Source organism: Streptomyces sp. NPDC086766, assembly GCF_044746005.1.
GTDB lineage: Bacteria > Actinomycetota > Actinomycetes > Streptomycetales > Streptomycetaceae > Streptomyces.
The window spans coordinates 1-114438 of the sequence record NZ_JBIVBI010000009.1 but is presented as its reverse complement, the minus strand read 5'-3'; the positions used below and the strand labels follow the sequence as shown (position 1 = coordinate 114438).

93 protein-coding genes, 1 other RNA gene and 1 pseudogene (1 of these 95 only partly in view) are annotated in these 114438 nt (G+C 72.6%); 30 read left to right on the top strand and 65 right to left on the bottom strand.

Translation table 11 applies throughout. From position 1 onward, the window contains the following. Positions 1–1147 carry the 3' portion of a PTS transporter subunit EIIC gene (locus tag ACIPM1_RS18630; RefSeq protein WP_402435705.1) on the top strand. Its footprint begins 119 nt before the window's first position, so only the last 1147 of its 1266 coding nucleotides appear in the window; the start codon falls outside the window, past its left edge; the stop codon is at positions 1145–1147. A 101-nt stretch (positions 1148–1248) separates the two neighbouring features. Here the strand turns inward: ACIPM1_RS18630 and ACIPM1_RS18625 are convergent, their stop codons facing one another. Then, on the bottom strand, positions 1249–2001 hold the full coding sequence (locus ACIPM1_RS18625; protein WP_356193004.1) for an MBL fold metallo-hydrolase: 753 nt from the start codon (positions 1999–2001) through the stop codon (positions 1249–1251). Between the two features lie 215 nt (positions 2002–2216). Between ACIPM1_RS18625 and ACIPM1_RS18620 the strand changes: the two genes are divergently transcribed. Further along, positions 2217–2669, top strand: coding sequence for a type II toxin-antitoxin system PemK/MazF family toxin (locus tag ACIPM1_RS18620; protein ID WP_356193001.1), 453 nt, complete (start codon positions 2217–2219; stop codon positions 2667–2669). A 15-nt stretch (positions 2670–2684) separates the two neighbouring features. On the opposite strand, the gene ACIPM1_RS18615 is transcribed toward ACIPM1_RS18620, so the two are convergent. The 8 genes from ACIPM1_RS18615 to clpS all read right to left on the bottom strand — a co-directional run bounded on the left by ACIPM1_RS18615 (position 2685) and on the right by clpS (position 8297). Continuing rightward, complete coding sequence (locus ACIPM1_RS18615; protein ID WP_356192998.1) at positions 2685–3236, bottom strand: hypothetical protein; 552 nt, start codon at positions 3234–3236, stop codon at positions 2685–2687. A 187-nt stretch (positions 3237–3423) separates the two neighbouring features. Beyond that, the gene (locus ACIPM1_RS18610; protein ID WP_356192995.1) at positions 3424–4374 is read right to left on the bottom strand and encodes a cysteine synthase; all 951 of its coding nucleotides are present in this window, start codon (positions 4372–4374) and stop codon (positions 3424–3426) included. 5 nt (positions 4375–4379) lie between these two features. Then, positions 4380–4658 carry a MoaD/ThiS family protein gene (locus ACIPM1_RS18605; RefSeq protein ID WP_356192992.1) on the bottom strand — a complete coding sequence of 93 codons (279 nt, stop codon included), beginning with the start codon at positions 4656–4658 and terminating at the stop codon, positions 4380–4382. Between the two features lie 87 nt (positions 4659–4745). After that, a complete protein-coding gene (locus ACIPM1_RS18600) occupies positions 4746–4841 on the bottom strand; it encodes a putative leader peptide (RefSeq protein ID WP_356192990.1) in 96 nt (31 codons plus the stop codon). 143 nt (positions 4842–4984) lie between these two features. Beyond that, positions 4985–5407, bottom strand: coding sequence for a M67 family metallopeptidase (locus ACIPM1_RS18595; protein WP_356192988.1), 423 nt, complete (start codon positions 5405–5407; stop codon positions 4985–4987). Between the two features lie 132 nt (positions 5408–5539). Further along, a complete protein-coding gene (locus ACIPM1_RS18590) occupies positions 5540–7000 on the bottom strand; it encodes an amino acid permease (protein WP_356192985.1) in 1461 nt (486 codons plus the stop codon). A 316-nt stretch (positions 7001–7316) separates the two neighbouring features. Next, a complete protein-coding gene (locus tag ACIPM1_RS18585; RefSeq protein WP_402435698.1) occupies positions 7317–7922 on the bottom strand; it encodes a DUF2017 domain-containing protein in 606 nt (201 codons plus the stop codon). A 57-nt stretch (positions 7923–7979) separates the two neighbouring features. Continuing rightward, positions 7980–8297 carry an ATP-dependent Clp protease adapter ClpS gene (gene clpS / locus ACIPM1_RS18580; RefSeq protein ID WP_356192980.1) on the bottom strand — a complete coding sequence of 106 codons (318 nt, stop codon included), beginning with the start codon at positions 8295–8297 and terminating at the stop codon, positions 7980–7982. 183 nt (positions 8298–8480) lie between these two features. Between clpS and ACIPM1_RS18575 the strand changes: the two genes are divergently transcribed. Both ACIPM1_RS18575 and ACIPM1_RS18570 read left to right on the top strand, forming a co-directional pair. Continuing rightward, positions 8481–9827 (top strand): nicotinate phosphoribosyltransferase, encoded by a 1347-nt coding sequence (locus ACIPM1_RS18575; RefSeq protein ID WP_402435694.1) that lies wholly within the window; start codon positions 8481–8483, stop codon positions 9825–9827. Positions 9828–10088: 261 nt separating this feature from the next. Then, positions 10089–10682, top strand: a complete 594-nt coding sequence (locus ACIPM1_RS18570) for an isochorismatase family protein (protein ID WP_356192974.1) — start codon at positions 10089–10091, stop codon at positions 10680–10682. Positions 10683–10755: 73 nt separating this feature from the next. Here the strand turns inward: ACIPM1_RS18570 and ACIPM1_RS18565 are convergent, their stop codons facing one another. Further along, complete coding sequence (locus tag ACIPM1_RS18565) at positions 10756–11088, bottom strand: hypothetical protein (RefSeq protein ID WP_402435690.1); 333 nt, start codon at positions 11086–11088, stop codon at positions 10756–10758. 120 nt (positions 11089–11208) lie between these two features. After that, positions 11209–13560, bottom strand: a complete 2352-nt coding sequence (locus ACIPM1_RS18560) for an immune inhibitor A domain-containing protein (protein ID WP_402435687.1) — start codon at positions 13558–13560, stop codon at positions 11209–11211. Between the two features lie 451 nt (positions 13561–14011). Here ACIPM1_RS18560 and ACIPM1_RS18555 point away from each other — a divergent pair, with 451 nt between their 5' ends. Beyond that, positions 14012–14326: a hypothetical protein gene (locus ACIPM1_RS18555; protein WP_402435684.1), complete on the top strand. Its 315-nt coding sequence runs from the start codon at positions 14012–14014 to the stop codon at positions 14324–14326. A 190-nt stretch (positions 14327–14516) separates the two neighbouring features. On the opposite strand, the gene ACIPM1_RS18550 is transcribed toward ACIPM1_RS18555, so the two are convergent. Both ACIPM1_RS18550 and ACIPM1_RS18545 read right to left on the bottom strand, forming a co-directional pair. Then, positions 14517–15308 (bottom strand): RDD family protein, encoded by a 792-nt coding sequence (locus tag ACIPM1_RS18550; protein WP_402435681.1) that lies wholly within the window; start codon positions 15306–15308, stop codon positions 14517–14519. A gap of 130 nt (positions 15309–15438) precedes the next feature. Continuing rightward, entirely contained in the window at positions 15439–17058 is a 1620-nt protein-coding gene (locus tag ACIPM1_RS18545; RefSeq protein WP_402435678.1) for an RDD family protein, read from the bottom strand. A gap of 308 nt (positions 17059–17366) precedes the next feature. Here ACIPM1_RS18545 and ACIPM1_RS18540 point away from each other — a divergent pair. Next, a pseudogene (locus ACIPM1_RS18540) lies at positions 17367–17531 on the top strand (SsgA family sporulation/cell division regulator); the annotation flags it as partial. 94 nt (positions 17532–17625) lie between these two features. Here the strand turns inward: ACIPM1_RS18540 and ACIPM1_RS18535 are convergent. Beyond that, positions 17626–19041 (bottom strand): FAD-linked oxidase C-terminal domain-containing protein, encoded by a 1416-nt coding sequence (locus tag ACIPM1_RS18535; protein ID WP_356192960.1) that lies wholly within the window; start codon positions 19039–19041, stop codon positions 17626–17628. Between the two features lie 93 nt (positions 19042–19134). Here ACIPM1_RS18535 and ACIPM1_RS18530 point away from each other — a divergent pair, with 93 nt between their 5' ends. Further along, entirely contained in the window at positions 19135–20676 is a 1542-nt protein-coding gene (locus ACIPM1_RS18530; protein ID WP_402435673.1) for a tetratricopeptide repeat protein, read from the top strand. 105 nt (positions 20677–20781) lie between these two features. On the opposite strand, the gene hppD is transcribed toward ACIPM1_RS18530, so the two are convergent. Beyond that, positions 20782–21930, bottom strand: coding sequence for a 4-hydroxyphenylpyruvate dioxygenase (gene hppD / locus ACIPM1_RS18525; protein ID WP_356192955.1), 1149 nt, complete (start codon positions 21928–21930; stop codon positions 20782–20784). A 123-nt stretch (positions 21931–22053) separates the two neighbouring features. Between hppD and ACIPM1_RS18520 the strand changes: the two genes are divergently transcribed. Next, positions 22054–22545, top strand: coding sequence for an Lrp/AsnC family transcriptional regulator (locus ACIPM1_RS18520; RefSeq protein ID WP_402435670.1), 492 nt, complete (start codon positions 22054–22056; stop codon positions 22543–22545). A 139-nt stretch (positions 22546–22684) separates the two neighbouring features. Here ACIPM1_RS18520 and ACIPM1_RS18515 read toward each other — a convergent pair whose 3' ends face one another. From ACIPM1_RS18515 to ACIPM1_RS18500, 4 genes are all read right to left on the bottom strand, one after another. Beyond that, the gene (locus ACIPM1_RS18515; RefSeq protein ID WP_402435667.1) at positions 22685–23476 is read right to left on the bottom strand and encodes a S16 family serine protease; all 792 of its coding nucleotides are present in this window, start codon (positions 23474–23476) and stop codon (positions 22685–22687) included. A gap of 180 nt (positions 23477–23656) precedes the next feature. Continuing rightward, positions 23657–24298: a helix-turn-helix domain-containing protein gene (locus ACIPM1_RS18510; protein WP_356192948.1), complete on the bottom strand. Its 642-nt coding sequence runs from the start codon at positions 24296–24298 to the stop codon at positions 23657–23659. A 346-nt stretch (positions 24299–24644) separates the two neighbouring features. Then, on the bottom strand, positions 24645–26444 hold the full coding sequence (locus ACIPM1_RS18505; RefSeq protein WP_402435663.1) for a DEAD/DEAH box helicase: 1800 nt from the start codon (positions 26442–26444) through the stop codon (positions 24645–24647). A gap of 149 nt (positions 26445–26593) precedes the next feature. After that, on the bottom strand, positions 26594–28159 hold the full coding sequence (locus tag ACIPM1_RS18500; RefSeq protein WP_402435660.1) for an MFS transporter: 1566 nt from the start codon (positions 28157–28159) through the stop codon (positions 26594–26596). Between the two features lie 318 nt (positions 28160–28477). On the opposite strand from ACIPM1_RS18500, the gene ACIPM1_RS18495 reads away from it, so the two are divergent. Then, positions 28478–28663 (top strand): hypothetical protein, encoded by a 186-nt coding sequence (locus tag ACIPM1_RS18495; RefSeq protein ID WP_353602398.1) that lies wholly within the window; start codon positions 28478–28480, stop codon positions 28661–28663. Between the two features lie 133 nt (positions 28664–28796). On the opposite strand, the gene ACIPM1_RS18490 is transcribed toward ACIPM1_RS18495, so the two are convergent. The 8 genes from ACIPM1_RS18490 to ACIPM1_RS18455 form a co-directional block, all read right to left on the bottom strand. After that, positions 28797–29435, bottom strand: coding sequence for an SUKH-4 family immunity protein (locus tag ACIPM1_RS18490; RefSeq protein WP_402435656.1), 639 nt, complete (start codon positions 29433–29435; stop codon positions 28797–28799). A gap of 284 nt (positions 29436–29719) precedes the next feature. Continuing rightward, positions 29720–29860 (bottom strand): hypothetical protein, encoded by a 141-nt coding sequence (locus ACIPM1_RS18485; RefSeq protein ID WP_356189723.1) that lies wholly within the window; start codon positions 29858–29860, stop codon positions 29720–29722. Beyond that, a complete protein-coding gene (locus ACIPM1_RS18480; protein WP_402435653.1) occupies positions 29857–32160 on the bottom strand; it encodes a xanthine dehydrogenase family protein molybdopterin-binding subunit in 2304 nt (767 codons plus the stop codon). Before ACIPM1_RS18480 ends, ACIPM1_RS18485 begins: the two co-directional genes overlap by 4 nt. Then, positions 32157–34436, bottom strand: coding sequence for a 2Fe-2S iron-sulfur cluster-binding protein (locus tag ACIPM1_RS18475; protein WP_402435650.1), 2280 nt, complete (start codon positions 34434–34436; stop codon positions 32157–32159). The genes ACIPM1_RS18480 and ACIPM1_RS18475 overlap by 4 nt, the downstream gene beginning before the upstream one ends. Then, on the bottom strand, positions 34433–35326 hold the full coding sequence (locus tag ACIPM1_RS18470; RefSeq protein ID WP_402435648.1) for an FAD binding domain-containing protein: 894 nt from the start codon (positions 35324–35326) through the stop codon (positions 34433–34435). Before ACIPM1_RS18470 ends, ACIPM1_RS18475 begins: the two co-directional genes overlap by 4 nt. Before the next feature lie 370 nt (positions 35327–35696). Beyond that, the gene (locus ACIPM1_RS18465) at positions 35697–37358 is read right to left on the bottom strand and encodes a beta-N-acetylhexosaminidase (RefSeq protein ID WP_402435645.1); all 1662 of its coding nucleotides are present in this window, start codon (positions 37356–37358) and stop codon (positions 35697–35699) included. A gap of 78 nt (positions 37359–37436) precedes the next feature. Continuing rightward, entirely contained in the window at positions 37437–37724 is a 288-nt protein-coding gene (locus ACIPM1_RS18460) for a DUF3039 domain-containing protein (RefSeq protein WP_402435642.1), read from the bottom strand. Positions 37725–37752: 28 nt separating this feature from the next. Further along, the gene (locus ACIPM1_RS18455) at positions 37753–38322 is read right to left on the bottom strand and encodes a YqgE/AlgH family protein (RefSeq protein WP_402435639.1); all 570 of its coding nucleotides are present in this window, start codon (positions 38320–38322) and stop codon (positions 37753–37755) included. Positions 38323–38597: 275 nt separating this feature from the next. On the opposite strand from ACIPM1_RS18455, the gene murA reads away from it, so the two are divergent. Continuing rightward, positions 38598–39938: a UDP-N-acetylglucosamine 1-carboxyvinyltransferase gene (murA, locus tag ACIPM1_RS18450; RefSeq protein ID WP_356189709.1), complete on the top strand. Its 1341-nt coding sequence runs from the start codon at positions 38598–38600 to the stop codon at positions 39936–39938. A 198-nt stretch (positions 39939–40136) separates the two neighbouring features. On the opposite strand, the gene ACIPM1_RS18445 is transcribed toward murA, so the two are convergent. From ACIPM1_RS18445 to ACIPM1_RS18405, 9 genes are all read right to left on the bottom strand, one after another. Then, positions 40137–40418: an HU family DNA-binding protein gene (locus tag ACIPM1_RS18445; protein ID WP_112468873.1), complete on the bottom strand. Its 282-nt coding sequence runs from the start codon at positions 40416–40418 to the stop codon at positions 40137–40139. A 347-nt stretch (positions 40419–40765) separates the two neighbouring features. Beyond that, the gene (locus ACIPM1_RS18440) at positions 40766–42190 is read right to left on the bottom strand and encodes an NAD-dependent malic enzyme (RefSeq protein ID WP_402435635.1); all 1425 of its coding nucleotides are present in this window, start codon (positions 42188–42190) and stop codon (positions 40766–40768) included. 408 nt (positions 42191–42598) lie between these two features. Beyond that, complete coding sequence (locus tag ACIPM1_RS18435; RefSeq protein ID WP_402435632.1) at positions 42599–44971, bottom strand: HelD family protein; 2373 nt, start codon at positions 44969–44971, stop codon at positions 42599–42601. Between the two features lie 149 nt (positions 44972–45120). Next, positions 45121–45933, bottom strand: a complete 813-nt coding sequence (locus ACIPM1_RS18430) for an anti-sigma factor family protein (RefSeq protein WP_402435629.1) — start codon at positions 45931–45933, stop codon at positions 45121–45123. Then, entirely contained in the window at positions 45933–46514 is a 582-nt protein-coding gene (locus tag ACIPM1_RS18425) for a sigma-70 family RNA polymerase sigma factor (protein ID WP_356189700.1), read from the bottom strand. Before ACIPM1_RS18425 ends, ACIPM1_RS18430 begins: the two co-directional genes overlap by 1 nt. Positions 46515–46980: 466 nt before the next feature. Then, on the bottom strand, positions 46981–47694 hold the full coding sequence (locus ACIPM1_RS18420; RefSeq protein WP_402435626.1) for a CGNR zinc finger domain-containing protein: 714 nt from the start codon (positions 47692–47694) through the stop codon (positions 46981–46983). Between the two features lie 222 nt (positions 47695–47916). Next, complete coding sequence (locus tag ACIPM1_RS18415; protein WP_402435623.1) at positions 47917–49092, bottom strand: uroporphyrinogen-III synthase; 1176 nt, start codon at positions 49090–49092, stop codon at positions 47917–47919. Between the two features lie 179 nt (positions 49093–49271). Further along, entirely contained in the window at positions 49272–50624 is a 1353-nt protein-coding gene (locus ACIPM1_RS18410) for a nitrate/nitrite transporter (protein WP_402435620.1), read from the bottom strand. Positions 50625–50738: 114 nt separating this feature from the next. Then, complete coding sequence (locus ACIPM1_RS18405; RefSeq protein ID WP_402435617.1) at positions 50739–51236, bottom strand: ATP-binding protein; 498 nt, start codon at positions 51234–51236, stop codon at positions 50739–50741. A gap of 222 nt (positions 51237–51458) precedes the next feature. On the opposite strand from ACIPM1_RS18405, the gene ACIPM1_RS18400 reads away from it, so the two are divergent. The 4 genes from ACIPM1_RS18400 (at position 51459) to ACIPM1_RS18385 (ending at position 54000) form a co-directional block, all read left to right on the top strand. After that, entirely contained in the window at positions 51459–52310 is an 852-nt protein-coding gene (locus tag ACIPM1_RS18400) for a helix-turn-helix domain-containing protein (RefSeq protein WP_402435614.1), read from the top strand. A 10-nt stretch (positions 52311–52320) separates the two neighbouring features. Continuing rightward, positions 52321–52509, top strand: a complete 189-nt coding sequence (locus ACIPM1_RS18395; protein ID WP_402435611.1) for a DUF397 domain-containing protein — start codon at positions 52321–52323, stop codon at positions 52507–52509. Between the two features lie 229 nt (positions 52510–52738). Next, positions 52739–53479 (top strand): tetratricopeptide repeat protein, encoded by a 741-nt coding sequence (locus ACIPM1_RS18390; RefSeq protein ID WP_402435608.1) that lies wholly within the window; start codon positions 52739–52741, stop codon positions 53477–53479. Continuing rightward, on the top strand, positions 53416–54000 hold the full coding sequence (locus tag ACIPM1_RS18385) for a GNAT family N-acetyltransferase (protein WP_402435605.1): 585 nt from the start codon (positions 53416–53418) through the stop codon (positions 53998–54000). The genes ACIPM1_RS18390 and ACIPM1_RS18385 overlap by 64 nt, the downstream gene beginning before the upstream one ends. Positions 54001–54042: 42 nt before the next feature. Here the strand turns inward: ACIPM1_RS18385 and ACIPM1_RS18380 are convergent, their stop codons facing one another. The 6 genes from ACIPM1_RS18380 to ACIPM1_RS18355 form a co-directional block, all read right to left on the bottom strand. Continuing rightward, entirely contained in the window at positions 54043–55074 is a 1032-nt protein-coding gene (locus tag ACIPM1_RS18380; protein WP_402435602.1) for a hypothetical protein, read from the bottom strand. Then, complete coding sequence (locus ACIPM1_RS18375) at positions 55071–55721, bottom strand: hypothetical protein (protein WP_402435599.1); 651 nt, start codon at positions 55719–55721, stop codon at positions 55071–55073. The genes ACIPM1_RS18380 and ACIPM1_RS18375 overlap by 4 nt, the downstream gene beginning before the upstream one ends. An 89-nt stretch (positions 55722–55810) precedes the next feature. After that, the gene (locus ACIPM1_RS18370; RefSeq protein ID WP_402435596.1) at positions 55811–57187 is read right to left on the bottom strand and encodes an acyltransferase; all 1377 of its coding nucleotides are present in this window, start codon (positions 57185–57187) and stop codon (positions 55811–55813) included. Further along, complete coding sequence (locus ACIPM1_RS18365) at positions 57184–59529, bottom strand: glycosyltransferase (protein WP_402435594.1); 2346 nt, start codon at positions 59527–59529, stop codon at positions 57184–57186. Before ACIPM1_RS18365 ends, ACIPM1_RS18370 begins: the two co-directional genes overlap by 4 nt. After that, positions 59529–60491, bottom strand: coding sequence for a translation initiation factor IF-2 (locus tag ACIPM1_RS18360; RefSeq protein ID WP_402435592.1), 963 nt, complete (start codon positions 60489–60491; stop codon positions 59529–59531). The genes ACIPM1_RS18365 and ACIPM1_RS18360 overlap by 1 nt, the downstream gene beginning before the upstream one ends. A 152-nt stretch (positions 60492–60643) precedes the next feature. Then, positions 60644–61609, bottom strand: coding sequence for a LysR family transcriptional regulator (locus tag ACIPM1_RS18355; RefSeq protein WP_402435589.1), 966 nt, complete (start codon positions 61607–61609; stop codon positions 60644–60646). Positions 61610–61826: 217 nt separating this feature from the next. On the opposite strand from ACIPM1_RS18355, the gene ACIPM1_RS18350 reads away from it, so the two are divergent. Further along, positions 61827–63134, top strand: coding sequence for an MFS transporter (locus ACIPM1_RS18350; RefSeq protein WP_402435586.1), 1308 nt, complete (start codon positions 61827–61829; stop codon positions 63132–63134). A 106-nt stretch (positions 63135–63240) separates the two neighbouring features. On the opposite strand, the gene ssrA is transcribed toward ACIPM1_RS18350, so the two are convergent. The 5 genes from ssrA to ftsE all read right to left on the bottom strand — a co-directional run bounded on the left by ssrA (position 63241) and on the right by ftsE (position 67184). Next, positions 63241–63609: a transfer-messenger RNA gene (ssrA, locus tag ACIPM1_RS18345) on the bottom strand. Positions 63610–63752: 143 nt separating this feature from the next. Continuing rightward, on the bottom strand, positions 63753–64232 hold the full coding sequence (gene smpB / locus ACIPM1_RS18340) for an SsrA-binding protein SmpB (RefSeq protein ID WP_356189665.1): 480 nt from the start codon (positions 64230–64232) through the stop codon (positions 63753–63755). 74 nt (positions 64233–64306) lie between these two features. Beyond that, complete coding sequence (locus ACIPM1_RS18335; RefSeq protein WP_402435583.1) at positions 64307–65476, bottom strand: S41 family peptidase; 1170 nt, start codon at positions 65474–65476, stop codon at positions 64307–64309. A gap of 67 nt (positions 65477–65543) precedes the next feature. Beyond that, positions 65544–66461: a permease-like cell division protein FtsX gene (gene ftsX, locus ACIPM1_RS18330; RefSeq protein WP_402435580.1), complete on the bottom strand. Its 918-nt coding sequence runs from the start codon at positions 66459–66461 to the stop codon at positions 65544–65546. A gap of 33 nt (positions 66462–66494) precedes the next feature. Further along, on the bottom strand, positions 66495–67184 hold the full coding sequence (gene ftsE, locus ACIPM1_RS18325; RefSeq protein WP_067235911.1) for a cell division ATP-binding protein FtsE: 690 nt from the start codon (positions 67182–67184) through the stop codon (positions 66495–66497). Between the two features lie 238 nt (positions 67185–67422). Between ftsE and ACIPM1_RS18320 the strand changes: the two genes are divergently transcribed. After that, positions 67423–67614, top strand: a complete 192-nt coding sequence (locus ACIPM1_RS18320; RefSeq protein WP_356189733.1) for a hypothetical protein — start codon at positions 67423–67425, stop codon at positions 67612–67614. Between the two features lie 96 nt (positions 67615–67710). On the opposite strand, the gene ACIPM1_RS18315 is transcribed toward ACIPM1_RS18320, so the two are convergent. The 4 genes from ACIPM1_RS18315 to ACIPM1_RS18300 all read right to left on the bottom strand — a co-directional run bounded on the left by ACIPM1_RS18315 (position 67711) and on the right by ACIPM1_RS18300 (position 74088). Beyond that, on the bottom strand, positions 67711–68574 hold the full coding sequence (locus ACIPM1_RS18315) for a hypothetical protein (protein ID WP_402435577.1): 864 nt from the start codon (positions 68572–68574) through the stop codon (positions 67711–67713). A gap of 293 nt (positions 68575–68867) precedes the next feature. Next, entirely contained in the window at positions 68868–69980 is a 1113-nt protein-coding gene (prfB, locus tag ACIPM1_RS18310) for a peptide chain release factor 2 (protein WP_402435575.1), read from the bottom strand. Between the two features lie 963 nt (positions 69981–70943). Then, a complete protein-coding gene (locus ACIPM1_RS18305) occupies positions 70944–72188 on the bottom strand; it encodes a serine/threonine-protein kinase (RefSeq protein WP_402435572.1) in 1245 nt (414 codons plus the stop codon). A gap of 259 nt (positions 72189–72447) precedes the next feature. Beyond that, positions 72448–74088: a protein kinase gene (locus ACIPM1_RS18300; RefSeq protein ID WP_402435569.1), complete on the bottom strand. Its 1641-nt coding sequence runs from the start codon at positions 74086–74088 to the stop codon at positions 72448–72450. Between the two features lie 516 nt (positions 74089–74604). Here ACIPM1_RS18300 and ACIPM1_RS18295 point away from each other — a divergent pair. The 5 genes from ACIPM1_RS18295 (at position 74605) to ACIPM1_RS18275 (ending at position 83491) form a co-directional block, all read left to right on the top strand. Then, positions 74605–78879 (top strand): FHA domain-containing protein, encoded by a 4275-nt coding sequence (locus ACIPM1_RS18295; RefSeq protein WP_402436096.1) that lies wholly within the window; start codon positions 74605–74607, stop codon positions 78877–78879. 254 nt (positions 78880–79133) lie between these two features. Then, positions 79134–80522, top strand: coding sequence for an ABC transporter substrate-binding protein (locus ACIPM1_RS18290; RefSeq protein ID WP_402435566.1), 1389 nt, complete (start codon positions 79134–79136; stop codon positions 80520–80522). Positions 80523–80567: 45 nt separating this feature from the next. Continuing rightward, on the top strand, positions 80568–81920 hold the full coding sequence (locus ACIPM1_RS18285; protein ID WP_402435563.1) for a carbohydrate ABC transporter permease: 1353 nt from the start codon (positions 80568–80570) through the stop codon (positions 81918–81920). Then, positions 81917–82834 (top strand): carbohydrate ABC transporter permease, encoded by a 918-nt coding sequence (locus ACIPM1_RS18280; RefSeq protein WP_402435560.1) that lies wholly within the window; start codon positions 81917–81919, stop codon positions 82832–82834. Before ACIPM1_RS18285 ends, ACIPM1_RS18280 begins: the two co-directional genes overlap by 4 nt. A gap of 207 nt (positions 82835–83041) precedes the next feature. Then, a complete protein-coding gene (locus ACIPM1_RS18275) occupies positions 83042–83491 on the top strand; it encodes a hypothetical protein (RefSeq protein ID WP_402435557.1) in 450 nt (149 codons plus the stop codon). Between the two features lie 71 nt (positions 83492–83562). On the opposite strand, the gene ACIPM1_RS18270 is transcribed toward ACIPM1_RS18275, so the two are convergent. Next, the gene (locus ACIPM1_RS18270) at positions 83563–83976 is read right to left on the bottom strand and encodes an organic hydroperoxide resistance protein (RefSeq protein ID WP_356189642.1); all 414 of its coding nucleotides are present in this window, start codon (positions 83974–83976) and stop codon (positions 83563–83565) included. Between the two features lie 144 nt (positions 83977–84120). On the opposite strand from ACIPM1_RS18270, the gene ACIPM1_RS18265 reads away from it, so the two are divergent. The 4 genes from ACIPM1_RS18265 (at position 84121) to galE (ending at position 88689) form a co-directional block, all read left to right on the top strand. Continuing rightward, positions 84121–84609, top strand: coding sequence for a MarR family transcriptional regulator (locus ACIPM1_RS18265; protein ID WP_356189640.1), 489 nt, complete (start codon positions 84121–84123; stop codon positions 84607–84609). A 63-nt stretch (positions 84610–84672) separates the two neighbouring features. Continuing rightward, complete coding sequence (locus tag ACIPM1_RS18260; RefSeq protein WP_402435553.1) at positions 84673–85959, top strand: glycosyltransferase family 87 protein; 1287 nt, start codon at positions 84673–84675, stop codon at positions 85957–85959. Between the two features lie 44 nt (positions 85960–86003). Next, positions 86004–87605 (top strand): glycosyltransferase family 2 protein, encoded by a 1602-nt coding sequence (locus tag ACIPM1_RS18255; protein WP_402436094.1) that lies wholly within the window; start codon positions 86004–86006, stop codon positions 87603–87605. A 103-nt stretch (positions 87606–87708) separates the two neighbouring features. Beyond that, positions 87709–88689: a UDP-glucose 4-epimerase GalE gene (gene galE / locus ACIPM1_RS18250; RefSeq protein WP_356189636.1), complete on the top strand. Its 981-nt coding sequence runs from the start codon at positions 87709–87711 to the stop codon at positions 88687–88689. A 28-nt stretch (positions 88690–88717) separates the two neighbouring features. Here the strand turns inward: galE and ACIPM1_RS18245 are convergent, their stop codons facing one another. Beyond that, the gene (locus ACIPM1_RS18245) at positions 88718–89344 is read right to left on the bottom strand and encodes a TetR/AcrR family transcriptional regulator (protein ID WP_356189634.1); all 627 of its coding nucleotides are present in this window, start codon (positions 89342–89344) and stop codon (positions 88718–88720) included. A 183-nt stretch (positions 89345–89527) separates the two neighbouring features. On the opposite strand from ACIPM1_RS18245, the gene ACIPM1_RS18240 reads away from it, so the two are divergent. Continuing rightward, entirely contained in the window at positions 89528–90439 is a 912-nt protein-coding gene (locus ACIPM1_RS18240) for an ABC transporter permease (RefSeq protein ID WP_402435548.1), read from the top strand. Further along, on the top strand, positions 90432–91274 hold the full coding sequence (locus ACIPM1_RS18235) for an ABC transporter ATP-binding protein (RefSeq protein ID WP_356189630.1): 843 nt from the start codon (positions 90432–90434) through the stop codon (positions 91272–91274). The genes ACIPM1_RS18240 and ACIPM1_RS18235 overlap by 8 nt, the downstream gene beginning before the upstream one ends. 22 nt (positions 91275–91296) lie before the next feature. On the opposite strand, the gene ACIPM1_RS18230 is transcribed toward ACIPM1_RS18235, so the two are convergent. The 5 genes from ACIPM1_RS18230 to ACIPM1_RS18210 all read right to left on the bottom strand — a co-directional run bounded on the left by ACIPM1_RS18230 (position 91297) and on the right by ACIPM1_RS18210 (position 100463). Further along, positions 91297–92811: a hypothetical protein gene (locus tag ACIPM1_RS18230; protein WP_402435545.1), complete on the bottom strand. Its 1515-nt coding sequence runs from the start codon at positions 92809–92811 to the stop codon at positions 91297–91299. Beyond that, positions 92792–93289, bottom strand: a complete 498-nt coding sequence (locus ACIPM1_RS18225) for a GtrA family protein (RefSeq protein WP_402435542.1) — start codon at positions 93287–93289, stop codon at positions 92792–92794. The genes ACIPM1_RS18230 and ACIPM1_RS18225 overlap by 20 nt, the downstream gene beginning before the upstream one ends. 190 nt (positions 93290–93479) lie before the next feature. Continuing rightward, positions 93480–98408: an NAD-glutamate dehydrogenase gene (locus ACIPM1_RS18220; protein ID WP_402435540.1), complete on the bottom strand. Its 4929-nt coding sequence runs from the start codon at positions 98406–98408 to the stop codon at positions 93480–93482. 789 nt (positions 98409–99197) lie between these two features. Then, a complete protein-coding gene (locus ACIPM1_RS18215; protein ID WP_402435537.1) occupies positions 99198–99863 on the bottom strand; it encodes an HAD family hydrolase in 666 nt (221 codons plus the stop codon). Positions 99864–99947: 84 nt separating this feature from the next. Then, entirely contained in the window at positions 99948–100463 is a 516-nt protein-coding gene (locus ACIPM1_RS18210; protein ID WP_402435534.1) for a DUF6912 family protein, read from the bottom strand. A gap of 329 nt (positions 100464–100792) precedes the next feature. Between ACIPM1_RS18210 and ACIPM1_RS18205 the strand changes: the two genes are divergently transcribed. Beyond that, entirely contained in the window at positions 100793–101575 is a 783-nt protein-coding gene (locus ACIPM1_RS18205) for an Rv3235 family protein (protein WP_402435531.1), read from the top strand. A 98-nt stretch (positions 101576–101673) separates the two neighbouring features. On the opposite strand, the gene secA is transcribed toward ACIPM1_RS18205, so the two are convergent. Further along, positions 101674–104487 (bottom strand): preprotein translocase subunit SecA, encoded by a 2814-nt coding sequence (secA, locus tag ACIPM1_RS18200; RefSeq protein ID WP_402435528.1) that lies wholly within the window; start codon positions 104485–104487, stop codon positions 101674–101676. Positions 104488–104757: 270 nt separating this feature from the next. On the opposite strand from secA, the gene ACIPM1_RS18195 reads away from it, so the two are divergent. Together ACIPM1_RS18195 and ACIPM1_RS18190 are read left to right on the top strand one after the other, a co-directional pair. Further along, on the top strand, positions 104758–105336 hold the full coding sequence (locus ACIPM1_RS18195; RefSeq protein ID WP_356189617.1) for a GNAT family N-acetyltransferase: 579 nt from the start codon (positions 104758–104760) through the stop codon (positions 105334–105336). A 56-nt stretch (positions 105337–105392) separates the two neighbouring features. Further along, entirely contained in the window at positions 105393–106568 is a 1176-nt protein-coding gene (locus ACIPM1_RS18190; protein ID WP_402435524.1) for a winged helix-turn-helix domain-containing protein, read from the top strand. Positions 106569–106664: 96 nt separating this feature from the next. Here ACIPM1_RS18190 and ACIPM1_RS18185 read toward each other — a convergent pair whose 3' ends face one another. From ACIPM1_RS18185 to mtrA, 6 genes are all read right to left on the bottom strand, one after another. Beyond that, positions 106665–107411, bottom strand: coding sequence for a response regulator transcription factor (locus tag ACIPM1_RS18185; RefSeq protein ID WP_356189612.1), 747 nt, complete (start codon positions 107409–107411; stop codon positions 106665–106667). A 204-nt stretch (positions 107412–107615) separates the two neighbouring features. After that, positions 107616–108311, bottom strand: a complete 696-nt coding sequence (gene hpf / locus ACIPM1_RS18180; protein ID WP_402435521.1) for a ribosome hibernation-promoting factor, HPF/YfiA family — start codon at positions 108309–108311, stop codon at positions 107616–107618. A gap of 310 nt (positions 108312–108621) precedes the next feature. Further along, a complete protein-coding gene (locus ACIPM1_RS18175; protein ID WP_402435518.1) occupies positions 108622–109485 on the bottom strand; it encodes a ComF family protein in 864 nt (287 codons plus the stop codon). A gap of 124 nt (positions 109486–109609) precedes the next feature. Beyond that, entirely contained in the window at positions 109610–111481 is a 1872-nt protein-coding gene (locus ACIPM1_RS18170; RefSeq protein ID WP_402435515.1) for an LpqB family beta-propeller domain-containing protein, read from the bottom strand. After that, positions 111471–113555, bottom strand: a complete 2085-nt coding sequence (mtrB, locus tag ACIPM1_RS18165; RefSeq protein WP_402435512.1) for an MtrAB system histidine kinase MtrB — start codon at positions 113553–113555, stop codon at positions 111471–111473. The genes ACIPM1_RS18170 and mtrB overlap by 11 nt, the downstream gene beginning before the upstream one ends. Before the next feature lies 1 nt (position 113556). After that, positions 113557–114246 carry a two-component system response regulator MtrA gene (gene mtrA, locus ACIPM1_RS18160; protein ID WP_003975799.1) on the bottom strand — a complete coding sequence of 230 codons (690 nt, stop codon included), beginning with the start codon at positions 114244–114246 and terminating at the stop codon, positions 113557–113559. Positions 114247–114438: the final 192 nt, after the last annotated feature.

Below are 114438 nucleotides of genomic sequence, written 5' to 3'. Positions count from 1 at the left end.
TCTCCTGGTGCGCCTCGGCAACACCGACATGCTCGGTCGCCCGGACTTCCCGGCCTTCCTGACGAAGATCGCGGGCTTCATGGCGGCCGGCGGCAACGCGATCCTCGACAACATGGCGCTGCTGTTCGCCGTGGGCATCGCGATCGGCTTCGCCAAGAAGTCGGACGGTTCCACCGCTCTCGCGGCAGTCGTAGGCTACCTGGTCTTCAAGAACGTGCTGGGCACGTTCACCGACAAGAACCTGCCGAAGGTGGCGCAGGCCGTCGACGGCAAGGTCGTCATGGTGGACGCCCCGGTGGACGCGAAGGTCCTCGGCGGCGTGGTCATGGGTCTCGTGGTGGCCCTGCTGTACCAGCGCTTCTACCGCACCAAGCTGCCGGACTGGGCGGGCTTCTTCGGCGGCCGCCGGCTGGTCCCGATCCTCTCGGCCTTCGCGGGCCTGGTGATCGGCATCGTCTTCGGTTACATCTGGCCGGTCCTCGGCACGGGCCTGCACCACTTCGGCGAGTGGCTGGTGGGTTCGGGCGCGGTCGGCGCCGGCATCTTCGGTGTCGCCAACCGCGCGCTGATCCCGATCGGCATGCACCACCTGCTCAACTCGTTCCCGTGGTTCCAGGCGGGCGACTACCACGGCAAGAGCGGTGACATCGCCCGCTTCCTGGCCGGCGACCCGACCGCGGGCCAGTTCATGACCGGCTTCTTCCCGATCATGATGTTCGGCCTGCCGGCGGCGTGCCTCGCCATCGTGCACTGCGCGCGTCCGGAGCGCCGCAAGGTGGTCGGCGGCATGATGCTCTCGGTCGCGCTGACCTCGTTCGTCACGGGCGTGACCGAGCCGATCGAGTTCACCTTCATGTTCATCGCGCCGGTCCTGTACGCCATCCACGCGGTGCTCACCGGCATATCGCTGGCGCTGACCTGGGCGCTGGGCATGAAGGACGGCTTCGGCTTCTCGGCGGGCGCGATCGACTTCGGGCTGAACCTCGGCATCGCGAGCAACCCGTGGGGCCTGGTCCTGGTGGGGCTGTGCTTCGCGGCCGTCTACTACGCGGTCTTCCGCTTCGCGATCATCCGGTTCAACCTGCCCACGCCGGGCCGCGAGTCCGACGAGGAGCTCGCGGAGCTGCAGAAGGCCGAGGCCAAGTAGGCCACGGCGACCGTGCAGGCAGCGGCATCACGACGGCCCCGGAACGGAGACGTTCCGGGGCCGCGGCCGTTGCGGGGGCTCGGATCGCGGCCGTACGGGTCTCAGACCTCGTACGACGCCCTGGGCGCCGCCAGTTCGACCGGGCCGCTGTAGACCGCGCGGGCGTCCGCGAGGTTGATCTGGGGGTCGGTCCACGGGGGGATGTGGGTGAGCAGCAGGCTCCGGGCGCCGGCCCGGGTGGCCGTCTCGCCCGCCTCGCGGCCGTTCAGATGGAGGTCCGGGATGTCCTCCTTGCCGTGCGTGAAGGCGGCCTCGCACAGGAACAGGTCGGCGTCCCGGGCGAGTTCCTCCAGCGCGTCGCTGAGGCCGGAGTCGCCGGAGTACGTCAGCGTCCTGCCGCCGTGCTCGATCCGGATGCCGTACGCCTCCACGGGGTGGGCGACCCGGTCGGTGTGCACGGTGAACGGGCCGATGTCGAAGGTGCCGGGCTTCACCGTGCGGAAGTCGAAGACCTCGCTCATGGACGAGGCGGTCGGGGTGTCGGCGTAGGCGGTGGTGAGCCGGTGCTCGGTGCCCTCGGGTCCGTAGACCGGGAGGGCGTCGCAGCGGCCGCCGTCGTACCGGTAGTAGCGCGCGACGAAGTACGCGAGCATGTCGATGCAGTGGTCGGCGTGCAGATGGCTCAGGAAGATCGCGTCGAGGTCGTAGAGACCGCAGTGGCGCTGCAGCTCGCCCAGGGCGCCGTTGCCCATGTCGAGGAGCAGCCGGAAGCCGTCGGCCTCGACGAGGTAGCTCGAGCAGGCCGATTCCGCGGACGGGAACGACCCCGAGCAGCCGACGACGGTGAGCTTCATGGAGCAGAAACCTCCGCTGGCGGGAAACATCGAACAGACAGTGACGGGGGTCGTGCGGTCCGTCGAGAGTAAGGCGCAAAACCTCTGGTAGCTCCTCCACCAGGGGCCGTTGTGGGCGAACTCACCTGTGGTGTCACCGGTTCGGCTGGACGTGGGGCGCGGGTAGCGCGGAGAAGGGCGCGCGCCGGGGATCGCACGCCGGTAACGTCGTCCCCATGGACACGTCCTGGTGGCTCGCGCTCGCGGCGGTGGTGCTGCTCGCGCTCGTCGCCACGCTCGTGGACGGCTGGGGACGGGGCCGCCGTCCCGAGGGGCGGCGGACACGGCCTCCCGGGCGCCCTGCCGGACGGGGCGCGGCGCGTCCGCGGCCGGCGGAGATCTGGTGGGCGAACGTGCCGTTCGACAACGGCGCGGGGGTCAAGGACCGCCCCTGTCTGGTGCTCTCCGTGCACGGCAAGCGGGCCAGGGTCGCCAAGATCACCAGCAAGTACCACGACGAGCGCTCCGGGGTCATCCCGCTGCCGCCGGGCTCGGTGGGGGACGCGCAGGGGCGGACCAGTTTCCTGGAGACCGACGAGGTGCGGGAGGTGCCGGTGTGGGACTTCCGGCGCCGGGTGGGGGTCGTGGACCCCGTGCTCTGGGACCAGGTGCGCTACCTGGCCGGATGAACGGCGGCGCGGACCTCATGGCCGCGTCACCCTCACGATGACCGTCCACTCCTGGACTCCCTTGCACGAGACGCCTCCACCGCCGGTGGCGCACGCGGGCCGGGACGAGGTCAGGCGCGCGGTGCCCGGGGCGACGGCGTCGAAGGCGGCCACCGCGTCGCCCGGCAGGATGACGATGCCCGCGTTGGCCGCGCGCAGCGCGCCGCCGGTCGTCCGGACCGGCGACCACGGGCGCTCCCTGGTGCCGTCGAGTGTGAGGCGGACCTGCCCGCCCACCTTCAGGCAGAGGGTGCGGCCGGAGTCGGCGGCGCCGAGTTCGGCGCGCTCGGCGCAGCGTGCCGCCGGGGGTGACGCCGGCCCCGAGGGGGGCGCGGACGGTGATCCCGAGGCGGACGCCGGGGGCGAGGCGGAGGGGCTCGCGGACGAGGACACCGGCCCGGACGGTGGGGAGGCGGCGCCGCTCCCCGGGCTGCCGCCGCCGTCCCGCGTGGTGCAGCCCGTGAGAATGAGGGCCGCTGCCGCGGCGGCGACGGTGGCGGTGGTGCGGGGAAGCGTCGTACGGCGCATGGGGCGTCCGCCTTTCTGCCGTGCCCGGGGTGCCGTGTCCTGTCGGTCCTGTCGTTGAGCTCTTCCGCTGTGGGGCCGTTCTCGGATGTGACGTTTCTCCAGCACATCAGGATCCCTGGCGCCGCGCACGCCAGGGCCCCGGCCGCGCATCGCGGCCGGGGCCCGTGGGAGTCGGGGTGCCGGGGGCCTACGCCCAGAGCTGGCCGTGGAGGGTCTCGATGGCCTCTTCGGTCGTGGCCGCCGTGTAGACGCCGGTCGAGAGGTACTTCCAGCCGCCGTCGGCGACGACGAACGCGATGTCGGCGCTCTCGCCCGCCTTCAGCGCCTTCCGGCCGACGCCGATGGCCGCGTGCAGGGCCGCGCCGGTGGAGACGCCCGCGAAGATGCCCTCCTGCTGGAGGAGTTCGCGGGTGCGGGTGACCGCGTCGGCGGAGCCGACGGAGAAGCGGGTGGTCAGCACGGAGGCGTCGTACAGCTCGGGGACGAAGCCCTCGTCCAGGTTGCGCAGGCCGTACACGAGGTCGTCGTAACGCGGCTCGGCGGCGACGATCCGCACGTCCGGCTTGTGCTCGCGCAGGTAGCGGCCGACGCCCATGAGGGTGCCGGTGGTGCCGAGGCCGGCCACGAAGTGCGTGATCGACGGCAGGTCGGCGAGGATCTCGGGGCCGGTCGTCGCGTAGTGGGCGCCCGCGTTGTCCGGGTTGCCGTACTGGTAGAGCATCACCCAGTCCGGGTGCTCGGCGGCCAGCTCCTTGGCGACCCGTACGGCGGTGTTGGAGCCGCCGGCCGCCGGGCTGGAGATGATCTGCGCGCCCCACATGCCGAGCAGGTCCCGGCGCTCCTGCGAGGTGTTCTCGGGCATCACGCACACCATGCGGTAGCCCTTGAGCTTCGCAGCCATGGCCAGGGAGATGCCCGTGTTGCCGGAGGTCGGCTCCAGGATCGTGCACCCCGGGGTGAGCCGGCCCTCCTTCTCCGCCTGCTCGATCATGTACAGGGCGGGGCGGTCCTTGACCGAGCCGGTGGGGTTGCGGTCCTCCAGCTTCGCCCAGATGCGGACGTCGTCGGACGGCGAGAGCCGCGGCAGGCGCACCAGAGGGGTGTTGCCGACCGCGGCCAGCGGGGAGTCGTAGCGCATGGGGATCAGGCCATACCGCCGGCCACGGCCGGCAGGATCGTCACGTTGTCGCCGTCGGCGAGCTTGGTGGTGATGCCGTCGAGGAAGCGGACGTCCTCGTCGTTGAGGTACACGTTCACGAACCGGCGCAGCTGGCCGCCGTCGACGATGCGGGCCTGGATGCCCGGGTGCCGGGTCTCGAGGTCGGCGAACAGGTCGGCGAGGGTGTCCCCGGTGCCCTCGACGGCCTTCTGGCCGTCGGTGTACTGGCGCAGGATGGTGGGGATGCGGACCTCGATGGCCATGGCTTGGGGCTCCTGTCGGTAAGTCTGGGGGTTGGACGGGCGCGCGACAGCGCGCCGCGGCTCACGGCCGTACGGCGGCGGGGTGCGTCAACAGATGGCGCTGTTCAGCCTGCACAGGTCGACGTGCAGCCGCGCCACGAGCAGCATGCCCGGCGTCCTGTCGCTCACGTCATCAACAACCATGCGGTCATCGTATCGATTCCCGGTCCGGCCACCGGAATGTGATCTCGCATCGTGGATGAATTCTGACCGAACTGCGGGATGCGGCCCCGTCCGGCGGGCGCTCGGCAGGCGTTCGGCGGGCGTGGCAAGCGCCCGGCAGGCGCTCAGTAGGCCTCGACGACCTTGACCTCCTCCTCCGTGACCTCGCCCTCGACGATGCGGAAGGAGCGGAACTGGAAGTCGCCCGCGCCGTCGGTGTCCGCGGTGGAGACCAGGACGTAGTGGGCGCCGGGCTCGTTGGCGTAGGAGAGGTCGGTGCGGGAGGGGTAGGCCTCGGTCGCGGTGTGGGAGTGGTAGATGATCACCGGCTCCTCGTCGCGGTCGTCCATCTCGCGGTACAGCTTGAGCAGGTCCTGCGAGTCGAACTCGTAGAAGGTGGGCGAGCGGGCCGCGTTCAGCATCGGGACGAAGCGCTCCGGGCGGCCGGAGCCCGCCGGACCGGCGACCACGCCGCACGCCTCGTCGGGGTGGTCCGCGCGCGCGTGGGCGACGATCTGGTCGTAGAGGGCCTGGGTGAGGGTCAGCATGACGGCCAGCATAAGCAGAGGGCCGTCCCGTACCGGAAGGTGGTACGGGACGGCCCACATGACGGACGCCCTGAGCGGCGGCCGCGGGGCTTCCACGAGCAGCCCCGCGGCCGGACCTCCGTGCGGGTGAGGTCAGCCGACCTTCTCGAGCTCCGGGTCGCGGCGCTCGGTGACCTGCGGGTTGCGGGCCTTGAGGACCGCCCAGCCGGCGGCCAGGACGGCGGCCCAGACGGCCATCACGTACAGGCAGACGCGGGAGTCGGCGTCGATGGCGATCAGGCCGGTGACGAAGAGCAGGAACACGATGGCGACCCAGCTGCACTTCGCGCCGCCCGGCGCCGGGAAGGCGGAGGCGGGCAGCCGGCCCGCGTCGACCGCGCGGCGGTAGAGCACGTGGCTGATCAGGATCATCAGCCAGGTCCAGATGCCGGCCGCGGTGGCGACGGAGGTGACGTAGCCGAAGGCCTTCTCCGGGACGACGTAGTTCAGCACGACGCCGATGCCCATGAAGGCCACCGAGACGGTGATGCCGAGGGCCGGGGTCTTGGAGGCCGACAGCCGGCTGAAGACGCGGGGCGCCTCGCCGTTGTCCGCGAGGGTGCGCAGCATACGGCCGGTGGAGTACATGCCGGAGTTGCAGGACGACAGGGCCGCGGTGAGGACCACGAAGTTGACGATGCCCGCGCCGGCCGGGATGCCGATCACGGCGAACGCCTTCACGAAGGGGCTGACGCCCTCCGCGAACTGGGTCCACTTCACCACGCACAGGATGACGGTGAGCGCGCCGACGTAGAACAGGGCGATGCGCCAGGGCAGGGTGTTGATCGCCTTGGGGAGGGTCTTCTCCGGGTTCTCGGACTCGCCCGCGGTGACGCCGACCAGCTCGACGGCGAGGTAGGCGAACATCACGCCCTGGAGGGTCATCAGGGAGGAGCCGATGCCCTTGGGGAAGAAGCCGTCGAACTGCCAGAGGTTGGCGACCGAGGCGGTGTCGCCGGCGGCGCTGAAGCCGAAGGTCAGCACGCCCAGGCCGATGACGATCATGCCGATGAGCGCGGTCACCTTGACCATCGAGAACCAGAACTCGATCTCGCCGAACAGCTTCACCGAGATCAGGTTGGCCACGAAGAGGACCACCAGGAAGACCAGGGCCGTCACCCACTGCGGGATGTGCGGGAACCAGTAGTGGACGTAGATCGCGGCGGCCGTCAGCTCGGCCATGCCGGTCACCACCCACATCAGCCAGTAGGTCCAGCCGGTGAAGTAGCCGAAGAACGGGCCGAGGAACTCACGGGAGTACTCCGCGAAGGAGCCCGAGACGGGGCGGTAGAGCAGCAGCTCGCCGAGCGCCCGCATGATGAAGAAGATGATGACGCCCGCGAGGGCGTACATGAAGATCAGACTGGGTCCGGCCTTGGCGATGTTCGCCCCGGCGCCCAGGAAGAGGCCGACGCCGATGGCGCCGCCGATCGCGATCATCTGGACCTGACGGCTGCCGAGGCCGCGCTCGTACCCCTCCTCGGGGGCGTCGCCGCTCACGGCCTCACTGCCGGCCCGGCTCGTACCGTTCTTACCGACCTGCGACGAGGTCATGTGTGGTGCGCCTTTCTCCATGCCGACCCTGGCCGCTGGTCGGCCTCGGATCGGGTTGCGATCCCCCCGGAACTGGAGCTGTGCCTGGCCGGCGGTCGCCGGCTCGGTGGCGCACCCGACGGGACATGGGTGGTGTCCGTCGGGCGGTCGTGAAGATCTATCACGGGCGCAACACTGATCGCCGGAAGGCCCTGTGGCGCATCACACAGGGAGAAGTGGACAAAAGTTGCCCCAAACGGCCATACCGGGCCGCCGCGGTGACGCGATCGTTATCCGGATTTGAGCGTCCTCTGAGCGAACACCGAAACCGGAGAGATCAGGGCATAAGGGTCGAGACGAGCGTCTCCTGGAGTCCGCCGAGCCACAGGTAGGCCATCACCATCGGCTTGCGCGGGTCCTCGTCCGACAGGCGGTAGAGGTCGTCGGCCTCGTCCTCGTCGACGATGTCCAGCCGGGAGCCGATGGCCAGGCGCAGGTCGTTGAGGGCGCCGAGCCACTGCCGGGACTCCTGGACCGACAGCTTCAGCACCGCTCCGCCCTCACCGGGGGACGCCAGCTCGTCCAGCGAGCGGATCACCGCCAGGGCGTTCTCGCGCTTGCCGGCGCGCAGGTCGTTCTCGGTGTAGCGGCGGAACTCGGCGGAGTGGGCGCGCTGCTCCTCGGCCTCGCCCGGCGAGCCGGGGTCCTTCTCGGGGTCGCTGTAGGCGTCCGGGAAGAGCCGCTTGAGCACCGGGTCGGCGGGCGGCTCGCTCGGGCCCTCGGCGAACAGCTCGGCGAGCGGGTCGTCGGGCCGGTCCTCGCCCGGGCCGGGGCCGATCAGCTCCAGGAGCTGCACGGCCAGCGACCGGATGATCGAGATCTCGACCTCGTCGAGCGCGACGGCCGCGCCGCCGCCGGGGAGCGGTTCGAAGGTTCCTGGCATGAAGGGGGTTCGCTGCTTCCGGTCCGGGGCGGTTCGCGGTCTGCGGTCTCGGGGCTGCTACTTGCGGTCCTGCTGGAGCGTGGCCCACAGGCCGTAGCCGTGCATCGCCTGCACGTCGCGTTCCATCTCCTCGCGGCTGCCGCTGGAGACGACCGCCCGGCCCTTGTGATGGACGTCGAGCATGAGCTTGGTGGCCTTGTCCTTGGGATAGCCGAAGTACGACTGGAAGACGTACGTGACGTAGCTCATGAGGTTGACCGGGTCGTTGTGGACGATCGTGACCCAGGGGACGTCGGGCTCGGGGACGGCGAGCGCTTCCTCCGCCGACTCGGGGCGTTCGATCTCTACGGGCGCGGGTGACGTCACACAGCCCATGCTGCCACCGCAGGGGGGTGGGAGCACAAACCGGCCCGGGCCGGCGGCGGGGCGTCCCCCGAAATCGTCAGACTGACGAAATGGGAGTACGATCCTTCGCCATGCTGCATTTCCCGGGGGACGACCCCGGGCCCCCGGCCGACACCGGGGGACGGCCCGCGAGACATGAACTAGGAGATTCCGGTGGGCGTAGCGGACCTTGGGCTGCCGGTGGACGTTCCCTCGACGGCGCTCTTCACCGACCACTACGAGCTGACGATGCTGCAGGCGGCGCTGAAGGCGGGCACCGCCGGGCGGCGCAGCGTCTTCGAGGTCTTCACCCGGCGGCTGCCGGACGGGCGCCGCTACGGCGTGGTGGCGGGCACCGGACGCGTGCTGGACGCGGTGGAGAACTTCCGCTTCGACGCCGGCGTCCTCGACTTCCTGCGCGAGCGCCGGATCGTCGACGAGCCCACGCTCCGGTGGCTGGCCGGCTACCGGTTCGGCGGCGACATCTGGGGCTACCCCGAGGGCGAGGTGTACTTCCCGGGCTCGCCCGTCCTGCGGGTCGAGGGGTCCTTCGCCGAGTGCGTGCTGCTGGAGACGGTGATCCTGTCGATCCTCAACCACGACTCGGCGATCGCGGCCGCCGCCTCCCGCATGGCCTCCGCCGCGGGCGGGCGGCCGCTGATCGAGATGGGCGCCCGCCGCACCCACGAACTGGCCGCGGTCGCCGCCTCCCGGGCCGCCTACGTCGGCGGCTTCACCTCCACCTCCGACCTGGCCGCAGGCTTCCGCTACAACATCCCGACCGTGGGCACCTCCGCCCACGCCTTCACGCTGCTGCACGACCGTGAGCGGGACGCCTTCCGGGCGCAGGTCGACTCGCTCGGCCGGGACACCACGCTGCTGGTCGACACCTACGACGTCGCCGAGGCGGTCCGTACGGCGGTGGAGGTGGCCGGGCCCGAGCTCGGCGCGGTGCGCATCGACTCCGGGGACCTGCTGCTGGTCGCGCACCGGGTGCGGCAGCAGCTGGACGAGCTGGGCGCGACCGGCACGAAGATCGTCGTGACCTCCGACCTGGACGAGTACGCGATCGCCTCGCTGGCGGCGGCGCCGGTGGACGCGTACGGCGTCGGGACGCAGCTGGTGACCGGCTCCGGGCACCCGACCTGCTCGATGGTCTACAAGCTGGTCGCGCGGGCCGAGTCCGCCGATGCGGCGGCGCCGCTGGTGCCGGTCGCGAAGAAGTCCAGCGGGGGCAAGACGTCCGTCGGCGGCCGCAAGTGGGCGGCCAGGCGGCTGGACGAGCGCGGCGTGGCGGAGGCCGAGGTGGTCGGCACCGGGGCGGTGCCCACGGAGCTCGCCGGGCGGCAGCTTCTGGTGGAGCTGGTCAAGGGCGGCGAGGTGGTCGCCCGGGAGCCGCTGGACGCGGCCCGCGACCGGCACGCGGCGGCCCGGGCCGGCCTGCCGCTGTCGGCGACCCAGCTCTCGCGCGGGGAACCGGTCATCGCGACGGAGTACGTGCACGGCGGCTCGGGTAACTAAAGCGGGTGGCCCCCGGGCCACCGCCCCGCCCTCCACCCGTCCGCCCCGAGCCCGCGCCCGTCCCGACGATTTGCGCCCGCCCCACCTGCCCGCGCCTGCCCCGCCGGCCTGCGGCCGTCCGTCCCGCCGTCACCGGCCGCCCGGCGCCGTCCGGCGGCCCTGCCCTCTCCCGCGTGACCGCGGGAGTCTCTAGGCTCGTAAATACACCGGCCGGGCAACCGCAAGCCATGCTCCCGACCCGACAGCCGAAGGACACCGACCATGCGCCGCGCCTTGATCGTCGTTGACGTGCAGAACGACTTCTGCGAAGGGGGCAGTCTCGCGGTGGCCGGGGGTGCCGATGTCGCCGCCGCGATCACCGAGCTGATCGGCCAGGCGCCCGCCGGGTACCGGCACGTGGTGGCGACCCGCGACCACCACATCGCACCCGGTGGGCACTTCGCCGACAACCCCGACTTCGTCCGCTCCTGGCCCGCGCACTGCGTGGCGGGCACGGAGGGGGTGGGCTTCCACCCGAACTTCGCCCCGGTCGTCGCCTCCGGCGCGGTCGACGCCGTCTTCGACAAGGGCGCCTACGCCGCCGCGTACAGCGGCTTCGAGGGCGCGGACGAGAACGGGGTGTCCCTCGCCGACTGGCTCAGGGGCCGGGAGATCGACGAGGTGGACGTCGTCGGCATCGCCACCGACCACTGCGTGCGGGCCACCGCCCTGGACGCGGTGAAGGAGGGCTTCCGCACCCAGGTGCTGCTGGACCTCACCGCCGGGGTGGCCCAGGAGACCACCGAGCGGGCGCTGGAGGAGATGCGTCGGGCTGGGGTCGAGCTCACCGGCAAGCCGGTCGTGGCCGGGGCCTGAGCCCCGGCCGCCCCGCCCGCCGGAGCCGTCCCGGACCGGCGTCCGCCCGGCGGACCGGGCGGACCGTCCTGCCTCAGGCCCACACCGTCGGACGCCCGACGAGCGATCCGATCGGGCGCCACAGCTCCGGCGGCCGGCCGAGAGCGTTCTCTGGGGCCGTACGCCATATCAGGCCGTCGGGATGGTGCAGTACGGCCGTGATCTCGTCCGGGGTGGGCGGGGCCGCGTTGCCCCGCAGGTAGACGGCGCGCAGGCCCTGGTTGCGCAGCCGCGTCAGGGCGCGGGCCCGGTTGCGGGCGTGGACGAGGACGCGAACGCTGCCGGCGCCGTCGGCGGCGGGGCTGGGCAGATTCAGCGCCACCACCACCGTGCCGTTCGGCAACTTGTTGAAGCCTCCTGCGGCCATGCGTCACATCCCCGTTTCGGTCGGTGTCAATAAGAAAGCCACAGGACGCACCTAAACACGATCGGCGGCAACCCGCCAAGGGGTTGCCGCCGATACGCTTGTGACCTGCGGAGATGCTACTTACTTCACCGCGCGGCCGACCTCGAGCTCGATCGTGGACCCGTCGCGGGCCTCCTTCTCGATCTTGATCCGGGTGTTGGTGTCAGTGATCTTGACACCGGCGGCCGGGTTCGAGGCGTCGTAGTAGGTGCTGGTGTGGTCGTTGAAGACCGGCACCCCCTTCGACGAGTCGAAGATCGCCGCGACGCCCGCCTTGTGCAGCATGATGCCGTCCGTCGCGAAGCGGCTGAAGGGCGAGTCGTAGGCCTGGATGCGGTTGCGCATCAGCGTGCCGTCCGACCACTTCATCGGCTTCGGGTGCGAGTCGATCGGGAGGATCAGACCCACGCCCGGGTGGGTCTTGGTGTTGTTGTCCGCCTGGGAGGTGTCCCACTTCCAGATCAACAGGCCGTTCTGGTAGGGGTAGTGCTCCACCCAGTCCGGACGGGTCGTCGAGAAGCCGAAGTTGTACGGGCCCGTCTGCAGCGTCTTGTCGTACGACGCGTACTGGCGGTTCTCGGCGACGTAGTACTGCTTGTAGTTCTTGGTGAAGGACGCACCGATGCGGGAGAAGCCGTTCGCCGTCCAGGCGGCGTCCGCGCTCTCGGCGTCGTCGCTGAAGAGCGCCGCGCCGTCGGCCGTCACCGAGATCTCGTCGGCCGCGAAGCCCTTCATGGCCAGGCCGCCGTCGGTCTGGTAGCGGAAGCGGAGCTGGAACTTCTGGCCCGCGTAGGCGTCCAGCGGGAAGGCCAGCTTCTTGTAGCCGTCGACCGAACCGGTCAGCGCCGGCTTGTCGCTGCCGTCGCGCGGGATGGCCTGACCGTCCACCGTGCCGTCCAGGGCGGTCCAGTTGGCGCCGCCGTCGGTCGACACCTCGGTGTAGAGGTAGTCGTAGTTGGCCTCGATGTCGTACCAGCCGTCGAGCGTGAGGGTGGCCGACTTCTTGCCGGTGAGGTCGACGGTGCGGGTCAGCGTGTTCTTGAGGTCGTCGCCGCTGCCGCTCCACCACTGGGTCGCGCCCTGCGCCGGGGTGACCACCTCGGTGGTGACCGGCTTTTCGGGCAGGGTGACGATCAGCGCCTGCTTGTACTTGGTGTTGTACTCGGCGAGGCCGAGCTTGTGCCAGGACTTCACGCCGGCCTTGGCCGTGTCGTAGGTGAGCCAGCCGAGCTGGAGCTTGTCCCACGCGTTCATGTCGCCCGGCAGGTCACCGATGGCGTCCTTGCCCCGGCCCAGCCAGGAACCGGAGGACATCAGCGTCCAGAAACCGGTGGAGTTCTCGCCGCCGGCCGTGTCGTACTCGTCCGGCAGGCCGAGGTCGTGGCCGTACTCGTGCGCGTAGACGCCGAGTCCGCCGTTCTCCGGCTGGATGGTGTAGTCGCCGACCCAGATGCCGGTGTCGCCGATCTGGGCGCCGCCGAGCTTGTTGTCGGCCGGGCCGGTGGCGCCGGCGTCGGTGCCGAAGGCGTACCAGCGGTGCGCCCAGATCGCGTCGGTGCCCTGGACGCCGCCGCCCGCGGACTCGTCCTCACCGGCGTGCACGATCTGGAAGTGGTCGATGTAGCCGTCGGGCTCGTTGAAGTTGCCGTCGCCGTCGTGGTCGTAGCGGTCCCACTGGTCGTACTTGGCCAGGTCCGCCTTGATGTCCGCGTCGGACTTGCCGGCCGCCTTCTGCTGCTCGACCCAGGCGGTGACGCCGTCGCCGACGACGTTCCACACGCTCGGGCAGTTGGTGGAGCCGCAGTAGTTGGAGCCGTAACGGGCCTCGTTGTACGGGACCTTGACCCAGTCGGAGACCTCGCCGTCGACCGAGTAGCGGCCCGAGGACTGCTTCTCGTAGTACTTCTTCACGGACTCGACACCCTTGCCGGTGCCGAAGTACATGTCCTGGAAGTGCTGCTGGTTGTAGTCCTTCTGCCAGGCCGTGCTGTTGTCCTTGGTGCGGTCCGGCGCGGCGATCGTGTTGTGCAGCGGGCCGGCCGTGCCGCCGAACTTCGGGTCCGTCTTGTCGCCGAACTCGACCAGGATGGTGAAGATCTTGTCGGTCTTCTCCCGGCTCAGCTCGACGTACTTGCTGTCGCCCTTCTTGCTCTTGAGCTGGACGACCTTCGAGCCGTTGCGGTCCTTCACCTGGGCCTTGCCGGCTATGACCTGGTTCAGCGCCTCCTGGCGCTGGGCCTCCTGAGTCTTGCTCAGCGGCCCGTCGAGGTCGTGCTTCCGCTGCCCGACCGGCGCCGGGTCGTGCCGGTCCACGGTGGCGGACGGGCCGGTGGTGGCGGCCTCGGCCACGGCGAACGTCGAGAACGTGGCGGTACCCGCCGCGAGCGCGACAGCGATCGCGGCCGCTCTGAACGTCCAAGGTCTGCTGGTCACTTGATGTCCTCCCCTGACGCGTGTGCAAGCGCGCGGAAGGGGGGTCTCTGCCTCTGCCCAGGAAGGTCCGCACGCGCTCAACGCGTGTAGTCAAGTGACGACATTTGACTAGAGGTTTACGAGAAAAGACAGACCTTGACTTGAACAGCTCAAGTGCACTATGCGGAGATGGGGTTCGCTTTGCGGACGGCGGAGGATCGCCCTCCGGGCGCGTGGATCCGTCCAGTTGGTGGACGGCATGACTCCGTGCGCCCCCCATGCTTCGGCACCGTGGGTTAGGTCACGCTTACCGGCCGTTCCGTCCGGGCATGCAGCCGAATAGAGTCGACGGGCCCCGCGCCCGGGAGTCGGAGGAAAGCCAGGCCGACATCCTTGTCTCGCCCCAGATTCTGTCCGCACCTCCCCTCAGTGAGAGGCAGGGGGGAGCCCCCACTTCCGAGGACCGATTGCCATGCCTCGTCCGACCGCCGCACAGCTCGCCTACGGTTCGTGCACCGTGATCTTCTCGACGCTCGCCATGCTGCTGCTGTCACAGGTGAGTTCGGTGCTGGGGATCACGGTCGTCGCCCTGGCGGCGCTCGCCCTGGGACTCCTGGTCGCCATGACGGTACCGCTGCCGAAGCCCCGCGCGACGACGCACGGGACGGCGTCCGCGACGGCTCCCCCGGTGACCTCCCCGGCGGCTCCCGAGCCCGTGCGGGTGCCGGTGCGACGGGAGCCCGTCTCCGCCCGTGTGGAGCCGGTGCGGGAGCCGACGGGCTCCTGAGGCGGCACCCGACGCGAACGCCCGGGCTCTTGAACACCTGGGCCGCCGGACGCCCGGGCTGCTGAACGCCTGGGCCGCAGGACGCCCGGGCTGCTGAACGCCTGGACCTCTGACGCGAGAACGGCGGGCCCCTGCCGACGGGCCCGCCGTTCTTCCCGTGCGCCGATCGGTGTGCGCCGATCGGTGTGCGTCATTCGACGCTGACCACCACCGTCCGGGCCGCCTTGTCGTGCAGGCCCTGCTTGTAGGGCCGGTCGAAGTAGCTCCAGCCGCCGGCCAGCGCGAGCCAGAGGCAGGGGCAGCAGAAGTAGAAGGGCAGCCACAGCACCGCCGCGCGGCCCAGCGCCGTCGACACGGAGGGCGTGGAGCCGTCCGCGAGGTTCGCCACCCGCATCCCCAGCCACTTCTTGCCGAGGGTCTGCCCCGACCTGGAGATCATGAAGGTGTCGTAGGCGATGTAGAGCACGGCTCCGACGACCGCCTGCGCCACGGAGGCGCCGAACTGGAAGCGGTCCGCGTTCATCGTGTAGTCGTTCACCCGGAAGCCGAGGGTGAGCAGCCAGACGACGACACCCACCATGATCATGTCGATGATGCGGGCGGCCGTGCGCTTGGCGCTGTCGGCGAGCGGGGGCATACCGGCGAGCGGGTCGGGCGGGTACGGGCCGCCGGGCGGGCCCCCGCCGTAGGGGCCGCCGCCGTAGGGGCCGCCTCCCGGAGGACCGCCGCCGGGCGGGGGGCCGTAGGGGCCGCCGCCGGGCGCGCCGCCGCCGGGCGGAGGGCCGCCGCCCGGCCAGCCGCCGGGAGGGCCGCTCCCGGGGCCTTCGGGGGGCGGGCCCCCAGGCGGGGGGCCTCCCGGTGGGGGGCCGCTGCCGGGAGGGCCGCCTCCGTGCGGGCCGTCGCCGGAGGAGCCGCCGTCGTACGGGCCGCCGCCGGGGGGCGGTTGCCGCGGTCCGGAGCCGGAGGGCGGTTCGGTGCTCATGGGCCGAGTGCACCGCGACCGCGGCTCCCGCGCATCCGGCGCGCGGCCGTACGGGCGACGGACGCCACCCGCACGCCGTCCGGGCCGGCGCCCCGTGCGACGGTCCCGGCCGGCGCCGCGGCGGTCCCGGTCAGCGGGCCACGAACGTGTGCGCCGCCTTGTCGTGCCAGCACTGGTGCCACGGCCGGTCGAACAGGCACCACAGGACGCCCACCACACCGACGCCCAGCAGACCGGGCACGCTGTAGACCAGCCAGCGGCGCAGGGCCGCGCCGAAGGACGGGGGCTCGTGGGCCTCGATGTCCCGCACCTCCACGCCGCACAGCTTCTTGCCCAGGGTGCGGCCCCACTTGGCGGTGGGCAGCACCTCGTAGACGACGCCGAACAGCAGCAGGACGGCGAGGACGATGCCGAGATACGTCGCCGTCGTGCCGTCGAGGAGCCACACCGTGACGGTGCGGCCGGAGAGTCTCGCCGCGTCGATCTTCGCGTTGACGTGGTCGACGGCCCTGGTGCCGAGCGGTACGGCGGCCACGGCCGTGACGCCCGCGAGGAAGACCGTGTCCACGAGCCGGGCGGCCAGCCGCTTGCCGAGACCCGCGGGCCTGGCCTCCGCCTGCCGCCGCGCGGCGGCCGCGAACACGTCCTCCACCGGCGGCTTCCAGGGGGCGACCGGCTGGTCGTCGTCGGCCCCCGCGAGCCGGTGCACCTGCTGGGCCCAGGAGGACTGGCCGCCGCCGGGGCCGCTGGTCAGCGGTGTGCCCATGGAGGCGGACGCGGCCGGGGCGGCGGACTGCTGGGGGACGGACGCGGCCGCGGGCGGGAAGGGTGCGGCGGGGGCGGCCGAACTCGCCGCCGCCGACGGGGCGGAGGCCCGCGATGCCGGCGTGTCCGGCTGTCCCGTGGACGCGCGACCGGCGGCCGCCTTGCCGGCGCCGAAGCCCGGCCCCCCGGCCCCGCCGGGAGCGGCCGTACCGGCCCCCGCGGAGCCGCTCGCGGTCCCCGGGCCGCCCGAGCCGCCCCCAGGGGAGCCCGCGGACGCGGGCGATCCCTGGGCGGGGAAGGCGGCGGCGCCCGAGCCGTTCGCCGGACCGGCCGACCGGTCGGTGCGGGGCACCGGGCGGAAGGTCATGGTGCCCTCGTCGGCGGACGGACCGCCGGGAGCGGGGATGCCGGGAGCGGGCGTACCGGGCGCGGTCCCCGCAGTCCCGCCCGTCGCCGGTCCGGTCCCCCGCGTCGGGCGGCGGAAGACGAACGTGCCGTCGGCGGAGGCCGGTTCCGGATCCGCGGGCGGGATCGTCGCGGTGCCGTCGGTGCGGGCGGCGCGGCCGTCCGGCCGGCCCGCGGCCGGGTCGCCGAGCGCGGCCCTCGGGTCGCCCCCGACCGGGGTGCCCCAGGAGACGCGGCGGTCCGGGTCGCCGCCGAAGCCGGTCTGGTGGGAGCGGTCGGCGCCCCAGGCGGACGCCGGCTCGGGCCTGCCGCCGTGCGGGGCCCCGGCCGGGCCCGGCGCGTCGATCGGGTCCTCGTCGAAGAAGTGCGGGCCGGTCTCCTCGACCGCCGGGACCGCGGCGGGGGCGGGGCGCACACCGGGCGGCGGGCTGAGCGGCTCGCCGTCGGTCGGCGCAGGCCGGCTGGTGCCCGGTACCCAGGCGGCACCGTTCCAGTACCGGACGTATCCAGGGATGGACGGGTCCGGGTAGTACCCCTCGCGGGGCCTGTCGTCGCCGGGTGCCGGGGTTGGGGCGCTCATGTCCGTCGTCCCGTATCTGCTCGGGGGTCTTCTGGGGGCCTACACATCTATCAGACCGGCGCATCCGGTACCGCCAGTCCGACCGGACCCACTCCTTTCCGGGCAACCTCGTGCACGTACTTCACAACCCCGTAAGCGGTACCGGAGAAAAAGCTCCGCCGAGCCGCGTAATGCCGGGCGCCGGGGCGCCTCTCACTCGTACGGACCCCGTAGCGGGCCGGTACGGACCCCGCCGCGGGCCCGCACGGGCCGAACCGCAGCGGACCGTACGGCCCCTCGCGGGCCCCGACCGGAGAGGGGAACGCGCCGTGCAGTACACCGTGGTGGAGCGTGAGCTCGAACTCAGGCTCGCCCTGTCGCCCGAGCGAGGTGTCCCGTGCCCGGCGCGGCCCGGCTACCGCACCGACGACCCGCACGCCGTCCGCATCGCCTTCCACGTCGGCTCCGGGCACCCCGTGCACCGGACGTTCGCCCCGCGCCGGGCGCCTGAACGCGGGGACGCCGAGCGCGGCGCCAAGGGGCCTGCGGACAGGCGGAGTTCAGTCGCAGGGAAGTTCGCGCCGGTGATCAGAACAGCTTGCCCGGGTTCAGGAGCCCCAGCGGGTCGAAGGCGTGCTTGACGGCCCGCTGCATCTCCACGCCCACCGGGCCGATCTCGCGCGCCAGCCACTCCTTCTTCAGGACCCCCACGCCGTGCTCGCCGGTGATCGTGCCGCCGAGTTCGAGGCCGAGACCCATGATCTCGTCGAAGGACTCGCGGGCACGCCGTGACTCGTCGGGGTCCTGCGCGTCGAAGCAGACGGTCGGGTGGGTGTTGCCGTCCCCGGCGTGCGCGCAGACCCCGATGGTGAGCTGGTACTTCTCGGCGATCCGCTCGATTCCGTCGAGCATCGCGCCGAGCTTGGAGCGGGGCACGCACACGTCGTCGATCATCGTGGTGCCCTTGACCGCCTCCAGCGCGGTGAGCGACAGCCGCCGGGCCTGCAGGAGCATCTCGGACTCGGCCGCGTCGTCGGCCGGGACGACCTGGGTGGCCCCGGCCGCCTCGCACAGCGCCCCGACGGCGGCCAGGTCGGCGGCCGGGTCCGGGGTGTCGAAGGCGGCGAGCAGCAGCGCCTCGGTGGTCTCCGGCAGGCCCATGTGCGCGAGGTCGTTGACGGCCTTCACGGTCGTACGGTCCATCAGCTCCAGCAGCGACGGCACATGGCCGCCCTCCATGATCCGGCACACGGCGTCGCAGGCGGCGGTCGCGGAGGCGAACTCGGCGGCGAGCACGAGCTGTTGCGGCGGCTGCGGCTTGAGCGCCAGCACGGCCCGCACGACGATGCCGAGGGAGCCCTCGGATCCGACGAACAGCCGGGTGAGGTCGTAACCGGCGACGCCCTTGGCGGTGCGGCGGCCGGTGGACATCAGGCGGCCGTCGGCGAGGACGACGTCGAGGCCGAGCACGTACTCGGCGGTGACCCCGTACTTCACGCAGCACAGGCCGCCGGAGGCGGTGCCGATGTTGCCGCCGATGGTGCACATCTCCCAGCTGGAGGGGTCCGGCGGGTAGTACAGGCCGTGCTCGTTGACCGCGCGGGACAGCTGGGCATTGACGACGCCGGGCTCGACGACGGCGATGCGGTCGACCGGGTTGATCTCCAGGATGCGGTTCATCCTGGTCAGGGAGAGCACGATGCAGCCGTCGGAGGCGTTGGCGGCGCCGGACAGGCCGGTGCGGGCGCCCTGCGGGACCACCGGCACGCGCAGCTCGGTCGCGGTGCGCATGACGTGCTGGACCTCTTCGACCGTGCGCGGCAGGACGACGACGGCCGGGGCGCCGGACGGGCAGAAGCTCGCCATGTCGTTGGCGTAGGAGGCGGTGACGTCGGGATCGGTGAGGACCGCCTCGGCCGGCAGGCCCGCGAGGAGCCGGTCGGTGAGGTTGCCCCGGGCTTCGGTGCCTCCATCGGGCACGGCTTGAATACGGCTCATGATCACAGCGTCGCACTCGGGGCCATCGGTGTGAACCCCGCGGACGGCACCCCTCCGCCTACCGGGTGGCGCTCATCGTATTGACGCACAGTGTGCGGCATGGAGAGACGCACTCTGCGAGGTAGGGAGATCCGACCGGAGACCGACCCGGAGACCGACCCGGAGTCGGCGCGGCGGCAGCGGGCCCGCACGGTGCGCCGGACGCTCGCCGCACTGGTCGCGTGCGGTGCCGTGGCGGGCGGGGGCTGGACGCTGCTGGCGTCGCAGCGGCAGCCGGAGCGCCCTCCGCCGGCGGCGCCCGCGGCGGGGGCCCTGGCGGCAGGGGCCCTGGCAGCGGTGGCGGCGGGCGCTCCGGCCTCGCTGTCCGGCCTGACGGCGCTGATCGACGACCGGGAACGGCTGGTGCGGGACCGTCCGCGGGACGCGGGGGCGTGGGCGGTGCTCGGGGTCGCCTACGTGGAGCGGGGGCGGCGGACGGCGGACGCCCGGAACTATCCGAAGGCCGAGCGGGCCCTGCGGACCTCGCTGCGGCTGCGCGCGGCGGGCAACGGCGCGGCGCTGGACGGCCTGACGGCGCTGGCGGTCGAACGCCGGGACTTCCGGGCGGCGCGGGCGTGGGGCGAGGAGGCGCTGAAGCGGGAGCCGGGACGGTGGACGGCGTATCCGCCGCTGATCGACGCCTACACCGGGCTCGGCGACCACAAGGCCGCGGAGCGCACCCTGGACAGGCTGCTGAAGCTGCACCAGGGGCCCGCCGTGAAGGCGCGGGCCGCGGGCGTGTACTGGGACCGGGGCCGGCGCGAGGACGCGGCGGCCCAGCTGTCGGACGCGGCGGCGGCCGCGACCGCGCCGGCGGAGCGGGCGGAGTATCTGGAGCAGGCCGGGCGGATCGCGTGGGAGCGGGGTGACCGCGAGGACGCGCTGCGGCACTTCGATGCGGCGGTGCGGCTCGATCCCGACCAGTGGGCCGCGCGGGCCGGCCAGGGGCGGGCGCTGGCCGCGCTGGGCCGCGACGTGGACGCGGTGAAGGCGTACCGGAGGGCGCTCGCCCATCGTCCCTGCCCCGAGTACGCCCTGGAGCTGGGCGAGTTGTACCAGGCGCTGGGGCTGGGCCCGCAGGCCAGGACGCAGTACGACCTGCTGCGCACGCGGGTGGGGCAGGACGCGGCGGAGGGCGTCGACGACGAGCTGGTGCTGGGGCGGTTCGAGGCGGACCACGGCGACGCGCGGTCGGCGGTGCTACGGCTGCGGGGCGAGTGGCAGCGGCAGCCGGGGACAGCGGTGGCCGACGCGCTCGGCTGGGCGCTGCACCGGGCCGGGCAGGACGAGGAGGCGCTGAAGTTCGCCGCGGCGGCGACGGACGCGGCGCAGGGCGGCGGGGTGCGCAACGCCCTGTACGCCTACCACCGGGGGATGATCGAACGGGCGCTGGACCTGTCCGGGCCGGCCCGGCGGCATCTGGAACTGGCGCTGCGGACCAATCCCTACTTCTCGCCGCTGTGGGTGCCCTCGGCCCGGACGGCGCTGGCGGACCTGGGCGAGCCGCCGGCCGAGGAGCCCCCGTCCCCGTCGGCCGAGGAGCCCGCGCCGCCGCCCACCGGGGCACCCGCGCCGGGCGTCGCCCCGGGGCCGTCCCGCTGAGCGCGTCACACGACGACGGCGCCGCCGGCCGCCCCTTTCCCGGGGTGGCCGGCGGCGACGGAGCGGGGCCGGACCGGGGCCGGACCCCCGGTGCCGGACCGCGGGTCACAGGTTGCCGCGGCGCTCCTGCTCCCGCTCGATCGCCTCGAACAGGGCCTTGAAGTTGCCCTTGCCGAAGCCCATCGAGCCGTGCCGCTCGATGATCTCGAAGAAGACGGTCGGGCGGTCCTGGACCGGCTTGGTGAAGATCTGCAGCAGGTAGCCGTCCTCGTCGCGGTCGGCGAGGATCTTCAGCTCGCGCAGGGTCTCGACCGGGACGCGGGTGTCGCCGACCCACTCGCCGAGGGTGTCGTAGTACGTGTCGGGCGTGTCCAGGAACTCGACGCCGGCGGCGCGCATCGTGCGGACCGTCTGCACGATGTCGTTGGTGTTGAGCGCGATGTGCTGGACGCCGGCGCCGCCGTAGAACTCCAGGTACTCGTCGATCTGCGACTTCTTCTTGGCGATGGCGGGCTCGTTGATCGGGAACTTGACCTTGAGCGTGCCGTCGGCCACGACCTTCGACATCAGCGCGCTGTACTCGGTCGCGATGTCGTCGCCCACGAACTCCTTCATGTTCGTGAAGCCCATGACCTTGTTGTAGAACTCCACCCACTCGTTCATCCGGCCGAGTTCCACGTTGCCGACGCAGTGGTCGACGGCCTGGAAGGTGCGCTGGGCCGGGGGCTCGACGATCGGCCGCGCGGCGGCGTAGCCGGGCAGGTAGGGGCCGTCGTAGCCGGAGCGGTCGACGAGGGTGTGGCGGGTCCTGCCGTAGGTGGCGATCGCGGCGAGGACGACCGTGCCGTGCTCGTCCTTCAGCTCGTACGGCTCGGCCACCGAGCGGGCGCCGTGCTCGAGGGCGTACGCGTACGCGGCGCGCGCGTCGGGCACCTCGATGGCGAGGTCGACGACGCCGTCGCCGTGCTCGGCCACGTGCTCGGCGAGGAAGCGGCCCCAGTCGGTGGATGCCTTGATCACGGAGGTGAACACGAAGCGCGCGGAGCCGTTCTCCAGCACGTAGCTCGCGGTCTCCCGGCTGCCGTTCTCCGGTCCGGAGTACGCCACCAGCTTCATGCCGAAGGCCGTGGAGTAGTAGTGCGCCGCCTGCTTGGCGTTGCCCACGGCGAAGACGACCGCGTCCATTCCCTTGACCGGGAAGGGGTCGGCCTGCCGGGCGGTCGCTTCGGGAGTGTCGTGTGTGGTCTGCGTCATGGGCGAAGCCTCACCCGGCCTTGCAAGGTGCGCAATAGTTTGCGTATTCACTGGGCAATACGACCAGTGAACGACGCGTATCGACGGACTTTCTGTACAGGATGACCACTCCGGGAGGCTGCCATGGCGATCGATCATCTGGACGGCCGCATCATCGTGCTGCTGGCGCGCGAGCCGCGCATCGGTGTCCTGGAGATGTCGCGGCGGCTGGGGGTCGCCCGGGGGACCGTGCAGGCGCGGATGGACCGGCTTCAGTCGAACGGCGTCATCCGCGGATTCGGTCCGCAGGTCGATCCGGCGGCGCTCGGCTACCCGGTCACCGCGTTCGCCACGCTGCAGATCCGGCAGGGGCAAGGGGCCGACGTACGGGCGCACTTGGCGACCGTGCCGGAGGTGCTGGAGCTGCACACGACCACGGGCACCGGCGACATGCTGTGCCGTCTGGTGGCCCGCTCGAACACCGACCTCCAGCGGGTGATCGACCGGGTTGTCGGATTTGATGGCATCGTCCGGGCCTCCACGGCGATCGTCATGGAGAATGCCGTTCCGCTGCGGATCATCCCGCTGGTGGAGCAGGCCGCGGAGGACCGGGAGAGGAGTTGGCCGACGGCCTGACGCCGGTGGTGGCTGGGGGTGCGCGGTCATCCTCACGCTGGCCCTGCTGGCCGACTGGGCCACCACGCTGCTGCCCGACCTGTGGCGGCCGGGACGCGGGGCGGGCGGGGAGCGGCCGGACGGGGCCTAGTGGACGGCGCTAGCAGCTCGGGACCGGGCCCTTGCCCTTCTCCAGGGAGACCAGGGCGTCGACCGCGCCCTTGAGCGTGGTCACCGGGATCAGCCGCAGGCCCTTGGGGAGTTCGGCCTTCGCGTCGGTGCACTCGGCCTTCGGCACCAGGAAGACGGTGGCGCCGTCGCGCCGGGCGGCCCGCGTCTTCAGGGAGACGCCGCCCACCGCCCCGACCGTGCCGTCGGCGCCGATCGTCCCCGTACCGGCGACCGTACGGCCGCCCGTCAGGTCGCCGCCGCTGCCGTCGCCGTCGAGCTTGTCGACGACGCCCAGGGAGAACAGCAGTCCCGCACTGGGACCGCCGACGTCGGCCAGCTTCAGGCTCACCCTGATGTTCCTGTCGCCGAGGTGGAGGTAGTTCAGCGCGGCCCGGGTCGCCTCGTCCTGGGACTGCCGCATCTGCTGCGCGTTGTGCCGCTCGATCTCCTTGACGCTGTCACCGCTCGGATAGACCGCGTCGCGCGGCATGACCGCCTGGTCGGTGGCGAACCAGCCCGCGAGCACGTCGCCGAGCGAGACGTGCGCGTCCGGGCCGGTCGCCTCGATCGTCGTCATCCGGAGCTGTCCCTCGGTGGCCCGGGTGGGCGCGCCGGAGACGGTGATCACCTGGGTGCCCTTGTTCTTCCCGAGCACGTCCGCCGTCATCCCCGGCCGCGCCACCGAGAACGGCAGCGGCGCGAGGACCGCCGCGGCGAGCAGCGCCACGACGGGCAGAGCGCAGACGGCGACGGCCTGGGGGCGTGTGAGACGAGAGAGCACGCCATCAATCTACGCGACCACGACTTCAGGCCACCCGCCGGTCACGTCCCGTCCGCGGCCCGCCGCGAGTCCCTCCGCGCCGGTCGCGGGAAGTCCGTCCGCGCGGGTCACGGGAAGTCCGTCCACGGCCCGCCGCGAGTCCGTCCGCGGCGGTCGTGGCGAGACCGGTCACGCGTTCCGTCAGCGCAGCGCCTCCGCCACCTCGCGTGCCGCGTCCACGACCCTCGGGCCGACCCGCTCCGGCACGGAGTCCGCCAGCATCACCACGCCGACGCTGCCCTCCACCCCCGTCACGCCGAGCAGCGGTGCCGCCGCGCCGCTGGCCCCCGCCTCCAGCTCGCCGTGGGTCAGGGTGTAGCCGGGCTCCTCGGGCGGCCGGCGGCGGGCCGCGAGTATCGCCTTGCCCGCGGCACCACGGTCCAGGGGGTGGCGGAACCCGGCCCGGTAGGCCACGTGGTAGTCCGTCCACGTCGGCTCGACCACGGCGACCGCCAGCGCCTCCGCCCCGTCCACCAGCGTCAGATGGGCCGTCGCCCCTATGTCCTCGGCCAGCGACCGCAGCGCGGGGAGCGCCGCCTCGCGTACCAGCGGGTGCACCTGGCGGCCCAGCCGCAGCACCCCCAGACCCACCCGGGCCCGCCCGCCGAGGTCGCGGCGTACCAGCGAGTGCTGTTCCAGCGTGGCGAGCAGCCGGTACACGACGGTCCTGTTGACGCCCAGTTTCTGGGAGAGTTCGGTGACGGTCAGACCGTGGTCGGTGTCGGCCAGCAGTTTGAGGACCCTGAGTCCCCGGTCGAGCGTCTGGGAGGTCTCCGCGGTCACGACGCCCACTCCTTCAGTGGTGAGGTCGGCGGACCTCGTCGCGGCGGGTGCGTCACCGAGTCCCGTCAGTGACGCGCGTCAGAGGCCGCCGATCGGCCGGCGGTCCGGATCGGTCGTCCCGGACTCAGTCGCTTCACGGCTGCGCTCCGCGGCGGCGCTGCCACGGGGCGTGTGCGTAGCGGGACAGTAGCGAAGCCGGTTCGCTCAGCGGAAGACTTCGTCCAGAATCCGGGCAGCGACCGGTACGGAGTAAGTTCGTTCGTCCCGATACGTACGCTCACCTGCGGCGTCGGGTCGCTCCGCACTCCCCCGCCCACCGGGCCCCGGCTCGGGGGCCGGGCCCGCGTCACCGCATCCGGGTCGCCCACTCCTGCACCTTGGCGATGCGCTGACGCAACTGCCCGGCGGTCGCCTCGGCGCTCGGCGGGCCGCCGCACACCCGCCGCAGCTCGGTGTGGATCACTCCGTGCGGCTTGCCGCTCTGGTGGACGTAGGCGCTCACCATCGTGTTGAGCTGCTTGCGCAGCTCCATCATCTCCTTGTGACTGACCACCGGCCGCCGCTCGGCGGGCAGTTCGAGCAGGTCGGCCTCGGTGTCCGGCTTCTTGCGGCTGTGCGCTATCTGCCGGGCCTGCCGCTTCTGGAGCAGCAGTTGCACCTGGTCGGGTTCGAGGAGCCCCGGGATGCCGAGATAGTCCTGCTCCTCCTCGCTCCCCGGGTGGGCCTGCATACCGAACTCGGCGCCGTCGTAGAGCACCCGGTCGAAGACGGCGTCGGACTCCAGCGCCTCGAAGGGGAGCATGTCCTGCTCGCCGGTGTCCTCGTCCTGCTCCTTGTTCGCCTCCTCCATCTCCTTCTCGGACTCGGCGTACGGGTCCTCCTCGCCCTCCTTCTTCGGCTTGTCGAGGGCGTGGTCGCGCTCGACCTCCATCTCGTTGGCGAAGGTGAGGAGGTCGGGGACGGTCGGCAGGAAGACGGAGGCGGTCTCGCCGCGCCGCCGGGACCGCACGAAGCGGCCGACGGCCTGCGCGAAGAACAGCGGGGTGGAGATGGTGGTGGCGTAGACGCCGACCGCGAGCCGGGGCACGTCGACGCCCTCGGACACCATCCGGACGGCGACCATCCAGCGGTCGTTGCTCCCGCTGAAGTCGTCGATCCTCTTCGAGGCGCCGGCGTCGTCGGAGAGGACGAGGGTGGCCTTCGTCCCCGTGATCTCGCGGATGAGCTTGGCGTAGGCGCGGGCCGAGTCCTGGTCGGAGGCGATGACGAGGGCGCCTGCGTCCGGGATGCCCTTCCTGACCTCGGTCAGCCGCTGGTCGGCGGCGCGCAGCACGCTGGGCATCCACTCGCCGCGCGGGTCGAGGGCGGTGCGCCAGGCCTGGCTGACGGCGTCCTTGGTCATGGGCTCGCCGAGCCGGGCGGCGATCTCGTCACCGGCCTTGGTCCGCCAGCGCATGTTGCCGCTGTAGGAGAGGAAGATCACCGGCCGGACGACATGGTCGGCGAGCGCGTTGCCGTACCCGTAGGTGTAGTCGGCGGCGGACCGCCGGATTCCGTCCTGGCCCTCCTCGTATGTGACGAAGGGGATCGGGTTGGTGTCCGACCGGAACGGGGTGCCGGTGAGCGCGAGGCGGCGGGTGGCCGGCTCGAACGCCTCCAGGCAGGCCTCGCCCCAGGACTTGCTGTCGCCGGCGTGGTGGATCTCGTCGAGGATGACGAGGGTCTTGCGCTGCTCGACGCGGTTGCGGTGCAGCATGGGGCGCACGCCGACACCGGCGTAGGTGACGGCGACCCCGTCGTACTCCTTGCCGAGCGGGCCGGCGCTGTACTCGGGGTCGAGCTTGATCCCTATCCGCGCGGCCGCCTCGGCCCACTGCTTCTTCAGGTGCTCGGTCGGCGCGACCACGGTCACCTGCTGCACGACGTGGTGGTGCAGCAGCCAGGAGGCCAGCGTCAGGGCGAAGGTCGTCTTGCCGGCGCCGGGCGTGGCGACCGCGAGGAAGTCACGCGGCTGCTCCTGTACGTACTTGTCCATCGCGCCCTGCTGCCAGGCGCGCAGCTTGCTGGCGGTGCCCCAGGGGGCGCGGCCCGGGAAGGCGGGCGAGAGGTGGTGCGAGTGGGACGAGCTGGCGGCTGTAGTAGTCACGGTCTCCGGTTCGGGGGGGTCGAGCGGCTCGGCTACGTATGACAACCGGGCCACCCTACCGGTGTGCTCACCCGTCACTCGGCCACGCGTGGCCGCACCGGCCCCGGGTGCGACACGCGTCACAGATCACCGGTGGCGGCGCGGGCCCCTCACCGCTCCCGCACCCGGGTGGTGACCCAGGCTCCGGCCAGCGCCACGGCCGCCATCGGCAGGAACACCGCGGCGAACGCGGCCGGATGGGAGCCCGCCTGCCCGCCCGCCGCGGCCGTCGCGGCGGTGGTGGCGGTCGTGGCCGTGTGGGCCACCGCGCCGCCGCCGAGTGAGGCGAAGGCGGCGCCGCCCGCGGCGAGCAGGAGCACGTTGGACAGGGCGTCGGAGATCTGCAGGGCCGCCGAGTTGGCGCCCGCCTCCCGGGGGGCGGACAGGCGCAGCAGGAGCACGCTGGTGGAGGCGATGACCAGGCCCATGCCGAAGCAGCCGAAGCCCCAGGCGACGGCGACCGTCCAGACGGGGACGGCGGGGATCAGCACGCTGGGCGCGGTGGCGACGGCCGCGGCCACCAGCACCATTCCGAGCGTCATCAGCCGTTCCCGGTACGGCGCCAGGCGGGCCCGGGACTGGACCCACGACCCCAGCGCCCAGGTGACCCCGCCCGCGGCGAGCGAGAACCCGGCCAGGGTCGGGGAGAGCCCCCGCTGGGTGACGAGCATCAGCGGCACGAAGGACTCGGCGGCGACGAAGGAGCCCGCGGCGACCCCGCGCAGCAGCACGACCGACGGCAGTCCGCGGGCGGCCCGCCAGGTGCCGTGCGGCAGCAGCCCGCGCACCGCGGGCACCAGCAGCGCGGCCCCCGCCGCGCCGGGCAGCAGCGAGAGCCAGCGCAGGTCCTGGGCCGCGTACTGGAGCAGCCCGGCGCCGCAGGAGATGCCGAGGGCGAGGCGGATGCGGCGCAGGTCGAAGGAGGTCCGCTCCGGCGGCGCGCCCTCCTCGCCCACCGGCCCGGCGGCCCGCCGTCTGATCTGCGGCAGGGCGATGGCGAGCGGGAACACCACCAGCGCCGGGATGCCGACGAACACCCAGCGCCAGCCGAGGTGCTCGGTCACCGCGCCCGCGGCGAGCGGGCCGACGATCGACGGGACCACCCAGCCCGCCGCGAACGCCGCCATGATCGAGGGGCGCAGCCGCTCCGGGTAGGCGCGGCCCACGACGACGTACAGGGCGACGATCACCAGGCCGCCGCCGAGTCCCTGGACGGCCCGCCCGGCGATGAAGACCCACATGGTGCCCGCCGTCCCGGACAGCAGCAGCCCGGCCGCGAAGGCGCCGATGCCCGTGGTCAGCGCTCCCAGCGGGCCCCGCCGGTCCGACCACTGCCCGGCGAGCACCATCCCGAACAGGCTGGTCGTGAAGTACCCCGAGAACGCGAACGCGTACAGCGACACCCCGTCCAGTTCCCGCGCCGCGACCGGCATCGCGGTCCCGACGGCGGTCGCCTCGAAGGCGATCAGGAGGACGACGGTGACGATGCCGATGCTGAGCGCCCGGTAGGCCCGGCTCAGCACGGTGTCGCCCCCCGCCTCGCCGGGGTCGGGCCGCCCGGAGGCGTCGGGGAGGCCGGCGGCGAGGGGAGCGAGGGAGACTTCCGAGGCGACAGAGGCCTCCGGGGCGAGGGGGACGTCGGCGACGCCGGTGTCGCGCGGTTCCGGGGTGGTCATGGTCGCCAGGGTAAGGTCCACGACCGAGTTTGACCCCTGTCGAAAGAAGGTCCCGCACCGAGACCTTGGTCGTACGACCGGCCGCCTCCCCCTTCGGAACTGGGGTGTCGCCCCTTGTTCGCCCGTCCCAGTTTCCGTCTCGGAATCAAGGGCCCGCTTTAGGCGGAAAACGTCCTCGAACAACAGTGCAGTGATCGGATGGTGTCGCTCCCGATCGGCCGACGTCGCGCCTGACCAGCGCTGGATGACAGGCGGCCGGACTACGGAGGGGAAAACAACTTGAAGAGGGCAGGCGCACTCTGATGAATGGGGAAACGGGTGCAGAACGAGCAACGCCGCCCTGATTCGGCGGATCTCGTCGTGGCAGGATGCGGATGGCTGCTCATCGTGGCCGTGATTTCTCTACCCGGCCTCCTGTTGAAAGACGGACCGCTGACCGCATACATGGCCACTGTCGGCGGGCTGATCGGCTTCCTCTGGGCGCGCAAGAGGCTGCACCGCTGACAGACCTTGTTCTCTGACCGGAATCACCCTGGGCAAGCCGGAATTTCCGGCTTGCCCAGACCTCAGTAGTTACTTGCTCGCCAGCGTGCAAGCCAGGACTCCGAGTCCTTTTCGGCCTCCGGGGACGCCCCCGTCACATCCCCCGGTGCAGCAGGCACAGGGTGAGGGTCAGAGTGGAGACGTCCGTGGTCAGCGGGCGGGGGCTTCGGCCGGGGTGGGCGGGGCCCGGCCAGTTCAGGATCGCGCCCGTCGTGCCGTCCAGGAGGACGGTGGTGCCGTCGAGCAGGTGGCCGAGGTGGATCAAGCGGTCTGCGTCGGCGGCGAGTTCGGCCGGGAGGGTCAGGCCGGGGTCCTCGTCCGCGCAGTACTCGGCGAGCGTCGGCAGGGGGATGTCGGAGTCCGTGCACAGCAGGCGTCCGTCGTCGGGCAGGCCCGTCTCGCGCAGGAAGCGGCGGGTCGGCTCGTGGGTCAGGGCCGCGGGGAAGTCGACGTCCTCGAAGCGGGCGACGCGGCCGGGGCCGAACTCGCGGGCTGGCAGACGCGCGGGCAGGTCCAGGGTCAGTCCGTGACGTCCCGGACGGAGCGCGAACCCGCCGTGCGAGCCCGCCAGTTCACGGGTCATCGCCACGAAGCGGACCAGGGTCTCCAGGCAGGGCGCCAGCGGGCGGGTGTCCATCAGGCCCGGCCCGATCGGCCGCCGCGCCGGAGCGCACGCGGCGCGGTGGCCCGGGTCGGCTCCGGTCGGGACGGTCGCCGCAGCGGTGCCGGTCATGCTCATCGCTCCCCCCGCGCATGAAGATCCACAGTGCTGGGCAGGGTACGGCCGGGCCCCCCGCATCTGCGCGGAGGCGACCCGCGGTCCCCACTGCCTCGAAGACTACGCCGGGGCACTGACAACGGCCCCGGAATATCCGTGGAGGAAGACGCCGGGCGGCCCGGTTCCGTTGCCCGTACCCCGGCACTCGCCGGCACGCCGCCCCGACCGGCAGCCGCCTCACGAGGCGGCGGGAGCGCGTGCCGTGGCCCGCGACCCCGGCGCGAACCGGAAGGGCGGTCCTAGGTGAGGTACACCCCGCCCAGCACCACCGCCAGTGCGGCCAGCGCGAAGACCAGGACCCAGACCAGCAGTTTGCCGACGCTGGGCGGGGGTTCGTAGCGCGGGCCCTCCGGGTCCGGGTCCGGCTGGCGGCCGCTCACGGTGTGGTCACCACCGCGGCCTGGGGGCGGATCGGAAGGCGGTTGACCGGGCGGCCGGTGGCGGCGCGCACGGCGGAGGCGATCGCCGCCGGGGAGGTCACCACGGGCACCGCGCTGACCGCCTTCGCGCCGAAGGGGGCGACCACGTCCCGCTCCTCGACGAGCTTGACGATCTGGATGTCGGGCGCGTCCAGGGCGGTGGGCAGCGCGTACCCGGTGAGGTCCGGGTGGCGAATCAGCCCGCGCGGGGTGCGCAGGTTCTCCGTGAGGGCGATGCCGACGCCCTGCGTGACGCCCGCCTCGATGCGGGCGGCCAGCTGCGCCGGGTTGAGCACCCGGCCGACGTCCTGGGCGAGGGCCAGCTCGACCACCCGGACGGAGCCGAGCTCGATGTCCACGTCGACCACCGCGCGGATCGCGCAGAACGCCAGACCCACGAAGGCGTCGCCCTGCCCGGACTCGTCGAGCGGTTCCGTGGGATGCGGGCGGCACTGGGCGGTGGCCCACAGCTCCTTGCCGTCCATCGCCTCCGTCACGGTGGTGGACAGCACCCCGTCGTACGACGTGATCTTGCCGTCGGTGATCTGGAGCAGCTCGGTGGACATGCCGAACTTGTGGGCGAGGGGCTGCAGGAGCTGCGTGCGGACCATCTTCGCCGCGCGCTCCACCGCGCCGCCCGAGACCCAGGTGTGCCGGCCGCGGCAGCCCGCGCCCGCCGGGGGCTGGTCGGTGTCGACCGGCGCCACGTGCACCTCGTCGATGCCGAGCGTCTCCTGCACGATCTGCCGGGCCAGCGTGGTGAAGCCCTGGCCGGTCTCCACGGCCGCGCAGAGCACGGTCGCCACGCCGCCCTGGACCTTCACGGTCGCCGTGGACACCTCGTCGGCGCCCTCCGCGCCGAGCATGTGCACCATGCCCAGGCCGTAGCCCACGCCCCGCCGTACGGCGCCGGGTTCGCCCGCGCCCTCGGGGCCGCCCGGCAGCAGCCACTCCTCCTCGGGGGAGTCCTTGGGCAGCGGCGGCAAGGGGTGGTCCCGTACCGCCTGGAGCAGTTCGGCGACCGGGGCCGGGCAGGTCACCGTCTGGCCCGTCGGCAGGACGTCGCCGGTGGCCAGGACGTTGCTCAGGCGGACCTCCGCCGGGTCCAGGCCGAGCTTCTTGGCCAGCTTGTCCATCTGCGCCTCGTAGGCGGCGCACACCTGCATCGCGCCCTCGCCGCGGACGTGGCCGGAGGGCGGGTTGTTGGTGCGCACGGCCCAGCCCTCGATGAAGGCGTTCGGGACGACGTACGGGCCGCACGCGAAGGCCACGGCCGCGGCCAGGGCGTCGGAGGAGGTGTCGGCGTAGGCGCCCGCGTCGAGCAGGATCTGCGCCTCGACCTTCACCAGCCTGCCCTCGGCGTCGGCGTGGTGGCGGTAGCGCAGCAGGGTCGGGTGGCGGTGCGCGTGGCCCAGGAAGGACTCCTCGCGGGTCGCCGTCAGCTTCACCGGGCAGCCTGTCTTCAGCGCCAGCAGGCCGAGCGGCAGCTGGAAGCCCTGGTCCTCGCGGTCGGCGGTGGCGCCGGGCACACCGGTGACGACGATCTTCACGCGCTCGGGGTCCAGCCCGCAGCAGGCGGCGAGCGTGTCGCGGTCGGTGTGCGGGTCCGTGGACGCCAGGTACAGCTCGACGCCTCCGTCCGGGCGGGGCACGGCGAGGCCGGCCTCGGCGCCGATCGGGGCCGGGTCCTGGCGGCCGATGCGGTACAGGCCCTCGACGACGACGTCGCCGGCCGCGTCCGGGTCGCCGTGCCGCAGCGGGATGTGGCGGATCAGGTTGCCGTCGGGGTGCAGCGGCTCGGCCTCGAAGGCCTGCTCGGGGTCGGTCACCGGGTCGAGCACCTCGTACTCGACGATGACGGCGGCCGCGGCCATCCGCGCGGTGTCCGGGTGGTCGGCGGCGACGGCGGCGATGGGCTCGCCGTGGTGGCGTACGACGTCGGAGGCGAACACCGGGCGGTCGGCCGTGCCGCGGCCGTACACCGGGGTGCCGGGCACGTCCTCGTGGGTGACGACCGCGCGCACGCCGGGCATCTCGCGCGCGTGGCTGGTGTCGATGGACAGCACGCGCGCGTGCGGGTGCGGTGAGCGCAGCACGGCCGCCCACAGCAGGCCCTCGGCCCACAGGTCGGCCGCGTACGGGAAGGTGCCCTCCGTCTTGGCCGGGGCGTCGGCGGCCGGCAGGGAGGAGCCGATGCCGTGCGGCAGCGGCTCGGGGACGGGGGCGGTCTCCGCGGGGGCGGTGGCGGCCTCGTTGCTCATGCCTGGCCTCCGTCCTGGCCGTAGGGGTCGTGCGGTCCGGTCTCGGGGGACTCGAACGCGGAGGGGTGCACTCCCCCGGCGCCCGGGCCCGCCTGGTGCGGGATGCGCGGCTCGTCGGCGTCCGGTTCGGAGGCGTCGTCCCCCGTGTCCGCCTCGCGCTCGGCGACGACCTCCTGGACGGCCCGCAGGACGCCCCGGTAGCCCGAGCAGCGGCACAGGTTGCCGCACAGGGCCTGGCGGGTCTCCAGTTCGGTCGGCGCCGGGTTGCCCTCCAGCAGGTCGTGCACGGTCATCGCCATGCCGGGCACGCAGAAGCCGCACTGCACCGCGCCGCACCGGGCCAGTGCCCGCTGCACGTCCGAGGGCCGCCCGTCGGCGGCCAGGCCCTCGACGGTGCGCACCTCGCTGCCGGCCGCGGTGACCGCGGGCACCAGGCAGGAGGCGACGAGCCGTCCGTCCACCTGCACGTTGCAGGCGCCGCACTCGCCCTGCGAGCAGCCGTCCTTGGCGCCGGCGAGACCGAGCCGCTCGCGCAGCACGTACAGCAGCGACTCGCCGATCCAGGCGTCGGTGACGGGCCGTTCGGTGCCGTTGACGCGCAGCACGTACGAGGCGAGCGGGTGCTCGTCGTGCGGGGAGGCGGCGAGCGTGTCGTCGTCCGCGGGCGCCGGGTCCCGCGCCTCGCCCTCGGAACGGTCCTCCGGGGCAAGGGAGTTCGGGTCCGGGTCCGCGAAGTCCGGGTCCCCGTCGCCGGAGTCCGCGGACGCCCCGTCCGGAGCCGGGGAGCCGGAGGCCGTGGCGGGCTCCCGGGCGGCCCGGGGGCCGGGCGCGGTGCCCTCGGCCGGGGCGGGACCCGCGGGCGGCTCAGCGGGGCCGCCGGGGGCCTCCGCGGCCCCTTCGGCCTCCTCGGGGGCGGCGGTGGTCGAGTGGGCGGGGCGTGCGGCCTCGTCGGCGCCACCGGGCGACGGCTCGGCACCGTCCGCGCCGCGCGCGCCGTCCGCTTCGGGAGCGCCGTCCGCTTCGTGAGCGTCGTACGCATCGGGAGCGCCGTCCGCGCCGGCCACGGCGTCCTCGGCCGGCACCGCCCCGGTGCCCTCTCGGTACGGCGCGGGCTGCGGACCGTGCCGCTCGGGGGCGTGCGGGACGGACCGTGCGGGGGTGTGCGCCGGGGAGTGGTCGCCCGGGTGCGCTCCGGAACCGCCGTGCGCGTGGCCCGGGTCCGGATCGGCGCCCGCGGGCTCGTCGGCGCCGTGCGACGCCTGCTCGTCGGCATACCCGGGCGGCTCGGCGTACCCGCGCTCGTCGGCGTACGACCGGCCCTCGCCGTACGACTGGCCCTCGCCGTACGACTGGCCCTCGCCGTACGGCTGGTCTTCGCCGTACGACTGGTCTTCGCCGTACGGCTGTTCGCCGGCGTACGGCTGTTCGTCGGCGTACCGCTGCCCGTCGTCCGCGTACGAACGCTCATCCGCGTACGGCTGCTCGTCGGAGTAGGGAGCGCCCGGCGGCCGCTCCTCCGTGTACGGGGCACCCGCCCCAGGGGCGTCGGCGTACGCTCCGCCGGGCCGGTGCTCGCCGTCCGGCGCGGGCTGCTGTCCCCACGGCGCGCCCGCACCCTCCGTCGCCCAGGGCGCGGGCGCGCCGCCGGGGAGCGTGGCGGGGGGCGTGCCGCCCCACTGCTGCATCAGGGACGACGTGGTGAACTCGCCCGATTCGTCCGGAAGGTCACCTCCGGCGACCGGGATCGACCACTGCCCGGTGACGTCGTGTCCGGACTCGCCCTGGGCCTGGCCCTCATGAGCTCCCTGGCCCCCATGAGTTCCCTGACCACCATGGGGCACCTGGCCGCCGTAGGTTTCCTGGTCTCCGTGGGCGGCCGCGCCCCCCGGGAGCCCCTGGCCCCCGTGGGTCCCGTGCTGCTCCGTGAAGTGCCACTGCTGGGTGGCGCCCGGCTGGTACGTGAACCGGTCGTCCGCGCCCGGCTCCTGGGGCACCGCGTTCGGGTCGGGCCACTGGGCGCCCTCGGCGGGCACGGCCCAGTGGCCGGTGGCCGACGGGTCGGCCGCCCCGGCCTGGGCCGACGTCGCCGTTATCTGCGGCGGCACATAGCCGTGACCGGGCGCGGCGAGCGGGCTGTGGGCGGCCAGGAGGGCGTCGATGCCGCCCTCGGGGAGCTTCACGAAGGCGGTGGCGCCGTCGTCGTAGTCGCCCTGCGGCAGCGGGTCCCAGCGGCCGCCGCTCGCGGGCGTCCCCTCGGCGTGCTGGTCGTCGGTCACGACAACGCCCTCCCCAGTGCTCGTCGGGCCAGCGCGGCGACGGTGCGCCGCAGGTGCAGTACGGCGGGCGGAAGCTGCGGTACGGACCCGTCCTCGGCCGGGGCCGGGTCGGGGATGCAGGCCGCGGCCACGTACTCGCCGAAGGCGTTGAGCGCCTCGGGGACGATCGCGCGGCTGTTGTCCCAGTCGATGAGCTGGGCCACCCACTGCTCGGCCTCCAGCGGCCTGAGCGGCATCGGCGCTATGGCGCCGACCGCGCACCGCACTCCGCGCCGCGCCGGGTCGAGGACCAGGGCCACGGACGCGACGGCGCGGCCCGGCCCGGTCCGGCCGGTCGCCTTCAGGAAGACCTGCGGCGCGTGCAGCAGCGGCACGCGCACGTAGCCGACGAGTTCGCCGCCGCGGAGCATCTCCACCCCGGCCAGCAGATGCGACACCGGGACCTCCCGGCGCGCCCCGCCCGGGCCCGCGACGATCAGCGTCGCCTCCAGGGCGGCCAGCACGGGCAGCGCGTCCCCGGTGGGCGCCGCCGAGGCGATGTTGCCGCCCAGGGTGCCCGCGTTGCGGATGTGCGGGGGGCCCGCGGCGCGCGCGGCGGCGGCGAGCGCGGGGATCAGGGCGGCGAAGTCGGGGCGGCCCATACGGGCGTGGGTGAGGCCCGCGCCGAGCAGCGCGTGGCCGTCCTGGTACTGCCAGCCGCGGATCTCGCTGATGCGGTTGAGGCCGACCAGCGCGGCGGGCCTGAGCTGCCCGGAGTTGACGGCGGCCATGAGGTCGGTGCCGCCCGCCACGGGCACGGCGGCCGGCGTGTCGGTGAGCGCCGCCACGGCCTCGTCCAGCGTCGTGGGCAGCGTGACGGCCTGCGCCGCCTGCGGTGCGTGCGTGGTCAAACCGGCTGCCCCTTCCCGCTGCCCCCACTGGTCCCACCTGTGTGCCGTACGGTACGTGCTGACAGGCCGGACGTGGCAACTCTGGCACATCTTCGCAGGGCTCGAACGCGGGGGTCCGCCAGGAGCCTTTCACCCGCCCCACCGGGGACCTCGCCCGTTTTGGCACCACATCACCGGTGCGGGCGAATTCCCCCTCTTCGCTGACTCCTGCGGTCTTTTTCCACCGTCTGTTCGATACGACGGCCCGCGGGGCGGCGCCGGCGATGTCCGGAACCGGCTCCTCACGGTGACCGGAACCGGCGCCCGGCGGCGGCCGGGACCGAACCCTCGCGGTGACCGGAACCGGCGCCCCGCGCCGGCCGGGACCCCGCTAACCCGGGGGCGGCGGACCCTCGGCGGGGCGGCCGGGGACGCCGGGCCGGCGCTGCCACGGCCGCGGCCCGTCGGGCGGGCGGTAGGCGACGCCCAGGGCGTCGAGGCGCCGGTAGTGGGCGGCCATCCGCCGCTCGAAGCCGGCGAAGTCCCGTTCCCCGGAGGCGGGCAGGGCGCTCCAGGCGACCTCGGCGAACGCGGCCAGCCGGGGAAAGACCTGGTAGTCCACGCGCCCGGCGTCCTCCATCACCTCGGTCCACACATTGGCCTGGGTGCCCAGCACCCGGCGGGCCTGGGCCCGGTCGAGCTCCGGCGGAACCGGCTCGAAGCGGTAGACGTCCTCCAGGGTGCGCACACGACCGATCGGCACGGGCTCGTCCGGGCCGGGCGCCTGGCGGTGGTCCAAGTACACGTGCTGGTGGGGGCACATGACGACGTCGTGGCCAGCCCGCGCGGCCGCGATCCCGCCCGCGTAACCGCGCCAGGAGGACACGGCCGCGCCCGCGGCCAGGCCGCCCTCCAGGATCTCGTCCCAGCCGATGAGCCGGCGCCCGCGCGCCGCCAGCCAGCGGTCGAAATGACCGATGAACCACGCCTGGAGCGCGTCCTCGTCCGCGAGCCCGAGTTCGGCCTTGCGCGCCTGCGCGGTGGGCGACCGCCGCCACTGCTCCTTGGGGCACTCGTCGCCCCCGACGTGCACGAACTCCGAGAACTCGGCGGCGTCCGCCGGGAACAGGCCGAGCACCTCCTCGAAGACGCCCTCGTAGAAGCGCAGCGTGCGGTCCGTGGGGGCGAGCACGTGCGGGGAGATCCCCCAGTCGTCCCAGACGGTCAGGGCGCCGGTGTCGACGACGTCGGTGTTGCCGAGTTCCGGGTACGCGGCGATCGCGGCCTGCGAGTGGCCGGGTACGTCGATCTCGGGGACGACGGCGATGTGCCGTTCGGCGGCGTAGGCGACGATCTCCCTGATGTCGTCCTGGGTGTAGTGGCCGCCGTGCGGTTTCTCCTCCCACAGCGGCGAAGCCCGGTGGCCGAATCTGGTGCGCGCCCGCCAGGAGCCGACCTCCGTCAGCCGCGGATACCGCTTGATCTCCAGGCGCCAGCCCTGGTCGTCCGTCAGGTGGAGGTGGAGGACGTTGAGTTTGTGCGCGGCCATCAGGTCGAGGTGGCGCAGGACGCCGTCCTTGGGGGTGAAGTGCCGCGCCACGTCCAGCAGGAGACCGCGCCAGCGGAAGCGCGGGGCGTCCTCGACGCACTGGGCCGGGACGGAAAGAGTGGCCCCGGGCCGTACGGGGGCGCGCCGGAAGGCGTCCGGACCGAGCAGCTGGCGCAGGGTCTGGGCGCCCCGGAAGACACCGGCCGCGTCCCCGCCGCGGATCTCGATCCCGCGACCGGCGGCGACGGTGAGCCGGTAGGCCTCGGACCCGAGCGAGCCGTCCAGCAGCAGCCGTACGGAGCCGGGGGCGTCCCGCGCGGCGGCGGGCGGGAAGTACAGGCCCAGGGCCGCGCCGAGCGTGGCGCGGATCCAGCGTGCGGAGGTGCCCGTGCCGGGGGCGGCCCACAGGGCGGTGTCCGCGTCCAGCACGACGGCGCCGCGCTCGCCGTGCTCGACGGCGCGCGGCGCCGGGATCAGGTCATGAGCGAGGTCGTCCCGCGGCACGCACGGAGCCTAGGGACCGCCGGAGACGCCCACAAGTGGGCCGCGCCCCAGAGGTCTGAACCACTCTCGGCCGGCCGGCTACTTGTCGCCGCCCTTGCCGCCCTTGTCGTCGCCGCCGCTGCTCATGGACTCGTAGATCTCCTTGCACAGCGGGCACACGGGGTACTTCTTCGGGTCGCGGCCCGGCACCCAGACCTTGCCGCACAGCGCCACGACGGGCGTGCCGTCGAGGGCGCTCGCCATGATCTTGTCCTTCTGGACGTAGTGGGCGAAGCGCTCGTGGTCGCCGTCACCGTGGGACACCTGCGGCGTCGGCTCTACGAGGGTCCCCGTACCAGTCCCGCGCTCGGGCTCGAGAGTGCTCATACGGCAAGGGTACTGAAGCTCACAGCCATCAGTTGAGCGAAGGGTCGTCCGGATACGTGGCGACCATGGCCAGCTCGTTGCGCTGGCGGCGCAGCACCTCGCGCCAGAGTCTCTCCGGGGCCGGTGAGGAGACGTCCCCGGGCTCGGACTCCACCACGTACCAGGCGCCCTCCACCAACTCGTCCTCCAGCTGGCCGGGGCCCCAGCCGGCGTATCCGGCGAAGATCCGCAGGGAGCCCAGGGCCGAGGCCAGCAGCTCCGGCGGGGCCTCCAGGTCGACGAGACCGATCGCGCCGTGCACCCGGCGCCAGCCCATCGGGCCGCCCTCGCCGGAGCCGCCGGGGATGACGGCGACGCCCAGCGCGGAGTCCAGCGACACCGGGCCGCCCTGGAAGACCACCCCGGGCTCTCCGGCGAGGTCCGCCCAGCCCTCCAGGATGTCGCCCACGTCCACCGGCGTCGGACGGTTGAGGACGACACCCAGGGAGCCCTCCTCGTCGTGGTCGAGAAGGAGCACCACCGCACGGTCGAAGTTCGGGTCCGCCAGGGCGGGGGTGGCCACGAGCAGCCGCCCTGTGAGCGAGGACACCTCGGTCATGCCAGACATGATCCCGCATCTCGCCTCGGCATGGGGAGGCAATCGGGTCATGGGGGTGAAGGCAGCTCAGGGCGCACCGGTGCGGTCCGGGCGCACGGACGGCCCGGTGACCCCATGTGCCCGCCGGGGGACGGTTCGTGTTGTGACACAGCCATGACGTGGCTGGGTCACGCCTGGGCTTACGGAAGGGGGGCACACGGCGATTACTCTGTCTCTCCGGCCCCTCCCCAAAAAGATCGGCCGGCCCCTGCCCGACTCATCGGAACGCGAGATTCATGACCGTCAACGACGATGTCCTGCTTGTCCACGGCGGAACCCCGCTGGAGGGTGAGATCCGTGTCCGCGGTGCGAAGAACCTCGTGCCGAAGGCCATGGTCGCCGCTCTGCTGGGCAGTGAGCCAAGCCGACTGCGCAACGTTCCGGACATCCGTGACGTGCGGGTCGTGCGCGGTCTGCTGCAACTGCACGGGGTGACGGTCCGTCCGGGTGACGAGCCGGGCGAGCTGGTCCTCGATCCGACGCACGTGGAGAGCGCGAACGTCGCCGACATCGATGCCCACGCGGGCTCGTCGCGCATCCCGATCCTGTTCTGCGGCCCGCTGCTGCACCGCCTCGGGCACGCGTTCATCCCGGGCCTCGGCGGCTGCGACATCGGTGGCCGGCCCATCGACTTCCACTTCGACGTGCTGCGGCAGTTCGGCGCGACCATCGAGAAGCGGGCGGACGGCCAGTACCTGGAGGCTCCGCAGCGGCTGCGCGGCACGAAGATCCGGCTGCCGTACCCGTCGGTCGGCGCCACCGAGCAGGTCCTGCTGACGGCCGTGCTGGCCGAGGGCGTGACCGAGCTGTCCAACGCGGCCGTCGAGCCGGAGATCGAGGACCTGATCTGCGTCCTGCAGAAAATGGGCGCGATCATCGCCATGGACACCGACCGCACCATCCGCATCACCGGTGTGGACAAGCTCGGCGGCTACACCCACCGCGCCCTCGCGGACCGGCTGGAGGCCGCGTCCTGGGCCTCCGCGGCGCTCGCCACCGAGGGCGACATCTACGTCCACGGCGCCCAGCAGCGCTCGATGATGACGTTCCTCAACACGTACCGGAAGGTGGGCGGCGCCTTCGAGATCGACGACGAGGGCATCCGCTTCTGGCACCCCGGGGGCCAGCTGAAGTCGATCGCGCTGGAGACGGACGTCCACCCCGGCTTCCAGACGGACTGGCAGCAGCCGCTGGTGGTGGCGCTCACCCAGGCCACGGGCCTGTCGATCATCCACGAGACGGTCTACGAGTCCCGGCTGGGCTTCACCTCCGCGCTGAACCAGATGGGCGCCCACATCCAGCTCTACCGGGAGTGCCTCGGCGGTTCCGACTGCCGCTTCGGCCAGCGCAACTTCCTGCACTCCGCGGTCGTGTCCGGCCCCACCAAGCTCCAGGGCGCCGACCTGGTCATCCCGGACCTGCGCGGCGGCTTCTCCTACCTCATCGCCGCCCTGGCGGCCCAGGGCACGTCCCGGGTCCACGGCATCGAGCTCATCAACCGGGGCTACGAGAACTTCATGGAGAAGCTCGTCGAGCTCGGCGCGAAGGTCGAGCTGCCGGGCAAGGCGCTCGGCTGACGCCCACCCCTCCACTCCGGCCGGGTACAGCACCGCTCCGGCCGGGGGTCCGGGGGGCGCTCGGCTGACGCCGACCACGCCGCTCCGGCCCCGTGTACGCCGATGGGGCGGCCCCCCTTCACCGGGGGGCCGCCCCATGGGCGTTTTCGTGCTTCACAGGGCCCCGTGGGCCGTCGCGTGGCGCACGAGCGGCGGGGCTTACTTGCCCTTGGCCGATTCCTTGAGCTTGCTGCCCGCGGAGACCTTCACGCTGTAGCCGGCCGGGATCTGGATCGGCTCGCCGGTCTGCGGGTTGCGGGCGGTGCGAGCGGCACGGTGGGTGCGCTCGAAGGTGAGGAAGCCAGGGATGGTGACCTTCTCGTCCCCCTTGGAGACGATGTCGCCGACGACGTCGGCGAACGCGGCCAGCACGGCGTCGGCGTCCTTGCGGGTCACCTCGGCGCGGTCGGCCAGCGCGGCCACCAGCTCACTGCGGTTCATGTTCTTACTCCCGTGTTCTTCTTGCCGTTGAGGCGTGCCACGCGGCGAAGGCCGCATGTCGGGCACCAGCGAAGCCGATGCTGCCAGGTCCTCGGTGAGTCCCCGGACCCGGGTCCGTCCCTCTGACCCTCGCGCCCCTGGAGGTGTCCCCGGGGACGCGGTCCTGAGGGAGCATCCTGCCCCTACCTGCGGCGGGAAAGCCAATCCGGCACCCGGTGGAGTCGTGAGAACACCCGTGGGAGTCACACGAAGGGAGGGCCTGATCCTGGCCGACACCATAGAGGGCGACACAAGGACCCGGGTTCCGCGACGCGCCGGGCGTCAATCGTGGCAATCCTCACAGTCCCCTACGAGACGGACGGCGCCGCTCCGGCGGCCCTGGCCGCCTCCCGCACCGCGCCGGCCACCGCGCCCGCGACCTTGTCGTTGAAGACGCTCGGGACGATGTAGTTCGGGTTCAGCTCGTCCTCGGTCACCACGTCGGCCAGGGCCTGCGCCGCGGCCAGCATCATCTCGGTGTTGACGGTGCGGGACTGCGCGTCCAGCAGGCCGCGGAAGACACCCGGGAAGACCAGCACATTGTTGATCTGGTTGGGGAAGTCCGAGCGGCCGGTGGCCACAACTGCCGCCGTCTGGCGGGCGATTGCCGGGTCCACCTCGGGGTCGGGGTTCGCGAGCGCGAAGACGACGGCGCCGTCGGCCATGGCGGCCACGTCGTCGCCGTCGAGGACGTTGGGCGCCGACACGCCGATGAAGACGTCCGCGCCGCGCACGGCCTCCTTCAGCGTGCCGGTGAGGTTCTCGGGGTTGGTGTTCTCGGCGATCCAGCGCAGCGCCGAGTCCGGGGCGGCGTCGACCAGGTCCTCGCGGCCCGCGTGCACGACGCCGTTGATGTCGGCGACGACGGCGTTCTTCACGCCGGCCGCGATCAGCAGTTTGAGGATGGCCGTGCCGGCCGCGCCGGCGCCGGACATGACGACGCGGATGTTCTCGATCGCCTTCCCGGTGCAGCGCAGCGCGTTGGTCAGGGCGGCGAGCACGACGATCGCGGTGCCGTGCTGGTCGTCGTGGAAGACCGGGATGTCCAGCGCCTCGCGCAGCCGCGCCTCGATCTCGAAGCAGCGGGGGGCGGAGATGTCCTCCAGGTTGATGCCGGCGAACCCGGGGGCGATCGCCTTGACGATCTCGACGATGGCGTCGGTGTCCTGGGTGTCGAGGCAGATCGGCCAGGCGTCGATGCCGGCGAAGCGCTTGAAGAGGGCCGCCTTGCCCTCCATGACCGGCAGCGCGGCTTTGGGGCCGATGTTGCCGAGGCCCAGCACGGCCGAGCCGTCCGTCACGACCGCAACGGAGTTGCGCTTGATGGTCAGGCGGCGGGCGTCCTCGGGGTTCTCGGCGATCGCCATGCAGACGCGGGCCACACCCGGCGTGTAGACCATGGACAGGTCGTCACGGTTGCGGATGGGGTGCTTCGACGCCATCTCGATCTTGCCGCCGAGGTGCATGAGGAACGTACGGTCGGAGACCTTGCCGAGCGTGACGCCCTCGATGCCGCGCAGCTGCTCGACGATCTCCTCGGCGTGCGCCGTGGAGGTGGCTGCGATGGTGACGTCGATACGGAGCTTCTCGTGGCCGGACGCGGTGACGTCGAGGCCGGTCACCGAGCCTCCGTGGGACTCGACGGCCGTGGTGAGCTGCGAGACCGCGGTTCCGCTCGCGGGCACCTCCAGCCGGACCGTCATCGAGTAGGAGACGCTGGGCGCCGTTGCCATGGCCGACTTCCTCTGCTTTCACCGTGTCGCGGGTTGTGCCGTCCGATCGTCGCACCTACCCCTGAGTACGTGGTAGCCGCACTGGATTGCGGACGTTTTGTTCACGAGGAGCGGCCAGTATCGGAAAATCATTTCCACCATACGAGAGTAGGTCAGCCCTCGTCAGGCGTCCGGGCAGCGAAAGAGGCCCACGTCACAGTGCGACGTGGGCCTCTCTCACGTTCAGTGACACCGACCCGCCATGCTCGCCTCGCGGCAAGTGGTCGCTCGTAGCGACGAAGGTTGGGCCCGGGGGCTTGGATCGGGCCGGTGTCACGTCAAGGCTAACAAACGGATCCGGGAGGGCAATTCCCGTGGCGGGAGTTCCTCTTCCCGTCCCCCGGTCGGCCCCACGGCGCCGGCCGCCCGTCAGTCCCGGAGCAGGTCCGGCACCCCGGCCGCGTCCGGCTCGTCCCGCTCGCCCGAGACGACGGTGAGCTGCCGGGTGGCCCGGGTCAGGGCGACGTAGAGCACCCGCAGGCCGGCCGGGGACTCGTCCGCGATCTCCGCGGGCGAGACGACGAGCGTCGCGTCGTACTCCAGGCCCTTCGCCTCCAGGCTGCCGAGCGCCGCCACCCGGTCGCCGAGCCCGGCCAGCCAGCGCCGGGCCTCCTCGCGCCGGTTCATGGCGACGACCACGCCGACCGTGCCGTCGACCTGGTCCAGCAGCCGCTCCGCCTCCGCGCGCACGGTCCGCTCCAGCGTGTCCCTTACGACGGTGAAGCGCGGCTCCACTCCGGTGGAGCGCACCGCCGAGGGCGCCTTCGCGCCGGGCATGGCGAGCGCGAGCACCTTCGCGGCCAGCTCGGCGATCTCGGCCGGGTTGCGGTAGTTCACCGTCAGCTCGAAGCGGCGGCCGCGGGACAGACGGCCCGCGGCGCCTGTCCCGGCGGAGGGCCGGGAGCCGGGCAGACGGGTGCCGAGGGCCTCGTCACGGGCCTCGGCGGCCTCGTCGGGGTCGGACCAGGAGGACTGGGCCGGATCGCCGACGACCGTCCAGGTGGCGTGCCGGCCGCGGCGGCCGACCATGCGCCACTGCATCGGCGTGAGGTCCTGCGCCTCGTCGACGATGACGTGCGCGTACTCGGTGCGCTCCTGCGCCAGGCGCTCGGCCCGCTCGCGCTGCGTCTCCTCGCGCACCGGCATCAGCTCCTCCAGGCCGGTGAGCTGGTCCAGCGGGTCCATCTCGCGCCTGCGGCGCGGGCGGGCCGGGGCGCCGAGGATCGCCTGGAGCTCGTCGAGCATCGCGATGTCGTGCACGGAGTGGCCCTCCCGGCGCAGCGAGCGGGCGACCCGGCGCACCTCGCCGGGGTTGAGGACCCGCCGCGCCCAGCGGCCGAGCCGCCGCTCGTCGGCCATGGCCTCCAGCACGGCCCGCGGCGTCAGCTCGGGCCACCAGGCGTCGAGGAAGGCGATGAACTCGTCCTCCCCGGCCACGTCCTCGTCGAAGGAGGAGCGCAGCTCGGCGGCCAGCTCCGGGTCGGTGTGCCGGCCGGCCGCGCCGGAGCGCTCCCACAGGGCGTCGAGCAGCAGCTTGCGGGCGCGCGGGCGCAGCAGGTTCACCGGGGCGGTGCCGCCGAGCACGGCGCGGCGGACCCGGCCCAGCTCCTCCGCCTCGAGCTCCAGCCGGCGGCCGAAGGCGACGACCCGGAGCCGGTCCGGCGCGCCGCTCAGCTCCAGGGCGCCGCGGGCGGCCTTGCGCAGCACCTTCAGCATCCGCGAGGAGCCCTTGGCGCGGGCCGTCGACGGGGAGTCGTAGAGGGTGGCCTCGGCGCCGTCGACGAGCGAGCCGATCGCGCGGATGGCGACCTGGCCCTCCTCGCCGAGGGAGGGCAGCACACCCTCGGTGTACGCGACCAGCAGCGGGGTCGGCGAGACGATGAGGATGCCGCCCGCGTACCGGCGCCGGTCCTGGTAGAGGAGGTACGCCGCCCGGTGCAGGGCGACGGCGGTCTTGCCCGTGCCGGGCCCGCCCTCGACGTAGGTGACGGAGGAGGCCGGCGCGCGGATCACCATGTCCTGCTCGGCCTGGATCGACGCGACGATGTCCCGCATGGTGTGGGTGCGGGCCTGGCCGAGCGCGGCCATCAGGGCGCCGTCGCCGATCACGGGCAGTTCCTCGCCGTCGAGGAAGGCCGTCAGCTCGGGGCGCATCAGGTCGTCCTCGACACCGAGCACGCGGCGGCCCTTGGAGCGGATGACCCGGCGGCGCACGACCCGGCCCGGTTCGACCGGGGTGGAGCGGTAGAACGGGCCCGCCGCGGGGGCCCGCCAGTCGATGACCAGCGGCGCGTAGTCCTCGTCGAGCACGCCGATGCGGCCGATGTGCAGGGTCTCGGCGATGTCGGCCGTGCGGTCGGGACGGACCGCGCCCTCGGCCGGCTCGACCGCGGTGTACGCGCCGTCCGGGCCCTTCTTGCCGTCCTTGCCGAGCAGCAGGTCGATACGGCCGAAGAGGAAGTCCTCGAACTCGTTGTTCAGGCGGTTGAGGTGGACGCCCGCCCGGAACACCTGGGCGTCGCGCTCGGCCAGCGCGCCGGGCGTGCCGACCTGGCCGCGCCGGGCCGCGTCGTGCATGAGGAACTCGGCCTCGTGGATCTTCTCCTCGAGGCGCCGGTACACCCGGTCCAGGTGTGCCTGTTCCACGCTGATCTCTCGGTCGCGTACGGAGCCGTGCGCCGCTACGTGCGCCGCGTCGTGAACCGAGCCGACCGCGGTTTCCTGTTGAGCCTGAGCGGCCACCGGGCCCCCTTCTGACGTGCTGGGCAGCCGTCAACCGTACGCGAAGGGGGCCCCGCGAGGCTACGGACCTGCCCGGTGGATCGTGCCGGGCAGGTCCGGCGGATCGTGCCGGGCGGGACCGGTGGATCGTGCCGGGCGGGACCGGACCTCTAGGCGTTGACCTCGACGAGCCGCTTGCCGTCGAACGTCATGACCTCGAAGTGGTCGATCTGGTTGGGGGCGAAGGCGGCGCCGCCGTGGACGTAGAGGGGGTTCTTGGCCTCCTCCGTCTTGGCGTTCGGAACCCCGTAGCCCCAGTTGGGGACGGCCCAGGAGGTGACCGTCTCCCGCTCGCCGTTCTTGCCGACGGCGATCAGCGAGCACTTCTGCGGACCCGTGACGTTCTTCAGCTGGAGGACCGCGTGGGTGCCCCAGTCCCGCTTCTCCATCGCGACGGTCGCGGTGACATGGGTCCCCGGGTCCGTGGCGGTGCGCTTGTCGGACATGGTCTGGAACGCGGTCTGCGCGGGCCCCGCCGCCATGTTGTGATCGCCGCCGTCGTTCGAACCGCCGGTCGCCGCGAGCACGGTCAGCGGGCCGCCGACGATCAGCGCGGCCGCGGCCGCCACCAGGTAGAAGCCGCGCCGGCGCTTGTGGGCGCGGCGCTCGGCCACCTCGTCGACGAGCTTCTCCATCAGACGCGGGCTGGGCCTGGCCGACAGGGACTCGCCGACCGCGGGCGTGCCGGAGCCGGGCAGGTCCGCGAGCGCGGCCAGCATCGGTTCCATCCCGGCCAGTTCGTCGAGCTGCTGGGCGCACCACTCGCAGGTGGCGAGATGCGCCTCGAAAGCGGTTGCCTCGGCGTCGTCGAGAATGCCGAGGGCGTAGGCGCCGACGGTCTCGTGTTCGTTCGGGGCCGGTGATCCCTGCATGGACCCAGACATACCCGAACCACCCGTTCCGAACCCCCCGTACATGCTCATCACGCCGTCACCCCCCGCTCCTCCAGAGCCAGCTTCATCGACCGCAGGGCGTAGAACACCCGAGAGCGCACAGTGCCGCTGGGTATACCCAGTGTCTCGGCCGCCTCGTTGACGGTACGCCCCTTGAAGTACGTCTCGACGAGCACCTCCCGGTGGGCCGGGGTCAGGTCGTCGAGCGCGTCGGACAGCGTCATCAGCCACAGCGCCTTGTCGATCTCGTCCTCCGCGGGGATGACCTCCAGCGGCGACGGATCGACCTCCTGCGGCCGGGCCTGCCGGCTGCGGTGGCCGTCGATGACGATGCGCCGGGCGACCGTCACCAGCCAGGGGCGTACCGAACCGGTCGCTCGATTGAGCTGGCCGGCGTTCTTCCAGGCACGGATGAGCGTCTCCTGCACCACGTCCTCGGCGCGCTGCCGGTCTCCGGCCACCAGCCGCAGGACGTACGCGAGCAGAGGTCCGGCGTGCTCCCGGTACAGGGCACGCATCAACTCCTCGTCGGGTTCCGACGGCTGGGACATGCGATGTCGGGCCCTCTGTCCACGTTCATTGGCCACGACGGAATCCTTGCGCACGCCCACCTCCGGTGTCCGGGGGTTCCCCCAGTCGGTCTCGCACCGACGGGTACGGACGCGGAGTGCCTCGTGTTCAAAGCGGGACGACGAATTTCTGCGGGGTGACGTGACGAGAGGGACATGAATACACATTCCTCCCGCGCGATCTTTACATATCCGACACATGGGAAATGGCACCGGAGAGTCGGCAGGACTGCCCGTCCGCCGGTGCGGCCAAACCGGATGTTGCCGAAATCACTTCGCAAGTGGACGCGCAGAAGCGGCAATTGGGGCGGCGGAGCTCGGCTAGGGCCTTTCTTTCGGATCTGGCCGGCTTCGGGCGAGGGTGCCTTCTGCGGTGCCCGAGCGGGGTCAGGTGCGTGCAGCTGCAAGGCGGAGGAGGGAGTCGACGCGGAGCGTCGGCGACCGACGACAACGCCGCAGATGTGCGTGCCAGACCCCGCGACCCACGGCAAGATCCGAACGAGAGGCCCTAGGCGCGGGCGAGGGCTGCGCGGCGGCGGTGCCGGGCGACCCGTTCCCGGTTGCCGCAGACCTCGCTGGAGCACCAGCGCCTCCTGCGTCCCCGGGAGGTGTCCAGGTACACGATCGGGCAGTTGTCGCCCTCGCACTGGCGCAGGCCGGCCCGTGCGACGGGGTCGGTGAGCAGTTCCACGGCGTCCCGCGCGACCGCCGCGAGCAGCGCGGCGCACCCGGGCGGCTCGGCCAACTCCCGCATCAGCGCCCCGTCTTCCGCCCGCACCAGGCGGGGCACGGGCGGCGCGGCACGGGCGGCCTCGTTGACCCGGGCGAGCGCCAGGTCGTAGGGGCGGGCGGGGGTGAACCGGCTGGGGCGGGAGGGAGTCAGGCCCTCGGGGCTGGGAGGCGTGAGCCCGTCGGCACGGACGGGGGTGAGGGTTTCGGCCCTGGCGGAGGCGAGGGCGTACGGCCGGGATCCGGGCGGGAGGCAGCCGGTCACCAGGCGGCCCACGTGACCGCGCAGTTCGCGGAAGGCGACCGGCCAGGAGGCGTCGGCGTGCGCCAGCTCGGTGGCCGCCGGGACCAGGCCGGAGCCCGTGATCCAGGCACGCAACGGCGCGACGGAGCCGAGGCGTTCCTCGGGGTGGGTGGTGGAGAGGAGATCCAGGCAGATCCGCCCCGCGTCGAACCGCAGCTCGTACGGGGCCGTCGCCGTGCCCAGTGCCATGTGCCTGTCACCGCCTAGGGTCACCCCGGCCAGCAGAGGTGGGCGGGGTGCTCGTCAGGGCTGGGAAAGCGTTCCCCTCCACAGTGCCCGTGCGCCCCCGCCACCGGAACCCCTCGTACCGCCGGGCCCCGACACTCGGCCACCCGCGCCGGGCGTCCCCGCCCCTCTCCTCGGTCGCCGCCCCCGGGCGTCCGCGTACTTCTCTCTCGTCGGCCGCCGGCCCTAGGCGTCCGCGTACTTCTCGTCGGCCGCCGGGTCCAGGGCCAGCCGGTACCCGCGCTTGACCACCGTCTGGATCAGCTTGGGCGCCCCCAGTGCCGTACGCAGCCGGGCCATCGCCGTCTCCACCGCGTGCTCGTCGCGCCCGGCCCCCGGCAGCGCGCGCAGCAGTTCGGCGCGGGCGACCACCCACCCCGGGCGCCGGGACAGCACCCGCAGCAGCGACATCCCGGCCGGCGGCACCGGCCTGAGATCCCCGTCCACCAGCACCGCGTGCCCCCGGATCTCCACCCGGTGCCCGGCGATCGGCAGGGACCGCGCCCGGCCGGGCAGTTCCTGGCACAGAAGCTGGACCAGCGGCCCGAGCCGGAACCGCTCCGGTTGCACGGTGTCGATGCCGCGGGCCTGCAACGGCAGCGCGGTGACCGGCCCGACGCAGGCGGGCAGCACGTCGTGCCCGAGCGCGGTCAGCAGTTCCGGCAGCAGCCCCCGCTCCTCGGCCCGGGACAGCAGCGAGGCTGCGGCGGGCGCGCTGGTGAAGGTGAGCGCGTCGAGGCCGCGGGAGACGGCGGCGTCGAGCAGCCGGTCGAGCGGGCTGAGGTCCTCCGGCGGCATCCACCGGTACACGGGGACGGGAACGACCTCCGCTCCTCCCTCCCGCAGCGCCTCCACGAACCCGGGCAGCGGCTCGCCGTGCAGCTGTACGGCGACCCGGCGCCCCTCGACGCCCTCCTCGAGGAGCCGGTCGAGCACCTCGGCCATGGACTCCGACGACGGCGACCACCTCTCGGTCAGCCCGGCGGCCCGGATGGCGCCCTTGACCTTGGGCCCGCGCGCCAGCACCTCGACCTCGCGCAGCCGGGCGAGCAGCGCCTCGCCGAGCCCCCAGCCGTCGGCCGCCTCCACCCATCCGCGGAAGCCGATCGCGGTGGTGGCGACCACGACGTCGGGCGCCAGGTCGATGATCTCCTTGGTGGCGGCGAGGAGTTCGCCGTCGTCGGCGAGCGGCACGATGCGCAGGGCGGGCGCGTGCACGACGGTGGCCCCGCGCCGCTGGAGCAGCGCGCCGAGTTCGTCGGCCCGGCGCGCGGCCGTCACGCCCACGGTGAACCCGGCGAGGGGCCCGTGTTCCGGCCGCTGTTGCGTCCGCTGTCCCGGTCGCTGCTGTTCGTCGTACATGGCTCTCGTCCCGCACTCGAGTCGTCGTCCCTGCGAGGGGACCGCACAAGGTCCCGGCGTGGGGACCGCACAAGGGCGGCGTGTCCCCGCATGCGTCCCGGGGGCCGCCCCTGTGTGCCGAACGAGCCTGTCAACGGCGCGTGACAGGCTCGGTTCGACTTGATGTCACCAGTGTTACGTCACACCTCGGCATAGCTGAGCTGCGGTTCCGCCTCCGTCGCGGCGGCTTTGGCCGGAATCTGGCGGGCCGGGCGGCGAAGGTATACGGCCCAGGTGACCGCGAAGGCGGCTCCGTAGCAGGCGAGGAAGGCGACGAAGGCGCCGGTGCCGGAGCCGTAGGAGAGGAAGGACTGCCGGAAGGCGAGGTTGATGCCGACGCCGCCGAGCGCGCCCACCGCACCGATCAGCCCCATGGAGGCGCCGGACAGCCGCCGCCCGTACGCCGCGGCCTCCTCCCCCTCCAGCCCCTGGGCGAGGGCCTTGGCCTGGAAGATCCCGGGGATCATCTTGTACGTCGATCCGTTGCCGAGCCCGCTGAGCACGAACAGCACGACGAAGACGGCCACGAACAGCGGCAGCGACTTCTCCATGCTGGCGACGACCAGGACGGCGGTCGCGGCGGCCATGGCGACGAAGTTCCACAGGGTGATCCGCGCTCCGCCGTACCGGTCGGCGAGCCGGCCGCCGACGGGCCGGATGAGGGAGCCGAGGAGCGGCCCGATGAAGGTGAGGTAGGCGGCCTGGAGCGGGGTCCTGCCGAACTGGTTGGTGAGCACCTGGCCGAAGGCGAAGCTGTAGCCGATGAAGGATCCGAACGTGCCGATGTAGAGGAACGACATGATCCAGGTGTGGGCGTCCTTGGCGGCGTCCACGGCGGCGCCGGTGTCGTTCCTCACGGAGGCGATGTTGTCCATGAAGAGCGCGGCGAGGACGGCGGCGACGACGATCAGGGGGATGTAGATCCCGAGCAGGACGCGCGGGCCGCCGCTCGCGCCGATGATCGCGAGCGTGACGAGCTGGATCACCGGGACCCCGATGTTGCCGCCGCCCGCGTTGAGCCCGAGGGCCCACCCCTTCTTCCGGAGGGGGAAGAAGGCGTTGATGTTGGTCATGGAGGAGGCGAAGTTGCCCCCGCCGATGCCGGCCAGCAGCCCGACCCACAGGAAAGTGGAGAAGGAGGTCCCCGGCTCCATGACGGTGAACGCGGCGACGGTCGGCACGAGCAGCAGACTGGCGGAGATGATCGTCCAGTTCCGCCCGCCGAAGACGGCGACGGCGAAGGTGTAGGGCACGCGGACGACCGCGCCGACGAGGGTGACCATCGAGGTCAGCAGGAACTTGTCGGCGGGGGTGAGCCCGTACTCCGGCCCCATGAACAGCACGAGCACGGACCACAGCGTCCACACCGAGAACCCGATGTGCTCGGAGAGGACGGAGAAGAGGAGGTTCCGCCCGGCGACCTTCTCCCCCGTCTCCGCCCAGAAGACCTCGTCCTCCGGATCCCAGTGCTCGATCCAACGCCTGGCTGTCATGACGCCTCCACGGTGCTCCGGTGCTCGGCTGGTTCTGCGAGTGGCTGAGTCCCGAAGGTAGGGAGGACGCGTTTCCGCGCTGTGGCTGTGGGTGACCGGAAGGGAACGTTGCTCTCACCGGGTGGGGTGGGGGGATGAGAGGTGGGCGGACCCCCTTCGTGCGAGGTGCCCGTCGCCCACCTCGAACCACAGCAGCTTTCCCGACCCCCGTCCCGGCAGGTCGCCCCCGAGGGTCCACCCGCCCCAGCAGTCCGCGTACTGCTGCACGAGGAACAGCCCCCGCCCGCCCTCGGCCCCGTCCGGGGCCGGCGGGACGCGGTCGCGGGGAGGCCCGGCGAAGGGGGCGGGGATGTGCGGATGGCTGTCCCAGACCCCCACCCGCAGCCGCCCGTCACTCAGGGCGGTCAGCCGGAGGGAGGCGGGCCCGTGGGTGTGCCGGTAGGCATTGCTGACCAGCTCGGACGTCAACAGCTCGACGGTGTCGAGGACTTCCTCCCGTCCATGGCTGTGCAGAGCCGCCCGCACGGTCATACGTGCGACGCGTGCGGCGCGGGGGTCATGCGGCAGGCGGAGGGCGTACACCCAGGTGTCGGGCAGGGCTACGGTGACCATGGAGTCCTCCGGACGATGAAGGAGTGGGCATGCGCTCAACGTCCGCGCCGGGCGGTGGCAGTGCCTGGGGTGGTGCGCTTCCGGCTTATGGGCGGGGGAGTTGAGTTGGCGAGATCACCATAGGGCCCCTCGATGTCATACTTGACATCGATTGAAGCAAAGGCTTAATAGTTCCCTCCTGTGGGTGACCCACAGGCAACGGCGATGACAAGAGAGGGCTCAGTGCCGCCCAGCACAACCCCTACCCTGCGCCAGCAGCGCCTCGGGACCGAGCTGCGGAAGCTCAGGGAGCGCTCAGGACTCTCGGCCACTGCCGCAGCGGGACTGCTCGGCCTCAAACAGGCACAGATCAGCAACATCGAGTCTGGTCGATACGCCGTGAGCGCCGACCGCGTCCGCACCTTCGCGCGCACATACAGCTGCGGGGACGCGGAGTTGATCGAGGCGCTCGCCGCGATGACAGGTGGGCGCAAGCGCGGCTGGTGGGACGAGTACCGAAGTCATCTCCCCTCCGGGCTGGTCGACCTGGCGGAGCTGGAGCACTTCGCGTCGGAGTTGCGCGTGGCCCTGGTCATCCACATCCCGGCCCTGCTGCAGACCACCGACCACGCCCGCGCACTCTTCCGCACGGTCTTCCCACCGCTCCAGCAATACGAGATCGAGCACCGCCTCACCCACCGCATCAAACGGCAAGGCATCCTGCACGGAGCCGAGCCCACCACCTACACGGCAACCATCCACGAGGCGGCACTCAGGATGGGGTTCGGAGGCCGGGATGTGGCCGCCACCCAGCTCAAGCACCTCCTTGGCATGAGCGAGCTCTCCCACGTCACCATCCGGGTCCTCCCCTTCGGCGAGGCGAACTTTCACGGAACCGGCCAGGGCATCGACTACGTCGCCGGGGCCGTACCTCAGCTCGACACGGTGCAGCTGGACACCCACCACGGCTGTGAATTCCTGGACGGTGAAGCACAGTTGGCCAAGTACCGCTCGGTGGTAGACCACATGGAGACGAGTGCTCTCAGCCCCGAGGCATCCCGAGACCTCATCCACCGCATCGCGCAAGAACTCTGAGGAATTCACCATGTCCGGACTCCCCTGGCGGAAATCCACCTACAGCGGCGACGCCTCCAACTGCGTCGAGACGGCCACCACGGTGACCACGATCCACGTCCGCGACTCGAAGACCCCCGCCGACCCCCACCTGACCTTCCCACCCACCGCCTGGGCGGACTTCGTCTCCTACGCGGCGGGGTGGGACAATCTCGGATGACGTCGAGTCGGGCAGTAGCAGCTGGAGCAGGTCTCGCGCGGGTATTGGCGCACTGCGGGGGCAGCCCTGCACTACCTGGCAGGTGCCATCGCCTCAGCGCCCGAGAACCCCGAGCCGTACACGGTTCTTGCCGAGTTGTGGAGGGACCGGCGGTCGGATCTGGCCGAGGCCCTCCAGGACGCCGGCTCGTTGACGACGGTCCTGGCGCAGTCGTACGTCAGCTTCCTCGATGACGACATGGACGGCGCGGCGCTGGCGATCGGATCGGTCACGGGTGCGACCCGACATCGCATGGACCAATGCCCCCTGGTTCAGCGATGCCCAATTCCTCAGTGGGGTGGGCGCCGACGCGCTGGCCGAGGCCGCGATGCGGACGATGGACTACGGCCACGATCTGGACACCGAGAGCATGCGGGAACGGTTCCGCCCCTGGTTCAACGCCATCGACATGGTCTCTGGCCGCCAGCCGCTTCCGGAGGCTTTGGCCAAGATGGGGATCCTGCTGCGGGCATGCGGTCTCACCGATGCGTCGTTCGCCCTCTGCGACCGGGCGGACTCCGTGGAGCGGATCATGCTGACGGAAGTCGTGCGAGCGGGCACCTGGCGCAAGCTGGGTGATCCCGAGCAGACCGTGGCGGCTTTCGAGCGCGCTCTTGCCCTGGAGCCGACCAACTGGTCGCTCTATCTCGACTTGGCCGATGTGCGAGCCGAGCAGGGTGACTTCGCCGCCGCGGTCCGGCTGACCGAACAGGGCATGCAGCACGAGCAGACCGACCTCACACTTCGCGCGGCCGGGGCCGCCTACCGCTCACGGCTCACCGGCTCGCCTGCCGAACTGAGCCAATTCATAGAACTGGCAGCAGATTTGCCCAACGACTCGTACCGCGACCTGCTGATTGATCACGCATGTGCCGGCCCCGCCCTGCCCGCGGGCCTCGTGGCCGCGGCCCGCCGCATCCAGAAAGGCTGAGGCTTCACGCTGTGGGAAGCTCTGCGACGTCGCTCCTGGTCCGACCCGCTGAACACCGAGACGTGCCCGCTCTCGTCCGTCTGCGCCTCGCGAACGCGGAACGGCATGTCCAGCTCGCTCCCGACATCTATCGGGTTCCTGATGTCGAGGCCGTGGCGAGGCATTTTGAGCAAGCGCTCGCGGACGGCGTGAAGGTGCTGATCTCCGTCGCGGAGATGGCGGGCGAGGTGGTGGGCATGGCAGAGGTGGTCCTGCTCGATGACCCGCCGGACCACCAGATCCTGATACCGCGTCGCAGAGCCGACATCCACACCGTCGTCCTCGACGGGCATCGTGGCCGAGGTGTGGGGTCGGCCCTGGCCGCGGCGGCGGAGCAGGCGGCCGCGGACCAGGGCGTCTCCATCCTCTACGCCGGCGTCTTCGCTCCGAACAAGGAGGCTGCGAGCTTCTACGCCGCGTCGGGCTTCGCGCCTCGCGGCATTCTGCTGAGCAAGGAAACGACCGTTCCTGCCGGCGAATGACGCGCAGAGCCAGGAGCTACGAGTGATGCGGCCGGTCGCGGGTCAGCGGTTGACGGACTGGATCTCCTGGACCACGACGTCCTGGCTGGCGCCGAAGGTGCCTTCGGGCAGGTCGCCGCCCGGTACGCCGGTGCCGGTCCAGTGGATCTTCCACGTGACGGTGGCCCTGAGCTGGTACGAGCCATTGCCCGAGGAGCGCAGGTACTTCACCCCGCAGGGTGGGGTCTGGCTCGCCTTGCCCTTGGCGTACGGCTCACCGATCCGGCCGCCGTCGATCGGGCAGACGCCGGACGCCGGGTAGGTCTCGGCGTCGGAGGTGCCCGGGTCGATCTTCAGGGAGACCGGCTCGGCCGTGGTCGTCGCCGAGATACCCAGCACCGGGACGGACGCCGTGACGGACACCGGCTTGAACTGCGCCCCGTCCAGCCAGGCCCAGGTCGGCAGATTCACCTTCGTCGTACCAGCGGGGGCCAGGGTGACCTTGGTACCGGGAACACGGATCTCGTTGTAGGCCAGCTCGGCGAGGATTTCGGGCGTGACCGCCTGCGGCGTGTCCGCCGGCGGGGGGTCGCCCTTGTCGACCCAGAAGATCGGCTTGTCGCAGTCGAGGGCGCCCGGGTCGCCCTCACGGCCGGCCGTGACGTACGAGTCCCACCAATAGCCCTTGCCGGACTTGTCCTTGTTGAAGTCCTTGTACGGGTGACCGTTCACGTAACGGTCACGCTGCTGGGCATCCCACTCGTACCCGGTCGAGCCCGCCTCCCAGATCGGCTCCAGGTAAGCCTTGAGCTGGGCGGGGCTGTACTTGGGCGCGTAATAGCAGGCGGGCGGGGTCCACGTCGTGGTGGAGGCCACCGGACCGGCCGACTGCCCCGAACCGTTATTGGAACGGTCGTAGACGACGACACCGGCCGTGGCGGAGATCTTCCCCTTGCCGTCGGAGCTGCCGGAGGGGCCCGTTGGTCCAGATTGCTGACTGTCCCCCGGCCCGTACGCCATGGCCGTGTCCGGCAGTCCGGAGGCGCAGATGCCGACGAGCGCACCCAGGGCCAGCGTCCGCCTCCAACCGCTCATGCGGCGCACGTCTTCTCCCCCCGCTTGGACACCAGGTTGCTGGTCTGCCAGACACCCTGCTTGTTCTTCTCCAGACGCGTGTTGTACAGCACGTACGGGCTCTCGCTGGAGGGCGTCTTGTCGACCTTGTTCGTCTTGCGATTCTTGTTGAATCCCTTGCTCTCGTCGGAGCAATAGGCGACAGACGCCGTCGTGGGGCCAGACAGAGTGACCTTGGGGGCGTAGTAGCGAGTGGTACCCGTGAATGAGAGATCGGCGTCCACATACGCCTTCACCCATGCCACCGCGCCAGTCAGCGCCTTGTCCCGGTAGTAGAACGAGAGGGCTGGCGCACTGGTGTCGCCGCGGAGAATGGCGTCGTTAGTCGCGTCGATACGCCGGGCGGTGTCGGCCAGCACCGCGTCCTTCGCACCGTCCCCCGTCTTCCAGTTCTCGTACGTGTCCGTTACGTCCGACGGCAATTGGATCTTCGGGCGGCCCGCCGAAGCCGACGCCGTCGTGCTCGGCGATGCCGACTTCCCCGTGTCCGCGCCCGCGATCTTGTCGTTGCCCTTCGAGTCGCTGTCGCTTCCGCCGCACCCCGTGAGGAGGAGTGCGGCCGTTGTTCCGGCAACGGCTGTGCTGAGCAAGCGGGTTCGGCGGGTCACTGGGGCTCCTGATGGGGCGTCTGTGGTGGGTGAAGCAGCCGATACCGTATCGAGGTCACCGGCTGCCTCACCACACGGCATTGCGTTTGTTACGCCCTCACATCAGAAGTACGCGAACGGAATGCGCGCCTCCGTGATCCGCTCGGCCAGAGCCGCGGCCTCCGTCCCGCCGCCACGTCCTCGATCCAGCCGAAGGTGAGGACCGCCAGGGCGATCAGGGGCCACACCAGCAGGAACATGCACAGGGTGTAGGAGGAGTCCAGCGCGGAGGTGGCGGCGTCGCTCTGGAGGAAGGGGAGGTCGTAGGCCAGGTCGATGAGCGGGACCGTGGCCGTGATGAGCAGGTTGTGCCAGAGGTAGATCGTGACCGCGCGGTTGTTGGACAGCGTGACCAGCTTGTCCCAGCGGCGCAGGCGGCCCGGGAGCTCCCGCCAGGACGGGGAGTACTGGAGCAGGATCACGACGAAACCGAACGACCAGGACGCCTGGGCCAGCGGAATGTCGTTCAGGTCCCAGTGGTCGGGGCCCTGGTGGCCCGAGGCCCACCACAGCGCGAAGGTCATGAGGAAGACCGAGAGGGAGACGGCCAGATAGCGCGGGAACTTCGCCAACATGCCCTCGTGGTGCGCGAAGCCCAGCACCCAGCAGCCGCCGTAGACGGCGAAGTCCGTCACCGCGTTGCCCGTCTCGCCGGGGATGGTCACCACACCCGTGCCCACGACCGCGGTCAGCGCCAGGGGGGCCAGGAGCGTCGGCCAGGGGGCGCGGCGGAAGGCCCGCAGGAGCAGCGGGGAGGCGACCACGAACCACAGGTAGGCGCGGAGGTACCACAGCGGGCCCGCCGCGTCGCCCGCCCAAGTCCGCTCCAGCAGACCGGAGTCGGCGCCCAGGTGCCAGGGGTAGGGCGGGGCTCCGATCGGGAGGACGTAGTCCAGCAGGCGCGTCAGGCCGAGGGTGCCGCCCATGTCCGGGTCCTTCGCCGGGTTCCAGCCGGCGGCGAACATCAGTGTCAGCAGTACCGCGCTGAACGCCCACAGCGGCGGCAGCAGCCGCCGGAGCCGACCCCGGATCACACTCGGCGCCGGACGCTGGAGGGAACGCGCCATCAGGGAACCCGCGAGCGCGAACATCACGCCCATCGACGGGAAGAGGACCGTCAGCCAGGCCCAGCCGAAGAGGTGGTAGAACACGACCCGGACCAGGGCGAGGGAGCGAAGCAGGTCGAGGTAGCGGTCCCGGCCGGACGGCTTCCCGCTCGAGGCGGCTCCCGGGACGACTCCCGAGGTGACGGAAGGATCGGCGGCCTTCCCGCTCGCCGCGCTCGTCGTGGTCCGCGTGCTCGTCGCGGCCGGCGCCGCCCCGGCCGCCTCCGTCCGCCGGCGCGGAAAACCGTACTCCGGCGTCGGCTCGGCGCTCGCCGTCATCGGCTCCCCCGTCGGCTCCGCCCCCAGGTGTTCCTGTGTCATCCCACCGGCCTCCGCTCCGCCGCGTCGCCCGTCCGCCCCTCCGCCGCCAGGGACGGGGGCAGGGAAGCGGCCGGATCCGGGGCCGAGGCCGAAGACGGCGCCGGGGCCCCGGGCGCCCCCACCACCCCCGTGCGCCGCAGTTTCTGCCAGCGCAGGCGTCCGCCGGTCAGGGCGGTGATCCAGGACTGGAGCAGGACCACGTACATGAGCTGGCGGTACAGAATCTGCTGCAACGGCAGTGTGATCAGGTGGGTCATGCGTTCGCGGTCCAGGCGGAAGGCGTACGCCGCGCAGACGATTTGGACGGTCAGGACGCCCAGCCAGGCCAGGACCGTCTTCCCGGTCGGGCCGAAGACGATGCCGTAGAGCAGGAACACGTCGATCAGGGGGGCCAGCAGCGGCGCCACCACCATGAACAGGGAGACCAGGGGCAGGCCGACGCGGCCGAAGCGGCCGGAGGGGCCGCGGTCCAGCAGGGCCCCGCGGTGTTTCCAGATCGCCTGCATGGTTCCGTACGACCAGCGGTAGCGCTGGGACCACAGCTGCTGGACCGACTCCGGCGCCTCGGTCCAGGCGCGGGCCTTCTCTGCGTAGACCACCCGCCAGCCGGCCCGGTGCAGCGCCATGGTGATGTCGGTGTCCTCGGCGAGGGTGTCGTGGCTCATGCCGCCGACCTCCTCGAGGGCCGAGCGCCGGAAGGCGCCCACCGCGCCGGGGATCGTCGGCATGCAGCGCAGGACGTCGTACATGCGCCGGTCGAGGTTGAAGCCCATCACGTACTCGATGTGCTGCCAGGCGCCGATGAGGGAATTGCGGTTGCCGACCTTGGCGTTGCCCGCGACCGCGCCGACGCGCGGATCGCCGAAGGGCTGCACCAGCTCGCGCACGGTGGACGGTTCGAAGACCGTGTCGCCGTCCATCATGACGATCAGGTCGTGGCTCGCGTTGGCGATCCCGCGGTTGAGGGCCGCGGGCTTGCCCGCGTTGAGCTGGCGGACGACGCGGACGTCCGGCAGACCCATGTCCTCCACGATGCGGGCCGTGCCGTCGCTGGAGCCGTCGTCGACGACGAGGATCTCGATCGGGTGCTCGCTCGCGGTCAGTGAACGGACCGTGTTCTCGATGCACTTGGCCTCGTTGTAGGCGGGCACCAGCACCGACACCGCTTCGGTGACCGGCTCCCCCCAGCGGAACCCGCGCCGGCGCACACGCCGGGCGTGCGCCCCGGACAGCAGGAACATCAGCACGAAGCGGGCGATGACCAGGCCGCCGACCACCGCGAGGCAGACCACCAGGGCGTCGGTGATGTCGTCGGACGCCTGGACGAGGAAGACCCATGCCCGGCCCTTCCACAGGTCGGTCCCGGTGACCGGGGTGTGCGCGCTCGGCGCGTCGAGTGCCTCGGTGAGGTTGTCGAACCGGTAGCCGCGGGCCTGGAGTTCGGGCAGGAACCGGTCCAGCGCCCGCACCGTCTGGTGGCGGTCGCCGCCGGAGTCGTGCATCAGGACGACGGCGCCCTTGCCGCCCTGCGGGGTGGCGCGGCGGATGATCTCGCCGACGCCGGGCTTGCGCCAGTCCTCGCTGTCGGTGTTGTTGACGACGGTGATGTAGCCGCGGGAGCCGATGTACTCGGTCACCGGCCAGGACCTGTCGTCCATGGCGTCGGCGAAGGAGGAGTAGGGCGGCCGGAACAGCGAGGTGCGGATGCCCGCGGCGCCGGTGATGGCGAGCTGGTTCTGGGACAGCTCCCAGTCGATGCGCTTCTTCGACTGGTACGACAGGTCGGGGTGGTTGAAGGTGTGCAGGCCCACCTCGTGGCCCTCGGCGACCATGCGCCGGACCAGCTCCGGGTAGCGCGAGGTCATGGTGCCGGTGACGAAGAAGACCGCGTGCGCGTGGTGCTTCCTCAGCACGTCCAGCACCTTCGGCGTCCAGGTCGGGTCGGGGCCGTCGTCGAAGGTGAGCACCAGGCGGTGGTCGGGCACGCGCAGGCTGGTCGCGCGGCCGCCCCGGGTGTCGATGACCGGGCCCCCGTCGAGGATCTTCTCGGGGACCCGGTCGGTGGCGCTCTCGGACTGGATGCGGTGGTCGGCCAGGATCTCGCTGTGCACGTATCCGCGCAGCATCAGCATCGCCATCAGCGCGCCGAGGAAGAGGGTGGGCAGCAGCAGGCGCAGGGGCAGGCGGCGGCGCCGGGTGCTCCCGCGTGCCGAGGGCGCGGGAGCGTGCGCAGTGGGGCGGAGGCGGGAGCCGCGGGGGGTGCCGTGCGCCGGGCGCCGGGCGCGCGAGCCGTCCCGGGCCGGGCCCCCGGTCCGCGGCCGGCGGCGGGTGGGCTGGGCCATCAGACGACCTGCACCGTGAGGGAGGCGCCGGAGCCGGCCGGGGCCGTGTCCCCGGCGGCGGGCCTGGGCGAGCTGGGGCCGTCGGCCACCGTGCCGGGCCCACCCGTGCCGGAGCCGCCCGAGACCGGGGACGGGGACGGGCCGGGCGAGGGCTCGCCGCCGCCCACGGACGGGCTGGGGTCGGGCGAGGCGGAGACCGGAGGCGGGGACGGCTCCACGGCGGGAGCGGTGACGCCGGCACCCGGGGTCTTCGGGGTGCCGGTGACGGACGGACGGGGCGCGGCCGAGGCGCCCGGCTTGGTCGGTCCGGCGGAGACGCGGGGTGCGCCGGCGGTGGGGCCGGGCGTGGGACGGACGACGGCGGCCGTCGGCGCGATCCCGGGCAGGGCGCCGCCGCCGTCGGTGCCGGGCGGGCGGGCAGGTGCCGAGGGTGCGGGAGAGGTGTTGACGGTGCTCGCGGGCGGGTCGTCGGCCTGGCCCGGCACCGGCAGCCAGGGCGCGTTGGAGTTGCCCGACACGAGGGTGACGACGATGACGACGGCGTAGACCGCGCAGGTGAGGCCGACCGCCATGCCGATACGGCGGAACCGGCGGCTGCGGCGGCCGGACTCGTCGACGAAGACGGGTCCGTCGGAGCCCCCGTCCCGGCCGCCCGCGCCGTGCGGGCCGGACTGGTCCGGCGACCGGCCCGCGACACGGTCGAGTTGGACGGTCACCTCGGCGGGGTCCGGGGCGCCCGCGGTGCTCCGCCCGTCGCCGGTCCCGCTGCCGGTCCCGCTGCCGGGCTCGGAGTCCTGCCACGGGTCCTCGACGCGCAGGGCGCCGGTGAGGACGGTCTCCGCGACCGTCCGGACGTCGCCCTCGGCCATGGGCACCTCACCGGTCGCGGCGGCGGCCGCGGGCCATTCCGGCTGGGTGCCTTCCCTGCCCTTGAGGTCGTTCTTCAGGTCTTTCGCGCGCACGTACGTTCCCCTCACGGGAGTGTTCCGGGCGCGCATACGACTCCGAGCCCGCGTCGCCGGACTCGGCCCCACCGGTCCGGACGCCACCCGTGTCACACCGTGCTCGGCAGGCACAAACGTAGTGCCCGCGGGGCGTGCGGATTTGCGATGTTTCAATGGTGAACGGAATTGACCGATTCGTCGACGTCCGGAATCCATCCCGTTTCGGGTCGACGCAGCCAGCCCTCCGCTTCGGCGATCTCCGCGGCGGCGCGGCGCACCGCGCCGAACGCCGGGTGCGTCAGCCCCTTGCGCCACACCAGGGACACCGGGGACAGCGGTATCGGGTCGACGAGCGGCCGTACGACGGTGCCCGGCAGGGCGGCGAAGCCCACCACCGCGAGGACCGGGTGCCCGGTCTTGGCCATGAGCCGCTGGAACTCCTCCTCCCCCACCGCCAGCGGGGCCGGCGGCGCGACCGTGATGCCGCGGGGGTCGAAGAGGCGGTGCGCGAGGTCGGTCCACTCCGGGGTGCGCGGGTTGCCGGCTCCGGCGTACACGGTCTCGCCCGCCAGCGCGGCCAGCGGGACGGCCGCGAGCGGTGCCAGCGGGTGCGCCTCGGGCAGCAGCAGGGCCATCGGCTCGTACCGCACGTGCTGGTGGTCCAGCCGGGCCCGCAACCCCGGGTCCAGACCGGCGAACCGCCCGAACGACGCGTCCAGCCGCCCCGCGAGCACCTCGGCGGCGGCGTGGGCCAGCCCGCTCTCGAAGCGGGCCATGATCTCGTGCTCGGGGGCGAGTTCGCGGGCCCGGTGCAGCACACGGCGGCCGGTGTCCAGATTCGGGGAGTTGAGGTCGACGAGCAGCGGCCGGGCCTGCCCGAAGGCGGCCAGCAGCTCGTCCTGGGCCTCCAGGGCGCGCCGCGCGTACGGCAGCAGCCGCTCGCCGTCCGCCGTGAGGGTCACCTGCCGGGTGGTCCGGACGAACAGCTCGGCGCCCAGCTCCCGTTCGAGCCGCCGTACGTCCCTGCTGAGCGCCTGCTGGGCGAGGTAGAGCCGGACCGCGGCCCGGGTGAAGTGCAGCTCCTCGGCGACGGTGACGAAGGCGCGCAGCAGGCGCGGGTCCAGGTGGGCGGGCATGGGCCGAACCTACAACGGCGGTGTGCGCGCCCCTCCGGGGGCTCAGGGCTCGGGGCTCGGGGATGCGGGGTTCGGGGTCGCGGGGCTCAGCGGCCCGGGGTCGCGGGGCGCGGCGGCTCGGAGCGCGGCGGCTCGGCGGATTTCACAACACAACTGCGTGAATAGGTGCCGGGTAGGTGTTGGACGCCCGTGGTCGGCGGCCGGGACGGTGGACTCCATGCCGTATCCGCCGTATCCGCCGTATCCGCCCACCCGTGACCACGCGACCGCCCGGTCTCTCCTGTTCACCGTCACCGCCGACACCCTCGTCGCCGTCGACTTCGCCCCGCGCACCCGGCACCGTCCGCCGGGCCCGTACCGCCGCCTGTTCACGGTGCCCGGGGCCCGGGCGTTCACCGCGGGGAACCTGCTGGCCCGGCTGCCCATGGGCATGCTCAGCGTGAGCGCGGTGGTGATGATCGCCGCCTCCCGCGGCTCGTACGCGCTCGCCGGCGCGGTCACCGCCACCGGCCTCGCGGCCACCGCGCTGACCGCCCCCTGGATCGCCCGGCTGGTGGACCGGCACGGCCAGGCGCGGATCGCGGTGCCCGCCACGGTGTGCGCCGTGCTGGGCAGCCTGGCGCTGCTGCTGTGCGTGCACTACGACGCCCCGGACTGGACCCTGTTCGCCGCGTACGCCGCGACCGCGACCACTCCCAACACCGGCGGCATGTCCCGGGCCCGCTGGGCGCACCTGCTGGCGGGCGACGCACGGGCGCTGCACACCGCGAACTCCTTCGAGCAGGCGGCGGACGAGCTGTGCTTCATGCTGGGGCCGGCCCTCGCCGCCTATCTGTGCGGGACGTTCTTCCCGGAGGCGGGCACGCTGGCCGGGGCGGTGCTGCTGCTGACCGGGGTGCTGGTGTTCGCCGCCCAGCGCTCGACCGAGCCGCCGCCCCGGCCGCGTACGCCCGCCAAGGCGCCGCTGCGCGCACCGGGGATGCCGGGCCGGCTGGCGGTGTGCCTGGCCATGGGCGCGGTCTTCGGCGCGATGGAGGTCGTCACCGTGGCGTTCGCCGACGACCGGGGCCACCGGTCGGCGGCGGGGGTGGCCCTGGGACTCCAGGCGGCCGGTTCCTGCGTGGCCGGGCTGGTGTACGGGGCGCTGCGGCCCTCGGGCCCGGCCGCCCGGCGGCTGCCGTGGTGCGTCGCGGCGATGACGGCGCTCATGACGCTGCCGCTGCTGGCCGCCGCGCTGACCGGCTCCCTGCCGCTGGTGGCGCTGGCGCTGCTGGTGGCGGGTACGGCGACCGCTCCGACGATGGTCACCAACCTGACCCTGGTGCAGGAGCACACTCCCGAGGGCCGCCTCAACGAGGGCATGACCCTGGCGGTGACCGGCCTGCTCGGCGGCATCGCCTGCGGCAGCGCGGCCGGCGGCTGGGTGGTGGAGCACCTGTCCCCGACGGCCGGTTACGGCGTGCCGGTGACGGCCGCGGCGGCCGCACTGCTGATCTCCCTGGCCCAGCCGGCCGACGACGCCTGATCCGGGGCCCGCCCGAGCCGGTACGCGGCGCGCCGCGCACGACGAAGGGCGGGCATGACGAAGGCCCCGTCGCTCTGGGAGCGGCGGGGCCTTGCCCACATGGGATGAGTGGAGATGGCGGGAATCGAACCCGCGTCCAACGGTGCGGAATCAGGGCTTCTCCGTGTGCAGTCCGCTTCGCTTTTCTCGGCCCCGGAGATCACGCGGACAAGTCTCCGACGGGCTCAGTCACTGTTTGATTTCCCTCTTCACCCCGTGACCGGGATCAAGGTTTAGTTCCCTAGCTGATGCCAGGATCCGGGTCGGGAACAGCCCCGGGCTGACACTTCGCAAGTCGCTACTTAGGCAGCGAGGGCGAAGGAATCGCGCTTGGTGTTGGCGATTATTTTTTTCGGCCTGTGGTTTACGAGATCATGGCCGCTTCCTCGACACGCTTCCCCTGCTTCGACAGCCGCTGTCGAAACCGATCATCCCCATGTTGATTTTTCAAAGCCGGCCTCTCCGGGGAGAGACCCGCACCCTCTGTGAGGTGCGCTGCCATCGTACGTGACCAACACAGGTCGATGCCAGCGTATTCCCGGGCGGCGGCCCGGGGCCCGCGGCCGCTGCCCGCGCCGCCTACGCCCGCTGCTTGCGCCGGACCGCGGCCATGGCGCGGTCCGCCTCACGGCGGTCCTGCTTCTCGCGGAGCGTCTGCCGCTTGTCGTACTCCTTCTTGCCCCGCGCCAGCGCGATCTCGACCTTGGCCCGGCCGTCCTTGAAGTACAGGGCCAGCGGCACGATCGTGTGCCCCGTCTCCTGGGACTTGGCCTCCAGCTTCTCGATCTCCACCCGGTGCAGCAGCAGCTTCCGCTTGCGGCGGGCGCTGTGGTTGGTCCAGGTGCCCTGGCTGTACTCCGGCACGTGCACGTTGTGCAGCCACGCCTCGTGATCGTCGAGCTGCACGAAGCCGTCGGCCAGCGACGCCCGCCCCTGACGCAGCGACTTCACCTCGGTCCCGGTGAGGACCAGGCCGGCCTCGTAGGTGTCGAGGATGTGGTAGTCGTGCCGCGCCTTCTTGTTCTGCGCGATCAGCTTGCGCCCTTTTTCCTTAGCCATAGTGCGACCCATTTTCGCACTACGCGGGGGGTGTGCGGGAAGCCGATTAACGGATCGCCGCGCGTGAGGGGCCGCTACGAGGGGTCGCCGAGCCCGCCGAGCACCCTCTCCGCGCGCCCCAGCGGGTCCCGGCCCGCGTCCAGGTCCGGGGTGATGCCCCGGCCGTCGACGGCGTGACCGGAGGGGGTGCGGTAGTGACCGACGGTGAGCTCGGCGACGGAGCCGCCGGGCAGCCGGCTCGGCATCTGCACCGAGCCCTTGCCGAAGGTGCGCGAGCCCACGACGACCGCGCGGCCGCGGTCCTGCAAAGCGCCGGTGAGCAGCTCGGCCGCGCTCATCGTGCCGCCGTCGACGAGCGTGACCAGGGGGCGCGCGGTGTCGCCGCCGGGGTCGGCGTGCAGGGCGCGCTGCCGGCCGTCGACGTCGTAGGTGGCGACCAGGCCGCCGTCGAGGAAGGCGGAGGCGGCGGTGACGGCCTCGGTGACCAGCCCGCCGGAGTTGCCGCGCAGGTCGAGGATGATCCCGGCGTCGGCCGGGGCGTTGCGCACGGCGGTGCGGACGGTGTCGCCGACGCCCCGGGTGAAGGCCGCGACCTTGACGACGGTGGCGCCGTCGGCGAGCCGGTGGACGGTGACCGAGTCGGTGGAAAGGCGGGCCCGGCGCAGCGTGAGGCTCCACGCGCGCGTGCCGCGTTCCAGGCCGAGGGTGACGGAGGTACCGGCGGGAGCGTCGTCGGCGTCCCCGCGCAGCAGCGAGACGACTTCGGTGACGGGCCGCCCGTCGACCTTCTCGCCGTCGACGGTGCGCAGGCGGTCGCCGCCGCGGATCCCGGCGACGGCCGCGGGCGAGCCGCCGCTCACCCGGGTCACCTCGATCCGGCCGTCCCGCTCGCGCCGCGCCCACAGGCCGACGCCGGTGTAGCGGCCGTCGAGGGCCTGCTCGAACTCCTTGTACTCGCCCTGAGAGTAGACGGCGTCCCAGCGGTTCCCGCTGCGGCTCACGGCGCGTTCGGCGGCCTCCATCGGGGAGGTGCCGTCGGCCATGGCCTGGGCGGCCGCCCTCGCCACCTCCTGGTGGCGGCTGACGGTGACGGGCGAGCCGGCCGCTTCGGCCGGCGGTGCCGTGTCGGGGCCCGGGAGGGCGCCCGTCGCCGCGCCGGCCACGAGCACGCTCGCGAACACCAATGTCAGGGCGGCCCCGCGGCGGAGGCGGCGGGGCGGGCAGAACAGGTCACGGCCTGACATGCCGGTGAGTCTAGACAACGCAAGAGGGCCGTACGGCCGCTTGACCGTACGACCCCCTTGGCATGTGTCACACCTTCAGGTACTTGCGCAGCGCGAAGAACGCGGCCAGCGCGGGCATCAGCACACTCGCGGCGAGGATCAGCGGGAGCTTGGTGAGCACCGCGTCCCAGCCCACGAAGTTGATCAGGTTCAGCTTCGAGGACAGGGCCATGCCGTGGTCGATCGTGAAGTACCGCCCGACGACCAGGAAGACGCACGCCAGGCCGCCGCCGATGAGCCCGGCGACCGCGGCCTCCATGATGAACGGCGCCTGGATGTAGAAGCCGGACGCGCCGACCAGCCGCATGATCCCGGTCTCGCGCCGGCGGCTGAACGCGGAGACGCGCACCGTGTTGACGATCAGCAGCAGCGCGACGACGAGCATCAGCGCCATCACGCCGAGCGCCGCGTTGTTCATCAGGTTCAGCAGCCCGAAGAGGTTGTCCAGGATGCCCTTCTGGTCCTGCACGGACTGCACGCCGTCGCGCCCGTTGAAGGCGCTCGCGATGACCTTGTACTGCTCCGGGTTCTTCAGCTTGATCCGGTACGACTCCTGCATCTGGTCCGGCGTGAGGGAGGCCGCCAGCGGGGAGTCGCCGAACTGCTCCTTGTAGTGCTTGTACGCCTCGTCCTGCGATTCGTACGTGACCTTCTGCACCACCGACATCTTGTCCAGGTCGGCGAGGATCTGCTTCTTCTGGTCCGTGGTCACCGCGCCCTTGGCGCAGTTGGCGTCGTTCTCGGCGTCGCTCTTGTTGCAGAGGAAGATCGAGACGTTGACCTTGTCGTACCAGTAGCCCTTCATGGTGCTCACCTGGTCGCTCATCAGCAGCGAACCGCCGAACAGGGCCAGGGACAGGGCGACGGAGACGATGACGGCGAACGTCATCGTCAGGTTGCGGCGGAGACCCACACCGATCTCCGACAGGACGAACTGGGCGCGCATGGCGTCTGGTCAAGCCTTTCCGACGTGAACTCTTCAGTGCTGGTAGCCGTAGACGCCGCGCGCCTGGTCGCGGACGAGGCGGCCCTTCTCCAGCTCGATGACGCGCTTGCGCATCTGGTCCACGATGTTCTGGTCGTGGGTGGCCATCACCACGGTCGTGCCCGTCCGGTTGATCCGGTCGAGCAGCTTCATGATGCCGACGGAGGTCTGCGGGTCGAGGTTTCCGGTGGGCTCGTCGGCGATCAGCAGCTTGGGCCGGTTGACGAAGGCCCGCGCGATGGCGACGCGCTGCTGCTCACCGCCGGACAGCTCGCCCGGCATCCGGTCCTCCTTGCCGCCGAGCCCGACGAGGTCGAGCACCTGCGGCACGGACTTGCGGATCTCGCCGCGGGACTTGCCGATGACCTCCTGCGCGAAGGCCACGTTCTCGGCGACCGTCTTGTTGGGCAGCAGGCGGAAGTCCTGGAACACCGTCCCCAACTGGCGGCGCATCTGCGGCACCTTCCAGTTGGAGAGGCGCGCGAGGTCCTTGCCCAGGACGTGCACCTGACCGTGGCTGCACCGCTCCTCGCGGAGGACCAGCCTCAGGAAGGTGGACTTTCCGGAGCCGGAGGACCCCACGAGGAACACGAACTCGCCCTTCTCCACCTCGAGGGAGACATCCCTCAGGGCGGGGCGGGTCTGCTTGGGGTAGACCTTGGAGACATTGTCGAATCGGATCACGGATGCACCACGGGTCGCCGGGGGTAGATGAGCGTGACCATACGCGACCCGGGTGGGCCAGCGCAGTCGCCGGTCGCGGTTGCGCGCGGCTTGTGCGTTTTTGTACGGGCCTTTGTCGCGGAGGCGGGCCTCCTGGGGAACCCGCGCTGAAATCCACGGAACCTGGCACAGTGGTGTGGGGAACGTTCGGGTGTCCGCGAGCGTTGTGTAGGTGGAGACGTGCAAGGAGGGCGAGCGCATGACGTACGACCGGTTGGTGTGCGCTAACTGCGCGGCGCCCGTGAGCGAGGGCCGGTGCCCGGTGTGCCGCGCGAACCGCGAGCGGCTGCAGCAGGAGAACTTCTTCTCGGGGCTGAACCCCATGGCGCTGATCGCGCTGCTCGCGGTGCTGATCGCCGCGGTGGCGCTGCTGGCGCACCAGACGGCCTGAGCGGCTGCCGGAGGACGGACGAAGGGCCCGGAGCGGGAAGCTCCGGGCCCTCACGCATGATCGAGCCGCATACGCCCCGTAGGGCTCCGGCTACGCTCAGGCGGCGGCGCCGCCGCGGCCCTCCATGACGCGCGGCAGGACGCGGAAGCCGATACCGCCGGCGATCATGGTGGCGGCGCCGATCAGCAGGAACGCGGTCTGGCCGGCACCCGTCTCGGCGAGCTGCTTGCCGTTGCCCTGGGCCGAGGTGTTCGGCGTGTCCGAGCCGGTGTCGGTGAGGGCCGAGGAGCCCTCCTCCTGGGCGGTGTTGTCGTTGCCGCCGCCGTTGACGTCGGGGCCGCCGGTGGTGGGGCCGCCAGCGGTGGTGGAACCGCCGCCAGTGGTGGAACCGCCGTCGGTGCCCGAGCCGCCGGTGCCACCGGAGCCGCCGGTGTTGCCCGAGCCGCCGCCAGTGGTCGAACCGCCGGTGGTGGCCCCGCCGTTCGAGGAACCGCCGGTGGTGCTGCTGCCGCCGGTCGTGCTGCTGCCGCCGCCGGTCGCGCTGCCGCCGGTGGTGCTGCCGCCGGTCGTCGAACTGCCGCCGGTGGTGGTGTCGCCTCCCGTGGTGGTGTCACCGCCGGTGGTGGTGTCACCACCCGTGGTGGTGTCACCGCCGGTGGTGGTGTCACCGCCGGTGGTGGTGTCCCCGCCGGTGGAGCTGTCACCGCCGGTGGAGCTGTCACCACCGGTGGAGCTGTCACCACCGCCGATCACACCAGCGATGGAGCCGTCCCCGCCGTCGGTGCCACCATCGGAGGTGGTGCCCCCGTCGTTGCCGCCGGCGGGGACGCCGACGCCCGCGTCCAGCGTCACGCCGAGGTCGAGCGCGGAAGCGGCACCCGCGGCGGTGAGCGAGGCGCCCGCGGCGATCACGGCACCCGCGGCTATACGCGCGACACGGATCCGTGTCTTCTTGGTCATGTGGTTGCTACCCCCAGTAGCCGATCGTCAATGAGGCCGCGCACGGGGCAGTGATCGACGGAGGTGCAGAACGAATGGAGCCCCCCGGTTCACATGCGCCCCACAGATACGCATGCCGCGCTTTACCCTTCCCACAATTCACAGCAGCGTCAAGGCCGTTGCGCAGGCGATGTCCTGGTTCGCGCTCTTTGCCGGGGGGTGAATCATGTGAGTGTGACGAGAATCCCGGACATCGGGGCACACAAAAGGCAACTGCCGCCCCGGGGGCGGCAGTTGCCTTGTCGACAAAGCGCTCAGCTCTGCTGTTCCTGCTGCTTGCGCCAGCGAATCCCGGCCTCCAGGAACCCGTCGATCTCGCCGTTGAACACGGCCTCGGGGTTGCCGACCTCGCACTCCGTACGCAGGTCCTTGACCATCTGGTACGGGTGCAGGACGTACGAGCGCATCTGGTTGCCCCAGGAGTTGCCGCCGTCGCCCTTGAGGGCGTCCATCTTGGCCTGCTCCTCCTGGCGCCGCCGCTCCAGCAGCTTGGCCTGGAGGACGTTCATCGCGGTGGCCTTGTTCTGGATCTGGGACCGCTCGTTCTGGCAGGAGACCACGATGCCGGTGGGCAGGTGGGTGATGCGCACCGCGGAGTCGGTGGTGTTCACGCCCTGGCCGCCGGGGCCGGAGGAGCGGTAGACGTCGATGCGCAGCTCGGACTCGTCGATCTCGACGTGGTCGGACTGCTCGACCACGGGGAGCACCTCGACGCCCGCGAAGGACGTCTGGCGGCGGCCCTGGTTGTCGAAGGGGGAGATCCGGACCAGCCGGTGCGTGCCCTGCTCGACGGAGAGGGTGCCGTAGGCGTACGGCACCTGCACGGCGAAGGTGGTCGACTTGATGCCGGCCTCTTCGGCGTACGACGTCTCGTAGACCTCGGTCTTGTAGCCGTGCCGCTCGGCCCAGCGCAGGTACATGCGCTGGAGCCGCTCGGCGAAGTCGGCCGCGTCGACGCCGCCGGCCTCGGCACGGATGTTGACGAGCGCCTCGCGGGAGTCGTACTCGCCGGAGAGGAGGGTGCGGACCTCCATCTCGTCGAGCGCCTTCTTGACGGCGGCGAGCTCCGAGTCGGCCTCGGCACGGGTGTCCGGGTCGTCCTCTTCCTCGGCCATCTCGAAGAGCACGGCGAGATCGTCGATCCGTCCGCGCAGGGCCTCGGCCTTCCTGACCTCCGCCTGGAGGTGGGAGAGCTTGCTGGTGATCTTCTGCGCCTCGTCCGGGTTGTCCCACAGGGACGGCGCGGCCGCCTGCTCCTCGAGCACGGCGATGTCTGCCCTCAGCTTCTCGAGGTCCAGAACGGCCTCGATCGACTCCATGGTCGAGGAGAGGGACTTGAGCTCTTCGGATACATCGACGACTGCCACACCTCCAGCGTAACGGCTCCGCCAAGTGGGGAACGCCGAGCGCGGACGGTCGCCGGGCGGCGGGCGCGGGGCTGGGGGTTCCCGGGGCCGCCGGGGCCGGGAGGCGGGGCTCCGGGCCCCAGCGGAGCCCGGTGCTGGGCCGCCGGACCGCGACAGCCCGGAGCAGAAGGTCCCCGGGCCGTCGGCCCCCGAAGCGGAAGGTCCGCGCCACCAGGACCCAAGGCGGAAGGTCCCCGCGCCACAGAGCCCGGAGCAGAAGGTCCCCGCGCCACCCGGACCCGAAGCAGGGAGTCCCCAGACCACCCGGGCCCGGAGCTGGGGCCGCCAGGGCGCCAGGCCCCCGAGCTGGGGGCACCCGGCCGCCAGGACCCCGAGCGGCGCCTCCTGGGCCGCCAGGACCCGAAGCGGGGAGTCCCCAGGCCACCCTGACCTGGAGCAGGAGGCCCCCAAGCCACCCGGAGCAGGGGCCCCGGTCCAGGACCCCGAGCGGCGCCTCCTGGGCCACCAGGACCCGAAGCGGGGGGACCGGGCTGCAAGGACCTGGAGCGGGCCCCCGGCCACCCGGACCCGGAGCTGGCGGCACCGGGCCGCCGGCGGGCGGCCGCCGGGCCGTCGAAACCACGGCGGGGACCCGGATCAGGAGCTCCCGGGCCGCACGGGCGGACGGCCCTGCGCCGGGCGCCACTGCGGGCCCGCGACCGCTGCCCTCCCGGGACGGTCCTCTGGGTCTCCGCAGCCCCGGCGGCCTACCCGGGCCCTCCTGCCCCGGCCGCCCTGGCCGCCCTGGCCGCGCGGGGTGAGGGCAGAGACGCCCGGGGCTGAGGGGCCTCAACCCCGGCGGTGCTCCGGCTGCTGCCGATCTTCGCCAGGACGCCCTCTCCGGCCCCTGCCGGTCTGCCCCCTACGGCCCCTAAGGCCTCTCCAGCCCCTGCCGTGCCCGCCGTCCGGGGCGACGGCGCCGGGTCAGGGGGCTGCCGGTGCCGAGTGGCCCTTGTCCTGGGACGGCGGGGCCGGGTCGTCGTCCGAGGACGCCAGCCATGCCCCCACGCCGACCGCCGCAGCCAGCACGGTCCCGGCCACGCCGAGGGTGATCCGGCGCCGCCGCGCGACCGCCCGGTGCCGGGCCGAGCCCGGGCGCGGGGCACCCGTGGCGCGCGGGACCCGCGCGGTGCCGCGGGCGCCGCCGGCCAGCTCGTCCGGGCCCGGCACCCGCATCGAGGTGTGCGTGTCCCGGTTGGAGTCCGGCCTGGCCCCCGGGACCAGCGGGACCGCGCCCCGCCGCCGCGCCCGCTCGCCGGCCGGTTCCAAGGCCTCCTCGGACGTCTCCTCCTGCGGCTCCCGCTCCGGCTCCGTGTCCGGCTCGTCCACGTCCAGCGGCGGCATCCCCGCGAGCATCGGCAGCAGCTCCCGCAGCCGCGCCCCCAGCTCGGAGGCGCGCAGCCGGGACGCGGGCGCCTTCGCCAGGCACTGCACGAGCAGCTGCCACAGCTCGTCCGGGATGCCGGGCAGCGGTACCACCGTCTCCGTGACGTGCCGCCGCAGCACCGCGCCGGGGTGCCCGCCGCCGAACGGGGTGAAGCCCGCCAGCAGCTCGTACAGGACCGTGGCCAGGGCGTAGATGTCGACCGCGGCGCGCGGGGGCAGGCCCTCGACGATCTCCGGCGCCAGATAGTCCGGCGTGCCGATGATCTTCGTCGCCCGGGTCCGCTTCGGCGAGTCGATGAGCTTGGCCACCCCGAAGTCGGTCAGCAGCGCCGGGTGCGAACCGCCCGGGCCGAGCGGGCCCTGCATGTCCAGCAGCACGTTCTCCGGCTTGACGTCCCGGTGGACGACCCCGGCCGCGTGGGCGGCCGCCAGCCCGTCGGCGACGTCCGCGACGACGGCCACCGCCGCCTCGGGCGCCATCCGCCGCTCCCGCTCCAGGCGGGTGCGCAGGTCCGTGCCGCGGACGAGGTCCATCACCAGGGCCAGGTCGTTGCCGTCGACCACGAGGTCCCGTACGGAGACCACGTGCGGGTGCTCCAGGCCCAGCAGGGCTGTCCGCTCCTGCACGAAGCGGCCCACGAGCTCCTGGTCGGACGCGAGATCCTCGCGCAGCAGCTTGATGGCCACGGGCCCGTCCGGCCCCTCGCCCAGCCACACCGTGCCGGCGCTGCCCCGTCCCAGGATCTGGTGGGCGGTGTACCGGCTGCCGATCTTCCGTGCCAAGACTGCTCCTACAGACGCGTGTTGCCGACAAAGCTACGCGTCCGGCGAACCAACCTTCACCGCGGAGTGGGAAATCGACCGTTGGATGTCGACAAATCCCCAGGATCGCGAGGGAGAACCACGGCGTACCCTCCGCCCGTCCGCCCGTCCGAAGGGCCCTCCGGTCCGCCCGGCTCGCCCGGTCCGTCCGGTCCGCCCGGCTCGCCGTCCGGTCGGCCCGCCCGTACGTCCGTACGCGTGGGCCGGGTCCGCCCGGCCGTCAGTTGCCCTGCGAGGTGCTCCCACCCAGGTCCTTGGCCCAGCCGGTCACCTTGTCGAACAGGTGGCTGATCTCGCCCCAGTAGCTCTTGCCGGTCCCGATCCAGTCCTGCAGCGGGCTCAGCTCCCAGATCAGCCAGCCCGCCACGAACAGGATGACGATCGTGAACAGGCACCCCTTCAGGCAGCCGAGACCGGGGATCTTCATCGGGTTGGCGCTGCGCTGCCTGGGCTCCCGCACGGGCCGCCGGGGCTCCGGCGCCGGGGGCGGGGCGTACCGCTGCGGCTGGCGGTGCTGCGGCGGGGCGTACTGCTGGGGCTGCTGCCGCTGCGGATGGCCGTAGCCCGACTGGGGCCGCTGCTGCTGCGGCCGGGCGACCTGCCGCTGGGGGCGGCGGCGCAGCGGGTCCTCGTTCGGGTCCAGGTACTGGACCTGCGTCTGCTCGTTGCGGTCGCGGGCGGCGCGCAACTGGGTCTGCCAGGGGTGCGGCTGGTCGGGCTGCTGTCCCTGCGGGCCGGCGCCGGGCTGGTTCTGCGGCATCGGCGGCATCATGCGCGTCGGGTCGGCCGCGCCGTGGTTCGGCAGGACGGTGGTGGGGTCGGCCGCACCCTGCGGGCCGCCGGTGTGGGGCAGGACGCTGGTCGCGGCGTTGGGGTCGTAGGCCCCCGCGCCGTGCTGGAGCACCTGCGTGGCGTCGGCGGCTCCGGCCATGCCCGGCACGGTGGCGGGCTCCGGGTCGGGGGCCAGCAGCGCGCCGACGGCCTCCGCGGCGGCGATCTGCGCGGCTCCCGCGTGCACCCCGACGCCCTCGGCGACGACGCGCAGGCCGCGGGCGAGGTTCTCGGCGCTGGGCCGCTCGGACGGGTTCTTGCGCAGGCAGCGTTCTATGACCGTCCACAGCGGGTCGGGGACCGTGGAGGGGCGGCGGGGCTCGGCGCTCAGGTGCTGGTGCAGGACCTCGAGGGCCGAGCTGCCGGAGAACGGTGGACGGCCGGTGACCAGCTCGTACAGCAGGATGCCGGCGCCGTAGATGTCGACGGCGGACGTCTGCGGGCGACCCTCGGCGGACTCGGGGGCGATGTAGGCGGGCGTGCCGACGAACTCGTGGGTGCGGGTGAGACCGGGCGAGTCGGCGAGGCGCGCGATGCCGAAGTCGGTCAGCATCGGGTGCATCTGGCCGCCGCCCTGCTGGAGCAGGACGTTCGCGGGCTTCAGGTCGCGGTGGACGACCCCGTCGGCGTGGCTCGCGGCCAGCGCGTCGGCGATCTGGGCGGTGAGCAGCGCGGCGGCGACGGGCGAGAACGGGCCGTTCTCCCGCAGGTAGCGGTGCAGGTCGGGGCCGTCGACGAGGTCCATGACCAGCGCCAGCAGATCGCCCTCGACCACCAGGTCGCGGACCCGGACGATGTTCGGGTGGGTCAGCCGGAGCAGCACGGACCGCTCCCGCAGGAACCGCATCACGACGTCCGCGTCGTTGGCCAGCTCCTCCTTCAGGACCTTGATCGCGACGGTCTCGCCGGGCTGGCCGGGCACGGCCGCCTCGGCGCCCGCGGTCTCCCGCTGGCGGGCTCGCCAGACGGTGCCCGTGGCGCCGCGTCCGAGCGGCTCCTCGAGCAGGTACTTGCTGCCTACCGGCCGCACGTCGCGCTCCCTGCTGCTTGCTTGCCTGGTCCCCGCGCCGCGTCCGGCCCGGTGGGGTCCCCCCGTTCGAACGCAGTCGAGAAGGGGGACAGGGTGTTCCGACCCACTGTAGTGCCGCCACCCGCGGTGCCGGGCTGTCGTGTTACTGCGCCCGGTGGTCCGTGGGCGCGGCACCGGGTCCCTTCGGGCGAGTACGCACCGGACGCCGTACATGTTCGACGGAAAGACGCTCGACTCGGGTCGGTTGGTTGCCCGGTGCGGACGTGACCGATCTCAAGCGGGTGCCAAGAGGACACTCGCCGGGCACTGGTCAGGCACTTTTGCGGGCAGAGCCGACCAATCAAGATCACTTGGCGGTGGGCGGCGGGCGCGACGTCAGTGGCAGGTGCGAGGATGCCTCCAGTTACTGGCCGACGTGCTCGTGCGGCGGTGGGGGAAGTCCGCGGTGGTGGGGGACTGCGGCAGGGCTTCGTCCCCGGCTCGCGGGCGCCCGCGCAGAAGGGACCGCAGACGGCGATGCAGATCCGGCTGACCGTCGTAGACCCGCTGGGCCCGTCCTCCTCTGCGGCGGGCCGCGCCGCGAGCTGCGACGTGCTGGTGACGGCGCCCGCGGGCACGGCCCTGGCCGCGGTGGCGTCGGCGCTCGCCGCCGCGGTGACCGGCGACGCGTCCGGGTCCGAGCGCGGCCGGGAGCGCGGTGCCGCCGAGCGGGACCGCGAGCGCGGTCCGTCCGAGCGCGGCCGGGAGCGGGGTACGGCCGAGCGCGGCCGCGAACCGGGTGCGGGCCCGGTCGTGCTGTACGCCGGCGCGGAGCGGCTCGACGCCCAGCGCTGCACGCTGGGCGAGCCCCCGCTGCTCGACGGCGCGGTGCTGTCCCTGGGCGCCCCCGCCGACCCCGAGCCGCACCCCGAACTCGACGAGGCCCCGACCCAGCTCCACGTGGTCGCGGGGCCGGACGCGGGCGGGGTGCACCTGCTGCACGGCGGGCAGATCACCGTCGGCCGCTCCGCCGACGCCGACGTACCGCTCGACGACCCCGACGTCTCGCGGGTGCACTGCGCGGTCACGGTCGGCTCCGACGGCCGCGTCTCGGTGGCCGACCTCGGCTCCACCAACGGCACGGTGCTGGACGGCAGGCCCGTGGGCACCCGCCCGGTCCTCTTCGCACCGGGCGCCCTGCTGCGGATCGGCGAGTCGGCCCTGCGGCTGACACCGGCCGCGGGACCGGGAGCCCGGGCCCGGACCGCACCCGACGGCGAGGGCCACGTGCGCGTCCCCTCCGCCGGCGGGCACGGACCGGACGCCCCCGCCGCGACGACGGGCGGAGCGTCGGCTCCGGCGGCCCCTGCGCGCGTGACGGGCGGCGGCCTCGGCGCGGACGGCGGGCGCGGCACGGAGGGCGGGCGCGGCACCGGAGGCGAGTGGGGCGCGGACGGCAGTTCCGGCGCGGACGGCGGGCGCGGCACCGGCGGCGAGTGGCACACGGACCCCACGCGTGGTCCCGGCGACGGGCGGGGCGCGGGCAGTGGGCATGGCGCCGGTGGCCGGTGGGGCGCGGACGGCCGCCCTGGTGCCGACGGCGGCCCGGGAGTGGGCGGCGGTACGGGTCCGGCGGGGCGCCCGGCACCCGGTACGGAGGGACGGCAGCGGCTCGCGTACGGCTCGGCGGGCTGGGGCGCTTCGGGGGACGGGGACGCCGCACCGGGCGCGGAGGAGCACGGGTCCGCCGAACCCCCCGTGTTCCCGGCGCAGAGCCACGCGCCGGGATTCGAGAACCGGGGCCGGGCGTGGGGCCCGGACGCCCGAGGTGCCGGGCCGGCCGCCCCCGGGGACACGCACGGCGGTCCCCTGGGCGCGACCGGCCACGACGGGGCCCCCTTCGCAGCCGGAGCGACCGGCTCCACCGGAGGACCCGCAGGACTCGCAGAACCCGCGGGGTCCGCCGGTCCCGCAGGGCCCGCCCACTCCGGAGACCCCGGGCCCCATGGACCTCACGGGGCTGGGGCCACCGCCGCGGCCGGCGGGGCTCTGGGGGCCCCTGGGGCTCAGGGGACCCAAGCGCCCTCCGGCATCACGCACGACGCCTACGGCTCCTCCGAGATCTACGGGTACGGCGGCGGCGGGGCCGCCCCCGACGGACGTACGGACGGCGGCGCCGGTCCGGGCGGGCGCAAGGGGACCCCGCTGAGGGGCACCGACGTGCCGCGGGGCGTGCGCAGGCGCGGCGGACTCGGCGCGTGGGCGCGGCGGCTGGCCGGGGGACGCGGGGAGCAGGCGCCGGACCGGGCCGCGGCGTACGACGCCGAACCGGCGCCCGAGACGACGGCGTCCAGCGCCTCCCCCGCCCCCACCGGACCGCGAATGCCCGCGACCTGGCCGGACCCCGCCGCGCTGCTGCTGACCGCGCTGGGGCCGGGCCGGCGCCTGTGGGAGCGCGGACCGGGGCACCCCGAGGCGCTCACCGTGCGGCTCGGCACCACCGACCGGGCGGCCCTCGACGGCTCGGGGCTGCTGCCCGCGGTCCCGGTGACCGCCGGCCTGCGCGAGGTGGGGGCGCTGGGCCTGGCCGGACCGCGCGCCCGTCTGTCCGGCCTCGCACGCGCGGTGCTGGCCCAGCTCGCCACGCTGCACTCCCCCGACACGCTCGAGATCGTCCTGCTCAGCACGGACCGCGCCCGCTCCCTGGAGGAGCGCACCGCCGAATGGTCCTGGCTCGGCTGGCTCCCCCATGTGCGGCCCGGCCACGGCCAGGACTGCCGCCTCCTCCTCGCCTACGACGAGGAGCAGGCCGAGGCCCGTACGGGCGAACTCCTCCGCCGGCTGGAGGACCACCTGGCGGACACCCGGGGCACCGTCGCGGACCCGGTACCGACCGCTCCGGGCACGGCCCCGGGCACGGCCGGCCGGGGCGCGCCCCTCGCCGGGCAGGGCGGTGCGGCCGACGGCGGCGCCCGGAGCGCCGTGCGCCGTCCCTCCTGGGCCCGAACCGACGACGCGGCGGACGAGCGGGGCTTCGCGGGGCCGTACACCATGGTCGTCGTGGACGGCGACCCCGCAGCGGCCGCCACGCGGGAGGCGCTGGCGCGGCTGGCCCAGGAAGGGCCGCGGGCCGGCATCCACCTCATGTGCCTCGCCGAGACGGCGCCCGCCTCACCGGCGTCCCCGGTGACGGAGACGTACGACGCCGCGTGCGCGCTGTCCCCGGTGTTCCGCGCGTGCGGGGCGGTGGCGCTGCTCAGCGGTGACGTGGCGACGGCACTGCGGCTGATGCGCGTCGCGGCGCACGCCCCCGTGCCCCCCGGGACCAGGGCGGGCCGCCCGGCCTTCGGCGGTCCCACCCGCCACCCCGACGCGACCGCCGACACCGCCGCCTCCGCCCCGACCGGCCGCCCCCGCGCGGCCACGGAGACCACACCGGCCACACCGGCCACCGCGACACCCCCGGCCCCGGGCCACGCGTACCCCGCCCCCGACACGACCGCCGACCACACCTCCGTAACCCCGACCCCCATACCCCCCGGCACCGTCGCCGTCGTGGACGCCGTGTCCCTCGCCTGGGCCGAGCGGTTCGCGCGGGCCCTGGCCCCGCTGCGGACGGACGGGACCACCGGGGACCGGCCGGCGCGGGTGTCGGCGCCGTTGCCGCTGTCGGCGCGGCTGCTGGACGAGCTGGGGCTGGCCCGGGCCACCCCCGCGTCGCTGCTGGCCCGCTGGGCGGACGCGGCCGACGACGGCGCCGCCCTCGGCGGGCGGGCCCGGGCCGTGCTGGGGGCCGGGCCGCGCGGACCGGTCTGCGCGGACCTCGTGGCCGACGGACCGCATCTGCTGATCGAGGGGCCTGCGGGCAGCGGCCGTACGGAGCTGCTGCGGTCGGTCGTCGCCTCGCTCGCCGCCGCCGAGCGCCCCGACCGCCTCGGCATCGTCCTGGTCGACGGCCGGGACGCCACCGGCGCGGGCGGCGGCCACGGCGACGGCCTGCGGGTCTGCACGGACGTGCCGCACGTCACCACCCACCTCACCGCCAACGACCCGGTCCGGATGCGGGAGTTCGCGCAGTCGCTGAGCGCCGAGCTGAAGCGGCGTGCCGAGTTGCTCGGGCGGGCCGACTTCGCCGACTGGCACACCGGCCGCGCGGTGTCCGGCCGTATCGTCGCCCAGCGCACGGCGCCGGGCCGCGGCGCGCCCACCGGACCGGGGGCCGCCGACCTGGACAGCCCGCCCAGCGCGACGCTGCGGCTGCGCCCCTCGGCCGCCGCCGCACAGGCCGAGGCCGCCCCGCCGTTGCCCCGGCTGGTCGTGGTCGTCGACGACCTGGACGCCCTGCTCTCCCCCGCGCTCGGCTCGCCGGGACGGCCGGCGGCCGGTTCCGTCATACGCGCGCTGGAGGCGGTGGCCCGGGAGGGCGAGCGGCTCGGCGTGCACCTGGTGGCGGCGGCCGCGCCGGGCGGCCGTACGGCGGAGTCGGAACCGGCGCGCCGGGCCACGCTGCGCGTCACGCTGGACGCCCCGGCCACGGGCCCGGAGGAGCCGGCGCCCGGTCGCGGCCGGCTGACCGCGGAGGACGGGCGGGTGACGCCGTTCCAGGGCGGCCGGGTCACGGGCCGTATCCCGCGGACGGCGACCCAGCGCCCCACGGTCGTGGCCCTGGAGTGGCACCGGATGGGCGACCCGCCCGCCCGCCGCTCCGTGCGGGAGCTGGGCAACGGGCCCACGGACCTGGCCCTGCTGGCCAGTGCGCTGGAGCGCGCGGCGCGGGAGGTGTCGGCGGCGGAGGTCCCCTCCCTGCTCTGACCCCGGCTTCCCCTGCTCCCCCGCCTGTTCCCCGTCCCCGTTCCGGTCCCTGTCCCCGTTCCCGTCCGTGCTTGCCGCACCGGCTCCGTGCGCCGCTCCCCGCTCCGGGCGGGGACCGAACGTACCGTCACGACGTGGTCACGATCGCCCACTTGACAGTGTGGGTGCTCTTGCAGACCTCCGGAGCCCGGGCGTAGACCAGATCGCACGGGACAGCGCTCGGACGTTCGACGAGGACGAAGAACGGGGCAGTGATGCGCAGCACGAGCAGCACCATCCGGACACACAGGGCCACCAGGACCGCGTCGGCCGTCGCGGCGGGAGCGCTGGCGTTCTCGCTGGCCGCGTGCGGCGGGAGCGGCGCCAAGAAGAGCGACGGCGACGGGAGCAGCAAGGGCACCGAGACCGGCGCCACGGTCACCCTCCCGAAGCTGAACGGCACGACCCTGGAGGTCGCCGCCGTCTGGACCGGCGCCGAGCAAACCAACTTCAAGAAGGTCCTCGCGGAGTTCGAGAAGCGCACGGGCGCCAAGGTCACCTTCGTCCCCGCCCAGGACCCGATCATCAACTTCCTCGGCTCGAAGATCGCGGGCGGCCAGCCGCCGGACGTCGCGCTGCTCCCGCAGCCCGGCGCGATCAAGCAGGCCGTCGACAAGAAGTGGGCCAAGCCCCTCGGCGCCGAGGCGCGGGCCCAGCTCGCCAAGAACTACTCGCAGGGCTGGCAGGACATCGGCACGGTGGGCGGCAAGCAGTACGGCGTCTACTACAAGGCCGCCAACAAATCGCTGATCTGGTACAACGCGCAGGTCTTCGAGAACGCGGGCGCCCAGGAGCCCAAGACCTGGAAGGACCTGCTGTCCACCGCGCAGAAGGTCTACGACTCCGGTGTCACCCCGTTCTCGGTCGGCGGCGCCGACGGCTGGACGCTCACCGACTGGTTCGAGAACGTCTACCTCTCCCAGGCGGGCCCGGAGAAGTACGATCAGCTCGCCCAGCACAAGATCAAGTGGACGGACCCGTCCGTGAAGGACGCGCTGACCACGCTGGCGCAGGTCTGGGGCAAGAAGGACTATCTCGCGGGCGGCCCGGACGGCGCGCTGCAGACCGAGTTCCCCGCCTCCGTCACCCAGACCTTCACCGGCGGCGACCAGCCGAAGGCCGGCATGGTCTACGAGGGCGACTTCGCGCAGGTCAACATCGGTGAGACCAAGGCGAAGGTGGGCACGGGCGCGAAGGTGTTCCCGTTCCCGGCCGTGGGCGGCACCGCGCCGGTGGTCTCCGGCGGCGACGCGGCCGTCGTCCTGAAGGACTCCAAGGCGGCGCAGGCGCTGGTCACCTTCCTGGCCTCGCCGGACGCCGCGACGATCCAGGCGAAGCTCGGCGGCTACCTCTCCCCCAACAAGAACGTGCCGGACTCGGCGTACCCGAACGCGGTGCAGCAGAGGATCGCCAAGGCGCTGATCGCGTCGGGCGACTCCTTCCGCTTCGACATGTCCGACCAGGCCCCGCAGGCCTTCGGCGGCACGCCCGGCAAGGGCGAGTGGAAGGACCTCCAGGACTTCCTGAAGAACCCGAAGGACGTCGCGGGCACCCAGGCGAAGCTGGAGAAGGACGCGGCGGCCGCGTACGGGAGCGGGAGCTGATCCCGCGATGACCCGGCTCCACGACGGACACGGGGCGGTCCGGCGATGACGTCGGCAGCCGCGGAGGGCGTCGCCAAGACACCGGCGACGCCCTCCGCCCCCCGGCGGCGCAAGAGCGTGACCGGCACCCGCAGGACCGTGGCGGCGCTCTTCCTGCTGCCCGCCCTGGTGCTGCTCGGCGCGCTCGTGGTCTACCCGATCGGGTACTCGATCGTCCGCAGCTTCTACGACTCCTCCGGCGGCGGCTTCGCCGGGTTCGACAACTACAAGGCCCTGTTCACCGACGACGGCATCCGCACCGCGCTGAAGAACAACGTCATCTGGGTGGTGTTCGCGCCGGCCGTCTCCACCGCGCTCGGCCTGGTCTTCGCGGTGCTCACCGAACGGGTGCGCTGGGGCACGGCGTTCAAGCTGGTCGTCTTCATGCCGATGGCGATCTCGATGCTGGCGGCCGGGATCATCTTCCGGCTGGTGTACGACCAGGACCCCGACAAGGGCGTGGCGAACGCGGTGTGGGTCGGCGTCCACGACACCTTCGCCCAGTCCTCGGCGTTCCCGAAGGCCCACCCCGGCCGGAAGTCCCCGCTCATGCCCGAGGGAGGCGGCTTCGTCACCACCGGCCCGGTGCACACGGGCCAGTCGGTCGCCCTGCCGCTCGTCGGCGTCGCGCCCGACCAGATGCCCGACAGTGCCCGGAAGGCCGCGCGGGCCCGCCCCGAACCGGGGAGGATCACCGGCACCACCTGGCAGGACTTCACACGCGGCAAGGGGGTCGGGACGCTCGGCGCGGTCGACCCGTCCGAGCTGGGCTACGCCGGGATGCGGATCGAGGCGGTCAAGGACGGCGCGGTGGTGGCGTCGGCGAAGGCCGCCGCCGACGGCACGTTCACCCTGCCCGCGAAGGCCGACGGGGCGCGGCTGCGGCTCCCGGCGGCCAACTTCAGGGAGCCGTACAACGGGGTGGACTGGCTGGGCCCGTCGCTGGTCACGCCGGCCATCATCGGTTCGTACGTGTGGATGTGGGCCGGCTTCGCGATGGTGCTGATCGCGGCCGGGCTCGCGGGCGTGCCCCGGGAACTGCTGGAGGCGGCCCGGGTGGACGGCGCCAACGAGTGGCAGGTGTTCCGCAGGGTCACGGTGCCGCTGCTGGCGCCGGTGCTCGCGGTCGTCGCCGTCACGCTGATGATCAACGTGCTGAAGGTCTTCGACCTGGTCTTCATCATCGCCCCGGGCTCGTCCCAGGACGACGCCAACGTGCTGGCGCTGGAGCTGTACCGCAAGGGCTTCTCGGAGGGCCGGCCGGGCATCGCCAGCGCCATCGCGGTGTTCCTGCTGCTGCTGGTGATCCCGGTGATGCTGTTCAACATGCGCAGGTTGAGGCGGGAGGTGCGGCGATGACGGCCGAGGCCGAGGGCCGCTCCGCGGCGGCCGCCGCGCCGGCGGCGGCGACGATGCGGGCAAAGGAGTCGCTGGGGTCGCGGCTGGCGGACGCCGTCAGCGGCGGCGCGGTCCGGGCGTTCCTGATCGTGGTGGGCCTGTTCTGGCTGGTGCCGACGATCGGGCTGCTGCTGTCGTCGCTGCGCTCGCCGGAGGACATGAGCGGCAGCGGCTGGTGGACCGTCTTCACCAAGCCCTCCCAACTCACCTTCGACAGCTACCAGAAGCTGCTGGAGAACGGCGACATCACCGGCTCCCTGGTGAACACCGTGCTGATCACGGTCCCGGCGACGGTCCTGGTCGTCGTGGTCGGCGCGCTCGCGGGCTACGCGTTCGCGTGGATGGAGTTCCCGGGCCGCGACTGGTGGTTCCTCGCCGTGGTCGGTCTGCTGGTGGTGCCGGTGCAGGTGGCGCTCATCCCGATCGCCGAACTGTTCGGGAACATCGGGCTGTTCGGCACGATCTTCGGAGTCGTCCTCTTCCACACCGGCTTCGGCCTGCCCTTCGCGGTGTTCCTGTTGCGGAACTTCTTCGCGGAGATCCCCCGGGAGCTGCTGGAGGCGGCCCGGCTCGACGGCGCCGGCGAACTGCGCCTGTTCGCCCGGGTGGTGCTGCCGCTCGGCGGCCCCGCGATCGCGAGCCTCGCCATCTTCCAGTTCCTGTGGGTGTGGAACGACATGCTGGTGGCGCTGGTGTTCACCAAGTCCGGCACGCAGCCGATCACGGTCGCCCTGCAGACGCAGGTACGCCAGTTCGGCAACAACATCGACGTGCTGGCGCCGGGCGCCTTCATCTCGATGGTGATCCCGCTGGCCGTGTTCTTCGCGTTCCAGCGGCAGTTCGTGTCCGGCGTGATGGCGGGCGCGGTCAAGTAGGCGGGCCGGCGGGCAGGTGACCCGGGCCGGCAGTCGGGCAGGCGGGACGGCGGTCGAGAGGCGGGACACGGTGGAGGGGCGGGCCGGCACCGGCGCGCCCCTCGTCGTTCACCCGGACGCCCCCCACGTGCCGGAGAGGCCGTAACCCCTTCACTCCATCGGCCGTTGCCGGGCACGACGTCAGTGCGCCGACCCTTGGATGTCCATGTGCCCAGGTTCAGTGTCATCGCTCCCGCGCATCAGGTTCAGGCGTACCTGCACGCGTGCCTGGAGTCGGTGCTGTTCCGCCGCACGGTCGGCCGCTTCGCGACCGTGCGCACCCGGCCCGGCCGGCTGTCCCGCGGCTGCCGCGCCGCGTTGCGCCGGGCCCGTACGTACTACCGCCGCTGCCGCACCACCGGCGTCCTGGTGCCGCCGCGTTCGCGGCTGCGCCATGCGCTGGTCCGGCTGGGCCCGCACCGCGCGGTGCGCGTGCTGCGGCGGGTGACGGCGCTGCGGCGCAGGGCGGCGAAGGTCATCGCCAAGTCGCTGCGCGCGCTGCGAGCCGCCCTCCTCCGGCCGCGCCCTCAGCGTCGCGCCGACGGGGCCGTGTTCGCCGCGTATGGGGCACGGTCACACGACGGGGTGAATCGGCCGTCGTGCGCCGCCCCTCGATGAGGTGACGCCGGGAGCGGGCACGGCCCGACGGCGTCGGGCCGTGGGCCGCGATGCCGCCGGGCCGTGGGATGTCACTCGACGACGAGCTCGACCGGGATGTTGCCGCGGGTGGCGTTGGAGTAGGGGCAGACCTGGTGGGCCTGCTCGACGAGCTTGCGGCCGGTGGCCTCGTCCACGGAGCCGGGCAGCTCGATGCGGAGGGTGACGGCGAGCCCGAAGCCCTCGCCCTGCTTGCCGATGCCGACCTCGCCGGTGACGGCGGCGTCGCTCACGTCCACCTTCGCCTGCCGGCCCACCAGGCCGAGGGCGCTGGCGAAGCAGGCGGCGTACCCGGCGGCGAAGAGCTGCTCGGGGTTGGTGCCCTGCCCGTTGCCGCCGAGCTCCACCGGAGGGGCCAGCTGCACGTCCAGCTTGCCGTCGGAGGTGAAGGCGCGGCCTTCGCGGCCGTGGGTGGCGGTGGCGACGGCGGTGTAGAGCGCGTCCATGGGAAAACCATCCCTCTCGATGCGTCGGGTGCGTGTCCGGGCGGCCGGTCCGCGGCCTTGCGGCCGGGCCGCCCCACGACCACGAGTAGAGCACACAATTAAGTTGTGCACAACCAAATTGCTCGCCCGAGCTACCCTGGAGCCATGAACACCGAGGTCCCGCGGTCCGCGCCCGAGGAGGACTGGCTGCGCCTGGACGGCCAGATCTGCTTCTCCCTGCACGCCGCCTCACGCGCCTTCAACGGCGTCTACCGCGTCCTCCTCAAGGAGCTCGGCCTCACCTATCCGCAGTACCTGGTGATGCTGGTGCTGTGGGAGCACGGCGAGACGCCCGTGAAGAGGCTGGGCGAGCATCTGCGCCTGGACTCCGGCACCCTGTCCCCGCTGCTCAAGCGGCTGGAGGCGGCCGGACTGGTACGGCGCGAGCGCAGCGCGCGGGACGAGCGGTCGGTCCAGGTGCGCCTGACGGCGGAAGGCGCCGCGCTGCGCGAGCGCGCGCGCGAGGTGCCGCGCCGGATCGTCTCGGCGACCGGCTTCACCCTCGACGAGATCCGCGACCTGCGCACCCGCCTCGACCGGCTCACCTCGGCACTCGACGCGGCGGCACTGGAGGAGCCCCCAGGCCGGCCGTGAGGCCGCGACGCCGACCGCGTATGAACCGAATTGCGCCATTCATACCGAATACCATCCGCGGTGATGAGTGCCTTCCAGAGCGTGACGCCCGCCCGCACCCGCGCGCCGACGAGACACCCCCTCCTCGCCCTGGCGGCCGGCTGGCTCGTCACGCGCGCCGCCATGCTGGCGCTGCTCGCCCACAACACCCTGCCCCTGCTGGGCCGGGGCGCGGTGGCCCGCGAGGTGTGGAAGCTGTACCAGCACTGGTACGTCGTGCTGTCGCACGGCGCCTTCCCGGCGCACGACACGCTGTGGCAGTACCCGCCCGGCGCCGGGGCGGTGCTGCTCTCGCCCGCGCTGCTGCCGGGCCTGACGTACTTCCAGGCGTTCGTCGCGCTCACCCTCGTCACCGACGCGGTGGTCACGGCGGCGCTGGCCCGCGCGGGCACGCGCCCCGGCCGCAGCCTGCGCGGGGCCGGCTACTGGACGCTGGGGCTGCCGCTCCTGCTGCACATCCCGCTGGCCCGGTACGACGTGCAGGTCACCGCCCTGGCCGTGCTGTCCCTGCTGACCCTGACGCGCTTCCCGCGGACCGGCGCCGCGCTGGCCGCGCTGGGCGCGCTGGTGAAGGTGTGGCCGGCCCTGGTGCTGCTGGGGACGCCGCCGGGCCGCGCCACCCGGTCGGCGTGGGGGTGGGCGGCCGTCACCGGGGGCGTCTCCTTCGCGTTGTTCGCCGCCCTGTTCCGCAACCCGTTCGCCTTCGCGCGGCAGCAGGGCGGCCGGGGCGTGCAGATCGAGTCGTTCGGCGGTACGGCGCTGGCCCTCGCCACGCACGCGGGCTGGCCGGGCCGGGTCCGGTACCGCTACGGGGCCCTGGAGTTCACCGGACAGCACGTCGCGGCAGTGGCACATCTCTCACTCGCCCTGACGGCGGCGGCCCTCGCGCTGCTGGTGCTGTGGCGGCTGCGGGCCCGGCGCCGCACGCCCGCGACGCCGTACGACGCCGCGCTGAGCGCGGTGCTGCTGTTCACCGTCACCAGCAGGGTGATCAGCCCGCAGTACATGGTCTGGCTGCTGGGCCTGGCCGCGGTGTGCCTGACCTCGCGGGCGACCACGCAGCGGCCGGTGGCCGCGCTGGTCGCGGTGGCGAGCGCGGTCAGCGTCGTGGCCTACCCCACCCTCTATCACGAGGTGGCGGCCTGCACTTGGACCGGCTGCGCGCTGATGCTGACGCGCAACGGACTGCTGGCCTCCGCCGCGGTAACCTCTTTCGTCCGGTTGTGGCGATCGACGAAACTGGTGCCGCTGCCGGGGGAACCCGAGACGGGATCCAACCGTCTTCCGCACGGGGCGCTAAGCCCCTCTTAACGGGAAATTACCTACCACACCTACCCTTCCGGCCCGTGGACTCCATGCACCCGCACCCCCAGCAGGCACCACACGTCAGCGTCGTCGTCATCGGATATGACGACGTCGCCCACATCGCCGACGCTGTGCGTTCGGCGCTCGCACAGGGCCCAGCGGTCCGCGAGGTCGTCGCCGTGGACGACTGTTCGTCGGACGGCACCTTCGAGCTGCTCACCGGCCTCGCCGGGACGGAGCCGAAGGTGCGGGTGATCCGGCGCGAGAGCAACAGCGGCGGCTGCGGCAGCCCCCGCAACACCGGCATCGACGCGGTGACGTCGCCGTACGTGATGTTCCTCGACAGCGACGACGTACTGCCACCCGGCGCGGTGGACGCGCTGCTCGCGGCGGCCGTGAAGGAGCGCGCGGAGGTGGCCGGCGGCCTGTGCGTGCGCCGCGAACTGCCCTCCGGGCGCGAGGTGCCCTGGCAGGACCGCCTGTACACCGAGAACACCGTGCTCGCCCGCCCCGCGGAACTGCCGCGCCTGGTGCACGACACCCTGTGCGTCAACAAGCTGTACCGCACCGACTTCCTGCGCGAGCACGACATCCGCTTCCCCGAAGGCCGCTTCCCCTACGAGGACTTCGTCTTCACCGCACGCGTGCTGGCCGCCGCTCCGCGCCTGGCCCTCGTCCCCGAGCAGGTGTACGTGTGGCATGTGCGCCGGTCCGCCGAGCAGTTGTCCATCTCCCTGGACCGGGCGGGCATCGACAACTGGCGGGCCCGCATCGAGGCGTGCCGGACGGCGTACGAAATCCTGCTGAACGCCGGGCAGAAGGAGCTGGCGCGGGCCGCCCGGGCCAAGTTCCTCGACCACGAGTTGCGCATGTACGCACGGGAGTTGGGCCTGCGCGACGCCGAGTACCGGAGCGCCTGGTGGACCCTCACCCGGGAGTACCTCACGGAGTACGACGCCGCTGATTGGGCGCTCAACCCCGCCGCTCCCGGCCGTCTGCTGGCCCGGGTCGTGCTGGCCTCCCCCGAACCGCGCGACCTGCCCCGCCTGCGGGAGCTGGCCGCCCGCCCGGCCCGCCTCTGCCCGCCCTACGTGCGCGCCGAGGACGGCACGCCGATCTGGTCGCGGGACCTGCCGCAGCTCACCCTGGAGCCGTACCTGACCCGCCCGGTGGAGCTGCTGCCGCTCGCCGTGGACGGGGAGCTGCGCCCGCGGACCGGGGACACCCGGCTGCGGCTGCGCCTGCACGAGATGTACGGGCGGCTGGCCGAGGCGCGTCCCGAGGCGCTGGAGGTGGAGTGGCGGCACCGCGAGGAGGGGCGTACGGACCAGCGCGCCACGCTCCCCCTGACGCCCGGCGCGGACGGCACCTGGTCCGCCGAGACATCCGTGGACCTGGCCGCGCTGGGCGCCGGCACCTGGGACCTGCGGCTGCACGTCCGCCTCGCCGACGGCACGGCCCGCGACACGACCGCGCACGCCCGCACGGGCGACGGCCGGCTGCGGCGCAGCGCCGTGGCGAGCCTGCGGTACGGCGTCCTCCTGGTCCAGCCCTACGCCACCCACTCCGGATCGCTCTCCGTGCGGGTGGCGGCCGGAGCACGCGGGGTCGCCGACGTGCTCCGCAACCGGCTGCGGCGCCTCATGCGCTGAGCGCGGACCACGGGGAGCGACCCGACCAGCTGAACCAGAAACCGACCCCCGCGGATCTCCCGAACGGATCCCCCGGGGTCAACCGAGGAGGAGACGGCCGCACATGACCTGGCTGATCACCGGCGGCGCCGGCTACATCGGAGCGCACGTCGTCCGCGCCATGACGGAAGCGGGCGAGCGGGCGGTGGTGTACGACGATCTGTCCACCGGCATCGCCGAACGCGTCCCGGACGGGGTCCCGCTGGTGGTGGGCTCCACGCTGGACGGGGACCGGGTGGCGCGCGCCCTCGCCGAGCACGAGGTCACCGGCGTGGTCCACCTCGCGGCGAAGAAGCAGGTGGGCGAGTCGGTGGACCGGCCGCTGCACTACTACCGGGAGAACGTCGAGGGGCTGCGCGTCCTGCTGGAGGCGGTGACGGCGGCCGACGTCCCGTCGTTCGTGTTCTCCTCCTCGGCGGCCGTGTACGGGATGCCGGACGTGGACCTGGTCACGGAGGAGACTCCGTGCGCGCCCATGTCCCCGTACGGCGAGACCAAGCTCGCGGGTGAGTGGCTGGTCCGGGCGACGGGCCGCGCGACCGGCATGTCCACGGCGTCGCTGCGCTACTTCAACGTGGCGGGCGCGGCGAGCCCCGAACTGGCGGACGCCGGCGTCTTCAACCTGGTCCCGATGGTCTTCGAGAAGCTGACCGAGGACGCCGCCCCGCGCATCTTCGGCGACGACTACCCGACGCCGGACGGCACCTGCATCCGCGACTACATCCACGTGGCGGACCTGGCCGAGGCCCACGTGGCCACGGCCCGCGCGCTCCAGGCCAACCCGGGCCTCGACCTGACCCTGAACATCGGCCGCGGCGAGGGGGTCTCGGTCCGCGAGATGATCGACACGATCAACGCCGTCACCGGCTACGACCGCCCCCCGACGGTCACTCCGCGCCGCCCCGGCGACCCGGCCCGCGTCGTCGCCTCCGCCGACCGCATCGCCACCGAGCTCGGATGGCACGCCAAGCGCGACGTCCAGGACATGATCACCTCGGCCTGGGAGGGCTGGACCTACCACCACCCGGAGGCAGCCCGCCGGTGACGACCCCGTCACCGGGCCCGGCACGGCGTCAGAGCGCCTTGATGGCCTCCGCCGTGCCGCGGGCCAGGGCGTCCAGGTAGCCCTTGGGGAGCTTAGGGCTGCGGATGACGACCGCGCGCCAGTAGAGCGGGCCCGAGATCAGGTCGAGGGCCAGGTCCCGGTCCGGGCCGGGACGGATCTCGCCGCGGCGCTCGGCCGCCGCGAGGATGCTGCTGGCCACACTCTCCTGCCCGTCCCGCAGGGCCTTCTGCATGGCCTCCGCGATGTCGGGGTTGCGCGCCGCCTCCGCCTGGAGGTCGGGAATGATCTGCGAGGCCACGGGGTGGCGCAGGGCCCGGGACGTGACCTCGTACAGCAGCCGCAGGTCGGTCTCCAGGGAGCCGGTGTCCGGTGCGGGCAGGCCCTGCACCGCGAGCGCCGAGACGATGTCGAGCACCAGGTGCAGCTTGGAACGCCACCGCCGGTACACCGCGGTCTTGCCCACGCCCGCGCGCCGCGCGATCCCCTCGATGGACATGCGCGCGTAGCCGACGGCCGCGAGCTCCTCGAAGACGGCGGCCCGGATGGCCTCGGTCACGTCCTCGCGGAGCACGGCCGCCCCGGCGGGGGTCCGGCGGCGCGCGGGCGTCCGGGGCTGTTCGGCGTTCGTCGTCATGCACTCCAGCATAGGGCGTTACGACGAAACGGTTGCGTTCCGACGTCGATTCGCCCTACGCTCACGTTGCGACGATACGGTCCCGTCCCGACGTAAGAAAACGTGAAGAGAACCGTAAGGAAACGGGCGACGCCACGGAACCGGACGCGCCCGCACCCCCACCCCCGAGCGAAAGCAACGGATGTGAGCCAGGTCCTCCACACACCGCCCGCCCCGGCCCCGGCCGAGGGCGACCTCGCGGCGCTCGCCGCACGCCACGGCCTGTCCGTCAGCGGCGCCCGCCCCTCCCTGCGCCATTACGTCCGCCAGCTGTGGGCGCGGCGGCACTTCATCACCGCCTTCGCCACCGCCAAGCTCACCGCCCAGTACAGCCAGGCGAAGCTCGGCCAGATCTGGCAGGTGGCGACCCCCCTGCTGAACGCGGCGGTCTACTACTTCATCTTCGGCGTGCTCCTCGGCACCAGCCGGGGCGTCTCGGACTACATCCCGTTCCTGGTGACGGGCGTGTTCATCTGGACGTTCACGCAGAACTCGATCATGGCGGGCACCCGGGCGATCTCCGGGAACCTGGGCCTGGTGCGGGCCCTGCACTTCCCCCGGGCCGCGCTCCCGATCTCGTTCGCGCTCCAGCAGCTCCAGCAGCTGCTGTTCTCCATGGCCGCCCTGGTGGTCATCCTGCTCTGCTTCGGCATCCCGGTGAGCGTCTCCTGGCTGCTGATCGTGCCCGTGCTGTTCCTGCAGTTCGTCTTCAACTCGGGCGTCTCGATGATCATGGCCCGGATGGGCGCCAAGACGCCGGACATCGCGCAGCTGATGCCGTTCATCCTGCGCACCTGGATGTACGTCTCCGGCGTGATGTTCAGCATCGACAACACGCTCAAGCACAGCGGCATGCCGAACTCCGCGAAGGTGCTGCTGGAGTCGAACCCGGCCGCCGTCTACATCGACCTGATGCGGTTCGCGCTGATCGACAGCTTCAAGGCCCACCAGCTCCCGCACCACGTGTGGGCGTACGCGACGGGCTGGGCGCTGCTGGCCGGCGTCGGCGGGTTCATCTACTTCTGGAAGGCTGAGGAGACGTACGGCCGTGGCTGAGCAGACCATCGCACACACCGGCGGACCCGTACCCGCGGACGCCGCCGGCAGGATCCCCACCGTCATCGCCGACGGGGTGGACATCGTCTACCGGGTGTTCGGCACCGGCGCCGGCCGCGGCTCCGCGACCGCCGCGCTCAACCGCATCCTGCGCCCCAAGCAGGCGGAGAAGGCGGCCGGCGTGCGCCGGGTGCACGCGGTGAAGAAGGTCTCGTTCGTCGCCTACAAGGGCGAGGCGATCGGGCTGATCGGCACCAACGGCTCCGGCAAGTCCACCCTGCTGAAGGCCGTCGCCGGCCTGCTCCCGGTGGAGAACGGCGCCATCTACACCGACGGCCAGCCCTCCCTCCTCGGCGTGAACGCGGCCCTGATGAACGACCTGACCGGCGAGCGCAACGTCCACCTGGGCGGCCTGGCCATGGGCATGACCCGCGAGCAGATCAGGGAGCGCTACCAGGACATCGTCGACTTCTCCGGCATCAACGAGAAGGGCGACTTCATCACCCTGCCGATGCGGACGTACTCCTCCGGCATGGGGGCCCGGCTGCGGTTCTCGATCGCCGCGGCCAAGGACCACGACGTGCTGCTCATCGACGAGGCGCTGGCCACCGGCGACCGCAGCTTCCAGAAGCGTTCCGAGGAGCGGATCCGCGAGCTGCGCCGGCACGCGGGCACGGTGTTCCTGGTCAGCCACAACAACAAGTCGATCCGCGACACCTGCGAGCGGGTGCTGTGGCTGGAGCGCGGCGAGCTGCGCATGGACGGGCCGACCGAGGAGGTCCTCGAGGCCTACGAGGCCTTCACCGGCGGCGGCGACAAGGCCAAGAAGGGCTAGCACCGGTTCGCGTACGGGCCGGTCAGCGCACCACGGCGTACAGCACCTCGCCGCCCGGCCCGTGCGCCACCGCGCGCAGCCCGTCCTCACCGGCGGTCCGGCCGTGGTCCAGGACCCAGCGCACCCCGTACCTGCGCAGGATGTCCCGGCGCACACCGCTCGGGGTCGCCGGCGCGAAGTAGCGCTCCACGGCCGCCTGCCGCCGGGACTCGTCCGGCAGGAAGAAATCCGGATAGCCGGGGGCGACCGTGTAGGCGCCGTAGGCGGGGATCACGCGGTTGGGTCCGGTACGGGCCATGACGATCTGGCCGTACCGCACGTACGGCGTGATCCACTCGTATCCGGTCCACGGCGTGGTGTACCGCTCCGCCAGCTCCTTCGGCAGCGCCGCGCGCCCCACGACGTAGCCGAGCACGCCCGCCTGGGACCACGCCCCCACCGCGAGCGCGGCGGCGAGCGCCGCGGCCCACCGGATCCGCACGGCCCGCCGCCCGCCCTCGGCGACCTCCAGCGCGGCGGCGAGCTGGGTCGGGATCAGCGCGGCCGGCAGGGCACGCCCCCAGGAGTAGTGGCCGCTCGCCCAGCCCGCCGCGCACACCAGGGTGCCGAGCAGGAAGAAGATCACCAGGGGGTCGTGCCGCGTCCGGCGCGCCCGCAGGGCCAGGGCGGCCACCCCGAGCAGCGCCAGCCAGTACCGGGCGAGGAAGTGCTCGTAGAGCGCCCGGTGCACCTCCTCCAGGTCGCCCCCGGCCGAGAACAGGGCGAAGAAGTCGTAGTACGGCCACAGCCACAGCACCAGCAGGCCGAGCGCCGCCCCGGCGCCGAGCCGCGGCCACAGCTCCCGCGCGGGGCGGGCCGGGAGCACCACGGCGATCCCGCCCAGCGTGGCGACGACCCCGGTGAACTGGTGGCAGAGCAGGATCAGCGCCCACAGCGCGCCGATCCCGAGCCAGCTCCCCCACCCGGCGGGCCCGCGCAGCGCCCGGGTCAGCCAGGCCCAGAAGTGGAAGGCGAGGCCGAGGGCGAACACGCTCGGGTAGGACACCGTCAGCGCCAGGGAGTTGAGGGCGAGGAAGCCGCTCCAGTTGATGAGGTCCGTGCCCCACAGCAGGACCAGGCTCAGGGCCGCCAGCGCGGGCGCGGCCCGGTGGGCGCTCAGCGTGCGGACGTAGCGCCACACCCCGGTCGCCAGCAGCCCGAGTCCGGCCAGGGCGGCGAGCCGCAGCACGTCGAAGACGGACCAGCCGGTCACCTCGGCGACGCAGCCGAGCAGCAGTATCCACGGCGAGTAGTACGGGCTCGGCGTGTCGACGGCGACGAGCGGGTTGCCGGGATGCAGGAGGTTGTGGCGCAGGCGCGCGATGGTCGCCGCGTGCATGCCGAGGTCGCCGGCCCAGGGCAGCCGCACGACCACCACGAGCATCAGGACGGCGACGAGCGCGACGGCCGTCAGGGGCGCGCGGGCCCCGCCGGCGAGGGCCGCCGACCGGGAGGCGGCCCGGCCCGCGACGGGCGCCTCAGGCGGCGCGGCGCGCATCGTGCGGGAACACCCAGGTGCGGTAGACGAGGAAGCGGAACGCGGAGGCGAGCACGATGGACAGCGCCTTCACGGCGTTCGACGCCCAGGGGCCGTTCAGGCCGAGGCCGTGGTACCCGGCGTAGAAGAGGCCGCTCTCCATGACGACGCCGAGTCCGCTGAAGAGGAAGAAGAGCGCGATCTGCCCGGGGGTGCGCGAGGACCGGTCGCGGTAGGCGAAATACCGGAAGCCCAGGTAGTTGGTGCCCATGGCGACACAGCTGGCGAGCACGGTGGCGGGCATCGCGGGCCGGCCCAGGCCGTGCAGCAGCAGGTTGAAGACCAGGAAGTTGACGAGGACACCACTGCCGCCGACGACGACGAATTTCACGACTTCGAGGACGACTCGCACCACCGGCCGCGCCGGAGCCCGGGGGGTAGCGGTGAGCCGCACGGGTGCGGTCGTGGCCGGACGGCTCTCGGTGAGATTCACAGACACCCGGCGACTTTATCCGAATCATCCCGATTAGCAGGAAAAGGTAAATGTGCCGTGTGGCGGCGTGCGGAGCCCGTCCGGAGGACGGCATGAGAACGGTGTGAGGTCGGCCAGGGGACGGCGTGAGACGACACGAGGGCGCCCCGGGCCGGTGCGGCCCGGGGCGCCCTCGACGACGCGGAAAGCGGTGCGGCTACGAGTGAGTGCGCAGCAGCGTACGCATCGTCCGCATCGCCACCGACAGGTTGGCGAGGTCGAACTCGTCCGAACCGCGGATCTCCTCCAGGGTGGTGCGCGCCCGGGACAGCAGCGCCGCGTTCTTCTGCTCCCACACCTTGAAGCGCTGCTCCGGCGTGCAGCTGCCGTTGCCGGCCGCCAGGACGTCCGAGGTCAGTGCCGCGTGTGCCGCGTACAGGTCCTCACGGATCGCCGCGCGCGCCATGGACTGCCAGCGGTCGGCGCGCGGCAGCTCGATGATGCGGTCCATCAGCTGGGTGATGCTGAGGCGGTCGGCGAGGTCGTAGTACACCTCGGCGACGTCCATCGGGTCCTTGCCCATCCGGTCGGCCACCGAGACGATGTCCAGCGCCGGGAAGGCGGAGGAGAAACCGGCCACCCGCGTGGCCACCTCGTCCGGGACCCCGGCCGCGGTCAGTTCGTCGTAGACCTGCTCGTACCACTCCAGGTCCGCGCCGCGCAGCAGCTTGGGCAGCTCGGACCAGACCTGCTCGACGCGGTCGGCGAAGAACGCGACGGTGTCGGTGAGCTCCAGCGGCTGCGGCCGGTTGTTGAGCAGCCAGCGCGTGCCGCGCTCCACCAGGCGGCGGGAGTGCAGCCGGATCCGGGTCTGCACACCGGCCTCGACCCTGTTGTCGAGCGCCTCGACCGCGTCCCACACCGCGCCGGAGCGGAAGATCGCGCGGGCCACGGTCTGCGCCCGGACGATCTCCTCGAGCGAGGCGCCGGTCTCCTCGCGCAGCCGGTGCAGATAGGTCGTGCCACCCGTGTTGACCGTGTCGTTGACCAGCACGGTCGTGGTGATCTCACGGCGCAGCGGATGGCCGTCGATGCCCTCCGGGAACCGCTCGCGCAGCGCCGTCGGGAAGTAGGCGTGCAGCAGTCCGCGCAGATACGGGTCGTCCGGCAGCGAGGTGTGCAGCAGTTCCTCGGCCACCGTGATCTTGGTGTACGCCAGCAGAACGGCCGTCTCCGGACTGCTCAGGCCCTGGCCGAAGTTCAGCCGCTCGCGGACCTGGCGGTCGGTGGGCAGGAACTCCAGCGCCCGGTCCAGGTGACCCTCGCGCACCAGGTGCTTCATGAAGCGCTGCTGGGCGTGGAGCATGTCCTTGGACTGGGCGAGCGCGTTGGCGATCGCCGTGTTCTGCGCGTAGTTGTTGCGCAGCACCAGCGCGCCGACCTCGTCGGTCATCTCCGCGAGCAGCCTGTTGCGCTGCTTGACGGTCATGTCGCCGTCCGCGACCAGGCCGTTCAGCAGGATCTTGATGTTCACCTCGTGGTCGGAGGTGTCCACGCCCGCACTGTTGTCGATCGCGTCCGTGTTGATCTTGCCGTTGTGGCGTGCGAACTCGATCCGGCCGAGCTGGGTCAGGCCCAGGTTGCCGCCCTCGCCCACGACCCGGACGCGCAGGTCGGCGCCGTCGACGCGGATGGCGTCGTTGGCCTTGTCGCCGACGTCCGCGTGGGACTCGGTGCTGGCCTTGACGTAGGTGCCGATGCCGCCGTTCCACAGCAGGTCCACCGGCGCCTTGAGGATCGCCCGCATCAGGTCGGCCGGGGTCAGCTTGGTGACACCCGGCTCGATGCCGAGGGCCTCGCGGATGTGCCCGTTGACCGGGATGGCCTTGGCGCTCCGCGGGAACACCCCGCCGCCCGCCGACAGCAGCCCCGTGTCGTAGTCGGCCCAGCTGGAGCGGGGCAGCTCGAACAGGCGGCGGCGCTCGGCGTAGGAGGTGGCCGCGTCCGGGTTCGGGTCGATGAAGATGTGCCGGTGGTCGAAGGCCGCCACCAGGCGGATGTGCTCCGACAGCAGCATGCCGTTGCCGAACACGTCGCCGGACATGTCGCCGATGCCGACGACCGTGAAGTCCTCCGTCTGGGTGTCCACGCCCAGCTCGCGGAAGTGCCGCTTCACGGACTCCCAGGCGCCGCGGGCGGTGATCCCCATGCCCTTGTGGTCGTAGCCCGCGGAGCCGCCGGAGGCGAAGGCGTCGCCGAGCCAGAAGCCGTACGCCTCGGCGACCTCGTTGGCGATGTCCGAGAACGTCGCCGTGCCCTTGTCGGCCGCCACCACCAGGTAGGTGTCCTCGCCGTCGTGCCGGACCACGTCCTTGGGCGGCACGACCTCCCCGGCGACCATGTTGTCGGTGATGTCGAGCAGCGCGGAGATGAACGTCCGGTAGCTGGCGACGCCCTCCGCCATCCAGGCGTCCCGGTCCACGCTCGGGTCCGGGAGCTGCTTGGCGACGAAGCCGCCCTTGGCGCCGACCGGCACGATGACGGTGTTCTTCACCATCTGCGCCTTGACCAGGCCGAGGATCTCGGTGCGGAAGTCCTCGCGCCGGTCGGACCAGCGCAGGCCGCCCCGGGCGACCTTGCCGAAGCGCAGGTGCACGCCCTCGACCCGCGGCGAGTACACCCAGATCTCGTACGCCGGACGCGGGGCCGGCAGATCCGGGATGGCCTGCGGGTCGAACTTCATGGAGACGTACGCGTGCGGGCCGCCGTCCGCCGCCGCCTGGAAGAAGTTGGTGCGCAGCGTCGCCTTGATGACGGTGAGGAAGGACCGCAGGATCCGGTCCTCGTCGAGCGAGGCCACCTGGTCGAGCGCCGCGTCGACCTCCTCCAGCAGCGCGTCCACCAGCTCGTGCCCGGCGCGCTGCCGCTCCGGCGCCATGCGCGCCTCGAACAGGGAGACCAGGAGGCGGGTGGTGTGGACGTTGTCGCGGAGGGTGTCCTCCATGTAGTCCTGGCTGAAGGTGGAGCCCGCCTGGCGCAGGTACTTGGCGTACGCGCGCAGCACCATCGCCTGCCGCCAGGTCAGCCCGGCGCTCAGCACCAGGGCGTTGAACCCGTCGTTCTCCGCCCGGCCGGTCCAGGCGGCCGCGAAGGCGTCCTGGAACCGCTCGCGGGCGTCGTCGCCGAGGTAGTCGCCGGTGCCCGAGGTGGGCATCCGCAGACCGAAGTCGTAGATCCACGCGGTCGTGCGGTCGGCGCAGCGCAGTTCGTACGGCCGCTCGTCAGTGACTTCGACGCCGAGCCGGCTGAGCACCGGCAGGACGGCGGACAGGGAGACCGAGCCGCCCTTCTGGAAGATCTTGAAGCGGCGCTCCTCGGGCGCGGCGCCCACCGGCTCGTACAGGCTCAGGGCGAACGTCCGGTCGGCGTTCAGCCGCTCCAGGTGCACCAGGTCGGCCACCGCGGCGCGCGGGGAGTGGTCGGCCTTGTAGCCCTCGGGGAAGGCGTTGTGGTAGCGGCGCAGCAGTTCGGCCGCGTGCTCCTCGCCGAGCTCGGCGTTCAGGGCCTCGGAGAAGGCGTCGGCCCAGGAGCGGGCGGCCTCCACCAGACGGGCCTCGATGCGCTCCTTGTCGTTGTCGGACAGCTGCGGCAGCTCGGTGCCCTGCGGGACCCGGACCACGAAGTGCAGCCGGGACAGGATCGACTCGGTGTTCCAGGCCGTGAAGTCGACGCTGGTGCCGCCGAGTTCCTCCTTGAGGATGTCGATGATCCGCAGCCGGACACCGGTGGTGTAGCGGTCGCGCGGGAGGTAGACCAGCGCCGAGTAGTAGCGGCCGTACTCGTCCTGGCGCAGGTACAGGCGCAGCCGCCGGCGCTCCTGCAGGTACAGCACGGAGGTGACGATGGCCTGCAGCTCGTCGGCCGGGGTCTGGAAGAGCTCGTCGCGCGGGTAGGTCTCGAGGATCTGCAGCAGGTCGCGCCCGTCGTGGCTGTTGGGCGAGAAGCCGGCGCGCTCCAGGACCTCCTCGACCTTGCGGCGGATGACCGGAATCCGCCTCACCGATTCGGTGTATGCGGCGGACGAGAACAGCCCGAGGAAGCGGCGCTCGCCGACGACCTCGCCCTGCTCGTCGAACTTCTTGACGCCGATGTAGTCCAGGTAGGAGGGCCGGTGCACGGTGGCGCGGCTGTTGGCCTTGGTCAGCACGAGCAGCTTGTGCTCGCGGGCCTTGGCGCGGGCGTCGGCGGGCAGCCGCTCGAAGGACGGGCTGACCGGGTGGGCGTCGTCACCGGCGTGGGGCGGGTCCGCGCGCAGTATGCCGAGCCCGGTGCCGGGCACGGCGGCCAGGCAGTCGTCCCCGCGGAGCTGGTACTCGCGGTAGCCGAGGAAGGTGAAGCTGTCGTTGGACAGCCAGCGCAACAGCTCGCGGGCCTCCTCGACGTCCTGCGCGCGCAGGTCGCCGGGCCGGGGCTCACCGGGCAGCGCCTCGGCGAGGCGGATCGCCGCGTCGCGCATCTTCTCCCAGTCCTCGACGGCCTCGCGGACGTCGGACAGGACACGCAGCAGGTCGGCGGTGATCTGCTTGAGGTCGGCGCGGTCGGTCTCGCGGTCGATCTCGACGTGGATCCAAGACTCGATGTGCGCGTCGTGCGGCAGCGACTCGCCCGCGGGCGGCTTCGGCAGCACCTCCAGGAGCTTGCCGGTGACGTCGCGGCGGACGACGAACTGCGGGTGGACGACGACGTGGATGCCCCGGCCCTGCCGGGTCAGCTCGTTGGTGACGGAGTCGACGAGGAACGGCATGTCGTCGGTGACGACCTCGACCACGGAGTGGCTGCACGTCCAGCCGTTCTCCTCGACGGTCGGGGTGTGCACCCGGACGTTGGCCGTGCCCTGCGGGCGGTTCTCGGCGAGGCGGTAGTGGGAGAAAGCGGCTCCGAAGATGTCGACCGGGTCGCGGTCGGCGAGGTCCTCCGGGGCGGTGTGCAGGTAGTAGCGCTGGAGGAACGCGAGCACGGAATCCCGGTCCGGGGTGCCCTCGCCCGTCGTACCAGTCGGTAGGTGCCCCCCGACCGGACTGTTCTCAGCTACCCGGGCGGCCCTCTCGAGCAGCTCGGCCTTGGCTTCGTCCAGCTTGGTCTGCATTGTCCTCTGGCTCCTGTCGCGCGCCGTTGCGTGACGTAGAAGGAAGTACGGTCTCTTCCCCTTCGGCGTGACGCCGCGGCCCGGGGTGTCCGGTCCGTTCCGACGCTATGCCGCAAGGTGAGATGAGCGGGGGGTTGTCGGCCATTTTCGACCCGACCGATGCGTGTGACGCTGCTCTCGGCTGCGTCGGCATCCGGCCCTCGTGCGGCGTCCTGGGGGCCGTCGAGGACCCGTCCCGCCCGCGCGGACCAGCGACCGCCGCCCGGTCACGGATGTCGTCCGTGCATGCCGGGCGCGGAGCGGAGGCGCCGGTGCCTCCGCGAGCTATCGCGCTGATCACGCCACCAGGCTATCGCTCCCGACGGGGGACCCGTCATGAGCCGTATGTGTACAAATACAGGGGTCGAACTTTGACGATCTGCACAGGGGCGCCGGAAGCGCGGGCGTCGTATCCGGGCCGGGCGCGCCCGGGCAGGGGTCCGGCGGGGTGCGCGGCCGGCGCGGTGATGCGGGGCGCCTTGCGCGGGGCGCGGTCGGGCGCGGTGGGGACGGCGGCCGTGCGCGGTGGGGTGCGCGGTCGGGCGTGGCGGGGCGCACGGCTGGGCGCGGGCGGTGTGCGGTCGTGCGCGGGCGGGCGCGCGGGCCTGTTGCGCGGTCGGTCGCGCGGTCAGGCGCGGTGGTCGCGCCGTCGGGCGCGCGGTCAGGCGTGGGCCGCGCGCGGGCCTGGGTGGGTCAGGCCCCGGCCGGGCGCGCGGGCCTGTTGCGCGGTCAAGCGCGGCGGGCGTGCGGTCAGGCGGCCAGTCGTTGCGCCTCCGCGACGGCCTCCGCCAGGGTGTCCACCACCGGCACCCCCGCCTCCTCCAGACTGGCCCGGCCGTGCGAACCTCCGGTGTACAGCACCGCCCGGGCCCCCGCGTGCCGGGCGGCCACCGCGTCGTCGGCCGCGTCGCCGATCACCACCGTGCGCTCCGGACGCACCGCCCCGGCCAGGACGCCGAGGTGGCGCACCATGTGCTCGGCCTTGCTGCCGCCGGACGGCCCCGTACGCCCGTCGACGCGCAGGAAGTGCGCCTCGATGCCGAAGCCCCGGACCAGGGGCACGAGGTCGTCGTGCCCGTACATGCTCAGGATCGACTGGCTGTGCCCGGCCGAGGCCCAGCCCGTGATCAGGTCCACCGCGCCGTCGGTCAGCGCGCAGCGGACCCGGTGCTCGGTGTAGTACCGGTGGAAGACCTCGTCCATGACCAGCCACTCGGCGTCGGTCGGCAGCCGCCCCAGCAGCCGCTCGTAGAACTTCGGCACCGGCACGCAGTACAGCGCCCGGTACTGCTCCAGCGTGATCGGCTCCAGGCCCAGCTCGGCGAAGGCCGCGTTCGTCGCTCCGATGATCGCCTCGTTGTCGTGGAACAGCGTGCCGTTCCAGTCCCAGACGATGTGCGCCCCTGACTTCCCCATGTCCAAGAACCTACCCTCCGCCACCGACAATCAAGAGAACGGCGGACGAGCGCACCGGGGCGGGCCCGGCGCACGGCGGCCGGCTCAGTCGCCGAGCCCCACCAGGTTGGGGATCTCCTGCGTGGCGTACCACAGCAGCTCGTGGTCCTCGGCGCCGTCCACCACGAACTGCGCGTCGTCGTCGCCACCGTCCGCCGCCTGAAGTGCCTCGGCCGCGGCGGCCACGTCGGTCTCCGCGTCGTCGGCGTCGACGTGCACCGCCGCCGCCTTGGCCAGCGGCATGGTTCCGGCCACCCGCACCTCGCCGAGCGCCGCCGGGTCGAGCCCCCGGTCGGGGTCGGCCGCGGCCGCGCCGTCGGGCACGTCGACCGCGACCACGACCCGGCGCCGCGGCGCGTCCGGGTCCGCCGCGAGCAGCCGCAGCGAGGCGAGCGCGGACCGGCTGAGCGCCGCGTACTCCAGTTCCTCGATGTCGTCGGAGAGGTACCACTCGCGCAGGGCGGGCGTGACCGCGTACGCGACGAACGGTCCCGCGGCCAGCTCACCCGTCTTGTACGCCTCGGCGAGCCCGGGGAGGGTCAGGGGGACGTAGACGCGCATGGCTGGCCGCTTTCGTGGTCGGTGGGTTCCGCAGGGGCTCCGGGCGGCTGCGAGCCCACCTCCCGGACGCCCTTCAGGATACGTGCGGTTGTCCCCTTTCGGGTCCCCGGCCGCACTCCCGGACCCGTCCACCTCACGCCTCCCCCGTCACCCGGTACGGCCCCTTCCTATCGGGCTTTTCAGCCACCGCGACCACTCGGATAGGTGAATTCGCCCGCCGCCCGCTCCGGGGCGCGGCTCGTTTGCCGTCGCCGGTCCCGGCCCCGTACAAGATCCCCACCAGCAAGTTACCGACCGGTACAACCCGGGCGACCTCGATCGGGGACTCCATGAACAAGGTCATGACCAGGAACCAGCGCCGCCCCGGAACCCGCCCCGCGGGCCGTCACGCCTCCCGCCGCCCCGGCGGCGGCCCGCCCCGCACACCAGGCGGAACCCCCACCCGTACGACCGGCGGCAGCCGCCCTCCCGGCCCGCCGCGCGCCACACCCGCCACCCGCACCCGCCCCGCCGACACCCGCCCGCCGAGCTCCCCGGCCGGCCCGTCCTCCCTCCCGGCCACCCGCCCCTCGTCCACCTCGGCCCGCAGCGCCGACGCCCCGGGCCGGAGCGCGGCTGCTCCGAGCCCGTGTGCGCCCGTCCCGGGCCCGAGCGTGGCTGCCCCGGGCCCGGATGCGTCCGCCCCCGACCGGAGCAGCGTCGTCTCCGGCCGGAGCAGCGCAGACTCGGGCCGGAGCGGCGCCTTCCCCGGCCGGCCCGGCGCCTGCCCCCACCCGGTCACCGCCGAACTCTTCGCCGACCGACTGCTGGCCGTGCTCAGCGGGCAGCGGCCGGTGCACTGGATGCTCCGCCACACCGCGGGCCGCGCCTACGACGAACTGGCCTGGCTCGCGGACCGCGGCCCCCTGCGCGCCCGCGGGACCCGTCCCGTCGTCCGCGACATCGGCTACTACGAAGCCCGGCCGGGCGCCCTGGAGGCCTTCGCCCGCATCGGCGCCGGCGAGCAACTGCGCGCCATGGCCTTCCGCCTGGAGCAGGGCCGCGATCTGCGCTGGCGCTGCACCGCGGTGGAGCTGGGCGGCCCCCGGATGCCCCGCCCGGACGACGACTGAGAGCCACCGGCGGGAGGTCGAAGCACCGGAACGCGAAGGGCCGGGCATCCCTCGGGATGCCCGGCCCTCGACGGCAGCCGCTCCTGACGGAGCCGCCGTCACTTCCTGCGGCGACGGCCCGCCTTGGCCTGCTTGCGGCGCTCCGCGCGGGTGAGGCCGTCGGACTCGGAGCGGTAGGGCTCGTCGTCGGTGGCGAACTCGCCCTCGACGATGCCGCCCTCACCGTCGACGGTCGGCGCCGAGAAGTGCAGGTCCCGCCGCTGCGGGGCGTCGAGGCCCTTCGCGCGGATCTCGGGGCGGGCACCCGCCTGCGCCGGAACCGCGTCCTGCGCGCCCTCCGGCACCATCTGGGCCTCCTCGACCGGGACCTCCTCGACCTGCTGCTCGACCTGGACCTCCAGGTTGAACAGGTAGCCGACGGACTCCTCCTTGATGCCCTCCATCATCGCGGTGAACATGTCGAAGCCCTCGCGCTGGTACTCGACCAGCGGGTCCTTCTGCGCCATCGCGCGCAGGCCGATGCCCTCCTGGAGGTAGTCCATCTCGTAGAGGTGCTCGCGCCACTTGCGGTCGAGGACCGACAGCACGACCCGGCGCTCCAGCTCACGCATGATCTCCGAGCCGAGCTGCGCCTCACGGGCCTGGTACTGCTCGTAGATGTCGTCCTTGATGGACTCGGCGATGAACTCCGCGGTCAGGCCCGCCCGGTCGCCGGCCGCGTCCTCCAGCTCCTCGATGGTGACCTTGCACGGGTAGAGCTGCTTGAACGCGCCCCACAGCCGGTCGAGGTCCCAGTCCTCCGGGAAGCCCTCGGCGGTCTCGGCCTGGATGTAGGCGTCGATGGTGTCGTCCATGAAGTGCTGGACCTGCTCGTGCAGGTCCTCGCCCTCCAGGACGCGGCGCCGCTCGCCGTAGATGACCTCGCGCTGGCGGTTGAGGACCTCGTCGTACTTCAGGACGTTCTTACGGGTCTCGAAGTTCTGCGTCTCCACCTGCGACTGGGCGGAGGCGATCGCGCGGGTGACCATCTTGTTCTCGATCGGCACGTCGTCCGGCACGTTCGCCATCGACATCACGCGCTCGACCATCTGGGCCTTGAACAGGCGCATCAGGTCGTCGCCCAGCGAGAGGTAGAAGCGGGACTCGCCCGGGTCGCCCTGACGGCCGGAACGACCGCGCAGCTGGTTGTCGATCCGGCGCGACTCGTGCCGCTCGGTGCCGAGGACGTAGAGGCCGCCAAGGCGCTCGACCTCGTCCTTCTCGGCCTTGACCGCGTGCTCGGCGCGCCGGAGCGCCTCGGGCAGGGCCCCGGCCCACTCCTCGATGTGCTCCTCGGGGTCCAGGCCCCGCTGGCGCAGCTCCGCCTCGGCGAGGTCCTCGGGGTTGCCGCCGAGCTTGATGTCCGTACCGCGGCCCGCCATGTTCGTCGCCACCGTCACGGCGCCCTTGCGGCCGGCCTGCGCGACGATCTGTGCCTCGCGCTCGTGGTGCTTGGCGTTGAGCACCTCGTGCTGGATGCCGCGCTTGCTGAGCTGCTGCGAGAGGTACTCGGACTTCTCGACCGAGGTGGTGCCGACCAGGATCGGCTGGCCCTTCTCGTGCTTCTCGGCGATGTCGTCGACGACCGCCTCGAACTTCGCGACCTCGGTGCGGTAGATCAGGTCCGACTGGTCCTTGCGGACCATCGGCTTGTTGGTCGGGATCGGGACCACGCCGAGCTTGTAGATCTGGTGGAACTCGGCGGCCTCGGTCATCGCCGTACCGGTCATGCCGGAGAGCTTGTTGTAGAGGCGGAAGAAGTTCTGCAGGGTGATCGTGGCGAGCGTCTGGTTCTCGTCCTTGATGTCCACCCCTTCCTTCGCCTCGATCGCCTGGTGCATGCCCTCGTTGTAGCGGCGGCCGGCGAGGATACGGCCGGTGTGCTCGTCGACGATCATGACCTCGCCGTCGATGACGACGTAGTCCTTGTCGCGCTTGAAGAGCTCCTTGGCCTTGATGGCGTTGTTCAGGTAGCCCACCAGCGGGGTGTTCACCGACTCGTAGAGGTTGTCGATGCCCAGCCAGTCCTCGACCTTGCCGACACCGGCCTCGTGGATGGCGACCGTGCGCTTCTTCTCGTCGACGTCGTAGTCGCCGGTCTCCTCGACGCCCTTGAGCGGGTTGCCGGCCTCGCCCTTCTTCAGGCGGGTGACCAGCTTGGCGAAGTCGCCGTACCACTTGGTGGCCTGGTCGGCCGGGCCGGAGATGATCAGCGGCGTACGGGCCTCGTCGACCAGGATGGAGTCGACCTCGTCGACGACGGCGAAGTTGTGCCCGCGCTGGACGAGCTCGTCCTTCGACCAGGCCATGTTGTCGCGCAGGTAGTCGAAGCCGAACTCGTTGTTCGTGCCGTAGGTGATGTCGCAGGCGTACTGCTCGCGGCGCTGGGCCGGCGTCATGTTGGCGAGGATGCAGCCGACGCTCAGACCGAGGAACCGGTGGACGCGGCCCATCATCTCCGAGTCGCGCTCGGCCAGGTAGTCGTTGACCGTGACGATGTGGACGCCGTCGCCCGACAGGGCGTTCAGGTAGGCGGGCAGGGTGCCGACCAGCGTCTTGCCCTCACCGGTCTTCATCTCGGCGACGTAGCCGAGGTGGAGCGCGGCGCCGCCCATGAGCTGGACGTCGTAGTGGCGCTGTCCGAGGACGCGCTTGGCCGCCTCGCGCACGGTGGCGAAGGCCTCGGGCAGCAGGTCGTCCAGACTCTCCCCGTCCGCGTACCGCTGGCGGTACTCGTCGGTGAGGGCCCGCAGCTCGGCGTCGGAGAGGCCGACGAAGTCCTCTTCGATGGAGTTGACCTGGCCCGCGATGCGGTGCAGCTTGCGCAGGATCTTGCCTTCGCCTGCACGCATGATCTTCGAGAGGACGGACACGGGGGTTGGTCTCCTTGCCGGTCGGGCCTGGGACGGTCGGTTTCCATTGGACGTACTGAGCAACGGCCATCGTATGCGAGGACCCCGCCAAGCCGGGAGGGCCTGCCGTGACGGCGGTTCTCGGCGGCTTCGCGGCGCCTTCACAGGGGACAACGGACGGGGGTGGCGGATGGTGCCGCGTCGGGGCCGCGAATTGCGCGAATTGTGATCGCCCGCTCACCGGGGGCTAAAGGAATGGCGTTCGTCCGGGCGTCCGAGCAGAATCGGCCGATGGAACCCGTCACGCTCACCACCGACCGCCTTCTGCTGCGCATCCCGGGCCCGCAGGACACCGACGCCGTGTACGCAGCCGCGCAGGACCCGGACATCCAGCGCTGGACCACGATCCCCTCCCCGTACCTGCCGGAGCACGCGCGGGGCTTCACGGCGGAGATGGTCCCCGAGGGCTGGGCCGACGGGTCGATGTTCACCTTCGGGGTCTTCCTGCGCGGGGGCGAGCTGGTGGGGATGCTCGGCATCACCATGCGGTCCCTGGGCGAGGGCGAGATCGGCTTCTGGGCCGTGAAGGAGCACCGCGGCCACGGCTACATCACCGAGGCGACCCTCGCCGCCGCCCGCTGGGCCTTCACGGCCCTGTCGGTCGACCGTCTGGAGTGGCGCGCCGAGGCCGGCAACGCCGCCTCCCGCGCGGTGGCCGAGCGGGCGGGGTTCACGATCGAGGGCACCCTGCGCTCGGCGCTCAACAACAAGGGGGTGCGCCGGGACTGCTGGGTGGGCTCCCTGCTGCCGTCGGACCTGGAACTGGCGTCCGCGGCGCCGTACCTGCCCGCGCCCGCACGGCCGGTGTAGGCGGCGAAGGCGCAGCTCAGGCCGCGCTGTCAGTGCCACCCCCTAAGGTGCCGCCCATGACGACCGCCCCGCGTCCCACCACCGTCCTCTCCGCGGACGAGGCCCGCCGCATCGCCCTGCGCGCCCAGGGCCTCCTCGGTGCCCCCGACCGGAGGCCGGGCGTCCGCGGCGTGCTGCGCCATCTGGGGGCGGTCCAGCTCGACACCATCTCCGTCCTCGCGCGCTCCCACGAACTGGTCCCCTACGCCCGCCTCGGCGCGGCCGGCCGCAGGACGGTCGAGGACGCCTACTGGACGGGGACGCACGCCTTCGAGTACTGGTCGCACGCCGCGTGCATCCTCCCCATCGAGGAGTGGCCGCACTTCGCCTTCCGCCGCCGCGCCTACCGCAACCGCCCCCACTGGAACCACGAACTGCCCGACGGCGCCTACGAGCAGGTCGTCAAGCAGCTCCGGGCCGAAGGCCCGCTGACGGCGACCGAGTTGGGCGGCGCGAAGCGGACCAGCGAGTGGTGGGACTGGTCCGGCACCAAGGTCGCCGTCGAACGCGCCCTGATGTACGGCGAGGTGGTCTGCGTGGAGCGCCGCGGCTGGAAGCGGGTGTACGACCTGGCCGAGCGCGCGGTGCCGCAGGCCCTCCTGCACGACGAGCTGGACGACACCGAGTGCCTGCGCCGCCTGGTCGGACTCGCCGGCCGGTCCCTGGGCGTCGGCACCCGCGCGGACATCGCCGACTACCACCGGCTCAAGGGCGAGCAGGTCGACGCGGTGATCGCGGACTCCGGTCTGGTCCCGGTCGCGGTCGAGGGCTGGTCCAAGCCGGCCTGGGCGGACCCGGCGGCGCTCGCCACGCCCCCGCGCGGCCGCCACCGCACCACGCTGCTGTCCCCCTTCGACTCCCTGATCTGGGAGCGGGCGCGCACGGAGCGGATCTTCGGCTTCACCCACCGCCTGGAGGCGTACGTCCCGAAGCCGAAGCGGGTGCACGGCTACTTCGCCATGCCCGTACTGGCCGGTGGGCGTCTCGTCGGCCGGGTGGACCCCGCGCGCGAGGGCCGCACGCTGGTGGCGAAGCAGGTCACCCTGGACGGCGCCCGGGCCGTGCCCGCCGTCGCACAGGCGCTCGTCGAGGCGGCCGGCTGGGTGGGCTGCACGGACGTACGGGTGGAGCGGGTGGACGCATCCGAACTCCGCGCCCCCCTCGTCCGGGAAGTGGCACGGGCCGTCGCCTGACCGCTGCGGCGGCCGGTCCTCGTCGGGCCGGGTCGCTCGGGGGCTCGGCGGCCGGCAGCCGGCAGCCGGCAGCCGGCAGCCGGCGGACCGACGGGTCTACCGGATCTCGAGGATCTTCTCCCGCATCGCGTAGACCACGGCTTCCATCCGGGAGTGCAGTTGGAGCTTCTCCAGGATGTTGCGCACGTGGTTCTTCACGGTGTTCTCGGAGATGAACAACTCCTTGGCGATGTCCCGGTTGTTCATCCCGGTGGCCACGAGTTTCAGGACCTCCAGCTCACGGTCGGTCAGCCGGGGAGCGGGGACGAGACGCCGCTCGTCGGTCCGCTGGATCATCGACTTGAATTCGGTGAGCAGTTTCGACGCCATCGAGGGGCTGATCTGCGACTGGCCGTCGGCCACCGCGCGAATGGCCGTGGCCACCTCGTCGGTGGAGATCTCCTTGAGGAGGTAGCCGGTCGCGCCCGCCTTGATGGCGTCGTAGAGGTCGGCCTCCTCGTCGCTGATCGTCAGCATGATGATCTTGGCGCTGGGAGCGACCTCCTTGATGGAGGTGCACGCCTCGATCCCGCCCCGCTTCGGCATCCGTACGTCCATCAGCACGATGTCCGGCAGCAGGTCGGCGGCCTTGTCCACGGCCTCCGCGCCGTCGCCCGCCTCGCCGACGACCTGGATGTCCTCCTCGGCCGCCAACACGATCTCCAGGCCGCGGCGGAAGAGGGCGTGGTCGTCCACGACAAGGACTCTGATCGGCTCCTTGCGTGAAGTGCCCGCCTCCGGGCCCATGCCGACGACGCCGCCGCCGGCATCCTCGTCCCGCATCGGTCCGAAGCTGTCCGCCATCGTTCCTCCCCCTGAAGGCTTGGCCTGCTGTTCGACGCCATCGCCAACCCAAGGCAACGGCCCATCGGTTGAGCCGTTGCGGCCATGATTTCATGCTCGGACGGCGCCGCGGTGACAGAGCAGTGCGCGAAGGGGTCGCACACGGGTGCCCCTGGGGGCGCACGCGCGCTCCAGGGGCACCGTCTCAGCTGTCAGTCCGCCGGGTCAGCCGCCCAGCGTGCCGCCCGCCTCGGGAGGGGACGCCTGCGTGACCATCGTGTCCGTCCTGAGGTGGATCACGCCGTAGTCGTAGGCGTGGCGCCGGTAGACGACGCTCGGTTCCTTCGACTCGGAGTCGACGAACAGATAGAAGTCGTGCCCGACCAGCTCCATCTCGTAGAGCGCCTGGTCGAGGGTCATCGGGGAGGCGACGTGGTTCTTCTCGCGGACGACGATCGGCCCGTCCCCCTGCACTTCCAGGGAGCCGATCCTCTTGGTGGGCACCTGGCCCTCTTCCTCTTCCTCCCGGACCGGGACGCCGTTCCCGTTCAGCGTCGCCGCGTCCGGCACGTGGTCGGGGACCTCGGCGGCCGAGATCCGGCGCGCGCCGCGACGCGAGAACCGCTTGTCGTGCTGCTTGCGCAGCCGGGCGTCCAGCTTTTCCGCGGCGAGGTCGAGTGCCGCGTACGGATCGCTGGCCGCTGCCTCCGCCCGGATCACCGGACCGCGGGAGCGGAGCGTGATCTCCACTCGGTCGCACCGGTCGGCCTGTCGGGGGTTGGGCTCCTTGGACACCTCGACGTCGAGGCTGATCACCTTGCCATCGAGCTTCTGGATCTTCTCCAGCTTCAGCTTCTCGGCCACGTGCTTGCGGAACCGCTCGGGCACCTCGGTCTTGCGGCCCTTGACGACGATGTCCACGCAGAACTCCGTTCCCGGATCGCTCCGCTCCACTGGCGGAGCATCTCCCTTTTGCACCCGGTTCCGGTCAGGCCCGGAACCTCGGACTCGGTGACGTCCACCTCCTCCTCCCCCGTGGGCGAGATCTCCACCCCGTCGGCGCGGGTGATTGCGAAAAACCCGCGACGCGGCATTCGCATATGGCGGGGATGGCCTGCGCCTTTCCCTCACCAACCGAACATATCTCGCCCGGACGGATGACGTCACCCTCTACTGCGACGTACCTCCGATCAGGTGAATTGACCCTCTCATTGCCTGCAACGACGCAACTTCACTGCCAGTTCCGGTTTATTGCGAAAGAATCCGGCGGGGCCGCGACGACGGCCGCGCAGATCACCTCACGGGCCTGGTGCACGCTCGCCATTTCCGGTGCGCGATACACCGAGTTCGCCCCCTTCGACCGTGTTCCGATCTTCCGTTCCCCCATCTCTTCCCGGGTCTCCGCGACGTACACAGCCGTATTCAGGGCACGCGCCGCCTCCCTCAGCGAGGCACCCGTCGTCATCAGGTCGTCGACGGGCACGACCGGACCGCCGCGCAGCAGCCGGGCACTCCCGGCGGCCACCTCCAGCGCACCCGCGAGATTGTCCATGCGCTGCCGGGAGTTCAGCCCGGACTGGTCGGCCACGGCGCGCCGCTGCCGCAGCACCGCGAGGACCCGGGCCGGCGTCCCGGAGCGCCTGAGCTCACCCGCCGCCGCGAGCGCGATCCGCCGCGCCGGATCGTGCCCCCGGGCCCGCACCGCACTCCGCGCGGACGGCACGGGCACGAGCAGCACCGGCCCGCCCGCCCCGGGATCCGCGCGCGTCCCGGCCCGCCCCCCGCGATCCGCCGTCAGCCCGGCCCGGAGCCCCGCCCGCACCGCACCGGCGAGGGCGGCGCCCAGCGGGCCGGACAGGGCCAGGACACCGCGCTCCTTGTGGGCCAGGAGCATGGCCCGCACCTCGTCGGTGTACGGAGCCGCCGCGTGCACGGCGGGCAGGCCGGGCGGCTCCGGCAGCGGCCGCACCCGGCACGCCGCCGCCCCGCTCAGCGCGGCCCGGCACTCCGGGCAGAGCACCGTGCGCGGCCTGCCGCAGCCTCCGCACTCGGTCGGCAGTACCAGGTCGGTGAGGTCCCGCCACCACCCGCGCATGTCCTCCACTGTGCCAAGGCAGCCCCCTCGCGGCCACCCCTGTGGAAAACGCCCTGTGGACAACCGCCGCAGCGCTGACCAGGGATTCACTCACACGAGTGGGCCCTGGCCAGGGCCCCGCAGATCATCCCGGATAGACCGGCGCCGACCCGTTCTTGACCACCTGCTGCCACTGCGCACCGGACGGGAGCCGCACGATGCCGTCCTCCGAGTACGCCACCAGCGGCAGCCGGTCGTCCGCGGAGGCGGCGACCGACTTCACCCCGGTCAGCGCGGCGGGCGTCGGCCCGTCCGGAGCGGAGCCGTCGACCTGGACGTACCGGATCGTCTGCACACTGCCCTGCTCGCGCCCGGCCACCACGAGCCGGCTGTCGCCGGCCCAGGACACGGCGGTCACGTCCTCCAGCTGCGGCGCGGCGGAACGCAGCTCCAGGACCGACACCACCGGCCGCTCCCCGCTCCTCACATCCCGCTCGATGCGACCGACCAGCAGGGACCGCTTGCCGCCCTTCTCCACGACCAGCGCGATCCGCACCCCGTCGGCGGCCACCCGCACCGCGTTGATACGCCCGCTCAGTCCGGGGACCCGCACCTCCAGCGGCTGTCCCGCGCCCTGCTCCAGCACCAGCAGCCGCGGCCGGGCCGGATCGCGGTCGGCCACCCACAGGTCGCCGCGCGCGTCCCAGCTGGGTGTCGTCAGCCGGTCGTCCTCGGTCCTGCCCCCGCTCTGCAGCACAGGCTCCCCGAGCGAACCGCCGGACACCAGCGAGCCGACGTACAGCGACCGGCCGTCGAGACCGACCCCGGCCGCGCTCCGCTCGTCCCACGAAATGGCCGCCGACCGCAGCTTCTGCGCGCCCTCGCCGAGCGCGCCCGGCACGGGATCGGCGGTCGGGACGGGGACGCCGTCGGCGATCCGGACGAGCCGGTCCTTGTCGTCGACGAAGTACAGGAACTCGGGACGCTTCACCGACCCGCGCGTGGCGACGTCCTCGGCACGGCCCTCGCCGAGCGTGCACAGCGACGTCCCGTCGGCGCGCCGCAGTGCCACGGTGTCCACGGTCGGGGTGACGTTCTGCAGCGTGAAGAGCAGCTGCGTCGCCATCTCCACACACTGCTCGTGCCCCACCCGGGAGGCCTTCTCGTTCAGCGGCACCATCAGCTTGTTCTGGTCGTCGGGCGTCAGCGAGGTCACGCCCTTGCGCAGCGCCGTACCGGTGGGGAAGCTCGACCTGACCACGGGGCCGAGCCAGTTCGTCGGCCCGCTGAGGAGGGAACGCACCATCTGCGTCATCGCGTCCACCCGCCGGCGCACGTAGACCGGGTCGGCGACCGCTGTCGCGTGCTCCCCGGAGGCGGCCGGGGCGTCCGCCGCGCCCGAAGCGCCGGCGGCACTCGAGGTGTTCGAGGCGAAGTAGTACTTGTTGACGGACATGTAGTTGCGCTGGAAGTCCGACTGCCCCATGACGACGCCCTGGGGCAGCCCGTCGATGCGCCACTGCCTGGTCTTGCGGTCCCGCTTGAGGTGCACGGGCTCGCCGTAGTCGCCGTCGAGCGGGGTGTACGCCTGCTGCGCGTCGACCCGGGCGACCTTGCTGCCGGTCAGCGTGAACGCGTAGTCGTCGGTGTCGTCCCGCCCGATGCTGTGGTCGACCTGGATGTCCGGCCCGCCCGCCAGCACGGTCGTGGACCGCTCGGGCCTCCACTGCTGCGCGGCCGCCGGAGTCAGATACTGCCGGGCCGTCGCGTACTGCGGATCGTCACTGGTCAGCGCCTCGAGAAAGCCCTGGACGATCTCCACGGGCGGGGCGTCCTCCCGGGGCGGCATGGCGAACACGCGCACCTGGGCGTCCTGGCGCGGCGTGGACTCGACGTCCCGCAGATCACCGTTGTCGGGCATCGAGGCGCACCCCGCCAGCATCACGACCCCGCAAGCCGCGTACGCCACCGCGCGTATCGGCCGCCGCCGCGCGCCCCCCTCGCGGTCAGCGCCCACGAAATGCCTCCCCTTGCCTCTGCGCGCCCTGCGGTCCGGCTCCCTCCGGTTCCGCGGGGCTCGTGCTGTCGTCGCCCGCCCTGTCCGCGGCGGGCCGGGCCTCCGGTCGTCGTACGCCCGAGGCGGGACGGGGCACCACGCGCGCGCCGTTGCCGGGCAGCGCCGTCGGGTCGGCCGTGGGGGCCACCGCGGCCGACCGGGATGCGAGCGGGTCCCGTGCCGCGAGCGCCGTCTGCTCGCCCGACGCCTGCGCCGGCACCGTGGCGAGCTTCTCGCCGCCGCGCGGCAGACCGGCGTCGTCGAGGCCGCGGTTGCGCCGCGAGTCCTTGGGTTCCAGCGGGATCGGCGAGCCCCGCAGCGGCTCGTCCGCGGTCCGCGGCAGCGTCAGCCGGAACTGCGAGCCGCCGCCCGGCTCGCCCCAGGCCTGCAGCCAGCCGCCGTGCAGCCGGGCGTCCTCCAGGGCGATCGACAGCCCGAGGCCGGTGCCGCCGGTGGTCCGCGCGCGTGCCGGGTCGGCCCGCCAGAAGCGGCTGAAGACACGGGTCGCCTCACCCGGCTTGAGCCCGACGCCGTAGTCGCGCACCGCGACCGCGACCGCGCCGCCTGCCGCGGCGAGCTTCACGACGACGTCCCGGCCCTCGCCGTGCTCCACGGCGTTGACGACGAGGTTGCGCAGGACGCGCTCCACCCGCCGCGCGTCGGCCTCGGCGACCACGGGCTGCTGGTCGCCGGCCACGCGTATCCGCGTGCCCTTGCGCTCGGCGAGCGGCTCGGCCCCGCTGACGACCCGGCGCACGACCTCCCTCAGGTCGATCGGCTCTGCCTCCAGCGCCGCCGCGCCCGCGTCGAAGCGGCTGATCTCCAGCAGGTCCGCGAGCAGCGACTCGAACCGGTCGAGCTGGTCGGCGAGCAGTTCCGCCGACCGCGCGGTCACCGGGTCGAAGTCCACGCGTGCCTCGTGGATGACGTCGGCCGCCATCCGCACGGTCGTCAGGGGTGTGCGCAGCTCGTGGGAGACGTCGGAGACGAACCGGCGCTGCATCCGCGACAGGTCCTCCAGCTGCTGGATCTTCAGCTGCAGATTCTGCGCCATCTTGTTGAAGGCCTCGCCGAGCCGCGCGATGTCGTCCTCGCCGGTGACCTTCATCCGCTCCTGCAGCCGCCCCGCGGACAGCCGCTCCGCGATCCCGGCGGCCATCCGCACCGGTGTGACGACCTGCCGCACCACCAGCCACGCGATGGCCCCGAGGAGTACGACGACGAAGAGGCCGGCCGTCGCGAGGGTCCCCTTGACCAGGCTGAGCGACTTCTCCTCCTGGGTGAGCGGGAAGAGGTAGTAGAGCTGGTACGGGTCGCCGTTGGGGTCGTTGACCTGCTTGCCGATGACGAGGGCTGGCTGGGAGTCCTTGTCGCCGTCCTTGTAGAGGATCCGGGTGTAGCTCTGGGCGGCCACCGTGCTGCTGTTGATCCGCGCGCGCAGGTCCTCGGGCACGCTCGCGGTGGGGTCCACGTCGCCGGAGGAGCGCGGGCCGCGCCCGCCGCCGCTGTCGTCGCCCGCGGGGAGCGTGACCACGTCGAACGCGCCCTGGCCGCCGCTGGAGAGGGACGAGACCAGGTCGCTCATCCACTGGATGACGTTCTGCGAGGCGTGGCCGTCGGCGGCCGCACCGTTGTCGCCGGTGCCGCTCGCCGCCTCGTCGGCCTTCTGCTTGGCCACCGCGAATCCGCCGGTGGCCTGGCTCTGCGACGCCTTCACCTTGGCGTCGAGCAGCCCGTTGCGCACCTGGCCGATGACGACGAAGCCCAGCAGCAGCACGACGCCCAGCGACATCAGCAGGGTGGTGGCGACGACCTTGAGCTGGATGTTGCGCCGCCACAGCCGCATCACGGGCAGCAGCGGACGGCGCACCCAGCGCATGAACAGACGCAGGACCGGACTGCCCTGCACGCCGCCGTTCAGCAGCCCGCCCTCCATCAGGCGCGCCCAGCGGGAGCCCGCGCCGGTCCGGCCGACAGGCCGCCGCGCGCCGGCCCCGGTCCGCCCGGGCGGCGAAGCGGCACTGTCCCCGGACACGTCAGCTCGGCCCGGCCTTGTAACCGACACCGCGGACGGTCACCACGATCTCCGGCTTCTCCGGGTCCTTCTCGACCTTGGAACGCAGCCGCTGGACGTGCACGTTGACCAGGCGGGTGTCGGCCGCGTGGCGGTAGCCCCAGACCTGCTCGAGGAGCACCTCACGGGTGAACACCTGCCACGGCTTGCGAGCCAGGGCGACCAGCAGGTCGAACTCCAGCGGCGTCAGCGCGATCGACTGCCCGTCCCGCTTCACCGAGTGCCCGGCCACGTCGATGACGAGGTCACCGATGGCGAGCTGCTCGGGCGCGGGCTCCTCCGACCTGCGCAGCCGCGCCCGGATGCGGGCGACCAGCTCCTTGGGCTTGAACGGCTTCACGATGTAGTCGTCGGCGCCGGACTCCAGGCCGACGACCACGTCGACGGTGTCGCTCTTGGCCGTCAGCATCACGATCGGCACCCCGGACTCCGCCCGGATCAGGCGGCACACCTCGATGCCGTCCCGGCCGGGCAGCATCAGGTCCAGCAGCACCAGATCGGGCTTGGTCTCGCGGAAAGCGGCCAGCGCCTTGTCGCCGTCGGCTACGAAAGACGGCTCGAAACCTTCACCACGCAGCACAATGCCGAGCATCTCGGCCAGTGCGGTGTCGTCGTCGACGACAAGGACTCGTCCCTTCATAAACGACATCATCCCATTCTCGTAACAGTGACGAAGCTACTGGTGAGGCACGTCACTGGCCTGTGACGATAGTCGTACGTGACCGTCACTGTCTGCCCTCGTCCGCGGACGTTGATGAAGCTCCTATAGACCGTCAAGTGGTCTGTGTGAGCGGTTTTGGTGTGTGGTGGGGGCGGGTGAGCTGCTTGTAGACCTCGCGGGCGA

Bases quoted from the DNA above. Each gene is read 5' to 3' on its own strand.
- ACIPM1_RS18625 (WP_356193004.1), bottom strand. From the start codon at position 2,001: ATGAAGCTCACCGTCGTCGGCTGCTCGGGGTCGTTCCCGTCCGCGGAA.
- ACIPM1_RS18620 (WP_356193001.1), top strand. From the start codon at position 2,217: ATGGACACGTCCTGGTGGCTCGCGCTCGCGGCGGTGGTGCTGCTCGCG.
- ACIPM1_RS18615 (WP_356192998.1), bottom strand. From the start codon at position 3,236: ATGCGCCGTACGACGCTTCCCCGCACCACCGCCACCGTCGCCGCCGCG.
- ACIPM1_RS18610 (WP_356192995.1), bottom strand. From the start codon at position 4,374: ATGCGCTACGACTCCCCGCTGGCCGCGGTCGGCAACACCCCTCTGGTG.
- ACIPM1_RS18605 (WP_356192992.1), bottom strand. From the start codon at position 4,658: ATGGCCATCGAGGTCCGCATCCCCACCATCCTGCGCCAGTACACCGAC.
- ACIPM1_RS18600 (WP_356192990.1), bottom strand. From the start codon at position 4,841: ATGGTTGTTGATGACGTGAGCGACAGGACGCCGGGCATGCTGCTCGTG.
- ACIPM1_RS18595 (WP_356192988.1), bottom strand. From the start codon at position 5,407: ATGCTGACCCTCACCCAGGCCCTCTACGACCAGATCGTCGCCCACGCG.
- ACIPM1_RS18590 (WP_356192985.1), bottom strand. From the start codon at position 7,000: ATGACCTCGTCGCAGGTCGGTAAGAACGGTACGAGCCGGGCCGGCAGT.
- ACIPM1_RS18585 (WP_402435698.1), bottom strand. From the start codon at position 7,922: ATGCCAGGAACCTTCGAACCGCTCCCCGGCGGCGGCGCGGCCGTCGCG.
- clpS (WP_356192980.1), bottom strand. From the start codon at position 8,297: ATGGGCTGTGTGACGTCACCCGCGCCCGTAGAGATCGAACGCCCCGAG.
- ACIPM1_RS18570 (WP_356192974.1), top strand. From the start codon at position 10,089: ATGCGCCGCGCCTTGATCGTCGTTGACGTGCAGAACGACTTCTGCGAA.
- ACIPM1_RS18565 (WP_402435690.1), bottom strand. From the start codon at position 11,088: ATGGCCGCAGGAGGCTTCAACAAGTTGCCGAACGGCACGGTGGTGGTG.
- ACIPM1_RS18555 (WP_402435684.1), top strand. From the start codon at position 14,012: ATGCCTCGTCCGACCGCCGCACAGCTCGCCTACGGTTCGTGCACCGTG.
- ACIPM1_RS18550 (WP_402435681.1), bottom strand. From the start codon at position 15,308: ATGAGCACCGAACCGCCCTCCGGCTCCGGACCGCGGCAACCGCCCCCC.
- ACIPM1_RS18545 (WP_402435678.1), bottom strand. From the start codon at position 17,058: ATGAGCGCCCCAACCCCGGCACCCGGCGACGACAGGCCCCGCGAGGGG.
- ACIPM1_RS18530 (WP_402435673.1), top strand. From the start codon at position 19,135: ATGGAGAGACGCACTCTGCGAGGTAGGGAGATCCGACCGGAGACCGAC.
- hppD (WP_356192955.1), bottom strand. From the start codon at position 21,930: ATGACGCAGACCACACACGACACTCCCGAAGCGACCGCCCGGCAGGCC.
- ACIPM1_RS18520 (WP_402435670.1), top strand. From the start codon at position 22,054: ATGGCGATCGATCATCTGGACGGCCGCATCATCGTGCTGCTGGCGCGC.
- ACIPM1_RS18500 (WP_402435660.1), bottom strand. From the start codon at position 28,159: ATGACCACCCCGGAACCGCGCGACACCGGCGTCGCCGACGTCCCCCTC.
- ACIPM1_RS18490 (WP_402435656.1), bottom strand. From the start codon at position 29,435: ATGACCGGCACCGCTGCGGCGACCGTCCCGACCGGAGCCGACCCGGGC.
- ACIPM1_RS18480 (WP_402435653.1), bottom strand. From the start codon at position 32,160: ATGAGCAACGAGGCCGCCACCGCCCCCGCGGAGACCGCCCCCGTCCCC.
- ACIPM1_RS18460 (WP_402435642.1), bottom strand. From the start codon at position 37,724: ATGAGCACTCTCGAGCCCGAGCGCGGGACTGGTACGGGGACCCTCGTA.
- ACIPM1_RS18455 (WP_402435639.1), bottom strand. From the start codon at position 38,322: ATGACCGAGGTGTCCTCGCTCACAGGGCGGCTGCTCGTGGCCACCCCC.
- murA (WP_356189709.1), top strand. From the start codon at position 38,598: ATGACCGTCAACGACGATGTCCTGCTTGTCCACGGCGGAACCCCGCTG.
- ACIPM1_RS18445 (WP_112468873.1), bottom strand. From the start codon at position 40,418: ATGAACCGCAGTGAGCTGGTGGCCGCGCTGGCCGACCGCGCCGAGGTG.
- ACIPM1_RS18440 (WP_402435635.1), bottom strand. From the start codon at position 42,190: ATGGCAACGGCGCCCAGCGTCTCCTACTCGATGACGGTCCGGCTGGAG.
- ACIPM1_RS18430 (WP_402435629.1), bottom strand. From the start codon at position 45,933: ATGAGCATGTACGGGGGGTTCGGAACGGGTGGTTCGGGTATGTCTGGG.
- ACIPM1_RS18420 (WP_402435626.1), bottom strand. From the start codon at position 47,694: ATGGCACTGGGCACGGCGACGGCCCCGTACGAGCTGCGGTTCGACGCG.
- ACIPM1_RS18415 (WP_402435623.1), bottom strand. From the start codon at position 49,092: ATGTACGACGAACAGCAGCGACCGGGACAGCGGACGCAACAGCGGCCG.
- ACIPM1_RS18410 (WP_402435620.1), bottom strand. From the start codon at position 50,624: ATGACAGCCAGGCGTTGGATCGAGCACTGGGATCCGGAGGACGAGGTC.
- ACIPM1_RS18405 (WP_402435617.1), bottom strand. From the start codon at position 51,236: ATGGTCACCGTAGCCCTGCCCGACACCTGGGTGTACGCCCTCCGCCTG.
- ACIPM1_RS18395 (WP_402435611.1), top strand. From the start codon at position 52,321: ATGTCCGGACTCCCCTGGCGGAAATCCACCTACAGCGGCGACGCCTCC.
- ACIPM1_RS18390 (WP_402435608.1), top strand. From the start codon at position 52,739: ATGACGACATGGACGGCGCGGCGCTGGCGATCGGATCGGTCACGGGTG.
- ACIPM1_RS18385 (WP_402435605.1), top strand. From the start codon at position 53,416: ATGTGCCGGCCCCGCCCTGCCCGCGGGCCTCGTGGCCGCGGCCCGCCG.
- ACIPM1_RS18380 (WP_402435602.1), bottom strand. From the start codon at position 55,074: ATGAGCGGTTGGAGGCGGACGCTGGCCCTGGGTGCGCTCGTCGGCATC.
- ACIPM1_RS18370 (WP_402435596.1), bottom strand. From the start codon at position 57,187: ATGACACAGGAACACCTGGGGGCGGAGCCGACGGGGGAGCCGATGACG.
- ACIPM1_RS18365 (WP_402435594.1), bottom strand. From the start codon at position 59,529: ATGGCCCAGCCCACCCGCCGCCGGCCGCGGACCGGGGGCCCGGCCCGG.
- ACIPM1_RS18355 (WP_402435589.1), bottom strand. From the start codon at position 61,609: ATGCCCGCCCACCTGGACCCGCGCCTGCTGCGCGCCTTCGTCACCGTC.
- ACIPM1_RS18350 (WP_402435586.1), top strand. From the start codon at position 61,827: ATGCCGTATCCGCCGTATCCGCCGTATCCGCCCACCCGTGACCACGCG.
- smpB (WP_356189665.1), bottom strand. From the start codon at position 64,232: ATGGCTAAGGAAAAAGGGCGCAAGCTGATCGCGCAGAACAAGAAGGCG.
- ACIPM1_RS18335 (WP_402435583.1), bottom strand. From the start codon at position 65,476: ATGTCAGGCCGTGACCTGTTCTGCCCGCCCCGCCGCCTCCGCCGCGGG.
- ftsX (WP_402435580.1), bottom strand. From the start codon at position 66,461: ATGCGCGCCCAGTTCGTCCTGTCGGAGATCGGTGTGGGTCTCCGCCGC.
- ACIPM1_RS18320 (WP_356189733.1), top strand. From the start codon at position 67,423: ATGACGTACGACCGGTTGGTGTGCGCTAACTGCGCGGCGCCCGTGAGC.
- ACIPM1_RS18315 (WP_402435577.1), bottom strand. From the start codon at position 68,574: ATGACCAAGAAGACACGGATCCGTGTCGCGCGTATAGCCGCGGGTGCC.
- ACIPM1_RS18295 (WP_402436096.1), top strand. From the start codon at position 74,605: ATGCAGATCCGGCTGACCGTCGTAGACCCGCTGGGCCCGTCCTCCTCT.
- ACIPM1_RS18290 (WP_402435566.1), top strand. From the start codon at position 79,134: ATGCGCAGCACGAGCAGCACCATCCGGACACACAGGGCCACCAGGACC.
- ACIPM1_RS18285 (WP_402435563.1), top strand. From the start codon at position 80,568: ATGACGTCGGCAGCCGCGGAGGGCGTCGCCAAGACACCGGCGACGCCC.
- ACIPM1_RS18280 (WP_402435560.1), top strand. From the start codon at position 81,917: ATGACGGCCGAGGCCGAGGGCCGCTCCGCGGCGGCCGCCGCGCCGGCG.
- ACIPM1_RS18270 (WP_356189642.1), bottom strand. From the start codon at position 83,976: ATGGACGCGCTCTACACCGCCGTCGCCACCGCCACCCACGGCCGCGAA.
- ACIPM1_RS18265 (WP_356189640.1), top strand. From the start codon at position 84,121: ATGAACACCGAGGTCCCGCGGTCCGCGCCCGAGGAGGACTGGCTGCGC.
- ACIPM1_RS18260 (WP_402435553.1), top strand. From the start codon at position 84,673: ATGAGTGCCTTCCAGAGCGTGACGCCCGCCCGCACCCGCGCGCCGACG.
- ACIPM1_RS18255 (WP_402436094.1), top strand. From the start codon at position 86,004: ATGCACCCGCACCCCCAGCAGGCACCACACGTCAGCGTCGTCGTCATC.
- galE (WP_356189636.1), top strand. From the start codon at position 87,709: ATGACCTGGCTGATCACCGGCGGCGCCGGCTACATCGGAGCGCACGTC.
- ACIPM1_RS18245 (WP_356189634.1), bottom strand. From the start codon at position 89,344: ATGACGACGAACGCCGAACAGCCCCGGACGCCCGCGCGCCGCCGGACC.
- ACIPM1_RS18230 (WP_402435545.1), bottom strand. From the start codon at position 92,811: ATGCGCGCCGCGCCGCCTGAGGCGCCCGTCGCGGGCCGGGCCGCCTCC.
- ACIPM1_RS18220 (WP_402435540.1), bottom strand. From the start codon at position 98,408: ATGCAGACCAAGCTGGACGAAGCCAAGGCCGAGCTGCTCGAGAGGGCC.
- ACIPM1_RS18215 (WP_402435537.1), bottom strand. From the start codon at position 99,863: ATGGGGAAGTCAGGGGCGCACATCGTCTGGGACTGGAACGGCACGCTG.
- ACIPM1_RS18210 (WP_402435534.1), bottom strand. From the start codon at position 100,463: ATGCGCGTCTACGTCCCCCTGACCCTCCCCGGGCTCGCCGAGGCGTAC.
- ACIPM1_RS18205 (WP_402435531.1), top strand. From the start codon at position 100,793: ATGAACAAGGTCATGACCAGGAACCAGCGCCGCCCCGGAACCCGCCCC.
- ACIPM1_RS18195 (WP_356189617.1), top strand. From the start codon at position 104,758: ATGGAACCCGTCACGCTCACCACCGACCGCCTTCTGCTGCGCATCCCG.
- ACIPM1_RS18190 (WP_402435524.1), top strand. From the start codon at position 105,393: ATGACGACCGCCCCGCGTCCCACCACCGTCCTCTCCGCGGACGAGGCC.
- ACIPM1_RS18185 (WP_356189612.1), bottom strand. From the start codon at position 107,411: ATGGCGGACAGCTTCGGACCGATGCGGGACGAGGATGCCGGCGGCGGC.
- ACIPM1_RS18175 (WP_402435518.1), bottom strand. From the start codon at position 109,485: ATGCGCGGGTGGTGGCGGGACCTCACCGACCTGGTACTGCCGACCGAG.
- mtrA (WP_003975799.1), bottom strand. From the start codon at position 114,246: ATGATGTCGTTTATGAAGGGACGAGTCCTTGTCGTCGACGACGACACC.